Source organism: Pseudomonas sp. JDS28PS106, from assembly GCF_036706555.1.
GTDB lineage: Bacteria > Pseudomonadota > Gammaproteobacteria > Pseudomonadales > Pseudomonadaceae > Aquipseudomonas.
This window is the reverse complement of record NZ_JBAJGT010000005.1, coordinates 114251-227270: the sequence shown is the minus strand read 5'-3', so window position 1 is coordinate 227270 and position 113020 is coordinate 114251. Positions and strand designations below refer to the sequence as shown.

Genomic DNA, 113020 nt, shown 5'->3' with positions numbered 1-113020 from the left:
ACTGCTCATGCACTTGACCGAAAAAGCCGGCATCGAGGTCGAAGAGGCCGGTGCCGAGCTGGGTCCCTATCGTGCGGTCACTCTTATTCGGAGTCTCAGCTAATGGCCATTCTTTCACCGTATGCTCTGGGGGCGACGCTGTATATGCCAGCCACCCGTGACGACATTCTTGAAGTGGTCTTCGCCGAAAAACTCCCGGAATTGCGCTCGCTGGTGGTGTGCCTGGAAGATGCCGTCGCGGTCACCGATGTCGACACCGCGCTCGCCAACCTGCGGGAAGTGCTGGGCCGCATCCACAATCGTGGAGGCCGGCCCGCCAACGGGCCGTTGCTCTTCGTACGGCCACGGGACGCGGAAATGGCCGCCATTCTCAACGACTGGCCCTTGATGCAACACGTGGACGGCTTCGTGGTGCCCAAGCTGTCACTCAAGACGCTGGGAAGCTGGGAGCGGGCAGTTACTAATCCGGCGCTGGCGCTGATGCCGACCCTTGAAACGCCCGAGGTCTTCAATCCCGGCGCCATGGTCGAGTTGGGGCAGGCGTTGAAAGCAAATCTCGATGAGCGGATCGTCGCGCTGCGAATCGGCGGCAACGACCTGATGGGATGCCTGGGTCTGCGCCGCAATCCGACCATGACCCTGTATGGCACGCCGATGGGCTACGTCATCCCCATGCTGTCCGGCGTCATGGGTGCGCTGGGCTTCGCGCTCACCGCTCCGGTGTTCGAACAGTTGGCGACGCCGGAGATCCTCGAGCAGGAGCTGACGCTGGACATTGCCAACGGTCTGGTCGGTAAAACAGCGATCCACCCGTCGCAGATCGGTATCATCCAGAATGCATTGCGCGTCAGTCTTGAGGACATGAACGCCGCCCGGATGATTTTGAACTCCGTCGCACCGGCGGTGTTCAAGTACAACGACGCGATGTGTGAACCGGCCACGCATTACAAATGGGCAACCCACATCATGGAGCGCGCCAAGTGGCATGGGGTCCTGCCGACTCCCGCTTCCATCGTGGATGCCAGCATTCGACTCGCTGAGGCAGCCAGTAAATGATTGAGCCCGATCTTGAAGTCGAAGTAGAACAACGCCTGCTGGCGGTGTTCGATTTCGACGGGACCCTGACCCGACACGACAGTTTCGTGCCATTTCTCAAATTCGCTTTCGGCCAGCGCGGTTTCTCCATACGCATGGCCCGGCTGGTTTTGCCCAGCCTGAGCTACCTTGCCCGCCAGGTAAGCCGCGACGAACTCAAGGGCCGCTTGATCAAGGCGTTCCTCACAGGCGTCGAGGAACAATGGGTCAGGCAGAAAGCCGAGGAGTTCTGCGAACGCTACTGGTCAAGGCTAATGCGCCCGGCGGCGCTTGAATCGGTCGCAGCCGAAATCGAGAAGGGTGCGATTGTCACCTTATGTTCAGCATCGCCTGAGATGATCCTTCAACCTTTTGCCGACCGTTTGAAAGTCGAGTTGATCGGCACCAATCTGGAGGTCATCGACGGCAAGCTCACCGGCTTGATCGAGGGTAGCAACTGCCGTTGCGACTCCAAGGTTTCGCGGCTCGAAGGGGTATACGGACCGCTTTCGCAATTCCGCGTCAGAGCCTGGGGCGACACCCGCGGAGACCACGAATTGCTCGCCGCCGCCCAGGACGCCCACTGGCGGATGTTCCATCCCGCGTGGCGTCGGGGCGGCTACAAGGGGCCGGTCAAGAAGCCTCATTAACGCCAAGTTACATATTCGTGATGGCAAAGAATACCCGGCAAGGTAAGGCTGTAGCACTTTCCCTGAATCCGCAGTTCACATGGAGCGAAAAATGGCACTCTCACTGGCGAAAAACCAGACGATCTCTCTCGAGAAAACCGCTGGTACCGGCCTCAAGAAAGTCAGCATGGGCCTGGGATGGGACCCTGAAAAAGCCAGCGGATTTTTTGGCAAACTGCTGGGCGGCGGTGGCGGTGACATCGATCTGGACGCGTCCTGCATCATGCTCGATGCCGACAAGAAACCACTGGATCTGGTCTGGTTCCGCCAGTTGCAGTCCCGCGACGGCGCTATCCAGCACTCCGGTGACAACCGCACCGGCGAAGGCGCCGGCGACGACGAAACCATCAGTGTCGATCTGGAACGTCTGCCGGCCACGGTGAAATATCTGGTCTTCACCGTCAACTCGTTCACCGGCCAGAACTTCGAGAAAGTCGCCAACGCGTACTGCCGCATCGTCGATCTGGGCAGTCGCAACGAACTGGGTCGCTTCGACCTGTCCGAAAAAGGCCAGCACACCGGCGTGGTGATGTCCTATCTCTCGCGTACACCAGCAGGCTGGGATTTTACCGCAGTGGGTCAGGCCACCAACGGCCGTACCGCTGACGATCTGGTCGATCTGGCCATTGGAGCCGTGCGCGGATGACTCAACTCGTTCCGGGTGCCAACGCACCGGTAGCCGCCGGGCCGCTGACGGTCGAGGTCAGCTACTCCCCGATTGCAGGCGCGGACATCGATGTGTCCGCTTTTCTCCTGACCAACACCGGCAAGGTTCGCGGTGATCAGGACATGTGCTTCTTCGGCCAGAAAAGCGTAAGCGCAGGCGCGGTCCAGTTGACCGAATCGTCGGCAGGACGCGCCGTGTTCAGCCTTGATCCGGGCCGACTCGACGCCACGATCGAAAAAGTGGCCCTGACCGCGACCATTTATGAAAACAAGGCCAGCTTCGACAGCGTTTCACGGCTGGCGCTGACCATCAGCGGTGGCATCGAGGCGGTCATTCCCACCTCGGGGATGAAGGAAACCGCACTGATCCTCGGCGAGTTCTACTTGCGCCAGGGCGCCTGGAAATTCCGCTGCGTGGCCCAGGGTTTCGCAGGCGGACTCGAACCCCTGGCGAAGAACTTCGGTGTGGAAGTAGCGGCGCCGGAGGCTGAACCGACGCCAGCTCCAGCTCCAGCTCCAGCTCCGACTGCGGCACCCGCTCCTGTGCCGACTCCCGCCGCGCCACCACCGGCGCCCAAGCCGACGGTCAGCCTGAGCAAGATCACGCTGGACAAGACCCGCGCTTCGGTCAGCCTGGAAAAGACCAGTGCCGGCTTTGGCGAGATTCGAGTGAATCTGAACTGGAACCGTCGCAGCGAAAGCAAGGGCGGCTTCTTCTCGATGAAGAAGAGCAATGCCATCGATCTCGACGTCGGCTGCCTGTTCGAGTTGCAGGATGGGCACAAGGGCGCGGTCCAGGCTCTGGGCAACGCCTTCGGGTCTCTGAACACCGAACCCTATATCAAGCTGATGGGCGACGACCGTACCGGTTCTGTCAATGAGGGGGAGTGGCTGCATATCAATGGCACCCACTGGGGCAAGATCCGCCGCATTCTGGTTTACGCGTTTATTTACGAAGGCGCGCCGAACTGGAGGGAAACCGATGGCGTCGTGACCATCCACGCACCGGGACAGCCGCCTATCGAAGTACGTCTCAACGAAGAAGGCGGTCGCCAGGGCATGTGCGCCATCGCCTTGCTGGAGAACGATAACGGCGCGGTCAAGGTCAGCCGCCGGGTCGACTTCCACAACGGTCACAGCAACATGGACAAGGCCTATGGCTGGGGCATGCGCTGGGCTGCTGGTTCAAAGTAAACAACAGATATTGTCGAGGCCGGCGACGCCGCCTCATAGGGGAATCACATGCTGGACTGGTTGAAAACAAACGCTACGGCGGCTCGTGAAAAGCTCGCTTCGGAAGTTTCGAAGTTCAAGAACCGTGAGTTCATGGACGCCGTGGTATCGGGTTGCGCTCTGGTGTCCGCTGCGGACGGCGATATCAGCTCCAGCGAAAAGCAGAAGATGGCGGGGTTCATTCAGAACTCTCAGGAGCTGAAAGTCTTCGACATGAAGGATGTCATCCAGGCATTCCAGGATGCCTGTGCCAAGTTCGAGTTCGATGTAGAGATCGGTCGCGCTGAAGCCTTGAAAACCATCGGCAAGATCCGCAAGAAGGAAGACGCATCACGTCTGCTGGTGCGAGTCTGCTGCGCCATCGGTGGCGCCGACGGCAGTTTCGACGAGAAAGAAAAGGAAGTATGTCGTACGATCTGCCGCGAGCTTGGGCTGAACCCTTCCGATTTCGATTTGTAATTATCCCCTGAGGAACGCAGTTAAATGGAAAGCACCGCTATTGGCTTCCCGCCGCTCACGATGGCCGTCTTCATCGGCCTGGCTGTCGTGGCGATGGCAATCGACATGTTCTCGCATCGCGGCAACAAGCCGATCACTCTCGCCCAGGCATCGGCCTGGTCGATTTTCTGGGTAGCCATCTCGCTGGCTTTCGCCGGCTTCCTGTACGTACAGCACGGTTCCGAAGTCGCTACCCTGTTCGTGACCGGTTACGCCCTTGAGAAAGTCCTGAGCGTCGATAACCTGTTCGTGTTCATGGCCCTGTTTACCTGGTTCAAGATCCCGGATGGCTTGCGTCACCGCGTGCTGTACTGGGGCATCATCGGCGCCATCGTGTTCCGCGGCATCTTCGTCGCCATCGGTACCGGCCTGCTGGCCCTGGGACCTTGGGTCGAAGTGGTCTTCGCGATCATCGTGGCCTGGACCGCGATCATGATGTTGCGTGCCGGCGATGACGACGACGAGGAAATCGACTACTCCCAGCACATGGCCTATCGCTTCGCCAAGAAGCTGTTCCCGGTATGGCCCAAGCTGCACGGCAGCCACTTCTTCGTTCGCCGCTCGGTGCTGGAAGAAGAGGTCAAGAAGCCAGAGAACGCCGGTATCACGCTGGCCGCCAAGGGCGCGCTGTTCGCGACTCCATTGTTCCTCTGCCTGGTCGTGGCCGAGATCTCCGACGTACTGTTCGCCTTCGACTCCGTTCCGGCCATCATCGCCGTGAGCCGCGAGCCGCTGATCGTATTCTCGGCCATGCTGTTCGCCATTCTGGGTCTGCGTACCCTGTACTTCGTGCTCGAAGCCCTCAAGCGCTATCTGGTTCACCTGGAAAAGGCCGTCATCGCACTGCTGTTTTTCATTGCGATCAAGCTTGGCCTCAACGCGACCGACCACCTGTTCCATCACGGTTACAGCATCAGCGCCAACACCAGCCTGCTGGTCGTGGTCGTGGTTCTGGTCATCGGTATCGTCGCCAGCCTGCTTTTCCCCGCAAAGGAAGAGTCGGCTGAGGAAAAAGCATAAACACTGGATAAAGGAGATCTATCCATCATGGCTCTGACTCTGCAAAAAGGTGGCAACCTTTCACTGTCGAAAACCGACCCGACCTTGACCAATGTGCTCATCGGTCTGGGCTGGGACCCACGCGCCACCGATGGCCAGGAATTCGACCTGGACGCCAGCGCCTTTCTGCTCGGCGCCAACGGCAAGGTCCGTAGCGAAGCCGATTTCATTTTCTACAACCAGCTCAAGAGCGCCGACGGCTCCGTCGAGCACGCCGGCGATAACCGTACCGGCGCTGGCGACGGCGACGACGAAGTCGTGAAAGTCGATCTGACCCGCGTTCCCGCGGACGTCGAAAAAGTCGTGTTCGTGGTGACCATCCACGAAGCCGATTCGCGCAAGCAAAACTTCGGTCAGGTCGGCGGCTCCTTCATTCGCGTCGTGAACGAGAAGTCGGGTTCCGAGATCGTGCGTTACGACCTGGCTGAAGATGCATCGACCGAAACCGCGATGATCTTTGCCGAGCTGTATCGCAATGCCGGCGAGTGGAAGTTTCGCGCGGTCGGCCAGGGCTATGCCGGTGGCCTGAAGGCAGTCGCAAACGCCCACGGTATGAATTTCTGATTCATACCCCATCCACATTCAGAAAAGGATCACGAACATGGCTGTAAGTCTGAGCAAAGGCGGTAACGTTTCGCTGTCCAAAGAAGCCCCTGGCCTGACGGAAATCACCGTTGGCCTGGGTTGGGACCCTCGCGTCACCGACGGCACCGAGTTCGACCTGGACGCTTCCATCTTCATCGTTGGCGAGAACGGCAAGGTGCTGGATGACAGCGGCTTCATTTTCTACAACAACAAGAAATCGGCCGATGGTTCGGTCGAGCACCTTGGCGACAACCGTTCCGGCGCCGGCGAAGGCGACGACGAGGCGGTACTGGTCAAACTGACCGGCCTGGCTCCGGCGGTCAAGAAACTGGTTTTCGCGGTCACCATCCACGAAGCCGAGGGGCGCAAGCAGAGCTTCGGTCAGGTGTCGAACGCTTACATCCGCGTCCTGAACAAGACCGACGGAAAGGAAATCGCACGTTACGACCTGTCTGAAGACGCGTCGACCGAAACCGCGATGATCTTCGGCGAGCTGTATCGTCATAACGACGAATTCAAGTTCAAGGCCATCGGCCAGGGCTTCGCGGGCGGCCTCAAGCCGCTGGCCGAAGCACATGGCGTATCGATCGGCTAAGCCCCGACGATGCAAATGAAAACCCCGCCGGCTATGGCGGGGTTTTTATTACCTTGCAGGTCGTAGAAGACTATGTGCGCTTATCTAGACGACACTTCTGTAGGAGCGGCTTTAGCCGCGAAGCAATCGGCCAGATGATAAATCTGTTGCGTCTGGACAATTGATCGCGGTTAAAACCGCTCCTACAAGATTGGGCGTGGTCGAGCCCGATACACTGTGGAGCATTGATCGGTCAGCGCTCGCTACGAGCGACGCCACCGGGCGTTGCCGCCAACATGCGTCCGGCCAAGCGCGAGAAAGGCAAGCTCTGCAGCCATACCGTGCCTGGACCAGTCAGTCTGGCGAAGAATACGCCTTCGCCACCGAACAGCATCGATTTGATGCCGCCGACCGTGCGGATGTCGTAGTCGACGTTCTGGGTCATCGCCGCCAGACAACCGGTGTCCACGTCTAGCGCTTCGCCCGGCGCAAGCTCGATCTTGCGAACCGTGCCGCCCATGTGAATGAACACCCAGCCATCGCCTTCGAGCTTCTGCAGTACGAAACCCTCTCCACCGAACAGGCCGGTGAGAATCTTCTTCTGGAACTGGATACCGATGGATACGCCCTTGGCGCCTGCCAGGAAGCTGTCTTTCTGGCAGACCAGCTTGCCGCCGAAGTCCCGCAGGTTCAGCGGCAGGATGGTGCCGGGGTAGGGGGCCGCGAACGCAACCCGGCCCTTGCCGGAACCTTGTTGCGAAAACACCGTGGTGAACAGACTTTCACCGGTCAGCAGGCGCTTGCCTGCGCCAAGCAGCGATCCCAGCAATCCTGAAGACTGCTGGCTGCCGTCGCCAAACAGCGTCTCCATCTGCACGTCGCAGGTCTTGTACATCATCGCGCCAGCTTCGGCGACGGCGCTTTCGCCGCGGTCCAGCTCCAGCTCCACGAACTGGGTCTCGCTGCCGAACAGTTTGAAATCCACCCCGTCGGTGGCTGCGGCCGAGCCATAGCCGCTGGAGGCGTCCGGCGTGGGATTAAACGACGGGCGCCTGAAGCCGGCGGAGGCGGGGGGTGTTGAAGCGGGCGCCGAAGATGCAGTCGAGGTGGCCTGCGCCGGCAGGCCAACGGGCCGGGGCTGAATCATGTCGGGCGTCGGATCGGGGAATGGGGTTACGCCGTCCTTCTTGACCGCCCGTACTTCGGGGACCTGGTAGATGGGTTGCCAGTCGGCCATGCCCTGCTTCCAGCACCAGGAGCCTGGCGCTTCCCGGGCGATCAGTCGGGCTGCCGCAGCATCCATCGGGCCGAGCTGCTTGCCGGCGTTTGTTATGAACCACTCTTGCACGACGTTTCCTCCTGAATCGGGCCCGCTCACGCGTGCCCGGTCTGGCGTTTGAGTCAGATGCTCAAGCGCATCGACAGATCCACTGCCTTCACGTCTTTGGTCATGGCACCGATCGAGATGTAATCCACCCCGGTCTCGGCGATGACCCGCAAGGTGTCGTCGTTGATCCCGCCGCTGGCTTCGAGTTTGGCCTTGCCACCGGTGAGTCGGACGGCTTCACGCATGTCATCCAGACTCAGCTCGTCGAGCATGATGATGTCGGCTCCAGCATCGAGCGCCAGGCGAAGCTCGGCGAGGTTTTCCACCTCGATTTCGACAGGCTTGCCGGGCGCGATCCTGTGCGCGGCTTCGACGGCCTCGGCGACGCCACCACAGGCTGCGATATGGTTTTCCTTGATCAGAAACGCATCGTACAGCCCGATGCGATGGTTATGACATCCGCCGCAGGTGACCGCGTATTTTTGCGCAAGGCGCAGGCCGGGCAAGGTTTTGCGGGTGTCCAGGAGTTTGACCTGGGTTCCGCTCACCATGTCGGCGAAGTAGCGGGCACGCGTCGCGACCCCGGACAGCATCTGCAAAAAGTTGAGCGCGCTGCGTTCGCCGGTCAGCAGCGAGCGCGCCGGGCCTTCCAGATGAAACAGCGCCTGATCAGGGCTGACACGGTCCCCGTCCATCACCTGCCAGTGCACCGCTACCCGCGGATCGAGCTGGCGGAATACTGCGTCAACCCAGCCGGTGCCGGCGATGACAGCGTTATCCCTAGAAATGATCGTAGCCTTGGCAAGTCGTTCTGCCGGTATCAGTTGGGCGGTGATGTCGCCGCCACCCACGTCCTCAAGCAACGCGCGACGCACGTTGGCCTCGATTTCGGCGGTCAGGGCAGCGATTTGTAGATTCGGCATATACGGCTCCACTCACAAAGTAGGCCGAGTATAAGTCAGGTCAATAGCCTTACACATACGCGGGCGCAAAGGTGTATGACTCGTGAAACGTGCTGTTGGTCGGTTTTGTTCGGAGCGATGCGACGGAATGCCTTTTTCGCTGTCTATCTCGACACATCTGGCGTATTCGCCGATTCGGCTGTCAGCAAAGTCCTGCTGGCGCTCAGCACGCGTTCTGAAGATAATTCGCCTTGGATTTGACGTCATAGGTTTGACGTAGCAAATGACCAGGGTCGCTGACTGGCGAAGGTTGCAAGCCGCGCGTGTGATGGAATCAATGAAGTTTCTGTCGGGGGTTTGATGCAGAACGACGAAAAAGTGGTGCCGTTGAGCAAGGCGCTTCCGGGCCAGGGAACCAATCCGCCATTGGCCCGGCTGCCCGTCGTATTGTTGCAGGTGCGTGACAAGGCCGCACAACAGCTCAAGGACGCCCTGCAGGCACTGTTCGACAATGCCGACGACACGCTGTTCGAGATGGCCGATCGCGCCGCGAGCAATACCGACCAGAACACCTTTTTCGAGGCGATGCGGGATCTGCGTCTCAAGCGGAAGAGCATCGAACGCGGCTTTCTCGACAAGTTTTACGAAGCATTTCTCGCGCTCGGCCAGTACCAGATCACCGAACCTGTGTTGCCGTCGGCCGTGTCGTTTGACAAGCTCGAACTGGTCCACAACGACGAGCTGGAGAAGACCGTCGCCGTGGATGCCATGGTTGCCAAGGTCATGACCCGTGACAGCGTTGCGCTCAGCCAGCTGACTACCCGTCTCAACGAACTGGTTCCCCAGCCCATCACCAATGACAGCAACCCGCTGGCGCCGGCAATGTTGTGCAATTTCTTCCTGCAGGCCGGGCGCAGCCTGGGCGTGGGTATCAAGGTCAAGCTGATCATTCTCAAGCTGTTCGAGAAGTATGTTCTGGCCAACACCGACCATCTGTATGGCGAGGCCAACCAGCTGCTGGTGGCCACCGGCATCCTGCCTGAATTGAAGGCGTTGCCGGCGCGTCGCTCATCTGACCGTCCGACTCCGCGTCCGCGCGCTTCGGAGCTGTCGGAGCCTGCGCTGGCCGAGGCCGCGGACAAGCTCGACAAAGGCGTGATGGAAGTGTTCTCCGCGTTGCAGGAACTGTTGCTGCAAGTGCGCGGCAACCTGACCCCGCGGCATGAACCGGATGCCGAAGTCCGGCCGATTTCCAGCAAGGACCTGATGCGTTTGCTGTCGCATTTGCAGCAGTATGTGCCGTCCCAGGAGGCGGGGGACGACTTCGATCTGCGTCATCAGCTTGAGCAACTGCTGACGCGGGTCAGCGTGAAGAGTGGCAAATCCCGTAGCTTCGGTGCCGGGGACGAAGACGTCATCAACCTGGTCGCCATGCTGTTCGAGTTCATCCTGGACGACCGCAATCTGCCGCCTTCACTGCGCGCCCTGATTGGCCGCCTGCAGATTCCGATGCTCAAGGTCGCTGTTCTCGACAAGAGCTTCTTCAGCCGTGGCAGTCATCCAGCGCGAAGGCTGCTCAACGAAATCGCCACCGCCGCGCTGGGCTGGGGCGGGCGCGACGATTACCAGCGCGATTCGCTATACCTGCGTGTCGAACAGATCGTGCAGCGTCTGCTGAATGATTTCGTCGACGATCCAGCGATCTTCTCCGATCTGCTCGCCGATTTTCTGGCCTTCACCAGTGATGAGCGGCGCCGCAGCGAATTGCTTGAACAGCGTACCCGTGACGCCGAGGAAGGGCGGGCACGCGCGGAGCTGGCGCGGCAGCGAGTGCAGCAGGAACTCAACCAGCGTTTATTGGGCAAGACCCTGCCCGAGGCGGTGGTCCGCTTGCTGCAGGAAGCCTGGAGCAAGGTCCTGCTGCTGACTTGCCTCAAATATGGTGAAACGTCGGCCGAATGGCAGGCCGGGCTGGACACCATGGACGACCTGATCTGGAGTGTTGAACTGCATCATGAGCCGCAAGCGCGGCAACGCCTTCTGGAACTGGTGCCGGGCCTGCTCAAGGCCTTGCGCGAGGGGCTGGCGAGCGCTGCGTTCGATCCGTTCGCCACCAGCGAGTTTTTCAGTCAGCTGGAGTCTCTGCACGTCCAGGCCTTCCAGCATTTCTCTCGCATGCAGGACGAAGCGGACTCAGGCGCATCCCTGTCGGATGGCGCGGGCGAAGGGCCGGCCATGATGGCAGTGGTGGAAGAAATCGTACTCATCGGGCCGCAAGAACAGTTGAGCGAGCCGGCGCAACAGCTTCCCGAAGACGATCCCGGTCTGCAGATGGTCGACAAGCTGCGTGTCGGCTGCTGGGTCGAAATCCTCGAAGACGAAGACCACAAGCTGCGCTGCAAACTGACCGCTATCGTCGAGCCGAGCGGTCGCTACGTGTTCGTCAATCGTACGGGCATGAAGGTGCTGGAAAAGACCCGCACGGGTCTGGCTATCGAGTTTCGGCGCGGCGCTATCCGGATTCTGGACGACGCGTTGCTGTTTGATCGCGCGCTGGCGTCCGTCATCCACAATCTGCGCAAGCTCAAGGGAGCCTGATTCCGGCCCTGTCGCTCAATGGGGTCGGAACACAAGGATGTGGCCCGTATCAGGCTTCCCGATTCGCCGTTTCTTACAGCGGCTGTCCATCGACACCTCGCCCGACGCGCCCCATCGTTGGCATACTTGCTTTCATCACTTTCTGGTTTTCAAGGACCCCTATGCAGCTGGACTCTGCAAGCGGCTGGTGCGATGGCGTGCGGCATTGCCATTCTCCGAATTTCAACTCCCGGCCCGCGGGCGAGATATCGCTGCTGGTCATCCACAACATCAGCCTGCCGCCCGCGCAGTTCAAGACCGGCAAGGTACAGGCGTTCTTTCAGAACCAGCTCGATGCGGACGAGCATCCGTATTTCGCGGGCATCGCCGAACTCAGGGTTTCAGCGCATTTTCTGATCGAGCGTGATGGCGAGGTCACTCAGTTCGTCTCTTGTCTGGACCGCGCATGGCATGCGGGGGTTTCGTGCTTCCAGGGCCGCGAGGCGTGCAACGATTTTTCGGTGGGCATCGAACTCGAGGGCACTGACGAAGAGCCGTTTACCGAAGCGCAGTACGTGACCTTGATAGAGTTGACCCGTCAACTGCGCGGTGCCTTCGCAGCCATTACTCCGGACCGAATCTGCGGCCATAGCGACATTGCGCCAGGGCGCAAGACCGATCCGGGGCCGTATTTCGATTGGGCACGCTTTCGGGCGGCCGTGCAGGATTGAGAGTGAGGATCTGGCAATGAGTTTTCTGGTGTTGCTGCTTGTGGTCTGGGTGGAGAAGTTCTCCGCGCTTCGCCACCGGATTCAGAGGGATGGCCCGTGGTTGGCCGAATTGCACAAGATGGAGGCACGCACCGGCACCGCCGGTCACCCTTGGCTGGTGCTCGCCGTTCTGGTTCTGCTACCCATCGTGCTGCTGCAATTGGCCCTTACCGTCATAGGCTCGGTCGCCTATGGCTGGTTGAACCTGCCGATTCATCTGCTGGTGCTGATCTTCAGTCTCGGAAGAGGCGATCTGCTGGCTTCGCTCGGCCCGTTCCGGGATGCCTGTCGACGCGACGACACCCAGGCGGCGGTGCATGTCGCCGAACGCGATATGGGCGTCATAGCCGATAACGCGCGGCAGCTGGTGCAGGGCGTGCGCCGCTTCATGCTTTGGGAGGCTTACCAGAGTTTCTTCGCGGTGATCTTCTGGTATTTCCTGCTCGGGCCGGTCGCGGCCCTGGCGTACCGTCTGCTGGCACTGGCCGCGGAGCACGGCCGCACGCCTTGCCTGATCGAGCGCGCTACACAGTTGCGTCATGCCTTCGACTGGGTGCCGGTGCGGCTGCTGGCCGCCAGCTTTGCACTTGTAGGCAATTTCGTGGCGGTGAGTCGGGTCATGCTGCACGAACTGCTGAACTGGAACATCAGCGCCGCCGAGCTGATCACCCGCATTGGCTGCAGCGCCAGCGAAGTCCCGGCTCCGGAAATGGGCGCGCAGGGCGTCGCGGGCCTGGACATGCTATGGGAGCTGCTCGTCCGCGCCGCAATCGTCTGGTATGCAGGGTTTGCACTCTGGACGCTGCTGGTCTGAACTTGCCTGCCCTGAATCCTGGCAACGTGGGGTGTCCGTTCAATCCATCGCGGATAAATCCGCTCCTACGGGGCTGAGTGCCGTTCGTAGGAGCGGCTTCAGCCGCGACTCAGGTCCAGCCGAACAATTCGCAGGCGTTGCGGGTGCTGGCCTCGGCCAAGTTCTGTGGCTCGACACCGATCAAGGCTGCCAGCGCCTCGCAGATGGCCGGCAAATGCTCCGGGCTGTTGCGTCTGTCGGGGAACATCACCGGCGCCATGTCCGGGGAGTCGGTTTCGAGCACGATACTGTCGAGCGGCAGTTCCGGCAAGACCCGATGCATGCGCAGCGCTTGCGGCCACGTCGCGGCACCGCCCAGGCCCAGTTTGAAGCCTAGCCGGATGTACTCCCGCGCCTCTTCGCGGCTGCCGGCGAACGCGTGCACGATTCCGCGGCGCGGCAATTTGTAGCGTTTGAGGGTCGCGATCATATCGGCATGGCTGCGTCGCACATGCAGCAGCACAGGCAGTTCGAAATCCGCCGCCAGTTGCAGCTGCGCATCGAGAAACGCCTGCTGGCGCGGGCGGTCAGGGTTGGCGACGTAATAATCCAGGCCGATCTCACCGACAGCGCACAATTGCCGGTGGCCTTTGAGCCGTTCCAGCCAGTCGCGCAGCTCGTTCAGATGCTCAGGCTGGTGTTCTTCGATATAAACCGGGTGCAGGCCCAGCGCAGCATGCAGCATCGGGTTTGCTTCGACCAGGTCCCATACCCGTTGCCAGTTGCGCTGGTAGACCCCGAGCACCACTGCATCCGCCACGCCCAGTCGGCGGCAGTTATCGAGCACCTGCGGGCGGTCGGCGTCGAAATCGTCGAAGTCCAGGTGCGTGTGGGTATCGACCAGCCTCATCGCTACGCCTCGTGAATACGCTGCTTGAACGTGCGCACAATGGCATGCACGCCCGGCTGATATTCATCCTTTTCAACGGCCGCGAGCGCCAGTTCCAGGGCTTTGTCGGCGATCAGCTGATGCTGCTGCGCCATTGCATTGACCGGCAAGGGCAGGAAGTCCAGCAACTGGGTGTCGCCGAACGTACCCAGGTGCAACTGCGCTCGCTGGCTTTGCAGGACATCGAATACGCCCTGCAACAGCACGTAGGACGTGGTGATCAGCGCATCCGGAAGGTGGCCCAGCCGTTGCAGCTGATCGTTCATCAGACGTTGACCCCACTGGCGACTGAAGGCTTCGCCGTGCTCCACGATGACAGTACCGCTGAAACCTTCCAGCGCATGCTGAAAGCCTTCGGCCCGGGCACGGCTGATGCTCAATTCGGGGCGTGCCCCGAGCAGCACGATATGCTCGGGACGGGGTTGCAGCAGACTACGGGTCAATTGCAGGCTGGCGTCATGATCGTCGCTGACGACCGAGCAGAAATGCTCAGCGTCCATCTCCCGGTCCAGAGCGATGATCGGCATGCCTTTGTCCTGCAACTCCCGATAGCTCATGTCGGAGGTCGGCAGACAGCTGGCAACCAGCAGCGCATCGCAGCGACGCGCACGGAACAGTTGCAGCAATTGCAGTTCGCTGGCCGGCTCGTCATCGGAACTGGCGATCAGCAGCTGATAGCCGTGGGCCCGCGCGCCCTGTTCCAGCAGCTTGGCGATCCGTGCATAGCTGGGGTTTTCCAGGTCGGGGAGGATAAAACCCAGGGTCCTGGTATAGCGGCTGCGCAGTCCGGCCGCTTGCGGGTTGGGCCGGAAGTCATGCTGTTCCACCACGGCGCGAACGCGTTCCACGGTCGCCGGGCTGATGCGCTGCTGTTCAGCCTTGCCGTTGATGACATAACTGGCAGTGGTGACGGAAACACCCGCCAGACGAGCAATGTCGCTGAGTTTCAACCCGTTAATTCCTTATTGCTGTTTTTCCAAGTCTCTACGAGCGCCGGACAGTGTCGCCGATCGAGCACCTGTTTACACCAGACCACTGAATATCCCCAAGTGCTCGGCCTATATTTGCGAAGTCTCCTACAACCGTCGGACCGCTCGGGCTTCAACCCGCGAGCAGAATCGAGTAACGTGCCCGACATTGTAGATTAAACGATTCAGCAGCCTGATTTTCCTTGCTGTAATCGACATGAATGCACAGTCGCATGTTTATGGCATTCATCACCTAAGCTGTCGATCACCGGTGATCGATATCAAAACAAGAATCGGGCGGCGCTTCGGTGCCGCAGGAGTCAAAGGCAACATGCTCGAACTCAAACTGGAGCAAATATCCATGGCCCGGTCGGCGGTGGATAAGACTGCCGCACTGCAACTGCTCGCGGACCATCTGGTGGCCGACGGGCTGGTCGCGCCGGGATACCTCACGGGCCTGACCCAGCGCGAGCAGCAAGGCTCGACATTCCTCGGCCAGGGTATCGCGATCCCTCACGGCACGCCTGAGACTCGCGATCTGGTTTTTACCACCGGCGTGCGCCTGATGCAGTTTCCCGAAGGTGTGGACTGGGGCGACGGGCAGATCGTCTATCTGGCGATTGCCATCGCGGCCAAGTCCGACGAACACCTGCGCCTCCTGCAATTGCTGACCCGCGCCCTGGGCGAGGGTGATCTGAGCCAGGCATTGCGAGACGCGCAGAGCGCCGAGGACCTGCTGCAACTGTTGCAGGGCGCGCCTCAGGAATTGGCGCTCGACGCGCAAATGATCAGTCTCGGTGTGTCGGTCGACGATTTTGAAGAGCTGGTCTGGCGTGGCGCGCGCCTGCTGCGCAAGGCCGACTGCGTGAACAATGGTTTCGCTGCCGTGTTGCAACAAGTCGAGGCGCTGTCGCTGGGCGACGGTCTCTGGTGGCTGCACAGCGAACAGATGGTCAATCGCCCAGGACTGGCGTTCGTGACGCCCGACAAACCCATGCGCTATCTGGGCCAGCCGCTGACTGGCCTGTTCTGTCTCGCCAGCCTGGGCGAGGCCCATCAGACACTGCTCGAACGCCTCTGTCTGCTGCTGATCGAGGGGCGTGGCCACGAACTCGGCCATGCGACCAACAGCCGGGCGGTGCTTCAGGCGCTGGGCGGCGAGCTGCCAGCCGAATGGCCTACGCAGCAGATCGTGCTGGCAAATGCCCATGGCCTGCATGCGCGCCCGGCGAAGATCCTGGCGCAACTGGCGAAAGAGTTCGAAGGCGAAATTCGCGTCCGGGTTCTGGAGACCGGTGAGAACGCGGTCTCCGCCAAAAGCTTGAGCAAGCTGCTGAGTATGGGAGCGCGTCGCGGCCAGACCCTGGAGTTCATCGCTGAACCGACCATCGCACAGGATGCGCTTCCCGCGTTGCTGGCCGCCGTCGAGCAAGGCCTCGGCGAGGAAGTGGAACCCTTGCCGGTCGGTCAGCCGGAGCCTGCCCAGTCCGTTCAGCCAGCCGTGAAAGCCGTCGCGGCGCCGCTACCGGGCAGCGTTTTGCAAGCGGTCGCTGCATCGCCGGGCATCGCGATGGGACCTGCGCATGTGCAGGTTTTGCAGACGTTCGATTATCCCGCCGAAGGCGAATCGGTTGCCGCCGAGCGTGAGCGGCTTGACCGCGCCCTGACCGAAGTGCGCCAGGACATCGAAACCCTGATCCAGCGCAGCACTGCCAAAGCCATCCGTGAAATCTTCATCACTCACCAGGAAATGCTTGACGATCCTGAGCTGGGTAGCGAAGTGGAATTGCGCCTGAACAAGGGCGAGAGCGCCGCGGCGGCCTGGGCACGAGTGATTGATGCGGCTGCTTCGCAGCAGGAGCAATTGCAGGACGCGCTGCTGGCGGAACGGGCGGCCGATCTGCGCGACGTCGGCCGGCGCGTGCTGGCGCAGATCTGCGGCGTGCAGACCGTTGCCGCGCCAAATGAGCCTTACATTCTGGTCATGGATGAAGTCGGTCCGTCCGACGTGGCGCGTCTCGATCCGGCGCATGTCGCCGGCATCCTGACCGCACGCGGCGGCGCCACCGCGCACAGCGCGATCGTTGCCCGGGCGCTGGGCATTCCCGCGCTGGTCGGGGCAGGCGATCAAGTGTTGCTGGTCGAGCCAGGCACTTCGCTGCTGCTCGACTGCCAGCGCGGCCGCCTGACCGTAGCGCCGGACGACATGACCCTGCGACGCGCAATACAGGACCGCGACGCGCGCGAACAGCGCCTCAAGGCGGCCGCCGAGACTCGCCTTGAGCCGGCGGTCACCCGCGACGGGCATGCGGTGGAAGTCTTCGCCAATATCGGCGACAGCACCGGAACCGCGCTGGCGGTGGAACAGGGCGCCGAAGGCGTCGGCCTGCTGCGCACCGAACTGCTGTTCATGGCGCATTCGCAGGCACCGGACGAAACGACCCAGGAAGCCGAATATCGTCGCGTGTTGCGCGATCTTGGCGGCCGTCCGCTGGTGGTTCGTACTCTGGACGTCGGTGGCGACAAACCGCTGCCGTACTGGCCGATCGACAAGGAGGAGAACCCCTTCCTCGGCGTTCGGGGCATTCGCCTGACCTTGCAGCGTCCGGACGTCATGGAGAGCCAGCTGCGAGCGCTGCTCCGCGCGGCCGACAGCGGACCGCTGCGCATCATGTTTCCCATGGTCGGCACCCTGGAAGAATGGCGCCAGGCGCGGGAGATGACCGAACGCCTGCGGCTCGAAATTCCGGTCAGCGATCTGCAACTGGGCATCATGATCGAAGTGCCGTCCGCAGCGCTGCTGGCGCCGGTTCTGGCCCGCGAGGTGGACTTCTTCAGCATCGGCACCAATGACCTGACCCAGTACGCCCTGGCCATCGACCGCGGCCATCCGACCCTGTCGGCGCAGGCCGATGGGTTGCATCCGGCGGTGTTGCAACTGATCGACATGACCGTGCGCGCGGCCCACGCCAATGGCAAGTGGGTCGGTGTCTGTGGCGAACTGGCCGCCGACCCGCTGGCCGTGCCGGTGCTGGTCGGCCTGGGAGTCGATGAGCTCAGCGTTTCGGCGCGCAGCATCGGCGAGGTCAAGGCGGGCGTACGCGAGCTGACCCTGAGCGGCGCTCGGCAACTGGCGCAGAACGCCTTGATGGCGGGCAGCGCCGGCGAAGTTCGCGCACTGGTGGAGGCTCTCTGATGGCCAGGATACTCACGCTGACCCTCAACCCCGCGCTGGACCTGACCGTGCAACTGGACCGGCTCGAAACCGGCGAGGTCAACCGCAGTCAGGCTATGCTCACCCACGCGGCAGGCAAGGGGATCAATGTCGCCCAGGTGCTGGCCGACCTCGGACATGACCTCACCGTCTCGGGTTTTCTGGGCGCGGATAATCAGCAGTCGTTCACCCGGCTGTTCGAGCGCCGTGGCTTTGTTGACGCGTTCATCCGCGTGCCGGGCGAAACCCGCAGCAATATCAAACTGGCGGAAGCCGATGGCCGGATCACCGACGTGAACGGACCGGGGCCGGTGGTCAGCGAAGAAGCCCAGCAGGCATTGTTCGAGCGGATCGAATCAATCGCGGCCGCTTTCGACCTGGTGGTGGTCGCTGGCAGCTTGCCGCGCGGCGTGGCGCCGGAATGGCTGCACAAGCTGTTGGTCAAGCTCAAAGCGCTGGGGCTGAAAGTTGCGCTGGACACCAGCGGTCTGGCCCTGCGCGCCGGTCTGGCCGCCGGTCCCTGGCTGATAAAGCCCAATACCGACGAACTGGCCGAGGCGCTGGGTGCTTCCGTCAGCTCGTTGACGGCGCAGGCCGAGGCCGCGACGCGTTTGCGCGCTGAAGGTATCGAACACGTCGTGATATCCCAGGGTGCCGACGGCGTGCACTGGTTCAGCTCAGGGATCGCCTTGCACGGGCTGCCGCCCAGGGTCAGCGTCGCCAGCACCGTGGGCGCCGGGGATTCGCTGCTGGCGGGCATGATCCACGGCCTGCTGAGCGGCCATGAACTGCATCAGACCCTGCGCACTGCCACGGCCATTGCCGCCATGGCCGTCACCCAGATCGGCTTCGGCATTACCGATGCCGAGCAACTCCAACGGCTCGAGAGCGGTGTCACCGTGCGCAGCCTGGCGGAAGAATAAGAGAGACACATCATGAAGTTAGCCATAGTAACGGCCTGCCCGAACGGCAAGGTCAGCAGCGTACTCAGTGCGCGATTGCTCGACGCCGCCGCCCAGCGCCGGGGCTGGGAAACCTGTGTCGAGGTGATTGACCCGCACAAGCCGGATCGTCATCTGTCGGCCATGGATATCGAAGCGGCCGATGTGATCCTGGTGGTCAACACCGGGCCGCTGGACTTGAACCGCTTTGTCGGCAAGCGGCTGTTCCAGAGCGCGCCTGCCCAAGCGTTGCAGGATGTCGACGCGTTCTTGCAACGGGTCGAGCGTGAAGCCCAGGTTCACGTCGCGGGGGCCGAGGATGTGGCGAGCGCGGCAAGCAGTAGCGAGCGCGCGCCGCGTATCGTCGCGGTCACCGCCTGCCCGACGGGCGTCGCGCACACCTTCATGGCGGCCGAAGCCTTGCAGCAAACGGCCAAGCGCCTGGGCTATGACTTGCAGGTCGAGACTCAAGGTTCGGTTGGCGCCCGCAATCCGCTCAGTGCCCAGGCGATTGCCGAGGCCGATGTGGTGCTGCTGGCGGCCGATATCGAAGTGGCGACCGAGCGTTTTGCCGGCAAGAAGATCTACCGGTGCGGCACCGGTATCGCCTTGAAGCAGTCCGAGGCGACGCTGAACAAGGCGCTGGCCGAAGGCAAGGTCGAGTTGGCGGGCAGTGCCGAGAAGGCGCCGGCCAAGCAGGAGAAGACCGGCGTCTACAAGCATTTGTTGACTGGCGTGTCCTTCATGCTGCCGATGGTAGTGGCCGGTGGCTTGCTGATCGCCTTGTCGTTCGTGTTCGGCATCAATGCCTACAAGGAAGAGGGCACCCTGGCCGCGGCCTTGATGCAGATTGGCGGCGAAGCGGCCTTCAAATTGATGGTGCCGCTGCTCGCAGGCTATATCGCCTACTCCATCGCTGACCGGCCAGGCCTTGCGCCGGGGATGATCGGCGGGCTGCTCGCCAGCACCCTGGGCGCTGGCTTTATCGGCGGTATCGCGGCCGGCTTCATCGCGGGCTACAGCGCCGCGGCAATCAATCGTTATGCCCGCTTGCCGGCCAGTGTCGAGGCGTTGAAGCCGATTCTGATCATTCCACTGTTCGCCAGCCTGTTCACCGGTCTGGTGATGATCTATCTGGTCGGCAAACCGGTGGCAGGCGTGCTGGAAAGCCTGACCCACTTCCTGGACAGCATGGGCACCACCAATGCGCTGCTGTTGGGCGTGTTGCTCGGGGCCATGATGTGCGTCGACCTCGGCGGCCCGATCAACAAGGCCTCCTACGCCTTTTCGGTCGGCTTGCTGGCGTCGCAGAGCTACGCGCCGATGGCGACGGCCATGGCGGCCGGGATGGTGCCACCGATCGGCATGGGCATCGCGACCTTGCTGGCGCGCCGCAAATTTGCCCAGAGCGAGCGTGAGGCGGGCAAAGCCGCTTTCGTGCTGGGGCTGTGCTTCATCTCCGAGGGCGCGATCCCGTTCGCCGCCAAAGACCCGTTGCGCGTCATCCCGGCCAGCGTGGTCGGCGGCGCTCTGACCGGCGCGCTTAGCATGTATTTCGGCTGCAAGTTGATGGCCCCGCACGGCGGTCTGTTCGTGATGCTGATTCCTAATGCCATCAATCATGCGCTGCTGTACCTGCTGGCGATCGTGGCAGGCAGTCTGTTGACCGGGGTCGTATATGCCGTGATCAAGCGGCCTGAAGTCGCCGAGCTGGATGTGGCACCTGCGGGAGCCTGATTCTGGCGTGTAGGAGCGGCTTTAGCCGCGATCTGCCGCAAAGCGGCAGCAAAACGGATGAGCGCGACGAATCGCGTCAGGGTTCATCGCCAGCAAGCTGGCTCCTACAGGACGTCCCGCCCGGTCACGGTTAATTGCTTGCAACTCTGCCGCCAAGGTCGCTTATGATGAGGGACCTAACGAATAGGCAGGGTTGCAAGGCATGCTGGGCATATTTCTCGAAACCCTGAATATCACCGCGCCGGTCTTCGCCATGCTGTTCCTTGGCGTTCTGCTCAAGCGAATCGGCGCGATCAACGACGGTTTCATCGTTTCCGCCTCCGGCCTGGTGTTCAACGTCACCATGCCGGCATTGCTGTTTCTGGGCATCATCCACGCCGACCTGCGCGATGCGCTGCAACCCAAACTGCTGATCTTCTTCAGTGTCGTCACGTTGTTGAGCTTCGCCTGCACCTGGGCATGGGCCGTGCGGCGCTGCCCGCATGCCGATCGCGGGATCTACGTGCAGGGCTCGTTTCGCGGCAACAACGGCGTCGTGGGGCTGGCGCTGGCGGCCAGCATGTACGGCGACTATGGCATTTCCGTGGGCGCGATTCTCGCGGCGCTGGTCATCGTGTTCTACAACACGCTGTCCACCATTGTGCTGGCGGTGTACAGCCCGGTCATCAAGTCCGACCCCTGGAGCATCTTCAAAAGCGTGCTGGCCAACCCCTTGATCATCAGCGTGATAGTGGCCTCGCCCTTTGCTTACTTCGAGATCGCCTTGCCCAACTGGCTGGAGAAGTCAGGCAGCTATCTGGCGCAGATGACCTTGCCGCTGGCACTGATCTGCATCGGTGGCACGCTGTCGCTGGCGTCCCTGCGCAAGAGCGGCAAGCTGGCGGTCAGCGCCAGTCTGGTGAAAATGGTCTGGCTGCCGCTGTTCTGCACGTTGCTGGCCTGGATCGTTGGTTTCCGTGGTGCGGAGCTGGGCATTCTGTTCCTGTACTTCGGCAGTCCGACGGCCGCGGCCAGTTACATCATGGCGCGGACCGCCAACGGCAATTACGAGCTGGCGGCGGCGATCATCGTACTCACGACGCTCGCGGCGGCGGTCACGACCAACATCGGGATCTTCGTCCTGCAATGGGGCGGCTGGATTTAGAGGGTCTTAGTGCTGCCGCCTCCACGCCCGCACGATACCCCAGGCCACCAGCGCTGACAGCACGGGAAGGATGAACCGCAGCATGGCGCTTTCCAGTTGCTCGGCCAGGAGCATGCCGGTGCTGATCGATACGAGGTGCAAGCCGTAGGTCAGATACAGCGACAACAGCAGCAAGCCTTCGATACGGTCGATCCGGTAGCCGGAATAGAACAGCGGTAGGCACAGCGCAGCCACGCCGAGCAGTACAGGCAGGTCAAACACCAGCGCGTTGGGCGAAACTGACAGCGTATCCGGCGCCACCATCGCCGTCAGTCCCAGCACGCCCAGCATGTTGAACAGCGTGCTGCCGATCACGTTGCCTACCGCAATGTCGCGTTCGCAGCGCAGCGCGGCGATCAGCGAAGCGGCCAGGCCGGGAAGCGATGTCGCCACGGCGATCACGGTCAGGCCGATGACCCGCTCGGACAATCCCAGGTTGAGGGCGATCACCACCGAAGCGTCCACCAGCAGGTGGCCACCCAGAGCAAGCGTCAGCAACCCTGCCAGCAGCATCGCGAGTCTGGAGCCCGTGCGAGGCGAGGCGGAGCCTGCGGTATGTCCGTGACGCGCGCTCTGTCCGGCCTGGCGCAGGACGATGAACAGACAGATCGCCAGACCCGCCAGCAGAATGGCGCCGTCGAGCGTGTCCAGTTCCCGGTCCCACGCCAGTCCGGTCACCAGCAGGCAGGCCGCGATCATCAGCGGGATATCGATGCGCAGCACCTGACGCGCTACGCGCAGTGGAATGATCAGCGAGCAGAGCCCGAGGGTGACCAGCACGCTGAAAATGCCACCGCCGATCACGCTGCCCACGGCGATGTCCGTATTGCTGGAAAACGCCGCCTGGAGACTGACCGCAGCCTGCGGCGCGCTGCTGCCAAGCGCGACCACGGTCAGGCCGATGATCAACGGCCTGATTCGCAGGATCGCCGCCAGATCCACGGCGGCGCGTACTGCCAGCTCCGCGCCGAACAGCAGGAGCAGCAGACCGCTCAGCAACTGGATGAGAGCCGGGGCGGGCAGGGTGGCTAGCTGAAGGATGTGCGGCTCCTCAGTCCAGGCTCTGGACGCGGACTTTGGCGACGCCGCTGCGCAGCATGCCGAGCTGTTCGGCCGCTTTGCGCGAAACGTCGATCACCCGGCCGCGGCCGTGAGGGCCCCGATCGTTGATGCGCACGATGACGGATCGGTCGTTTTTCAGGTTAGTGACTTTGACGCGCGTGCCGAACGGCAACTGCCGGTGGGCGGCGGTCAAGGAATTCTGATTGAAGGTTTCGCCGCTGGCAGTGCGTTTGCCGTGGTGACGAGCGCCATAGTAGGAAGCACCGCCGGTTGCATTGTAACCGTGCGGGTCGATTTCGTGACTGGCGCAGCCGGCCAGCAGGGAGATGAGGCAGAAGGGGAGGAGCAATTGGCGCATAAGGTGTGGTTCCTGGGTTAGCCGGGATACCGCTTATCGCCAGCAAGCTGGCTCCTACAGGCGGGGGACCGTAGGAGCCGGCTTGCTGGCGATGGGGCGTCAGCCTTCCAGCTTGGCCTTGAGCAGCTGGTTGACCTGCTGCGGGTTGGCCTTGCCTTTGGAAACCTTCATCGCCTGGCCCACGAAGAAACCGAACATCTTGCCGCGCTTGGCTTCGTCGGCCGCACGGTACTGTTCGACCTGCTCGGCGTTGGCCGCCAGCATTTCGTCGAGCATCGACTCGATGGCGCCGGTGTCGGTTACCTGCTTCAGGCCGCGTTTTTCAATGATCTCGTCGGCGCTGCCTTCACCATTGGCCATCGCCTCGAACACCATCTTGGCGATCTTGCCGGAGATGGTGTTGTCGAGGATGCGCTTGAGCATGCCGCCCAGTTGCTCGGCGCTGACCGGCGATTGTTCGATCTCCACGCCCTGCTTGTTGAGCAGGCTGCCCAGCTCGACCATGACCCAGTTGGCCGCCAGCTTGGCGTCGCCGCCGATGCTCACGACCTGCTCGAAGTAATCGGCCTGTTCGCGACTCGAAGCCAGCACGCTGGCGTCGTAGGCGGACAGTTCGTATTGGCTCTGGAAGCGTTCGCGTTTCTGCTGCGGCAGTTCCGGTAGCGTGGCGCGAGTCTCTTCCAGGAACGAGTCCTCGATGACCACCGGCAGCAGGTCCGGGTCGGGGAAGTAACGGTAGTCGTTGGCTTCCTCCTTGCTGCGCATGGCGCGGGTTTCGTCCTTGTTCGGGTCGTACAGGCGAGTCTGCTGAACCACCTTGCCGCCGTCTTCGATCAGGTCGATCTGGCGCTGGATTTCACTGTTGATCGCCTTCTCGATGAAGCGGAACGAGTTGACGTTCTTGATCTCGCAGCGGGTGCCGAACTCGGCCTGGCCCTTCGGACGTACCGACACGTTGCAGTCGCAACGCAGCGAGCCTTCGGCCATGTTGCCGTCGCAGATGCCCAGGTAGCGCACCAGCGCGTGGATCGCCTTGACGTAGGCCACGGCTTCCTTGGCGCTGCGCATGTCCGGTTCGGAAACGATCTCCAGCAGCGGCGTGCCGGCGCGGTTCAGGTCGATGCCGGTCATGCCGCTGAAGTCTTCGTGCAGGCTCTTGCCCGCGTCTTCTTCAAGGTGGGCGCGGGTGATGCCGACGCGCTTGACCGTACCGTCTTCCAGGGTGATGTCCAGATGGCCCTTGCCGACGATCGGCAATTCCATCTGGCTGATCTGGTAGCCCTTGGGCAGATCCGGGTAGAAGTAGTTCTTGCGGGCGAACACGTTCTGCCGGCCGATCTCGGCGTTCACCGCCAGGCCGAACTTGCACGCCATGCGCACGGCTTCTTTATTGAGCACCGGCAATACGCCAGGCATGCCCAGATCGACGAGGCTCGCCTGGGTGTTGGGTTCGGAGCCGAACGTGGTCGCGCTGCCGGAAAAGATCTTCGACTGGGTCGAGAGCTGGGTATGGATCTCCAGCCCGATGACGACTTCCCATTGCATATAAGTGGTTCCTCAGAAGCCTTCAGGGGTACGTGTGTGCCAGTCAGTCACTTGCTGATACTGATGCGCGACGTTCAACAGACGGCCTTCCTGGAAATACGGAGCCAGCAACTGCACGCCGACCGGCAGGCCTTCGACGAAGCCGGCGGGCATCGACAGACCCGGCAGACCCGCGAGGTTGGCGGTGATGGTGTAGAAGTCTTCCAGATACTCCGCGATCGGGTCGTTGGTCTTGGCGCCGATCTTCCAGGCCGGGTTGGGCGTGGTAGGACCGAGGATGACGTCGACTTCGGCGAATGCGGCCATGAAGTCGTTCTTGATCAGGCGACGGATCTTCTGCGCTTGCAGGTAGTAGGCGTCGTAGTAACCAGCCGACAGGGCATAGGCGCCGACCATGATGCGACGCTGCACTTCCGGACCGAAGCCTTCGGCGCGCGAGCGCTTGTACAGGTCGGTCAGGTCCTTGGGGTCTTCGCAGCGATAGCCAAACCGCACGCCGTCGAAGCGCGACAGGTTCGAGGATGCTTCCGCCGGTGCGATGACGTAATAGGCCGGGATACCGTGCTGCAGGTTCGGCAGGCTGATTTCCTTGACCACGGCGCCGAGCTTTTCCAGCTCCTTGACGCTTTCCTGCACCAGTTGCGCGATACGCGGGTCCAGGCCGGCGCTGAAGTATTCCTTCGGCAGACCGATGCGCAGGCCCTTGATCGACTCGTTCAGGCTCGCGGAGTAGTCAGGTACAGGCTCATCGATGCTGGTCGAGTCGTTGGGGTCGAAGCCGGCCATGCCTTGCAGCAGCAGGGCGCAGTCTTCGGCAGTGCGCGCCATCGGGCCTGCCTGATCGAGGCTCGATGCGTAAGCGATCATGCCCCAGCGCGACACGCGACCGTAGGTCGGTTTGAGGCCGGTCAGGTTGGTCAGCGCGGCAGGCTGGCGAATCGAGCCGCCGGTGTCGGTGCCGGTGGCGGCAGGCAGCAGGCGCGCGGCAACGGCGGCGGCCGAGCCACCCGACGAACCGCCGGGCACGTGTTCCAGGTTCCACGGGTTCTTCACCGCGCCGTAATGGCTGGACTCGTTGGCCGAACCCATGGCGAATTCGTCCATGTTGGTCTTGCCGAGGGTCACGGTGCCGGCGGAGGCGAGCCGGGATACCACGGTGGCATCGTACGGCGCCTTGAAATTGTCGAGCATCAGGGAGGCGCAGCTGGTGCGGATGCCCTGCGTGCAGAACAGGTCCTTGTGCGCCAGCGGCGCGCCGAGCAGAGCGCCGGTCTCGCCGGCGGCGCGCCGTGCGTCGGCTGCCTGCGCCTGGGTGATGGCCAGATCTTCGGTCAGGGTGATGAAACTGTTGATCTGCGGGTCGAGCGTCGCGATGCGCGACAGCAGGGCACGGGTCAGTTCTTCAGAAGAAAACTTCTTTTCGGCGAGTCCGCGAGCGATCTCGGCCAGAGTCATTTGATGCATGCAGGCTCTTTCCCTTACTCGATGACTTTGGGTACCAGATACAGGCCGTCTTCGACCGCTGGGGCGATGGCCTGGTAGGTGTCACGACGATTGTGTTCGGTCACGGCGTCATCGCGCAGGCGCTGAGAGGCTTCCAGCGGGTGGGCCAGCGGCTCGATGCCGGTGGTGTCCACTGCCTGCATCTGATCGACCAGGCCAAGGATGCTGTTAAGTGCTTCGGTGGTGCGTGGGATATCGGCGTCATTGAGGCCCAGTCGGGCCAGATGAGCGATCTTTTCCACGTCGGAGCGTTCAAGCGCCATCGGGTATCTCCAGTGGAAGACCGGCGACACAGGGTCGTCGGCCGATTGCGGAACACGCTCGCGTTCTGGCGGTCTTACGCCGCCAACGCCTTGGGTCGTGTTCAGAAAACGGCCAATTTAACATATTGGCTCCTTGCCCAAAATCCCTGTCGTTGTTAGAGTTTGCCGCACTTTTTTACCCACGCGTTCCCTAGGGTCCCTTTCCCATGTTCAAGAAACTGCGTGGCATGTTTTCCAGTGATCTATCCATCGACCTGGGCACTGCCAACACCCTTATTTACGTGCGTGAGCGCGGTATCGTTCTGAATGAACCCTCTGTCGTTGCCATCCGTACCCACGGCAACCAGAAGAGCGTCGTGGCTGTAGGTACCGAAGCCAAGCGCATGCTGGGTCGTACACCAGGCAACATCGCAGCCATCCGCCCGATGAAGGACGGCGTGATCGCCGACTTCAGCGTGTGCGAGAAGATGCTGCAGTACTTCATCAACAAGGTGCACGAAAACAGCTTCCTGCAGCCCAGCCCTCGCGTGCTGATCTGCGTACCGTGCAAGTCCACCCAGGTTGAGCGCCGCGCCATTCGCGAGTCGGCCCTGGGCGCGGGCGCGCGCGAAGTATTCCTGATCGAAGAGCCGATGGCCGCTGCCATCGGTGCCGGCCTGCCGGTCGAAGAAGCCCGTGGTTCCATGGTCGTCGATATCGGCGGCGGCACCACCGAAATCGCGCTGATCTCGCTCAACGGCGTCGTGTACGCCGAATCCGTGCGTGTGGGCGGCGACCGTTTCGACGAGGCCATCATCACCTACGTGCGCCGCAACTACGGCAGCCTGATCGGCGAATCCACCGCCGAGCGCATCAAGCAGGAAATCGGTACCGCCTATCCGGGCGGCGAAGTCCGTGAAGTCGACGTTCGTGGCCGTAACCTGGCCGAAGGTGTACCACGCGCCTTCACCCTGAACTCCAACGAAGTGCTCGAAGCCCTGCAGGAATCGCTGGCGACCATCGTGCAGGCGGTCAAGAGCGCGCTGGAGCAATCGCCTCCGGAGCTGGCTTCCGACATCGCCGAGCGCGGTCTGGTGCTGACCGGCGGCGGCGCGCTGCTGCGCGACCTGGACAAGCTGCTGGCCCAGGAAACCGGCCTGCCGGTCATCGTTGCCGAAGACCCGCTGACCTGCGTGGCTCGTGGCGGCGGTCGTGCGCTGGAGATGATGGACAAGCACACCATGGACCTGCTCTCCAGCGAGTGATTCGCCTGGAATGACGTTCATGGGGTCTTTGTATGCAGGTAGCCTCTGTGCTACCTGTATGCGTTAGGCTGACGCCGAAGCAAGGTGCCTAATCTTTCCATCTGTCCAGGCCGGTTCCATACCGCATGAATTACAGCCATTCGACGCTCGGTCTCACGAGCGCTTGCCCCGGAGGAGCGGCCTATTAAACCGCTCTTCACCAAAGGCCCGTCGTTGGGCGTGCGCCTGCTCGTGCTGGTCGTACTCTCGGTCGCCCTCATGGTGGTCGATGCCCGCTTCTCGTTGCTCAAGCCTGTGCGCAGCCAGATGTCGCTGGTGCTCATGCAGTCCTACTGGATCGTCGATCTGCCACAGCGCATGTTCCAGGGCGTTGCCGGCCAGTTCGGCAGTCGCACCGAGCTGATCGCCGAAAACGAAAAACTCCGCACCGAAGCGTTGCTGCTTCAGGGCCGTTTGCAGAAACTGGCAGCCCTGACCGAGCAGAACGTCCGCCTGCGCGAATTGCTCAACTCTTCGGCGCTGGTCAACGAGAAGGTCGAGGTCGCCGAACTGATCGGCATGGACCCGAACCCGTTCACCCATCGCATCATCATCAACAAGGGCGAGCGCGACGGCGTGGTGCTCGGTCAGCCGGTGCTCGACGCCCGTGGCCTGATGGGGCAGGTGGTCGAACTGATGCCCTACACCTCGCGTGTGCTGCTGCTGACCGATACCACCCACAGCATTCCGGTGCAGGTCAATCGCAACGGCTTGCGCGCCATTGCCAGCGGCACCGGCAACCCGGAACGCCTGGAGCTGCGTCACGTGGCCGACACGGCCGACATCAAGGAGGGCGACCTGCTGGTGAGTTCCGGCCTGGGCCAGCGTTTCCCGGCGGGTTATCCGGTGGCGACGGTCAAGGAAGTCATTCATGACTCCGGCCAGCCTTTCGCGATTGTCCGGGCCGTGCCGACCGCAGCCTTGAATCGCAGCCGTTACCTGCTGCTGGTGTTCTCCGACGGACGCTCGCCGGAAGAGCGCGCCGCCGAAGCCGCGCAGGCGCAGGAGTCCATCGACCGTGGGGTCGAGCCTGCCGTCGCGCCGACGTTGCCGCCGCTCGCGCCGGCATTCCCGATGTGGCCGCAGCCGGTGGTTCCACAATTCCCGTCAGGTACCGGGCATTCCAGGCCGACCGGTCAGGCGCCCGCCAGCGCGCCGGCGACTCCCGCTCCAGCCACGCGTCCTGCGGGCACGCAGACGCCGGCTTCGGCACCATCCACTTCTCGGGGGCCAATCGATGGCTAGGCATGTTTCCGGGCGCAATGGCTGGGTCGTCTGGCTGAGCTTCGTCATCGGCCTGCTGCTGAGCGTTTCGCCGTTGCCGCAGTTCATGGAAATCTTCCGCCCGCTCTGGCTGGCGTTGCTGCTGACCTTCTGGGCGCTGACCCTGCCGCACAAGGTCGGCATGGCTACCGCTTTCCTGCTGGGACTGATGGAGGACGTGCTCTACGGCACGTTGCTGGGCCAGAATGCCCTGATCCTGTGTCTGATCACGTTCCTGGTCATGACGCTTCAGCAACGCCTGCGCATGTTCCCCATGTGGCAGCAGTGTCTGGTGCTGCTGGTTGTATTCGGCCTGGCGCAACTGGCCCAGCTGTGGCTCAGCGCGCTGACCGGCAATCGTCAGCCCACGCTCGCGCTGGTTCTGCCGGCGCTGGTCAGCGCACTGCTATGGCCGTGGGTCAGCTATGGTCTGCGAGGCCTGAGCAAACGTCTGAAAATCAGCTAAGCGCAACGTGAGCGCGGGCGCCTGGATGGCGCAATGCCGCGCTCGCTTCACCGACACGGAGATGTCCGTATGCCCACGCTTTATCTGGCCTCTGGGTCACCGCGCCGTCGTGAACTCTTGACTCAGATCGGTGTGTCGTTCACCACCTTGAGCGCTCAGATCGACGAAACCCCGCTCATCGATGAAAGCCCCGCGGCTTACGTGCAGCGATTGGCGCACGGCAAGGCCGCGGCCGGGCTGGCCGCGCTGGCCGCGCTGGGCGATGCCGCGCACGCCTGCGTGCTGGGCGCGGACACTGCCGTGGTGCTCGACGGACAGATACTTGGCAAACCTGCTGACCAGGCCGATGCGCTGCGCATGCTGGCAGGTCTGTCCGGACGTGAACACGATGTGCTGACCGCCGTTGCCATCGTCGATAGCCAGCGCGGGGAAAGTTGCGTCGTCACCAGTCGCGTGCGTTTTCGTCAGATAGCCGAACCGGAGGCGCAGGCCTACTGGGCCAGCGGCGAACCGCTGGACAAGGCCGGCAGCTATGCGATTCAGGGGCTGGCGGCGGTCTTCGTCGAGGCCCTGCAAGGCAGCTACTCTGGGGTTGTCGGGCTGCCTCTGTGTGAAACCGCAGACCTGTTGAGTCGTTTCGGCATACCCTGTTGGCAGAGCCTGGAAGGTGACAAGCCATGAGTGAAGAGATCCTGATCAACATCACCCCGATGGAGTCGCGGGTGGCGGTGGTGGAAAACGGTGTTCTGCAAGAGGTTCACGTCGAGCGCACCCAGCGTCGGGGTATCGTCGGCAACATCTACAAAGGCAAGGTCGTTCGCGTGCTCCCGGGCATGCAGGCGGCCTTCATCGACATCGGTCTGGAACGCGCGGCTTTCATTCACGCGTCGGAAATATCCATGCGCGAAGGTCCTGCCGTGGAGACCATCAGTTCGCTGGTCCATGAAGGCCAGAGCCTGGTGGTGCAGGTCACCAAGGACCCGATCGGCAGCAAGGGTGCGAGGCTGACAACCCAGCTTTCGATCCCTTCGCGCTATCTGGTCTACATGCCGCGCACCGCCCATGTCGGGATCTCGTTGAAGATCGAGGACGAAGGCGAACGCGAGCGCCTCAAGAAAGTGGTCAGTGACTGCGTTGCGCTCGAAGGCATCAAGGAGGCGGGAGGCTTCATCCTGCGTACCGCCGCCGAGGGCGCGGGCGCCGATGAGATTCTCATGGACATCCGTTACCTGCGGCGTCTGTGGGATCAGATCGGCGAACAGATCAAGTTCATCAGCCCGCCCAACGTGATCTACGAAGACCTGGGGCTTGCCCTGCGCACCCTGCGCGATCTGGTCAGCCCGCGCATCGAGAAGATCCGGATCGACTCGCGGGAAACCTTCCAGAAGACCACCCAGTTCGTGGCCGAGTTGATGCCGGAAATCGCCGATCGTCTCGAACACTATCCCGGCGAGCGGCCGATTTTCGACCTGTATGGCGTCGAGGACGAAATCCAGAAAGCGCTGGAGCGCAAAGTGCCGCTCAAGTCCGGTGGCTATCTGGTGGTCGATCCGGCCGAAGCGATGAGCACCATCGACGTGAACACCGGAGCGTTCGTCGGCCATCGCAATCTGGAAGAGACCATCTTCAAGACCAACCTGGAAGCGGCTACCGCCATTGCGCGCCAGTTGCGCCTGCGCAATCTGGGCGGGATCATCATCATCGATTTCATCGACATGGAGGACGGCGAGCACCAGCGGCAGGTCCTGCGCACGCTGGAAAAACAGCTCGAACGGGATCACGCCAAGACCAATATCATCGGGATTACCGAGCTTGGGCTGGTGCAGATGACCCGCAAGCGCACGCGCGAAAGCCTCGAACAAGTGCTGTGCGAGCCCTGTCATTGCTGTCAGGGGCGCGGCAAGCTCAAGACGCCTGAAACCGTCTGCTACGAAATCTTCCGCGAAATTCTCCGGGAAGCGAGGGCCTATCAGGCGGTCGGCTATCGAGTACTCGCTAACCAGCGGGTGGTGGACCGGCTGCTGGACGAGGAATCGGGTAACGTAGCCGAACTTGAAGCGTTCATTGGCCGGACCATTCGGTTTCAGGTCGAAACCATGTACTCACAGGAACAATACGACGTAGTGCTGCTCTGAAGTGGCTGACTTCGCGAGAATGCAGAGCCATGCCCGTGGGGCACGGCGCAAAGCCCTTTGGACGAGAACGATGCGTGGCAATTGAGCAATACCCTAACCTGGTTGCACCCGCGCGAGTGAGCCAGGTCCGTTTCAGGCAAGCCCGATGGCGCACTGCATTGTGGAGGGCCTTCTGACATGGAGCGTCTCCCCCGAATCTTCGCAGCCCTGACACGGTGGGGCCTGATGCTGTGTGCGCTGCTGGTGGTGCTTGCCGCGTTGTACGTGAGCCTGGGCCGGCAACTGGCACCCATGGTGGCCGAATACCGGGTCGACCTCGAGAGCCGGGCTTCGACGGCGCTCGCCATGCCGATCCGGATCGGCGGGCTGCAGGGCGGCTGGGCGGGCTTTGACCCGATCTTCACGGCCCGTGACGTGACCGTGGGCGAGGGCGCCAATGCTCTGCATCTGGACCGCGTCAGGGTCGTACCGGACGTCTGGAAAAGTCTGATCGCCCGTGACGTCCGGCTGGCGCACCTTGAGGTCAGCGGCTTGCAGCTCAGTCTCAAGCAGGGCGCGGACGGCAAGTGGGCGGTCCAGGGCCTTCCGGTGCACGACGAGGCGCCACTAGATCCCGAACAACTGCTCAACCGCATGCAGAGTGTGGCGCGGCTGTCGATGTTCGACAGCCAGGTGACGTTGCGGCCTCTCAACGAGCCGCCGCTGACGTTTTCCTACGTCAGCTTCAGCCTGGCGACCGGTGGCTATCATCAGCATCTGGCCGCTCGCTTGAACCTGCCCGACGGCCAGCCCGTGGCACTTGACCTGCGTGGGCGGGTGGACGCCCACAAGTGGAAAGAAGCCGAGGCGGACGCCTACCTCAGCCTGCCGCAAAGCGATTGGGCGAAATGGGTGCCGAAAAGTCTGCTGCGGCAGTGGAACATGCCTGTTCTGCAAGCCGGGGGCGAGATCTGGCTCGGCTGGGGTCAAGGTACGCTGCAAAGCGCCGTGGCGCGGCTCAATGCTCCTGAAGTGCGCGGCGCTTATGGGAGCCGCAAAGCCATCACGCTCGATAACATCGCGCTCAACGCCTGGTTCAAGCGCAGCGAACAGGGCTTCGAGCTGACCACCGACTCGCTGGCCCTGAGCCTGGGCAAGGACCGTTGGGAAAGCCGCCTGCATCTGATCAAGACTGACGCCGCCGAGGGCCGCGAAGAATCCTGGCATGTGCAGGCCGATCGCCTCGGCCTGACCGCGCTGACCCCGATCATCGAAGCCCTGGCGCCGTTGCCCGAACAGGCCATGACGGCGGTCAACCGGTTGAAGGTGACGGGCGCTCTGCGCAACGTGCTGGTCGATTACCGGCCACGGGCGACCGGAGATCGGCGTCTGGGTTTCGCGGCCAACCTGGACCGCGTCGGTTTCAACGCCTGGCATGGCGCACCGGCGGCCGGCAACGTCAGCGGCGCGATCAGTGGCGACCTCGGGCAGGGCGAGCTGCGGCTGGCCAGCGACAATTTCATGCTGCATCTGGACCCGATCTTCGCCAAGCCCTGGACTTATCCCAAGGCCAACGCGCGCTTGACCTGGAAGCTGGACGACCAGGGTTTCACGCTGATTGCGCCCTACATCAAGGTGCTCGGGGACGAAGGCAAGATCGCGGCGGACTTTCTGATTCGCCTGCACTTCGAAGATCACCGCGACGATTACATGGACCTTCGCGTTGGCATGGTCGATGGCCACGGACGTTACACCAGCAAATACCTGCCTGCCGTGCTCAGCCCGGAGCTGGACCACTGGTTGCGCACGGCTGTGGTCAAGGGCGCGGTCAACCAGGGTTTTTTCCAGTACCAGGGTTCCTTGAGCAAGAGCGCTCCCGCTACCGCGCGGGTCATCAGCCTGTATTTCGACGTCAGCGATGCGACCCTGGCGTTCCAGCCGGGATGGCCTTCGCTCACCGGGGTCGATGGCAAAGTGTATGTGGAAAACAGCGGGGTACGGATCCGCGCCAGCAAGGGACAGTTGCTCGGCACCCGGGTCAGCGACGTCAAGGTCGACATTCCGCACGTACCCTCGGGGCAGGTCAGCCATCTGCTGGTGGACGGCGGGTTCAAGGGGCCTCTGGTGGACGGTCTGAAAATCCTCCAGGAAGCGCCTATCGGCACGGCGGACACTTTTGCCGGCTGGCAGGGCGAAGGACCGCTGGACGGCCGCCTGAAGCTGGATATTCCGCTCGCGAAAGGCACCGAGCCGCGTATCGTCGTCGATTTCAAGACGGACAACGCGCGCTTGCGGCTGGCCGAGCCGCCTCTCGAATTGACCAGCCTCAAGGGCGATTTCCGTTTCGATAACGCCAAGGGGCTGAGCGCCAAGGGCGTACGGGCTCGGGCGTTCGATCAGCAGATCACTGCGGAAATCGCCGCCGAGGGCACGCCCGGGGCGAATCTGACGCGCATCGTTGCCAACAGTCAGATCACAGTCAAGAAGCTGACCGAATGGCTGAAGGTCACACAACCATTGCCGGTTGCCGGCACCTTGCCCTATCAATTGCAGCTCACTCTGGACGGCAAGACCACACCGCTGGTGATCACATCGCCGCTCACAGGCGTGACGGTCGACCTGCCGGCGCCCTTTGGCAAGCCGGCCGAGCAATCGCGCCCCAGCGAATTCCGCATGACGTTGCAGGGTGCCGAACAGCGTTTCGGCGCTACCTACGGAGAACTCGCCAGCCTGGCATTCGCGGCGCCCAAGGGGCAGCCGGAAGGCGGTCGCGGTGAACTCTATCTCGGGCGCGGCGGAGCCATAGTGCCGGACGCCAAGGGGCTGAGGGTGCGCGGGGAACTGGCGGAGCTGGATGTGACCCCCTGGCAAAACGTGGCCCAGCGCTACACCGGCAACGATCCGGGCGGCAGTGCAAAACAGTTGCTCAATAGTGTCGATCTGCAGATCGACAAACTGACGGCCATGGGCACCGCGCTGGATAATGCCCGCGTGCAGTTGCAGCGCAGCGCCGCTGCCTGGGCCTTGTCAGTGGACAGCCGGCAGATCAAGGGCACCGCGACATTGCCGGATGCCAAGGGCGCGCCCATCGGGGTCGATATGCTCTACGTTCGCTTGCCCGCTCCCGATCCCAAGGCCACGGTCCTGGAAAATGCACCGGACCCGCTGGGCGACGTCGCCCCGCGCACTATTCCGGCGCTCAACGTCAAGGTTGCCCAGTTGTATCAGGGCGACCAGTTGCTGGGTGCCTGGGCATTGAAAGTCCGGCCGTCCGCCACGGGTATCCGACTGTCCGACATGAGTCTCGGTCTCAAGGGCCTGCTGCTTGAAGGCCAGGGCAGCTGGGAAGGTGCGCCCGGATCGAGCGCCAGCTGGTTCAAGGGCAGCATGAGCGGCAAGAACCTGGCGGACGTGCTCAAGGCCTGGGGCTTTGCCCCGACGGTGACCAGCGAAAGTTTCGAGTTGAACGTCGACGGCCGCTGGCCCGGCTCGCCCGCCTGGGTAGGGCTCAAGCGTTACTCGGGAAGCCTGGACGCCACCTTGCGTCGTGGCGCGTTCGTCGAGGTGGAGGGGGGCGCGCAGGCGTTGCGCGTGTTCGGCCTGCTGAACTTCAACTCCATCGGTCGTCGCCTGCGACTGGATTTCTCCGACCTGCTGGGCAAGGGCCTGAGCTACGATCGGGTCAAAGGCTTGCTGGTCGGCAGCGATGGTGTCTACGTGACCCGCAATCCCATTACCGTGACCGGGCCGTCGAGCAATCTTGAGCTCAACGGCACGCTGGACATGGTCAAGGATCGGGTCGACGCCAAGCTGCTGGTGACGCTCCCGGTCACCAATAACCTGCCGATCGCTGCATTGTTGGTCGGCGCGCCGGCCATTGGCGGCGCGCTGTTTCTGGTCGACAAGCTGCTGGGCGATCGTGTCGCTCGCTTCGCCAGCGTGCAATACAAGGTCGAAGGCCCTTGGAAAGAGCCGAAAATCACCTTCGACAAGCCATTCGAAAAACCTCAGTAGGTTTTCATGGGGTACAGTGGCGACTCACCCTGTAAGGAAAATGTCATGAGCTTCGCCGTGATTCAGATGGTCAGCCAGAACGATGTTGCGGGCAACCTGGCCCAGGCGCGACGTCTGCTGGAACAGGCTGCCGAAGGCGGCGCCCGGCTCGCGGTGCTGCCCGAAAATTTCGCGGCCATGGGCAGGCGTGACGTCGCCGATATCGGCCGCGCCGAAGCCGCCGGTCAGGGGCCGATTCTGCCCTGGTTGAAACAGGCCGCCCGTGACCTCAGGTTATGGATTGTCGCCGGCACGCTGCCGTTGCCTCCTTTCGGAACACCTGACGGTAAAGTGACGGCCTGCTCGTTGCTGATCGACGAGCACGGCGAGCGGGTGGCGCGTTATGACAAACTGCACTTGTTCGATGTGGACGTCGCCGATGTCCGCGGTCGTTACCGGGAGTCGGACGACTATGCTCATGGGAACGACGTGGTCGTCGTCGACACGCCAGTAGGCCGGCTCGGGCTGAGCGTCTGTTACGACCTGCGTTTTCCTGAACTCTACACAGCGCTGCGCGAGGCCGGCGCGGAATTGATTACCGCGCCCTCGGCATTCACGGCAGTCACCGGAGCCGCGCACTGGGAGGTCCTGATCCGGGCGCGCGCCATCGAGACACAATGCTACGTGCTGGCGGCAGCGCAAGGGGGCATCCATCCCGGCCCCCGGGAAACCTTCGGGCATGCGGCGATCGTCGATCCCTGGGGACGAGTGCTGGCCAGCCAGGCTCAGGGCGAAGCTGTGCTGTTGGCGCAGCGCGATATTGAAGAACAGGCGTCCATACGGGCGCGGATGCCGGTGTCCAGTCACCGGCGCTTTTTTTCGCAGGGCGCGGTGCGGCCTGCTTCGGAGTGAATATGAGTGACTTGTCCTCTGTCAGCGAACACCTTCTGGCGCCCGGCGGCCTCAGTCTCGATAGCCTGCAGTCGGTGCTGGGCGAGCTGGCGGGGCCGGGGATCGACGCGGCGGATCTGTATTTCCAGGGCGTGATTTCCGAGTCATGGGCGCTGGAAGACGGCATCGTCAAGGAAGGCAGTTTCAACCTCGATCAGGGCGTGGGCGTGCGTGCCCAGTCCGGAGAGAAGACCGGCTTCGCCTACAGCAACGCAATCAATCTGGAAGCGCTGAGCACTGCCGCGCGCGCGGCGCGCTCGATCTCGCGGGCCGGGCAGAATGGCAAGGTCCAGGCGTTCACTGCGCAGGACGTGGCCCAGTTGTATGCACCGGACAACCCGCTGGAAGTGCTGACCCGGGCGGAAAAAGTCGAGCTGCTCAAGCGGGTGGACGCCGCGACCCGCGCGCTGGACCCGCGTATCCAGCAGGTGTCGGTCAGCATGGCCGGGGTCTGGGAGCGTATTCTGGTAGCGGCCGCCGACGGCAGTCTGGCGGCCGACGTACGTCCGCTGGTGCGTTTCAACGTCAGTGTCATCGTCGAACAGAACGGCCGTCGCGAACGCGGCGGACATGGTGGCGGCGGTCGCACCGATTACCGCTATTTCATCAATGACGACCGCGCCATGGGCTACGCCCGCGAAGCGCTGCGTCAGGCGCTGGTCAACCTGGAAGCCATTCCGGCCCCGGCCGGCACGCTGCCGGTGGTACTGGGTTCCGGCTGGTCAGGCGTGCTGCTGCACGAAGCGGTCGGTCATGGTCTTGAGGGCGACTTCAACCGCAAGGGCAGTTCGGCATACAGCGGGCGGATGGGCGAGAAAGTGGCATCGAGCCTGTGCACCATCGTCGATGACGGCACCCTGGCCGGTCGCCGCGGATCGCTGAGCGTCGACGACGAGGGCACTCCGACCGAATGCACTACGTTGATCGAGAACGGCATTCTCAAAGGCTACATGCAGGACAAGCTCAATGCTCGTCTGATGGGGGTGGCGCGCACCGGCAACGGCCGTCGTGAATCCTATGCGCACCTGCCCATGCCGCGCATGACCAACACCTACATGCTGGGTGGCGAAAGCGATCCGCAGGAAATCATCGCCTCGGTCAAGAAAGGCATTTATTGCGCCAACCTTGGCGGCGGCCAGGTGGACATCACCAGCGGCAAGTTCGTGTTTTCGACCAGCGAAGCGTATCTGATCGAAGACGGCAAGATCACCGCGCCGGTCAAGGGCGCGACCCTGATCGGCAACGGGCCCGAGGCCATGAGCCGGGTTTCGATGGTCGGCAACGACATGTCGCTGGACAGCGGCGTGGGGACTTGCGGCAAGGACGGGCAATCGGTACCGGTCGGCGTGGGTCAGCCGACGCTGAAGATCGATGCGATCACTGTCGGTGGTACGGGCAACTGAAACGGAGCGGGGGGCGACACATGTGGCCGGCCCCCAGGACGAATTCAGCGCAGACCGCGTTGAATCTCGTCCAGCTCGCGAATGTATTTGAAGATCTTGCGGCTGGTAGCCGGCGGCTTGTTACGTGCGATCTCGTGTTGAGCCTGACGGATCAACGACCGCAATTGTTGGCGATCGGCGTCCGGGTAGTCGACGACGAACTTCTCCAGATCGCTGTCGTCGCCGCCGATCAAGCGGTCGCGCCAGCGCTCCAGGGCATGAAAACGTTCGTTGTACTGGCGAGTGGAGGCGTCGAGCTGGTCGAGGACTTCCAGAATGGCGTCCTGATCCTGGTCGCGCATCAGCTTGCCGATGAACTGGATATGCCGTTTGCGCGCAGCGTTGGCCGTGTGCTTCGGCGCTTCGGCCAGAGCCTTGCGCAAACCGTCGGTCAACGGCAGTTTGGCAAGCACGTCGGGCTTGAATGTCGTGAGTCGCTCGCCGAGATCGACCAGAGCATGCAGCTCTCGCTTGATCTGGGTTTTGCTTTTCTCCCCGTCGAGGGAGTCGTCGTAAGAATCAACCATGGGGGCAGTCCGCAAATAAACGCCGCCATGATAACCAGTCGAGGGCCGCTTGTCCGGCCCGCTCGGTATTCGGCTCGTGCCGAAAGCAGAATTTGATGGAGAAAGCCATGAGTGCAACCCAAAGCGTCGGCCCACAGGCCTTGCCCGAACTGCAGGATCAGGTCGAGCAGATCATCGCCGAAGCCAGGCGTCAGGGCGCCAGCGCCTGCGAAGTCGCGGTTTCGCTGGAGCAAGGACTGTCGACATCGGTTCGCCAGCGTGAAGTGGAAACCGTCGAGTTCAATCGCGACCAGGGGTTCGGCATCACCCTGTACGTGGGCCAGCGCAAAGGTTCGGCGAGCACCTCGGCCAGCGGCGCCGATGCCATCCGCGAAACTGTCGCGGCGGCGCTGGCGATTGCCCGGCATACCTCCGAAGACGAAAGCGCCGGCCTTGCCGACGCCGCATTGATGGCGAAGGGAAACCAGGATTTCGACTTGTTTCACGCTTGGGAGATCACTCCTGAGCAGGCCATCGAGAAGGCGCTGATCTGCGAGGCCGCAGCCTTCGACGCTGACAGCCGCATCAAGAACGCCGACGGCACCACGCTCAATACCCATCAAGGCTGCCGGGTGTATGGCAACAGCAATGGTTTCGTCGGCGGATACGCTTCGACCCGACACAGCCTGAGCTGCGTGATGATCGCCGAGGGCGAGGGCCAGATGCAGCGCGATTACTGGTACGACGTCAGCCGCCAGGGCGAACTGCTGTCCGATGCACAGGGCATCGGCCGCAAGGCGGCACAGCGCGCGGCGAGCCGTCTTGGCGCGCGCCCGGTGCCGACCTGCGAAGTGCCGGTGCTGTTTTCCGCAGAGCTGGCGGGCGGGCTGTTCGGCAGTTTCCTGGGCGCGATATCTGGTGGCAACCTGTATCGCAAATCATCTTTCCTCGAAGGCGCGATGGGTCAGCGGCTGTTCCCCGAGTGGATGACCATTGACGAGCGTCCGCACCTGATGCGTGCAATGGGCAGCGCCGCGTTCGACAATGACGGGCTGGCGACCTATGCCAAGCCGTTCGTCGAAAATGGCGATCTGGTTTCCTATGTGCTGAGCACCTACTCGGGCCGTAAGCTGGGCCTGCCGAGCACTGCCAACGCCGGGGGCGTTCACAACCTGTTCGTCACCCATGGCAGCGAAGATCAGCAGGCGCTGATCCGGCGCATGGGGCGGGGATTGCTGGTGACCGAGCTGATGGGCAGCGGCCTCAATATGGTAACCGGTGATTATTCGCGCGGCGCGGCCGGCTTCTGGGTCGAGAACGGGGAGATCCAGTTCCCGGTTCAGGAAGTCACCATCGCCGGCAACATGCGCGAGATGTTCAAACAGATCGTCGCGGTCGGCAGCGACCTTGAACTGCGCAGCAACATCCGCACCGGTTCCGTGCTGATCGAACGGATGACCGTCGCGGGCAGCTGATTCGTACATTGCAATCCGCTCCACACACGGGTTCGTAGAGCGGATTCATCCGCGATCTGCCGCACAACAGCAGCCTTGCCTATCAGCGCGGTGTACTCGGATACACTGCGTTTGCGCTCCTCGCGGATAAATCCGCTCCTACAATCCGTTTTCACGACGCAATCTGCGATCTGCTGCGCATCGGCAGCCCCGCCAATCGACGCGGTGAAGCAGGTACACCGCGTTGGCGTGCCTTGCCGATCAATCCGCTTTCCCAGCTAGCACTCGTTTCACGCCCATCCCCTTGTTTTGATTCTCGATCTCATTCAATAATGAATATCATTTATGGATGAGGAAAGGTCATGGGATCGAGGGTGCAGGAGCTGCCTTACCTTGAGAACTGGCGCGGGCTGGGTCTGCGGATTCGCTGCGCGCTGGAGCCGGACGAGCCGCGGCTGATCCAGCATTACCTCGCCGAAGGTCGCTACCTCGCACGCTTCACGGCAACGCCGCCTGTCCTCATTGCTGAAACCACTTTCCGCCTGCTGCTGTCCACCGCCAGGGATACGGCTCTGCCGTGGCACTGGCGATGTCTGTGCCTGGACGAAGCCTGGCGACCGCTGCGCGACGTCAAGTCGCTGGCCGTAAGCCCGGCGCGCCGGCAGCGCTGGCAGGCTTGCGAGCGAGAACTGGCCACCTGCGTTTTGCAGCCTTCGATTTCCCTCTCTGAACTGGTGCAAGGACAATCCAATGAGTAATACCCGTATCGAACGTGACAGCATGGGCGAGCTGCAAGTACCGGCCGACGCCCTGTACGGCGCGCAGACCCAGCGGGCGGTGGATAACTTTCCGATCAGTGGGCAACGCATGCCGCGTCAGTTCATCCGCGCGCTGTTGTTGGCAAAAGCGGCCGCCGCTCAAGCCAACCTGGAGCTGGGGCAGATCTCGGAAGGGCAGAGTCATGCGATTGTCGCCGTCGTGAAGGAGTTGCTGGCCGGCGACTTCATGACCCATTTTCCGGTGGACGTGTTCCAGACCGGCTCCGGCACCAGCACCAACATGAACGCCAACGAGGTCATTGCGACCCTCGCCAGCCGCCATCTGGGCGAGAAAGTCGATCCGAACGACCACGTCAATTGCGGACAGAGCAGCAACGACATCATCCCGACAACCATCCATGTGAGTGCAGCCCTGGCCTTGCATGAGCAGCTGTTGCCGGCGCTCGAACACCTCATTCAGGCCACCGAGTTCAAGGCCGAGCAGGTGCACGGTTTCGTCAAGACCGGGCGTACTCACTTGATGGACGCCATGCCGGTACGCATGAGTCAGGTGCTCAATGGCTGGACCCAGCAGATCCGCGCCAATGTCGAGCATTTGCAGGCGCTGCAACCCAGTCTTCAGGCGCTGGCGCAAGGCGGCACGGCGGTCGGTACCGGGATTAACGCCCATCCCGACTTTGCCAGCCGTTTCTGCAGCCACTTGAGTGCGCTGGGCAATCTGCAATTCAGCCAGGGCAAAGATCTGTTTGCTCTGATCGGCTCTCAGGACACTGCCGTTGCGCTGTCCGGTCAGCTCAAGGCCACCGCGGTTACGCTGATGAAGATCGCCAACGATCTGCGCTGGATGAACTCAGGCCCCTTGGCGGGGCTGGGTGAGATTGAGCTGGAGGCCCTTCAGCCCGGTTCCTCGATCATGCCCGGCAAGGTGAACCCGGTAATCCCGGAAGCCACCGCCATGGTCGCAGCGCAGGTGATCGGCAATGACGCGGCGATCACCGTGGCCGGTCAGTCAGGCAATTTCGAACTGAACGTGATGCTGCCCATCATCGCTCAGAATCTGCTGAGCAGCCTGGAACTGCTCGCCAATGCAAGCAAGCTGCTGGCCGACAAGGCCATCGCCAGCTTCAAGGTCAACGAAGCCAAGCTCAAGGAGGCGCTGGCGCGCAATCCGATTCTGGTCACGGCGCTGAACCCGATCATCGGCTATCAGAAAGCCGCCGAAATCGCCAAGCAGGCCTATCGCGAAGGCCGCCCGATCATCGATGTAGCACTGGAAAACACCGACCTGCAACGCAGTCAGCTGGAGGCGTTGCTCAACCCCGAGAAACTGACCGCGGGCGGCATCTGAACGAGCCGGCCCGCGCCTGTGGAGGTATGTCATGCAGCAGTGGAAACGCACGATCGAACAAGCCAATCGCTGTTTCAATCGCGGCGAATGGGTCGAGGCCCGCGAGCTGTATCTCCAGGCGCTGGCGCTGGCGCAGGTTCTGTTCGAACGCTGGCCCGACCCCGATGAGGCGGTCGCGGCCTGCATCATTTCCTATCACAACCTGGCGGATCTGCACTTGAGCCTGGGTCAGCCGGAGGAGAGCGCCGAATACCTGTGCGCCGTCCACCAGCGACTGCTGCAGGCCATACAGGACGAGCGTCTGCAACCGGCGTTACGTCAGGCCGCGCTGCGTCACAGCAACAAGACCTACTCTGAACTACTCGGCTTCATCAGCGAACACGGCGAATACCCACGCACCCACCGGCTATTGAGCAGCAACGGCGATCATTCCCGCTCGACCCTGCGAGACAGTCCGGCAGCCACTTCCGGCTTTTCCTACGGAGTACATTGACATGCCATATACCCTGCCTGCATTGCCCTACGCCTACGATGCGCTGGAACCGCACATCGATGCGCAGACCATGGAAATCCATTACACCAAGCACCACCAGACTTACATCAACAACCTCAACGCAGCGGTGGAAAACACCGAGTACGCCGAGTGGCCGATCGAGAAGCTGGTGTCCAGCGCTCACAGCCTGCCTGAAAACATTCGTGGCCCGGTCATCAACCAGGGCGGCGGTCATGCCAACCACTCTCTGTTCTGGACAGTGATGTCCACCACCGGCGGTGGTCAGCCTGAGGGTGCGCTGGCCCAGGCCATTGACGAGCAGCTGGGCGGCTTCGAGAAATTCAAGGAAGCGTTCACCAAGGCTGCGCTCTCGCGCTTCGGCAGTGGCTGGGCGTGGCTGAGCGTGACGCCTGAAAAACAATTGGTCATCGAGAGCACCGGCAACCAGGACAGCCCACTGATGAACGGCAACACGCCGGTCCTTGGGCTGGACGTCTGGGAGCACGCTTACTACCTGCGTTACCAGAACCGTCGTCCCGAGTACATCAACGCGTTCTATAACGTGGTGAACTGGGAAGAAGTATCCCGGCGTTATCAGGCCGCGCTGGCCTGATTTTTTCGACCGAGGACAGGCTTGCCCATGCGTTCGGAGACTTATGCGCTCAGGAGTGTAAGGCTATTCCGGCTGGCTATCGGAGTGACTCTGTTGCTGGCCGGACTGGTGCTGCTGCTGGCGCGAGGAATGGAGTGGCTCGGTCTGCAGCCCCATCTGCTCTGAGCGCTGTCGGGCGGCGCGGTTTTTGTCTGATGATCGATACCGCGCTGGTCTGGCCTTCAGGTGGCGGCGCCGGGCTCACACATATCCGCCACGGACTGCCTACTCGCCCTCGTCGAACTTGTTGTCGATCAGCTCGACCAGCCCGTCCAGTGCGGCCTGTTCATCATCGCCTTCGGTGGAAAGGTGCAGCTCGGTGCCTTTGCCCGCAGCCAGCATCATCACGGCCATGATGCTTTTGCCATCGACCATGCTTTCAGGGGTGCGACCCACGCGAATCTGGCAGGGAAACTTGCCTGCGACGCCTACGAACTTCGCCGCCGCGCGCGCGTGCAGTCCCAGTTTGTTGATGATGGTGATTTGTCGAGCGGGCATCGCGGTGGAGATCCTTCAGCTGAGGTCGCGGTGGCGGACCTGGACGTTCTTGAGCGACTGCTGCAGAACCTGGCCCAGGCGTTCGGTCAGGTATACGGAGCGGTGGTGTCCGCCGGTACAGCCGATTGCAATAGTCACATAGGAGCGGTTACTGGCCGCGAAACGGGGAAGCCATTTGTTCAGGTAGGCGGAAATGTCCTGGAACATTTCCTCGACGTCCGGCTGTGCTGCCAGGTAATCGATCACAGGCTGTTCCAGCCCTGAATGGTCCCGCAGTTCCGGTTTCCAGTAGGGGTTGGGCAGACAGCGGACGTCAAAGACGACGTCGGCATCCACCGGCATGCCGCGCTTGAAGCCGAACGACTCGACGAGGAATGCCGTGCCCGGCTCCGGCTTGTTCAACAGGCGGAGCTTGAGGGTGTCGCGCAACTGGTAGAGGTTCAGATGCGTGGTGTTGATCTTCAGATCGGCCAGATCGGTGATCGGCCCCAGCAAGGTGCTCTCGTCGCGGATCGCCTCGGCCAGCGAGCGATCCGAAGTGCTCAGCGGATGACGCCGCCGGGTTTCGGAAAACCGCTTGAGCAGCGTGGCTTCGTCGGCGTCCAGGTAGAGAACGTCACAGCGGATGTTGCGTGCGCGAACTTCCGCCAGCATCAGTGGAAAGCGGGTGAGATGGCTGGGCAGGTTGCGGGCGTCTATGGAAACCGCCAAGAGGGGCTCGGCCAGCTCGGTCGTGATCAGTGCGCGTTCGGCCAGTTCCGGCAGAAGGCCGGCTGGAAGATTGTCCACACAGTAGAAACCGTTGTCTTCCAGCACGTCCAGCGCGGTGCTTTTACCGGAACCCGAGCGACCGCTCACGATGATCATGCGCATGATCAGCGGCCGTTCTGCACGTCCAGCACCACTTGATAAAGCGTTTCACCGCTTTGGGCACTGCGTAGGCGGTCGCGCACGTCGGCGCGGTCGAGCATACTGGCTATCTGGCGCAGCAGCTCCAGGTGCTCATCGGTGGCAGCCTGGGGGACCAGCAGCACGAACAGAAGGTCGACCGGCGCTCCATCGATGGCGTCGAATTCAACAGGAGCATCGAGATGTATCACCGCACTGACCGGTGCGGCGCAGTCAGGCAGGCGGCAATGGGGAATGGCGATACCGTTGCCAAACCCGGTGGAACCGAGCTTTTCACGGGCTACGAGGCTTTCGAATACCGTTTGCGAATCCATGTCCGGCACTTCGCGCCCGATCAGGTTGGCAATGGTTTCGAGGACACGCTTTTTGCTGCCTCCCGGCACGTTCACCAGGGAACGGCCGGGGGTCAGTATGTTTTCAAGTCGGATCATGTGAATAGTAGTGTCAGCGAGCGGTCGCACCTTTGAGGATGTTCTGCTGCTTTTCCTTATGCTTGAGCAATTGTCTGTCCAGCTTGTCTGTCAGCAGGTCGATGGCTGCATACATGTCGTCGTGCTCGGCATTGGCAACGACTTCTCCACCTGGGATGTGCAGGGTGGCTTCCACCTTCTGCTTCAGCTTCTCGACCGTCATGATGACCTGAACGTTGGTAATCTTGTCGAAATGTCCTTCGAGCTTGCGGAGCTTGAGCTCCATGTACTCTCGCAGAGGCTGGGTCACTTCCAGTTGGTGTCCACTGATGTTGACTTGCATACAGCTTTCTCCTTTGCCAGTGCATATAGAGGCGGGAAGAACCCGCCGCTGGAACGCTGTGGCGCGGCCTGCATCACATCAGTCGCTTTCGCTCGCTGGACGGTGCGATCCCGAGGGATTCGCGGTATTTGGCGACTGTGCGGCGGGCTACTTGAATGCCTTGTGCCTCCAGTAAACCAGCGATCTTGCTATCACTCAACGGCTTTTTCTGATTTTCAGCGGCAACCAGTTTCTTGATGATCGCGCGGATCGCCGTGGATGAGCATTCGCCTCCCTCGGAAGTGCTTACGTGGCTGGAGAAGAAGTATTTCAGCTCGTAAATGCCCCGGGGCGTGTGCATGAATTTCTGGGTGGTGACGCGCGAAATCGTCGACTCGTGCATGCCTACCGCTTCGGCGATGTCATGCAGAACCAGCGGTTTCATGGCTTCATCGCCGTACTCCAGGAAGCCGCGCTGGTGCTCGACGATCTGGGTCGCGACTTTCATGAGAGTTTCGTTGCGGCTTTGCAGGCTCTTGATGAACCAGCGAGCCTCCTGCAACTGATTGCGCATGAAAGTGTTGTCGGCGCTGGTGTCGGCACGACGGACGAAGCCTGCGTACTGAGGATTGACTCGCAGCCGGGGCACCGACTCCTGATTGAGCTCCACCAGCCAGCGCTCGTTGTCCTTGCGCACGATCACGTCAGGAATGACGTACTCGGGTTCGGTCGACTCGATCTGCGAGCCGGGCCGCGGGTTGAGGCTCTGGACCAGCTCGATGACCTGGCGAAGCTCGTCTTCCTTGAGCTTCATGCGCCGCATCAGCTGTGAATAGTCGCGACTGCCCAGAAGATCGATGAAGTCGGTGACCAGGCGCTGGGCTTCGGCCAGCCAGCGAGTCTTGGCAGGGAGCTGACGCAGTTGCAGCAACAGGCACTCGCCCAGATTGCGCGCGCCAATGCCGGCCGGCTCGAACTGCTGAATGCGATGCAGGACGGCTTCGACTTCATCGAGCTCGACATCCAGTTCCGGATCGAACGACTCGACGATTTCATCCAGTGTTTCGTCCAGATAGCCCTGGTTATTGATGCAGTCGATGAGCGTGACGGCGATCAGCCGGTCCTTGTCGGACATGGGCGCGACGTTGAGCTGCCACAGCAGATGGCTCTGCAGGCTTTCGCCCGCCGAGGTGCGGGTCGTGAAATCCCACTCGTCATCATCGTTGCCGGGCAGGCTGCTGGCGCTGGTCTGGTAGACGTCTTCCCAGGCGGTATCGACCGGCAGCTCGTTGGGAATGCGCTCGCTCCATTCACCGTCTTCGAGGTTGTCCACGGTGGACGTCGTGGACTCCTGGAAGGTCGGCTCGGGAATTTCCGCGGCGGGCGCCTGCTCGATATTGTCGGCCAGTGGATCGGACGTATCGAAATCGTCGCCTTCTTCCTGGCGTTCCAGCATAGGGTTGGATTCCAGCGCCTCCTGGATTTCCTGCTGGAGATCCAGAGTCGACAGCTGGAGCAAGCGGATGGCCTGTTGCAGCTGAGGCGTCATCGTCAGCTGCTGGCCCATTCTCAAGACTAGCGATGGTTTCATGGCAGGGGCTTAACACCTTATTCGCCGGCGCACATGCGCCATCCACTACAGAGCGCCGAAGCGCCATCACAAGCAAATTATATGCCTGAAACCTAAAGCTTTGCCTAGAGCGTCGTGACAAATAAAAAGTTGTCAAGCCCCTCAAGCGAGAAGGGCACTCCAGAGCTGTTACAGACGGAATTCGTGGCCGAGGTAAACCTCTTTCACCAGCTGGTTGGCCAGAATGGTTTCGGCATTGCCTTCGGCGATCAGCTGTCCGTCGTTGACGATGTAGGCGGTTTCGCAGATATCCAGGGTTTCACGGACGTTGTGGTCGGTGATCAGCACGCCGATCCCCTTGGCCTTGAGGTGGTGGATGATCTGTTTGATGTCGCCGACCGAGATCGGATCGACGCCCGCGAACGGTTCGTCCAGCAGGATGAATTTTGGTGCGGTAGCCAGCGCCCGCGCGATCTCGACCCGGCGACGCTCGCCGCCGGACAGGCTCATGCCGAGGTTGTCGCGGATGTGCGTGATGTGGAATTCCTGCAACAGGCTTTCCAGCTCCTTGCGGCGCGCGGCGGTATCGAGCTCCTTGCGGGTCTCGAGAATCGCCATGATGTTGTCCGCCACCGACAGCTTGCGGAAGATGGAGGCTTCCTGAGGCAGATAGCCAATGCCGGCGCGAGCGCGGCCGTGCATGGGCTGATGACTGACGTCCAGGTCGTCGATCAGGACGCGGCCCTGATCCGCCTGCACCAGTCCGACGATCATGTAGAAGCAGGTGGTCTTGCCGGCGCCGTTGGGGCCGAGCAGGCCGACGATCTGACCGCTTTCGATGGACAGGCTCACATCGCGCACGACCTGGCGGCTCTTGTAGCTCTTGGCCAGATGCTGGGCTTTAAGCGTCGCCATTTACTGGGCCTTCTGCGGTTGTTCGGATTTTTTCTTAGGCTGGATGACCATGTCGATACGCGGACGCGGCGCAGTCACCTTGGTGCCACTGGCGCGGCCGGCGCTGACGATCTGACGAACCGTGTCGTAGACGATTTTCTCGCCTTCGGACGTATTGCCGTCGTTGATCACCTTGGCCTTGTCGATCAGGACGATACGATCCTGGGCCGCGTAGTACTGGATGGTCACGGCGTAGGCCTGCACGATCGGCTTGTCCACCGACGGTTTCTGCTCGTAATAGGCCAGATTACCCACGGAGGTGAACACATCGACTTCACCTTGGGCATTACGGGTGATGGTCACGGTGTTGCCGGTGATCTTCATCGAACCCTGGGTGATGATGACGTTGCCCTTGTAGGTCGCAACGCCGCGCTTGTCATCGAGCTGGGCATCATCGGACTGGATGTGGATCGGCTGATCGCGGTCCGTCGGCAGGGACCAGGCGCTCGCGCTTCCCAGTGCTGCGCTCAGGCCGAGCAAGAAAGGAAGGGTTTTAACGAGCCTCATACTGTCCTCTTACGTTGGACAGCAGGTCCATCCTGCCGTCGTTCAAATACGCTTTCATTCCCTTGGCCGTGGTCGCACCGCCGGCCGCGTCGATTTTAACGACTTGCTCGGTCTGCGCATATTGCTTCTGCGGGAATACGGTCATGCGACTACTGGTGATGATAGTCGTACGTTTCTTTTCGTCGGTTCGGGCGATGCGAACCGAGTCGATCAATTCGACTTCGGTGCCGCCTGGCGACACTTCGCCCCGCTTGCTTTGAACGTGCCAAGGGAACAGCGTTCCGCGGTACATTTGCAGGTCGGGAGTGGTTAGCAGGGTCACGTCGGTGGCCTTGACGTGCTCGACCTTGTCAGCGGTCATCTCGTATTGCAGCTTGCCGTCCGGCAGGTACTGCACGCTGCGCGCATTGAGCGCGTAATAGTCGATCGCAGCCTCGTCGCCGCTGACGGCCGGCTGGTCCATGAAGCTTTCCGGGCTGACGTTCCAGTATCCGGCGGCCGCCACCAGAAGGGCGATGCTGCCGAAAACCAGAAACTTGCGGATCTTTTTACTGAACAACATAGTGGGCTCTGTATGGTCGGCTTCTATAGATAAGCGGCGTTGGCCGCTTCCAGATTGCCCTGAGCGCTCAGAATCAGTTCGCAGAACTCGCGCGCGGCACCTTCACCGCCTCGCGCCTGGGTCACCCCGTCGGCATGCTGGCGCACGAAGCTGGCGGCGTTGGCGACCGCCATGCCCAGCCCCACGCGGCGAATGACCGGCAGGTCCGGCAGATCGTCGCCCAGGTAAGCGACCTGCTCGTAGGTCAGGCCGAGTGTAGCGAGTAATTGATCGAGTACCACCAGCTTGTCTTCGCGTCCTTGAAACAGATGCGCGATGCCGAGGTTTTTCGCCCGACGTTCGACGACCGGCGACTTGCGACCGCTGATGATGGCCGTGGTAACGCCCGACGCGATCAGCGTCTTGATGCCGTGTCCGTCCAGCGTGTTGAAGGTCTTGAACTCGCTGCCGTCTTCCAGGAAATACAGGCGGCCGTCGGTCAGCACGCCATCAACATCGAATACCGCCAGCTTGATCGGCCTGGCGCGTTGCATCAATTCTTCGGTCATCGGGATACCTTCCATTACATGACGCCTGCGCGCAAGAGATCCTGCAGATTGAACGCCCCGACAGGGCGGTCTTCGCGGTCGACGACGATCAGCGCGCTGATCTTCGAATCTTCCATGATCTTCAGGGCTTCGGCGGCCAGCATTTCGGGGCGCACGGTCTTGCCGTGCACGGTCATGACTTCATCGATGGCACTTTGACGGATGTCCAGCGGACGGTCGAGCGTGCGGCGCAGGTCGCCGTCCGTGAAGATGCCTGCCAGCTTACCATCCGTTTCGACGATCGCAGTCATTCCCAGGCCCTTGCGGGTCATTTCCAGCAGAGCGTCGCGCAATGGCGTGCCACGCTGGACCACCGGGAGGGCGTCTCCGCTGTGCATGACGTTCTCGACCTTGAGCAGCAGGCGGCGCCCCAGCGCGCCACCGGGGTGCGAGAACGCGAAGTCCTCGGCCGTGAAACCGCGAGCTTCCAGCAGTGCCACTGCCAGGGCGTCTCCCATCGCCAGCGCGGCGGTCGTGGAGGACGTCGGCGCGAGATTGAGCGGGCAGGCTTCATGCTCCACGCCGACGTTGAGATTCACGTCGGCCGCTTTTGCCAGCGTCGATTCCGGATTGCCGGTCAGGCTGATCATCTTGATGCCCAGGCGCTTGATCAGCGGCAGCAGCGTGACGATCTCGCTGGTGGTGCCCGAATTGGACAAGGCCAGGATGATGTCGTCGCGAGTGATCATGCCCATGTCGCCATGGCTGGCTTCGGCGGGATGCACGAAGAACGACGTGGTGCCGGTGCTCGCCAGCGTCGCGGCGATCTTGTTGCCGATATGCCCCGACTTGCCCATGCCTACGACCACGACCCGTCCGGTGCTGGCCAGAATCATTTCGCACGCTCGCACGAAATCCGTGTCGATATGAGCGAGCAAACCGTTGATCGCTTCGATTTCGAGACGGATGGTGCGCTGAGCAGATTGAATCAGGTCGCTGGATCGAGTCATGGGTTTGAACGGTCAGGCTGCTAAAAGGCGGGGATTATAGCGGTAATGAGCGATTCACTCACCTCTGATCGTCGCAGTTTTCGTCGACGACGGTCGAATTCCGGGTCGTATGCGCCACGGGTCGGGATATTGCTGATAGCCATCACACAACCGTATCGGATATTCATCGGCGTTCGGGTTCTCTTCTTGGGTGGCCTCTCATCGAATGATATAGTTCGCCGCTTGTTCGGCCCGCCCGGACGACGCGGGCCCGGAATGGTCGGTGTTCAGGCGGCGGAGCCGCATCGCAAGGAGTTTAGATGAGTGCCGATGACGCCTACGCGGTCGAGTTGAAAGGACTTTCCTTCAAACGAGGGACGCGCAGCATTTTCAATAATGTCGATATTCGTATTCCGCGCGGGAAGGTGACCGGCATCATGGGGCCTTCCGGCAGCGGCAAGACGACCCTGCTGCGTCTGATGGGCGCGCAGTTGCGTCCCAGTGCCGGCCAGGTGTGGGTCAATGGCCAGAACCTGCCCGAACTGTCGCGCGGTGATCTGTTCGATGCCCGCAAGCAGATGGGCGTGCTGTTCCAGAGCGGTGCGTTGTTCACCGACCTGGATGTCTTCGAAAACGTGGCCTTTCCGCTGCGGGTGCATACCGAGCTGCCGGAAGACATGATCCGCGACATCGTTCTGCTCAAGCTGCAGGCGGTAGGCCTGCGCGGGGCGGTGGAACTGATGCCGGACGAACTGTCGGGCGGCATGAAGCGCCGGGTGGCGCTGGCCCGCGCCATCGCCATGGATCCCCGGATTCTGATGTACGACGAGCCGTTCGTCGGTCAGGACCCTATCGCCATGGGCGTGCTGGTTCGCCTGATCCGTCTGTTGAACGACGCGCTGGGCATCACCAGTATCGTCGTATCCCATGACCTCGGCGAGACGGCGAGCATCGCCGACTACCTGTATGTCGTGGGTGACGGGCAAGTGCTGGGGCAGGGCACGCCTCAGGAACTGATGAGTTCGGACAACCCGCGCATCCGCCAATTCATGACCGGCGAGCCGGACGGCCCCGTGCCATTCCATTATCCGGCGCCGGATTTCCGCGAAGCTCTGTTGGGGAAGCGCTGATGCGCAGAAAGTCATTGATGGACCGCGTTCGCCTGCTGGGGCGTTCGGCTCTGGACATCGTCACCGTACTTGGACGTTCAGGGTTGTTTCTGGGCCATGCGTTGCTGGGTCGCGACGGGATCGGCGGCAGCTTCCAGCTGCTGGTCAGGCAGTTGTACTCCGTTGGCGTAATGTCGCTGGTCATCATCGTGGTGTCGGGGATGTTCATCGGCATGGTGCTGGCGCTTCAGGGTTATAGCATCCTGACCAAGTACGGTTCCGAGCAGGCAGTCGGGCAGATGGTTGCCTTGACACTGCTGCGCGAGCTGGGGCCAGTGGTAACCGCACTGCTGTTCGCCGGCCGTGCCGGGTCGGCGCTGACCGCCGAAATCGGCAACATGAAATCCACCGAGCAATTGTCGAGCCTGGAAATGATCGGTGTCGACCCGCTCAAATACATCGTCGCGCCGCGTCTGTGGGCCGGGTTCATCTCGTTGCCGGTTCTGGCGATGATCTTCAGCGTGGTCGGCATCTGGGGCGGCTCGTGGGTCGCCATCGACTGGCTGGGCGTCTACGAAGGTTCGTTCTGGTCGAACATGCAGAACAGCGTGTCTTTTCAGGGCGATGTGCTCAATGGGGTGATCAAGAGCGTCGTATTCGCTTTCGTGGTGACCTGGATCGCCGTGTTCCAGGGATATGACTGCGAACCCACTTCCGAAGGGATCAGCCGTGCCACGACCAGGACGGTCGTCTATGCATCGCTGGCCGTGCTGGGCCTGGACTTTATTCTGACCGCCTTGATGTTTGGAGATTTCTGATGCAAAACCGCGCCATCGAAACCGGGGTCGGCCTTTTCCTGCTGGCCGGCATACTGGCCCTGTTGCTGCTGGCGCTGAAGGTCAGCGGCCTGACCACCAGTGCAGCCAACGACAGCTATAAACTTTACGCCTATTTCGACAATATCGCCGGTTTGACTGTCAGAGCCAAGGTAAGCATGGCGGGCGTCACGATCGGCAAGGTGACCGCGATCGATCTGGATCGCGATACCTTCACCGGTCGTGTCACCCTGGAAATCGAAAAGAAGGTCGATAACCTGCCTTCCGATTCCACTGCGTCGATCCTGACGGCGGGCCTGCTGGGTGAAAAATATGTGGGTATCAGCGTCGGCGGCGACGATGCGCTGCTCAAGGATGGCGCGACCATCCATGACACTCAGTCGTCGCTGGTGCTGGAAGACCTGATCGGTAAATTCCTGCTCAATACAGTGAGTAAAGACGCCAAGTGAGGAGCTTCAAATGATCTCTATTCTGCGCCGTGGCCTGCTGGTATTGCTGGCTGCCCTGCCACTGATGGCCAATGCGGCGGCCGCCACCTCCGCCCATGACCTGGTGGATCGCACCACCAAGGAATTGCTGAGCGACCTGGAACAAAACAGAGCGCAGTACAAGGCTAATCCAAGCGCTTTCTATGATGCATTGAACCGTATCGTGGGTCCTGCCGTGGATGCCGACGGCATCTCGCGCAGCATCATGACGGTCAAGTACTCCCGCAAGGCGACCCCTGAGCAGATGCAGCGCTTTCAGGAAAACTTCAAGCGCAGCCTGATGCAGTTCTACGGCAATGCCTTGCTCGAATACAACAACCAGGGCATTACCGTATCGCCTGCCAAGGATGAAGGCGCCGACCGCACGAGCGTGGAAATGCAGGTCAAGGGCAACAACGGCGCGGTCTACCCTGTGTCCTACACCCTGGAGAAAATCTCGGGCGAGTGGAAAGTGCGCAACGTGATCATCAACGGCATCAACATCGGCAAGCTGTTCCGTGATCAGTTCGCCGACGCCATGCAGCGCAATGGCAACGATCTGGACAAGACCATCGATGGTTGGGCCGGTGAAGTCGCCAAGGCCAAGCAGACCACCGATGATGCTGCCCAGAAGGCGACGCAATGAGCGAGTCCGCGGTCCGTCTCGCGGGGCCGGGCGAGCTGAGGCTGGTCGGTGTGCTGGATTATCGTACCGGCCCCGAGCTTCGCAAGCAGGGCGCCGCGTTGATCAAGGCGGGTGAGCTGCGGGAACTGACGCTGGACTGCTCCGGAGTCGAGAAATCCAGCAGCGTCGGCCTGGCCCTGGTGCTGGCGTTCATGCGCGACGCCAGCGAAGCCGGCAAGTCGATTCGGGTGCAGTCGCTGCCCGACGACATGCGCAAGATTGCCCAAGTGTCCGGTCTGAGCGAGTTGCTGGACATCCATTAACAAGGTCGTGACAGAAAAGCCCTTTGTCTGGCGCCCCGAGGTCGGGGTTCGCATAGCAAGGGCTTTTTTGTATGATGGCCGACCCGCGCGCGTCCGGCGCCGATCGAGGTTAAGCATGCAGGCTGTAGAAGTTAAGAGCTTCCTTGAAGGAAAGCTGCCCGAAATCAAGGTGGAAGTCGAAGGCGAAGGCTGCAACTTCCAGCTGAACATTATCAGTGACGAGCTGGCCAGCCTGAGTCCTGTCAAGCGTCAGCAACAGATTTATGCCCATTTGAACCCTTGGATCGCCGATGGCAGCATCCACGCGGTCACTATGAAATTCTTCAGCCGCGCTGCCTGGGCCGAGCGCACCTGACCAAATTGGTGTCGAGATTCTAATGGATAAACTGATTATTACCGGCGGTGCTCGTCTCGATGGCGAAATCCGCATTTCCGGCGCGAAGAACTCGGCGCTGCCGATTCTTTCCGCGACCCTGCTGGCCGATGGCCCGGTCACCGTTCAGAACCTGCCGCACCTGCACGATATCACCACCATGATCGAGCTGTTCGGTCGCATGGGTATCGAGCCGATCATCGACGAGAAGCTGAGCGTCGAGATCGATCCACGCACCATCAAGACGCTGGTTGCGCCGTACGAACTGGTCAAGACCATGCGTGCGTCGATCCTGGTGCTGGGGCCGATGGTCGCCCGCTTCGGTGAGGCGGAAGTCGCGCTGCCGGGTGGCTGCGCTATCGGTTCGCGTCCGGTCGATCTGCACATCCGCGGTCTGGAAGCCATGGGCGCGATCATCGATGTCGAAGGCGGCTACATCAAGGCCAAGGCTCCGGAAGGCGGCCTGCGTGGCGCGACCTTCTTCTTCGATACCGTCAGCGTGACTGGTACCGAGAACATCATGATGGCCGCCGCGCTCGCCAAGGGCCGCAGCGTTCTGCAGAACGCCGCGCGCGAGCCGGAAGTCGTCGACCTGGCGAACTTCCTCATCGCCATGGGCGCGAAGATCCAGGGCGCCGGCACCGATACCATCACTATCGATGGCGTCGAGCGTCTGGGGTCGGCCACCTACAAGGTGATGCCCGACCGTATCGAAACCGGCACTTACCTGGTCGCTGCCGCCATCACCGGCGGGCGCGTCAAGGTCAAGGACACCGATCCGACCATTCTCGAAGCTGTACTGCTCAAGCTTCAGGAAGCCGGCGCGGAAGTCACGACCGGCAACGACTGGATCGAGCTGAACATGCACGGCAAGCGTCCCAAGGCGGTCAACGTGCGCACCGCGCCGTACCCGGCGTTCCCGACCGACATGCAGGCCCAGTTCATCTCGCTCAATGCCGTAGCCGAAGGCACTGGCGCCGTGATCGAGACCATCTTCGAAAACCGCTTCATGCACGTGTATGAAATGCACCGCATGGGCGCGCACATCCAGGTCGAGGGTAATACCGCGATCGTGACCGGTACCGAGAGCCTCAAGGGCGCGCCCGTCATGGCGACCGACCTGCGTGCGTCGGCCAGCCTGGTCATTTCGGCTCTGGTGGCCGAGGGCGACACCCTGATCGATCGCATTTACCACATCGATCGTGGCTACGAATGCATCGAGGAGAAGCTGCAGATGCTGGGCGCGAAGATTCGTCGCGTTCCGGGCTAGGACTGTAGCGAATAGGCCGCCGCGCTCGCTCGGGCGCGCGCGGCTTGCGTCACGACAAGAGTTTCCTGATAAGGACTTACGTTTTCCATGTTGACCATCGCATTGTCCAAGGGCCGTATCCTTGACGACACGCTGCCGCTTCTCGCCGAAGCGGGCATCGTGCCGACCGAGAATCCGGACAAGAGCCGCAAGCTCATCATTCCCACGACCCAGCCGGACGTCCGTCTGCTGATCGTGCGTGCCACCGACGTACCGACTTACGTCGAGCACGGCGCCGCCGACCTGGGCGTAGCGGGCAAGGATGTGCTGATGGAGTACAGTGGTCAGGGCCTCTATGAGCCGCTGGACCTGCAGATTGCCAAGTGCAAGCTGATGACCGCTGGCGCCGTCGGTGCTGTCGAGCCGAAAGGACGCCTGCGCGTGGCGACCAAGTTCGTCAACGTTGCCAAGCGTTACTATGCCGAGCAGGGCCGTCAGGTCGATATCATCAAGCTGTACGGCTCGATGGAACTGGCGCCGCTGATCGGCCTGGCCGACAAGATCATTGATGTCGTGGACACCGGCAACACCCTGCGCGCCAACGGCCTTGAACCGCAGGAACTGATCGCGACCATCAGCTCGCGTCTGGTGGTCAACAAGGCATCCATGAAAATGCAGCACGCCCGCATCCAGGCGCTGATCGACACCCTGCGCAAAGCAGTGGAGTCGCGACACCGCGGCTGATCTGATCACGCGACCTTGAGTCGCGTCCAGCTATCCGTGTCATAGCCAGATTTCTCAGGTGCCTGCGCGGATAGCTTGGTAGCTTTAGGCTCCTGAGCATCCGCCAATTACCGAGGCCCCGCTATGACCGCTTCCACTGCAATACGCCGACTCGATGCCGCTGATCCGGATTTCGCCCGACATCTGGATCATCTGTTGAGCTGGGAAAGTGTGTCCGACGACTCGGTCAATCAGCGGGTCCTCGACATCATCAAGGCCGTACGCGAGCGCGGTGACGCGGCGCTGGTGGAGTTCACCCAGCGTTTTGACGGTCTGCAGGCCGCTTCAATGGCAGACCTGATCCTGCCGCGTGAACGACTCGAACTGGCGCTGACCCGCATCAGTTCCGCGCAACGCGAAGCGCTTGAAAAGGCCGCCCAGCGCGTGCGCAGCTATCACGAGAAGCAGAAGCAGGACTCCTGGAGCTACACCGAAGCCGATGGCACGGTGCTGGGCCAGAAAGTCACGCCGCTGGATCGCGCCGGCCTGTATGTGCCGGGCGGCAAGGCGTCGTATCCTTCATCGGTGCTGATGAACGCCATTCCCGCCAAGGTGGCGGGCGTGAACGAGGTCGTGATGGTCGTGCCGACTCCGCGCGGCGAGATCAACGAGCTGGTACTGGCCGCAGCCTGCATCGCGGGCGTCGACCGGGTGTTCACCATCGGCGGAGCCCAGGCGGTTGCCGCGCTTGCCTATGGCACCGAAAGCGTTCCGCAGGTCGACAAGGTGGTCGGTCCTGGCAACATCTATGTGGCAACAGCCAAGCGTCACGTGTTCGGTCAGGTCGGGATCGACATGATTGCCGGACCGTCCGAAATTCTCGTGGTGTGCGACGGACAGACCGATCCGGACTGGATCGCCATGGACCTGTTTTCCCAGGCCGAGCACGACGAGGATGCCCAGGCGATTCTGGTCAGCCCGGACGCTGCGTTTCTCGATCAGGTGGCGCAAAGCATCGCCAGGTTGCTGCCGACCATGGATCGCGCCGCTATCGTCGAAACATCGATCAACGGCCGCGGCGCCCTGATCAAGGTGGCCGACATGCAGCAGGCCATCGAAGTCGCCAACCGCATCGCGCCGGAACACCTTGAACTGTCGGTCGCCGATCCGGAGGCCTGGTTGCCGCAGATTCGCCACGCCGGGGCGATTTTCATGGGTCGTCACACCTCCGAAGCGCTGGGCGATTACTGCGCGGGCCCCAACCACGTGTTGCCGACCTCCGGCACCGCGCGCTTCTCGTCGCCGCTGGGTGTCTACGACTTCCAGAAGCGCTCTTCCATCATCTACTGCTCGCCTCAGGGCGCGTCCGAACTGGGCAAGACCGCTTCGGTACTGGCCCGCGGCGAATCCTTGAGCGGTCACGCGCGCAGCGCCGAGTACCGCATCACCGATCCGGACTGGACCCTCGTCGACACCAAGGAAAACAGCTGATATGAGCAAATTCTGGAGCCCTTTCGTCAGCCGCCTGGTGCCTTACGTGCCGGGCGAGCAGCCCAAGCTGACGCGGTTGATCAAGCTCAACACCAATGAAAATCCCTATGGCCCTTCGCCCCGTGCCATCGAGGCGATGCGTGCCGCGCTGAACGACGACCTGCGTTTGTATCCCGATCCGAACAGCGACCAGCTCAAGCAGGCGGTAGCTGGCTACTACGGTGTGGAAAGCAACCAGGTGTTCGTCGGCAACGGCTCCGACGAAGTCCTGGCGCACATCTTTCACGCGCTGTTCCAGCACGACAAACCGCTGCTGTTCCCGGATATCAGCTACAGCTTCTACCCGGTCTATTGCGGCCTGTACGGCATCGATCATGAGGCCGTTCCGCTGGACGAGCAGTTCCAGATTCGTGTCGAGGACTATTCGCGGCCGAACGGCGGGATCATCTTCCCCAACCCGAATGCACCGACCGGCTGCCTGCTGCCGCTCGAAGCAGTTGCGCGTATCGTCGAGTCGAACCCGGAATCGGTCGTGGTGGTGGACGAGGCTTATATCGATTTTGGTGGCGAGACTGCGATCAAGCTGGTCGACCGCTATCCGAACCTGCTGGTCACCCAGACACTGTCCAAGTCGCGTTCACTGGCGGGCCTGCGGGTCGGTCTGGCGGTCGGGCATCCGGACCTGATCGAAGCGCTGGAGCGGGTCAAGAACAGCTTCAACTCCTACCCGCTGGACCGTCTGGCGAACGTGGGTGGCGCGGCAGCCTTCGAAGATCGCGATTATTTCGAGTCGACCTGCAAGGCCGTGATCGAGAGCCGCGAAGTGCTGGTCGGGCAATTGCAGGCCAAGGGCTTCGAGGTGCTGCCGTCGGCGGCCAACTTCATCTTCGCCCGTCATCCGAAGCATGACGCGGCCGGACTGGCGGCCAAAGTGCGCGAGCACGGCGTGATCGTGCGCCACTTCAAGCAGGAAAGAATCGCCCAGTTCCTGCGCATCAGCATCGGTACGCCCGAGCAACACGAAGCGTTGCTCGAAGCGTTGGGCGAACTCTGAGGTCAATGCCCCCACGGGGGCATTTTCTTTAGCGAGCGGCGGGTGCCGACGCCGGAGCGGGCGCGGCGGGTGCCGGCGGTGGACGCATGCCGACTTCGGCGTTCAGGCGAAGCTCCTTGCCATTGCGCATCACGTCGATCGCGATCTTGTCCTTGGGTCGCGTGCGGGCCACCTGGTTCATCGAGCGGCGCCCGTCGCCGGCCGGCTCGCCGTTGATGCTCAGGATCACGTCACCCAGTTGCAGGCCGGCCTTCTGCGCCGGACCATCGCGGAAAATGCCCGCCACCACGATCCCCGGCCGGTCCTTGAGGCCGAACGACTCGGCCAGTTCCTGGGTCAAGGGTTGCACTTCGATCCCCAGCCAGCCACGAATCACCTGACCGTGCTCGATGATCGATTTCATGACATCCATCGCCAGCTTGGTCGGAATCGCAAAACCGATCCCTTGGGAACCGCCGGACTTGGAAAAGATGGCCGTGTTGATGCCCGTCAGGTTGCCGCTGGCATCCACCAGGGCGCCGCCGGAGTTGCCGGGGTTGATTGCCGCGTCGGTCTGGATGAAGTCTTCGTAGGTATTCAGGCCGAGCTGGTTACGCCCGGTCGCGCTGATAATGCCCATGGTTACCGTCTGACCGACGCCGAACGGGTTACCGATCGCCAGTGCAACGTCGCCGATGCGAATCGCGTCCGAGCGCGCAATGGTGATCGCCGGCAGGTCCTTGAGATCGATCTTGAGGACCGCCAGATCGGTTTCCGGGTCGTTGCCGATGACCCGGGCGATGGTTTCCCGACCGTCCTTGAGCGCGACCACGATCTGATCGGCCCCCGTGGTGACGTGGTTGTTGGTCAATAGATAGCCTTCGGGGCTCATGATCACGCCCGAACCCAGACTCGACTCCATGCGCTTCTGTTTAGGCGCGTTGTCGCCGAAAAAGCGTCGGAATTGAGGATCTTCGAAGAGCGGATTGTTGCCCTTGTTGATCATCTTGGTGGTGTAGAGATTGACCACGGCCGGCGCGGCGGCACTGACCGCATCGGCGTATGAGGAAGGGCCTTGCAGGATGTTGGTGGGTTGGGGGGCCTGTTGCAGATTGACGTCGAGTCTGGGCAACCCGACCCATTCTGGAAAACGCTGAATAACCAGCAGGGCGATTAGCACACCGACCAGCAACGGCCAGCCGAAAAAGCGCAGTGCCTTGAACATTGAGCAAGTCCTGAGAGTGGCAGGCGCGAAATTATTTGTGACAGGCGCGCCATAATGGCGGGCATTATACGAGTACAAAGCAGCTCTGAACTGCATATTTAGGAGTCTTTTATGGCTGTTGCCCTGAGCACCCTGGTCGAAGAAGCCGACCGCTATCTCAACAGTGCGCAGATCCAGGATTACTGCCCGAACGGCTTGCAGGTCGAGGGCCGTCCGCAGGTGATGAGAATCGTCAGCGGCGTCACTGCCAGTCAGGCGCTGCTGGACGCGGCGGTCGAGGCGCAGGCGGATCTGATCCTGGTTCACCATGGCTATTTCTGGAAGGGTGAGAACCCTTGCGTGACCGGTATGAAACAGCGCCGGCTCAAGACCTTGCTCAAGCACGATATCAGCCTGCTGGCTTACCATCTCCCGCTCGATGTGCATCCGGACGTCGGTAACAACGTGCAACTTGCGCGTCAGCTGGACATCACCGTCGAAGGGCCGCTGGACCCGGACAATCCGCGCGTCGTGGGCCTGGTCGGTTCGCTGGCCGAGCCGATGACGCCTCGTGACTTTGCCCGGCGAGTGCAGGAAGCATTGGGCCGCGAGCCACTGCTTGTAGAGGGCAGTCAGATGATTCGTCGGGTCGGCTGGTGCACCGGCGGTGGGCAAGGCTATATCGATCAGGCGATCCGCGAAGGGGTCGATCTGTTCATCAGCGGCGAAGCCTCGGAGCAGACTTTCCACAGCGCTCGCGAAAACGATGTCAGCTTCATCGCCGCGGGCCACCATGCCACCGAACGCTACGGCGTACAGGCACTGGGCGACTACCTGGCAAGGCGTTTCGCGGTGGAGCACATCTTCATCGACTGCTCGAATCCGATCTGAGCGTCCAAACATGTCGGCATATCGATAGATCGTTTCGATATAGCGGGCGCGCTGATCTGCGTGTCTCCGGCATGATAAAGTGCCCGGCTCGAACACGGCCCGCTGGCCGCCCCGGGCTTGCGCCCGGTCCATAACGAACTGCAATCCGTGAGTACCCATGGTCGACAAACTGACGCATCTGAAACAGCTGGAGGCGGAGAGCATCCACATCATCCGCGAGGTCGCCGCCGAGTTCGATAACCCGGTGATGCTGTACTCGATCGGCAAGGATTCGGCCGTGATGCTGCACCTGGCGCGCAAGGCCTTTTTCCCAGGCAAGCTGCCGTTTCCGGTCATGCACGTGGACACGCGCTGGAAATTCCAGGAAATGTATCGTTTCCGCGACAAGATGGTCGAGGAGATGGGCCTGGACCTGATCACCCACGTCAACCCCGATGGTGTGGCGCAGGGCATCAACCCGTTCACCCACGGCAGCGCCAAGCACACCGACATCATGAAGACCGAGGGCCTCAAGCAGGCACTGGACAAGCATGGTTTCGACGCAGCCTTCGGCGGCGCCCGCCGCGACGAGGAAAAGTCCCGGGCCAAGGAACGTGTCTATTCCTTCCGCGACAGCAAGCACCGCTGGGATCCGAAGAACCAGCGTCCCGAGCTGTGGAACGTCTACAACGGCAACGTCAACAAGGGCGAATCGATTCGCGTATTCCCGCTGTCGAACTGGACCGAGCTGGACATCTGGCAGTACATCTATCTCGAAGGCATCCCGATCGTACCGCTGTATTTCGCGGCCGAGCGCGACGTGATCGAGAAGAACGGCACGCTGATCATGATCGACGACGACCGGATCCTCGAGCATCTGACCGACGAGGAAAAGGCGCGCATCGTCAAGAAGAAGGTGCGTTTCCGTACCTTGGGCTGCTACCCGCTGACCGGTGCCGTCGAGTCGGAAGCCACCAGCCTGACCGACATCATTCAGGAAATGCTGCTGACGCGGACTTCCGAGCGCCAGGGCCGGGTCATCGACCACGACGGCGCCGGCTCCATGGAAGAGAAGAAACGCCAGGGCTATTTCTAAGCGGCAAGTGCATGGCTCCGGGCTGCGGCCCGAAGCTCACTTGAATTAACAGATTTTCTGACTGGTTGTACGCCGACAAGCTTGCCCCTTGAAGCTTACAGCTTGGAGCTTTAACGCTATGAGTCACCAATCCGATTTGATCAGCGAGGACATCCTCGCCTATCTGGGCCAGCACGAACGCAAGGAAATGCTGCGCTTCCTGACCTGCGGCAACGTCGATGATGGCAAGAGCACCCTGATCGGGCGCCTGCTGCACGACTCCAAGATGATCTATGAAGATCACCTGGAAGCCATAACCCGCGACTCGAAGAAATCCGGCACCACTGGCGAAGAGGTTGACCTCGCCTTGCTGGTGGACGGCCTGCAGGCCGAGCGTGAGCAGGGCATCACCATCGATGTCGCGTATCGTTATTTCTCCACCGCCAAGCGCAAGTTCATCATCGCCGACACCCCCGGCCATGAGCAGTACACGCGCAACATGGCGACCGGCGCGTCGACCTGCGATCTGGCGATCATTCTGGTCGACGCCCGTTATGGCGTGCAGACCCAGACCCGCCGCCATAGCTATATCGCCTCGCTGCTGGGCATCAAGCACATTGTGGTCGCCATCAACAAGATGGACCTCAACGGCTTCGACGAAAGCGTGTTCGAGTCGATCAAGGCCGACTATCTGAAGTTCGCCGAAGGTCTGGCGTTCAAGCCGACCACCATGGCATTCGTTCCGATGTCGGCGCTCAAGGGCGACAACGTCGTGAACAAGAGCGAGCGCTCGCCCTGGTACACCGGCCAGTCGCTGATGGAAATCCTCGAAACCGTCGAAATCGCCAGCGATCGCAACTATGCGGACCTGCGTTTCCCGGTGCAGTACGTCAATCGCCCGAACCTGAACTTCCGTGGCTTCGCCGGTACGCTGGCCAGCGGTATCGTGCGCAAGGGTGATGAAGTCGTTGCCCTGCCATCGGGCAAGGGCAGCCGTGTGAAGTCCATCGTCACCTTCGATGGCGAGCTGGAGCACGCAGGCCCCGGCCAGGCTGTCACCCTGACGCTCGAGGACGAGATCGACGTGTCCCGTGGCGACCTGCTGGTGCATGCCGACAATGTTCCACAGGTCAGCGACGCCTTCGACGCCATGCTGGTGTGGATGGCTGAAGAGCCCATGCTGCCGGGCAAGAAGTATGACATCAAGCGCGCTACCAGCTATGTGCCCGGCTCGATTGCCAGCATCACCCATCGTGTGGATGTGAACACGCTGATCGAAGGGCCGGCGAGCTCGCTGCAGCTCAACGAGATCGGACGCGTCAAGATCAGCCTCGACGCGCCCATTGCGCTGGATGGCTACGAGAGCAACCGCACGACCGGCGCCTTCATCGTCATCGACCGCCTGACCAATGGAACCGTTGCGGCTGGCATGATCATCGCCAGGGCGACCGGTGCCGGCGGCTCGAATCATCATGGCGAGTCGGCGCATGTTTCGACCGAGGAGCGCGCCCAGCGCTTCGGCCAGCAACCGGCGACCGTGCTGTTCAGCGGCTTGTCTGGCGCTGGCAAGAGCACTTTGGCTTATGCGGTCGAGCGCAAACTGTTCGACATGGGCCGGGCAGTCTACGTGCTGGATGGCCAGAATCTGCGTCAAGACCTGAACAAGGGTCTGCCACAGGACCGTGCCGGCCGCGCCGAGAACTGGAGCCGTGCGGCGCATGTCGCTCGCCAGTTCAACGAAGCCGGCTTGATGACCCTGGCGGCGTTCGTCGCGCCGGATGCCGAAGGCCGCGAACGCGCCAAGGCACTGATCGGCGCCGACCGCCTGCTGACCGTCTACGTCCAGGCATCGCCAAGCGCCTGCCGCGAACGTGACCCGCAAGGCCTGTATGCCGCCGAGGGCGACAACATCCCTGGCGAGTCCTTCCCGTATGACGTGCCGCTGAATGCCGATCTGGTGATCGACACCCAGACGTCGAGCGTGGAAGAGGGCGTCAAGCAAGTGCTGGAACTGCTGCGCAGCCGCGGCGCGATCTGATCGCAACGCTGCTGAAAGCCCCGCCCGGACAAGCGTCCGGGCGGGGCTTTTTTATGATCAGTTGGTTCAAGTGAGATATGACGTTGTACTGCGTCATCGTTCGTCGCGGGCAAGCGCGCTCCTACAGCTGTAGGAGCGCGCTTGCCCGCGACCATGTTCGATCATTTTCGGGGTGGTGAATATATAACGCACATGCGGAAGTGGACGGTGATTGTCTGAGTGCTCAAGCCACTTGCTTTCGAGGCAATCAAATGAGCATTAAATACTCGTCGTTTCTAAATAGCGGCTCCTCGATCTTGCCGCCTAATCAAATGCTGACCGCTGGGCAGTTTCTTCTTTCGCCTAATGGCAGATTTCGTCTGGATCTTCACAGCGACGGGAATCTGGTTATCAAAGACCATGGTGCGATCGTCTGGGTCGCTGACGGGAATCAGGCTCATAGCAGTACGCTCTCCACAAAAATCAAAGGCGCACCTTGGCTGGTCGTCAGCAACAGTGGATTCCTGTACGACCCGGCGAGAAAACGTTTATGGCTTGCCCGCAGCACGGATACCCTTGACAAGTCTTATCGGTATCACAGTCACATGTCTATCCAGGATGACGGGAATTTAGTCATTTATGACGGCCGCGCGGGAGAGCTGCGCTGGGCTCGTTTTGGTTTCGAACCTGGGCGATCACAGTCCAAAACAATAGACTCAAGGTTTTGTTTAAAACTCCAGAACAGACTATATACAGGTTTGACTTGTTCTAGTTCCAGTAGCGTTGAAGTGTCAGTGCCTTTCGCAATGCGGATGAAATTGTGTGCTTTCGCATTTAAAGCTTAGGCGCTCATCTGCTTTGCGAAGCTCGATGATGTAGCAGTCCTCAGAGCAATCGCCGGACACGCATCCCGACAAAGTCAGGCAGGCCACTATAAATATGCTTCGCATAATGTTGATTCTACGTTCTGGATGATTTCGGAAAAGGCGTCTCAACGATTGACAGGGCAATCCGGATGATAGGAATCCATGTCGCACTTGTATTTGAGAGGAAGGTTTGTGGTCCCATACCAATAGCAGTTCTTGATGCAGTCTCCCGCCACACAGCCTGCCAGCAACAGGCAGCTCAACATTATTTTCAGCACTTTCATGAGTGTCCTCCTTGGTTGCGCTGAGAATAGAGGCGAGCATCAAGGGTTGGCAGGTTGTGTGGTCCGCAAAAACTGTAGGAGATTTCTGGTTGACGCTCAGGTCGGGCGCGATGGAGTGCACGAATCCACGATCTTTGTCGTCTGGCTGACGGGAATCTGGTTATCAAAGACCATGGTGCGATTGTCTGGGTCGCTGATGGGAATCAGCCTCATAGCAGTACGCTTTCCCGGAAACCGAAAGGCGCACCGTGGCTGGTGGTGAGCAAGAGTGCATTTCTCTACGATCCCGCGAGGTCCAGGCTTTGGATTGCTGAGAGCACTCACACCAGAGACAAGTCCTACTGGTATCACAGCTATATGTCGATGCAGGATGACGGGAACCTGGTTATCTACGATGGTCGCAATGGCGATCTCCTGTGGGCTCGCTTTGGGTTTCAGCCGGGGCGGACTAAATTGAAAAGGTCGCCGATATGGGGGCCTTATCCCGTGTGGATACACAAGTTCTGAATTGCATCAAAGCTGTACTGGGCAGTCAGATCTCATTGGGTCCATGTTGCATTTGTGCAGAAGCTCAAGATCTTGTTTGCCCCAGATATAGCAGTTATTGACGCAGTCTCCCGACACGCATCCAGACAGCAACAGGCAGCTCAACACTATTTTCAGCACTTTCATGAGTGTCCTCCTTGGTTGCGCAGAGAATAGAGGCGAGCATCAAGGGTTGGCAGGTTGTGTGGTCCCTAAAGACTGTAGGAGATTTCTGGTTGACGCTCAGGTCGGGCGCGATGGATGCACGGATCCACGATCTTTATCGTCTGGCCACTGGTTTCGCGGCTGAAGCCGCTCCTACGGTTGCGTAGGGCTTGTAGGAGCGGATTTATCCGCGAAGCGGTGGAGATGACGACGGCAATGAAAAAGCCCGCCCTCCAGAGCGGAGGGCGGGCTTTTCGGGTGGCGGGTCCGGCGTTATTTCTTCAAGCCGTAATGCTCGTCAAGCATGCCTGGGGTATTAGGCGACTTCGGCGCGTAATCCTTTGGCGCTTCGGTGTCGCGAGGCGGTGTCAGGCGGTCGCGGGGCGCGGTGTTGGCGTCCGGGTGCAGCGCTGCCAGCAGGCGCTGGCGGGTCATTTCGTCGAGAGCCAGGTGATTGGCGCCATCGGCGAGGTGCTTTTGTACGTCGTGATAGCTTTGCGACAGTTTCTGGACCAGGTTAGCCGTGCTGTTGAAGTGAGTGACCACCTCGTTCTGATAGGCATCGAAACGCTCCTGAATGTCATCCAGCTGGCGCTGGGTGCTGTTCGGAACGGTGTTGGGCAGCAGACGTGCGACCAGGAAGCCAATGACGACACCGGCGACCAGGGCGAGGGTCGGCAACAACCAAACTAAGAGCGAGTGTTCCACGAGTCCTTCCTCTATAAACGGCTTTGCTTTACGTTAACGGCTCGAACCTGCGCTGTATACCCGCGACGCGTCGTTGATATGCCAGCCACAGACATTCAGCTAGACGAGTCGACCCATTTCGAGGTCACGGAGTTCTATTTTGCCCATGCGTGAGACCCCCGTTTTTATCGATGGCCCCGAGGGCCAGCTTGAAGCGCTGTACCAGGACGTGCCGGATGCCCGGGGTGTCGCCCTGATTTGCCATCCTAACCCGATTCAGGGTGGGACCATGCTCAATAAAGTGGTCTCGACGTTGCAGCGTACCGCGCGCGACCAAGGGCTGATCACCTTGCGTTTCAATTACCGGGGCGTGGGCGCCAGTGCCGGTGTTTCCGTGGCCGGCCCCGGCGAGATCGACGACGCTCAGGCTGCGGCGAAGTGGCTGCGGGATCAGCAACCCGACCTGCCTATGACCCTGTTCGGCTTTTCCTTCGGCGGTTACGTGGCGGCCAATCTGGGCGGTCGGCTGGAAGCGCAGGGCGAGCAACTCACCCACCTGTTCCTGGTGGCGGCCGCTGCCTCGCGCTTGCAGGATCACAGCGTATTGCCCGACAACTGCCCGCTGACCGTCATCCAGCCGGAAAGCGACGAGGTCATCGATCCGCAGACGGTCTACGACTGGTCCGCTGCGCTGCAACGCCCCCATGAGCTGCTGAAAGTGGCAGAATGCGGACACTTTTTTCACGGCAAGCTCACCGACCTGAAAGAACTGGTCGTGCCACGCCTCTCGAACTGATTGCAGCACCTGGATAAGCGACCCGCCATGACCACTCGTATTCTGACCGGTATCACCACCACCGGCACGCCTCACCTGGGCAACTATGCCGGCGCCATTCGCCCGGCCGTCGTCGCCAGCCGTCAGCCTGGAGTGGACTCGTTCTACTTTCTGGCCGACTACCACGCCCTGATCAAATGCGATGACCCGCTGCGCATCCAGCGCTCGCGTCTGGAAATCGCCGCCACCTGGCTGGCCGCCGGGCTGGATGCGGAGCGCGTAACCTTCTATCGCCAGTCCGACATTCCCGAGATTCCCGAACTTACCTGGCTGCTGACCTGTGTGGCGGGCAAGGGCCTGCTGAACCGGGCGCATGCCTACAAGGCATCCGTCGACAAGAACGTCGAGGCCGGCGAAGACCCCGACGCGGGCGTCACCATGGGCCTGTACAGCTACCCCGTGCTGATGGCCGCCGACATTCTGATGTTCAACGCTCACAAGGTTCCGGTCGGGCGCGATCAGATCCAGCACGTCGAGATGGCGCGCGATATCGGCCAGCGCTTCAACCATCTGTTCGGCAACGGCAAAGAGTTCTTCGTCATGCCCGAGGCGCTGATCGAGGAAAGCGTCGCCACCTTGCCGGGGCTCGACGGGCGCAAGATGTCCAAGAGCTACGACAACACCATTCCTCTGTTCAGTAACGCCAAGGACATGAAGGACGCCATCGCCCGTATCGTCACCGACTCACGGGCGCCCGGCGAGGCCAAGGATCCGGACAACTCCCACCTGTTCACGCTTTATCAGGCATTCGCCACGCCGGAGCAGAGCGCCGGCTTCCGCGACGAACTGTTGCAGGGTCTGGGCTGGGGCGAGGCCAAGAGCCGTCTGTTCAACCTGCTCGATGGCGAGCTGGGCGAGGCGCGCGAAACCTACAACGCCCTGATCCAGCGTCCCGCGGATCTGGAAGACATTCTGCTGACAGGTGCTCAGAAGGCACGTCGCGCCGCTACGCCGTTTCTGGAAGAGCTGCGTGAAGCGGTCGGTCTTCGCTCGTTCCGCAACGTGGTCCAGGCGGCCGAATCGGGCAAGAAAAAAGCAGTCAAGGGCGCGCGCTTCGTCAGCTTCCGCGAGGACGATGGCAGCTTCCGTTTCCGCCTGCTGGCGGCGGACGGCGAGCAACTGCTGCTGTCCCGCTCCTTTGCTGATGGCAAGGCAGCCGGCGCGGTCAGCAAGCAGTTGCAGCAGGGCGGTGAACTGGACGTGCGCACCGAGTCCGACCGTTTCACCCTTTGGGTCGATGACGCCTGCGTGGCCGACAGTCCGGTGTTCGCCGATGTGGTTGCGCGCGACGTCGCGATCCAGACGCTCAAGGCGGCGCTTGCTCCTCAACAGGACTGATTGCCATTACCTGAGGCCGTCGCTACAGTGACGGCCCGTTTTTGTTGCTTTGCTAACGAATATGACGCCCTTAGAACGATATCAAGCTGATCTGAAACGTCCGGACTTCTTTCACGATGCCGCGCAGGAAAACGCTGTGCGTCATCTGCAACGCCTGTATGACGATCTGGTAGCGGCGAGCGACAGCAAGCCGGGCCTGTTCGGCAAGCTGTTCGGCAAGAAAGAACCGACCCTGGTCAAGGGATTGTATTTCTGGGGCGGCGTCGGCCGTGGCAAGACCTACCTGGTCGATACATTCTTCGATGCGCTGCCGTTCGAGCAGAAAGTGCGTACGCACTTCCACCGCTTCATGAAGCGTGTGCACGAAGAGATGAAGACCCTCAAGGGCGAAAAGAACCCGCTGACCATCATCGCCAAACGGTTTTCCGATGAGGCGCGGGTGATCTGCTTCGACGAGTTCTTCGTCTCCGACATCACCGATGCGATGATCCTCGGCACCTTGATGGAGGAGCTGTTCAAGAACGGGGTGACCCTGGTCGCGACGTCCAACATCGTGCCGGACGGCCTGTACAAGGACGGCCTGCAGCGGGCGCGTTTCCTGCCGGCCATTGCACTGATCAAGCAGAACACCGACATTGTCAACGTCGACAGCGGCGTGGACTATCGCTTGCGTCATCTGGAACAGGCGGAACTGTTCCATTTCCCGCTCAACGAAGCGGCGCAGGAGAGCATGCGCAAGAGTTTCAAGGCGTTGACGCCCGAGTGCGCCAAGACCATCGAAAACGATGTGCTGATCATCGAGAACCGGGAAATCCGCGCGCTGCGAACCTGCGACGACGTGGCCTGGTTCGATTTCCGCGAGCTCTGCGACGGCCCGCGCAGCCAGAACGACTACATCGAACTGGGCAAGATCTTTCACGCCGTGCTGCTCAGTGGCGTGGAGCAGATGAACGTCGCTACCGACGACATCGCTCGCCGTTTCATCAACATGGTCGACGAGTTCTACGACCGCAACGTCAAGCTGATCATTTCCGCCGAAGTGGAGCTCAAGGACTTGTACACGGGCGGCCGCCTGATGTTCGAATTCCAGCGCACCCTGAGCCGTCTCCTGGAAATGCAGTCCCACGAGTTCCTGGCGCGGGCGCACAAGCCCTGACCATGATATCCACCGTAGGAGCGCGCTTGCCCGCGACTAAGATGTGTCGCGGGCAAGCGCGCTCCTGCGACGGGTGTCTCATGCCGCCTGCTGAAACTGCTGCCGGTACTGGTTCGGCGACAGGGTGGTGTGCTGGCGAAACAGCCGGGCGAAGAAGCTGGCATCGTCGTAACCCACCTCGTAACTGATGGTCTTGATGCTCTTGCGCGTGCCGGATAACAGGCCCTTGGCGGTTTCGATCCGCAGCCGTTGCAGGTAGTGCAGCGGCTTGTCGCCCGTCGCGGTCTGGAAGCGGCGCATGAAGTTGCGAATGCTCATGCCGTGCTCCCGGGCCACGTCCTCGAAGCGGAACTTGTCCGCGAAATGATCTTCGAGCCAGTGCTGAATCTGCAAGATGATCACGTCCTGATGCAGCTTCTGACCGCCAAAGCCGATTCTCCCTGGCGAGTAGTTGCGCCGTACCTCATAGAGAATGTCGCGGGCCACAGCCTGGGCGACGCTGGCTCCGCAAAAGCGCTCGATCAGGTAAATGTACAGATCGCAGGCCGATGTAGTGCCGCCGGCGCAGTACAGGTTTTCTGCGTCGGTCAGATGTTTCTCCTGGTTCAAAAGGACGTTCGGATAGCGTTCGGCGAATGCATTGAAGAAGCGCCAGTAGGTAGTGGCTTCCTTGCCGTCCAGCAGACCTGCCTCGGCCAGCCAGAACACCCCGGTTGCCTCGGCGCACAGCACCGCGCCGTTGGCATGCTGCTCGCGAAGCCAGGGAACGATCTGCGGATAGCGCTGGCATAGCCCGTCGAAATCATCCCAGAAGGCCGGAATCACGATGATGTCCGAGGCGCCCAGTTCGCCGTCGACGGGCAGGGTGACAGCGCTGAAACTGCCGACCGGGCCTCCGTCCGGGCTGACCAGTCGGGTCTCGAAGGCCGGCACCAGGCCGTGCCCCAGCTGTTTGCTGTAACGCAGGCTGGCGAGGTGGAAGAAGTCCTTGGCCTGCATGAGGGTCGAGGCGAACACATTGTCGGTCGCCAGAATGTTTACACGCCGCAGGGGCGCGGAGGGTTGATTGAGCATGTTCTTTATTCTTATAGGGTTTATTGGTCAGGCAACGGCTGGATCGTCTTATGTTTCGCCAGGGCTGTCCAGCCTCCTTCTGATGACAAAGCATGAAGTCGGCGATTCGGGGTTGAGGATATCTCCCGAGCCTGTATAATCCGCCAGCTCTTTGCAGTGGAAGTGATGCGCCGTCTGCCGAAGAATCTTGCCGTATAACGGACGCGCTGACCCGAGCCCCCGATAGCGTCTGTTTCCGGCTGCCTTTGACTTGTCAAAGTACGCACTATTCAGTAAGATCCGCCGTCTCATTTTCAGGCGGCCCCTGAGGCTATAAAGAATGAAAACTTTTACTGCTAAACCGGAAACAGTTAAGCGCGACTGGTTCGTCGTCGACGCTGCTGGTCAGACCCTGGGTCGTCTGGCCACCGAAATCGCGAGCCGTCTGCGTGGCAAGCACAAGCCGGAATACACTCCTCACGTCGATACTGGCGATTACATCGTCGTTATCAACGCCGAGCAGATCCGTGTGACTGGTGCCAAAGCTTCCGACAAGATTTACTACTCTCACTCCGGTTTTCCGGGCGGGATCAAATCGATCAACTTCGAAAAGCTGATCGACAAAGCTCCTGAGCGCGTGATCGAGACCGCGGTCAAAGGCATGCTGCCTAAGAACCCGCTGGGTCGCGACATGTATCGTAAGCTGAAAGTCTATGCGGGCGCTGTACACCCTCATACTGCTCAGCAGCCCCAAGAACTGAAGTTTTAACGGAATAGTTCACTATGTCGGCGACTCAAAATTACGGCACTGGCCGTCGCAAGACCGCAACCGCACGCGTTTTCCTGCGTCCGGGCACTGGTAACATCTCGATCAACAACCGTTCTCTGGACGTTTTCTTCGGCCGTGAAACTGCCCGCATGGTAGTTCGTCAGCCGCTGGAACTGACCGAAACCGTTGAGAAGTTCGACATCTACGTCACCGTTATCGGTGGCGGCGTAAGTGGTCAGGCTGGCGCAATCCGCCACGGCATCACTCGCGCTCTGATGCAGTACGACGAGACTCTGCGCAGCGCGCTGCGTAAAGCGGGCTACGTCACTCGTGACGCCCGTGAAGTTGAACGTAAGAAAGTCGGTCTGCGTAAAGCGCGTAAGCGTCCGCAGTACTCGAAGCGTTAATTCGCTCTTCGTTCCAGAAGAACGCCCATCTCCTCCGGAGCTGGGCGTTTTTTTATGCCTGTAAATTATGTGTGACAACGTGACTCACGGCTGGAAGCCCCGGTTTACAAGCTTTCCTACTTTTCGTGAGGTCTTATGACCTTGTTCGGAGAAGGGTTTTTCAATTACCATCCGGCGAAATTTATAACAGCTAGATTGTTAGTAGCAGACGCCTGTTCGAACAGGCCACTTAGCGGATGGGAGAGGGCGGAATGAGCAATGACGGCGTGAATGCAGGCCGGCGTCGCTTTCTGGTGGCAACCACTTCGATAGTGGGCGCTGCGGGAGCGGTGGGGGCGGCGGTCCCGTTCGTGGGGTCCTGGTTTCCCAGTGCCAAGGCCAAGGCGGCCGGGGCGCCGGTCAAGGTCAATATCAGCAAGATCGAAGCCGGGCAGCAGATGGTGGCTGAGTGGCGCGGCCAGCCGGTGTTCATCGTTCGTCGTACCCAGGAAATTCTGGACAACCTCGGCAAGGTCACGGTACAGCTTGCCGATCCCGAATCCAAAGCCTCCGTTCAGCCCGATTACGTAGATCCGGCGCTGCGCTCGATCAAGCCGGAGATCCTGCTGCTGGTGGGCATCTGCACCCACCTCGGCTGCTCGCCGACCTTCCGTCCTGAAGTTGCGCCCGCCGACCTTGGCAAGGACTGGGTCGGCGGCTATTTCTGTCCATGTCACGGCTCTCATTACGACCTGGCCGGCCGGGTCTACAAGGCACAGCCCGCGCCTCTGAATCTGCCAGTGCCGCCGCATTCCTACGAGTCGGACAGTGTCATCGTCATTGGTGTCGATCAGGAGGGTGCGTGATGAGCAAGTTCATGGATTGGGTAGACGCCCGCTTCCCCGCCAGCAAAATGTGGGAAGACCACCTCAGCAAATATTACGCGCCTCGCAACTTCAATTTCCTCTACTACTTCGGCTCCCTGGCCCTGCTGGTACTGGTCAATCAGATATTGACCGGGGTGTGGTTGACCATGAGTTATACGCCGACAGCGGAAGAGGCCTTCGCATCGGTGGAATACATCATGCGTGACGTGGAGTACGGTTCGATTCTGCGCCTGCTGCATTCGACAGGTGCCTCGGCGTTCTTCATTGTGGTTTACATGCACATGTTCCGGGGGTTGCTGTACGGCTCGTACCAGAAGCCGCGGGAACTCGTCTGGGTATTCGGCATGTTGATCTACCTGGCACTGATGGCCGAGGCGTTCATGGGGTATCTGCTGCCATGGGGGCAGATGTCCTATTGGGGCGCGCAGGTGATCATCTCGCTGTTCGGTGCGATTCCGGTGATAGGCGACGACCTTACCCAGTGGATTCGCGGCGACTATCTGATCTCCGGCATTACGCTCAACCGGTTCTTCGCCTTGCATGTCGTGGCATTGCCGATCGTGATTCTCGGACTGGTGGTCCTGCATATCCTGGCACTGCACGAGGTGGGGTCGAACAATCCCGACGGTATCGATATCAAGAAGCGCAAGGACGAGAACGGCAAGCCGCTGGACGGTATCCCGTTTCATCCCTATTACACCGTCAAGGACATTGTCGGCGTCGCGGTCTTCCTGTTCGTGTTCTGCACCATCGTGTTCTTCTTTCCGGAGATGGGCGGTTACTTCCTGGAAAAACCGAACTTCGAAGCGGCCAACGCGTTCAAGACGCCTGAACATATTGCTCCGGTCTGGTACTTCACTCCGTTCTACGCAATCCTGCGGGCCATCCCGGACAAGCTCATGGGGGTCATGGCGATGGGTGCCGCCATCGCGGTGCTGTTCGTGCTGCCGTGGCTGGATCGTAGCCCGGTCAGGTCCATGCGCTACAAAGGCTGGATCAGCAAGATCTGGTTGCTGGTGTTCTGCATCGCATTCGTCACGCTGGGCGTGCTGGGTGTCCTGGCACCCACGCCGGGGCGCACTCTGCTGTCCCAGGTCTGCACCTTCCTCTACTTCTCCTACTTCATTCTGATGCCGTTCTATACCCGGCTGGAGAAGACCAAACCGGTTCCAGACAGGGTGACTGGCTGATGAAAAAGTTACTGGTTGTATGGCTTCTCGCAGTCCTGCCGGTCTTCGCTTTCTCAGCCGAACACGGGACTGAGCTGGAAAGTGTGGACATCGACGTCGCGGACAAGGCCGCCATGCAGGATGGGGCGCGGACCTTCGTCAACTATTGCATGGGCTGTCACAGCGCAAAATACCAGCGCTACGAGCGGGTGGCGGATGATCTGGAAATCCCCCATGAGCTGATGCTGGAAAAGCTGGTGTTCTCCGGCGCCAAGATCGGTGACCACATGAACATCGGGATGCAGTCGAGCGATGCCAAGACCTGGTTTGGCGCCGCGCCGCCGGATCTGACCCTGGTGGCGAGGGTGCGTGGCACCGACTGGCTCTACGGCTATCTGCGCTCGTTCTATGAGGACCCCGCCCGTCCTTGGGGGGTCAATAACAAGGTCTTCCCGAACGTGGGCATGCCCAACGTCCTGGTCGGGTTGCAAGGGCGCCAGGTGGTCGGCTGCAAGCAGGTGCAGGTGGTCGAGGATGGAAAGAAACAGTACGACCCGCTGACCGGCGCGCCACTGACTCACGAGGCGTGCGATCAACTGACCATCGTGCCGGGCACTGGCAGCCTCAACGAGGAACAATTCGATGAGAAGATCAAGAATCTGGTGACCTTTCTCGCCTATTCCGCCAATCCGGTTAAACTGCAGCACCAGCGAATCGGTACTTACGTGCTGTTGTATCTGGCAGTCTTCTTCATATTCGCTTATCTGCTCAAGCGTGAATACTGGAAGGACGTGCACTGAACGACCAGCACAGCCGTTCGACAAGCGCTCCAGCGACGTTTCGATGAGCACCCATACGCAGTGCGGATAGAATAGCGGCGCAAGATTGCACATTTATATCGCGTAAATGAGCTATCTTGTCGCCCGCGACGAATGCCTGCCTGATTTATGGGTGATCGAAAGCGCCACTGGGGCGCTTTTTGTCTGTGTGTTCGATAAATTTCAACAAGCGAGGAGGATCGCCATGGGCGTGACCAACCGGTTGGCCTGTTACTCCGACCCCGCCGACCACTATTCCCACCGCGTGCGCCTTGTGCTCGCCGAGAAAGGTGTCAGCGCCGAGATCATCGACGTGGCCGCAGGGCGACAACCCGCTCCGCTCATGGAGGTGAACCCCTATGGCAGCGTGCCGACCCTGGTCGATCGCGACCTGGCGTTGTACGAGTCCACCGTGGTCATGGAATATCTGGATGAGCGTTATCCGCATCCGCCGCTGATGCCGGTCTATCCGGTGGCCCGGGGCAATACCCGGCTGCTGATGCACCGCATCCAGCGCGACTGGTGTGGTCAGGTGGATCTGATTCTGGATTCGCGCACCACTCAGGCTGCCCGTGAGCAGGCGCGCAAGGAATTGCGCGAAAGCCTCACCGGGGTTTCTCCGCTGTTCGCGGACAAACCTTTTTTCCTGAGTGACGAGCAAAGTCTCGTCGATTGCTGTCTACTGCCCATACTCTGGCGTTTGCCGGTTCTGGGTATTGAATTGCCGCGGTCCGCCAAGCCGCTGCTCGATTACATGGAGCGCCACTTTGCGCGTGAAGCCTTTCAGCTGAGTCTGTCTGCCGCTGAACGTGAAATGCGCTAAGGCTTGAGGAGCCGTTGATGAACTCCAGTCGCCCTTATCTGGTTCGTGCCCTTTATGAGTGGATCGTCGATAACGATTGCACTCCGCATGTACTGGTAAATGCCGAATACCCATCCGTGCAGGTCCCTCAAGGATTCGCCAATGATGGGCAGATTGTCCTGAACGTTTCGCCAAGCGCCGTGCGCCATCTGCACATGGACAACGAAGCGGTCAGTTTCGAAGGCCGCTTCGGCGGCGTCCCGCACTCGTTGTACGTGCCCGTGCCCGCCATCCTGGGCATCTACGCCCGTGAGAACGGCCAGGGAATGGTCTTCGATCTCGAAGCGCCCATGGGCGAGGACGAGGAGATCGAATTCGAAGATGAAGTTCCGCCACCGGACAGCGAGCCACCGCGCCCCAGCGGGCGGCCCAGCCTGAAAGTGGTGAAATGAAAAAAAAGGCGATCCGGTTGGATCGCCTTTTTTAATGCCTGCCTTTCCGGATCAGTCGATGTACTCGAACAGCTTCACGATCTTCTGTACGCCCGACACGCCTTGCACCAGGCTGGTCGCCCGATTGGCTTCATCCTGAGTGACCAGGCCCAGCAGGAAAACGATGCCGTTCTCGGTGACAACCTTGATGCGCGATCCTGGAATGGAATTGTCGGCCAGCATCTGCGTCTTGATCTTGGTGGTCAGCCAGGCGTCGTTGTTACGCGCCAGCAGGGATGACGGCGCCATCACCTGAAGCTCGTTGTTGACCTTCTTGACCCGTTGCACGGAGCTGGCGGCCTGCTCGGCCATGGCCTTGAGATCGGCGCGAGGCGTCTGGCCTGCCAGCAATACGATGCCGTTGTAGCTAGTGACAACGATGTGTGAGCCTTCGGCCAGATCAGCATGCGCCTTGGAAATATTCACCGCGGCCTTGGTCTCGATCAGCGAATCGTCGATCTTGCTGCCGAAGGTCCGTGTACCACGGTCGTCTTCGATCGGCTTGTCACGCGTTGCCGTCAGTACCGAGCTGCAGCCGCTGAAACCCAGGCACAGGGTCAGGACGACCAGACTGAGACGATTGAGGGTCATTCTTCACTCCCGAACAGTTGGCTGTCGATCAGATCGCAAAGGCAATGGATCGCCAGCAGATGAACTTCTTGTATGCGTGCGGTGACATTGGCCGGCACGCGGATTTCCACGTCCTCGGGCAGCAGCAGCGAGGCCATGCCTCCGCCGTCGCGTCCCGTCAAAGCTACGACAATCATTTCGCGATCATGTGCGGCCTGGATCGCCTGAATGATGTTCGCCGAATTACCGCTGGTAGAAATCGCCAGCAGTACATCGCCCGGCTGGCCCAGGGCGCGGATCTGTTTGGAAAACACCTCGTTGTAGCTGTAATCGTTGGCGATCGAAGTGATGGTCGAGGTGTCGGTGGTCAGGGCGATGGCCGGCAGGCTCGGGCGCTCACGCTCGAAGCGATTGAGCATTTCCGACGAGAAGTGCTGGGCGTCCCCGGCAGAACCGCCGTTGCCGCAAGCCAGCATCTTTCCTTCATTGAGCAAGGCATTGACCATGACCTGGCTGGCCTGCTCGATAAAGGGCGCAAGGACTTCCATCGCCTGCTGCTTGGTGTCGATGCTGGCCTGGAAGAGCCGGCGGATTCGGGATTGCATGTCCATCAATGTGACCTTAATGAGAGCGTACAGCGGCTGGTCGGGACGTCCGTTTTGCGGACACTGCCCGGCGCTCGGATGGCGCGGCCTGCCTTGAACAAATAGCTGAATCGGGTGTGGAGGGCGTCGCCTGGGTGCTGGCTGTGCCTGGGGCATCGCTGGCATGACTCAACTGTCGAAAGCGTTCTTGATCCAGTTCAGTGGAGCGGTGTCGCGCGGGTTTCCCTCGAGCGCGATCACGTCGAAACGACAGGGGTGCCCGGCCCATTGTGATTCCTGCTGTAAAAACGACTGAGCGGCCATGACCAGCCGCTCCTGCTTGCGAAAATCGACGCTTTCCATCGCGCTACCCCAGCCGGACTGCCGTCGGTAGCGAACTTCGACGAATACTACTGTATCGCCCTCAAGCATGACTAGATCGAGTTCACCGCGTCTGCACGACCAGTTCTGCGTAATCAGCTGCAGACCTTGCCGTTGCAGGTGCTGCAGGGCACAGGCTTCCGCCTCGCGCCCTGCCTGCTGGCGGGTGCCGGTCTGCCTCAAGGCGCGGTGTCGGGCAGGCGCTGGATCTGGCCGTTGACGAACTCGGCCCAGGGCAACTGGCGCTCCACGCGACGGCTCGGGCTCATGCTCAGGCTGCCGGACAGACCTTCGATGCGGCTTTCCGGCAGCGCCTTGAGCTGAGTCAGGCGAGGCGCCAGACGGAAGGCATCGATGCCCATCGCGTACAGGCGGCCCAGCGTGCCCGAGGCCTGCGGCCACTGCGCAGTGACCTGCTGACGCAGCGGGTCGTTGGCGTCCAGCAGCCATGGGGTTTCGCAGAAACGCACGCCGTTCAGGTCCATGTACTGAGCGCGGTCGTTGCTGTTGGTGAACAGGTGCGAGGTCGCGTAGACAGGCACGTCGCCCGCGTACTGGAAGACCATGGTCGGTTTGATCTGTTGCGCCTGCTGCGGGGTCGCGGCCAGGAACATGAAGTCGATGTCCTGACGGCGCGCCGGCTGCGCGGCAACCTGGCTGCCGACAGTGCTCTGCACCCGCTGGGCACGGCCTTCGCTCTTGCGCAGCTGGAACAGGTCGGCCACCTGCTGGGCGAGCTCGACCGGCTGGTCGACGTGTTCGGCGGCGATCAGGGTACCGCCCTTGGCCTGCCAGCTCTGGCGGAAGGCCTCCAGGACGCGGTCGCCCCATTCGCCTTTCGGCACCATGGCGACCGCGCTGCGCTTGCCATCGGCCCAGGCACGACGCGCCACTTCACGGGCTTCGTCTTCGGCGGCCAGGCCGAACTGGAACAGTTGCGCCGGGCCTTCGCTGCCGGCATCGCTGTAGTTGAGCGCAAGCGTGGTGATCGGCAGCTGTTCGCGGCTACTCAGCTGTTTGACCAGATTCTTTTCCAGCGGACCGACTACCAGCTGTACGCCGGCAGCCTTGGCCTGATTGTAGAACTCGTCCATCGAAGTCAGGCGCGAACTGTCGAACACTTGGATCGCGGGCGGATTCTGGCCGGCCTGTTGAGCCTGGAAGTGCGCGGCCATGAAGCCTTCGCGCAGAGCCTTGGCGACGGACGCCAACTGGCCTTCCTGCGGCAGGAGCAGGGCGATTTTGGTCAGCGGCTCGCTGGTCAGAGCGCGCAGCTGAGCCAGGGTAGTGGGCAGCTGCAGGGCTGCCGGATGCTGCGGATGCTGCGCTTTCCATGAGTCGATCGCGGCCTGCTGCTGTTCCAGCGTGCCGGCGCCTTTGATCGAGCGTGCCAGATTCAGCCATCCGCCCATGTCGTCATTGGCCGTGCTTTGCAGTTGATCAGCCGGCAATGCCGCGACCAGTGCCCAGATGGCATCGTTGTTCGCCAGCGCATCTGGGCCTTGCAGCAAGGGGCCGGCGTAAACGCGTTCGCTCACGGCGGCCAGCGTCTGGCCATCGGCCTCCAGCGCACGAGCTTTGACCGTATGGGTGCGTACTTGCTGTTCGACGGACAGTTCGCCCAGGCGTTGCATGCTCGGATGATTCAAGGCGGTCAGTGCGGCCTTGGGCTGATTGCGGCCCAGCGCCAGCTCGGCGGAGAGCGTGCTGGCGAACACTTGTAGCCCCGGCTTGAGCTGATCGATCTGAACCTGACCCAGAATCTGCGCGGCACGGCCTGCATCGTTCTGCCGGTTGGCCAGATCCGCCGCGCTCAGGCGCAATGTGGCGGCCTCCTCGGGAGTCTTGGCGGCCGCGGCCTGATCCAGCAGTTGCTCGATGCTGGCGTTGGGAGTGCGAGGCAGTTCGCCAAGACTGGAGGAGGGCGAGCTGGCGCAGGCTGCAAGCAAGGCAGCGAGGCAGAGGGCAGAGAACAGCCGCAGGCAAGCGATCATGTGTGTGTTCCTGATACTCAAGCAAATTAGCGGGGAATTGTACCCAAGCACTGGCCAGGGCGCGACTTCGAAGGTGTTCTTAAACTGTGATGCAAATGGTGCCGCCGGCTTATCGAGCGCCCGGCGACACCGGGTCTTGCGGGAACGACCACGACGGGAATTGAAGCATGCCTGTCGTTCCTTTTTATGACTTCGCTCTCGGTCCGGGCCGTTTGTCGTGCCCGCAGTCTGTACAATGCCGTCTTTTGAGACATCAGAATCCACGAACATGAGGTCTGCGCTTTGACTGCCCCGGTTGCTTCGAATTCCACTCCCGGCTCGCTTTATGTGGTGGCGACGCCTATCGGCAACCTGGACGACATGAGCGTGCGTGCCTTGAAAGTGTTGCGCGAGGTCGCGCTGATCGCTGCGGAAGACACCCGGCATTCGGCGCGCCTGATGCAGCATTTCGGGATCGGGACGCCATTGGCCGCCTGTCATGAGCATAACGAACGTGATGAAGGCAGCCGTTTCATCACGAGGCTGCTGGCGGGCGACGACATTGCACTGATTTCCGATGCCGGTACGCCGTTGATCTCCGATCCCGGCTACCACCTGGTGCGCCAGGCGCGCGCCGCGGGTATTCAGGTCATTCCCGTGCCGGGTGCCTGCGCGCTGATTGCGGCCCTTTCGGCGGCCGGGTTGCCCTCGGACCGTTTCATGTTCGAAGGCTTTCTGCCGGCGCGGTCCGCTGGTCGAAAAGCGAAGCTCGAAGCGGTCAAGGAAGAGCCGCGAACCCTGATCTTCTATGAAGCGCCCCATCGCATTCTCGAATGTCTGCAGGACATGGAGCAGGTTTTCGGCGCCGAGCGGCCGGCGCTGCTGGCTCGCGAGCTGACCAAGACTTTCGAAACACTCAAGGGCCTGCCCCTGGGAGAGCTGCGCGCCTTCGTCGAGGCTGACAGCAATCAGCAGCGGGGCGAGTGCGTGGTGCTGGTCGCAGGCTGGACTGCCCCTGAAAACGAGGACGTGGTCGGCGCCGAAGCTCGCCGGATTCTGGATCTGCTGCTCGAGGAGATGCCCGTCAAACGTGCCGCCGCGGTTGCCGCGCAGATTACCGGCGTGCGCAAGAACCTGCTGTATCAGGTCGCGCTCGACCGGCAGAACGGGGAATAAGCTGTAAATTCAATGACTCACGTCGTGTCATACGGCTATTAAAGCTTGTTCTCGAGGGCGTGTACCGCTAACCTTGGCGGCGGAGAGTCGATTGGGCAGTCGCTGCCTTGTGTTGCTTGCAACATGGGGGGGAGGAAAGTCCGGGCTCCATAGGGCGGAGTGCCAGGTAACGCCTGGGAGGCGCGAGCCTACGGAAAGTGCCACAGAAAATAACCGCCTAAGCACTTCGGTGCCGGTAAGGGTGAAAAGGTGCGGTAAGAGCGCACCGCACGTCTGGCAACAGTTCGTGGCTAGGTAAACCCCACTCGGAGCAAGACCAAATAGGGTTCCAAGGCGTGGCCCGCGCTGGAACCGGGTAGGTTGCTAAAGACGTCCAGCGATGGCCGTCGTAGAGGAATGACTGTCCTCGACAGAACCCGGCTTATAGATCGACTCTCCTCCTTATTCTCTCTCCTGCTATGTGCGGGAGACGACGACTGGTAATGCCAAAAAAATCTTACACTTAATAAATCACTTTAACTTCGTGGCGCATGCCACTGGGGTGTGTGGGGTTTATTCCCATGAATCGCGGTTAATTTCTCTTTCCTTCTCTAATACCGCTCCTAAATCTCCGAAATGTAAGGCTTTTCCGTGAGGCCGTACCTTGACTGCGGAGTGGGCGGATTCCTATAGTGTGCGCAAGTGGCAGAAAGTGGCACGAAGTGGGTTTTTCTAGCGCAAGAAGATAAAATTCGGAGAATGCGCCTGTGTTCCGTGGTGCCAACGCGATCAACCTCGATGCAAAGGGCCGTCTCGCTATGCCGAGCCGGTACCGCGACGAGCTGGATTCGCGAAGTGGCGGGCAACTCATTGTCACTATTGATGCCGTTGACCCCTGCTTGTGTCTTTATCCGCTGTCCGAGTGGGAACTGATCGAAGCAAAACTGCGTGAACTCGCTACTTTTCGGGAAGAAAACCGTCGCTTGCAGCGGCTTTTGATTGGTAATGCAGTCGATCTGGAGCTGGATGGCAGCGGACGTTTTCTCGTGCCGCCGCGCCTGCGTGAATACGCAAGGCTGGATAAGCGCGTAATGCTGGTTGGCCAGCTCAACAAGTTTCAACTGTGGGACGAGGACGCCTGGAACGCGCTTGCTGAAGCCGACCTGGCTGCCATTCAACAACCTGGCGCGATGCCTGACGAATTACGTGACCTGATCCTGTGACTACTAATAGCAGCTTTACCCACATCACCGTACTGCTCGAAGAAGCCGTCGAGGCTCTCGCGGTGCGCGCCGATGGCTGCTACCTCGATGGCACTTTCGGGCGCGGCGGACACAGTCGTCTGGTACTCGATCACCTGGGTCCGCAAGGCCGATTACTCGGGTTCGACAAAGACCCACAAGCGATTGCCACGGGGCAAGCGCTGGCGGCCGAAGACGGCCGCTTTGTCATTGTGCAGCGCAGCTTTGCCGAACTGGGCGATGAAGTGCGCGCGCGAGGGCTGGAAGGCAAGGTCAGCGGCATTCTGCTGGACCTGGGCGTATCGTCGCCGCAACTGGATGATCCCGAGCGCGGCTTCAGCTTTCTCAATGACGGACCGCTGGACATGCGCATGGACCCGTCCCGCGGGATCAGTGCCGCCCAATTCATCGCCAGCGCTCCCGCCGAGGAAATAGCGCGCGTATTCAAGGAATATGGCGAAGAGCGTTTCGCCAAGCGCATGGCCAACGCCGTCGTCCAGCGCCGCGAGACCCAGCCGTTCGAACGCACCGCCGATCTGGCGGAAGTCCTCAAGGTCGCTAACCCGGCCTGGGAAAAGGGCAAGAATCCCGCGACGCGCGCTTTCCAGGGGCTGCGCATTCACGTCAATAATGAACTGGGCGATCTGGAGGCGGGCCTCGAAGCCGCGCTCGATGCGCTGGAAGTCGGTGGCCGTCTGGTGGTCATCAGCTTTCATTCCCTCGAAGACCGCATCGTCAAACTGTTCATGCGCAAGCTGGCCAAGGGCGAGGCGGACAACATGCCGCGCAACCTGCCGATCCAGCACAAGGCGTTCGAACCCAAAATCCGCATCCACGGCAAGGCCCGCTTCGCATCCGACGAGGAAACCCGCGCCAATCCACGCTCGCGCAGCGCCGTGATGCGTGTGGCGGAGAAGCTCAGGTGAGCCGTCTGTTCCTCAAACCGCTTCCGGGCGGCAGCCTGTTCATGCTGCTGCTGTTCATCGCCGTTCTGGTTTCGGCGATCGGCGTGTCCTATAGCGCCCACTGGAACCGCCAACTGCTCAATTCGCTGTATGCGGAAATGAGCGTGCGCGACAAGGCGCAGGCCGAGTGGGGGCGTCTGATCCTGGAGCAGAGCACCTGGACCGCCCATAGCCGGATCGAGAGCCTGGCGACCGAGCAGCTGAAGATGCGCATTCCTAATGCCGCTGAAGTCCGGATGGTGGCGCCATGATGAAACTGGAAGGCGCGCTCTATCCGTGGCGCTTCCGGGTAGTCGTCGGGCTGCTGGTGCTGCTCGTCCTCGCCATTTGCTGGCGAATCGTCGATCTGCAGGTCATCGACCATACCTTCCTCAAGGAGCAGGGCGACGCGCGCAGCATGCGTCACATCCCGATTCCCGCGCACCGTGGACTGATCACCGACCGTAACGGCGAGCCGCTGGCCGTCAGTACGCCGGTCACCACGCTGTGGGGCAATCCCAAGGAAATGCAGCAGGACAAGAGCAAGTGGCCCGCGCTCGCCACCGCGCTGGGACAGGACCTCAAGGCCTTTACCGAGCGCCTGGATTCCCAGGCCAACAAGGAATTCATCTATCTGGTCCGTGGCCTGACCCCGGAGCACGGTCAGGCCGTGCTCGACCTGAAAGTGCCGGGCGTCTACGGCATCGAGGAATTCAGGCGTTTCTATCCGGCCGGTGATGTCACCGCGCACATGGTGGGCTTCACCGACCTGGACGATCACGGCCGCGAAGGCGTCGAGCTCGCCTACGACGACTGGCTCGCGGGCGTGCCGGGCAAACGGCAGGTCATCAAGGATCGTCGTGGACGCCTCATCAAGGATGTTCAGGTCACCAAAAACGCCAAGGCCGGCAAGACGCTGGCCTTGTCCATTGACCTGCGCCTGCAATACCTGGCGACCCGCGAACTGCGCAACGCCATCGTCGAGAACGAGGCCAAGGCCGGCAGTCTGGTGATCATGGACGTCAAAACCGGCGAAGTGCTGGCGATGGTCAACTCGCCGACGTACAACCCCAACAATCGTCGCACCATGGTGCCGGCGGCCATGCGCAACCGGGCGATCATCGACGTCTTCGAACCCGGTTCGACCATGAAACCGATCTCCATGACCACGGCGCTGGACAGCGGTCGCTGGAAACCCACCGACAAGGTCGAGGTGTACCCAGGCACGCTGCAGATCGGCAAGTACACCATTCGTGACGTGACCAAGACCGAAGGTCCGATCCTGGATCTGACCGGCATTCTGATCAACTCCAGTAACGTCGGCATGAGCAAGGTGGCGTTCGACGTCGGTGGCGAAGCCATCTTCCGCACCATGCAGCGCGTCGGCTTCGGCCAGTACACTGGCCTGGGCTTCCCGGGCGAGCGTGTCGGTAACCTGCCCAACTACCGTGAATGGCGCAAGGCGGAAACCGCGACCCTGTCCTACGGCTACGGTCTTTCGGTGACGGCGCTGCAACTGGTTCATGCCTACGGCGCGCTTGCCAACAATGGCCGCATCGTGCCGCTGACGATCCTCAAGAGCGATGCGCCGCCTGACGCTGTGCAGGCCATTCCGGAAAACACCGCCAAGACCTTGCAGGGCATGCTGCAACAGGTCATCGAAGACCCGCGCGGCGTCTATCGCGCCCGCGTGCCGTCGTACCACGTCGCCGGCAAGAGCGGTACCGCGCGCAAGACGTCCATCGGCACCAAGGGTTATGCCGAGAATTCCTACCGCTCGCTGTTCGCAGGCTTCGGCCCGATGAGCAATCCGCGCTATGCCATCGTCGTGGTGATCGACGAGCCGAGCAAGGGCGGTTACTACGGCGGTCTGGTGTCGGCGCCGGTGTTCAGCAAGGTCATGTCTGGCACCTTGCGGTTGATGAACGTCACACCCGACAACCTCGCGCCCCAGGAACAAGTGAACGCAACACCGGTCGCCAAAGGAGGGCGTGGGTGATGACTTTGAACCTGAGCAAGATTTTTCCGCACACCGACCGCGATCCGCTGATCCGCGAGCTGACCCTCGACAGCCGCAGAGTTCGCCCCGGCGATCTGTTTCTCGCCGTGCCTGGTATTCAGCTGGATGGCCGCGCGCACATCGCCGATGCATTGCAACGTGGTGCCGCCGCGGTGGCCTACGAAGCGGAGGGCGCCACGGTACTGCCGCTTACCGATGTGCCGCTGATCCCGGTCAAGGGACTCGCGGCTCAGCTGTCGCATATCGCCGGTCGCTTTTATAGTGATCCGAGCCGCCGCCTCAATCTGGTCGGGGTGACCGGCACCAACGGTAAAACCAGTGTCACTCAGCTGGTTGCCCAGGCGCTGGACCTGCTGGGCCAGTCCTGCGGTATCGTCGGAACGCTGGGCACGGGCTTCTACGGCGCCCTGCAAAGTGGTCGCCACACCACGCCCGACCCGATTTCCGTGCAGGCGACGCTGGCCGACCTGAAAAAAGCCGACGCACGTGCCGTGGCAATGGAAGTGTCGTCCCACGGCCTGGACCAGGGGCGCGCCACGGCGCTGGCGTTCGACGTCGCGGTCCTGACCAACCTGTCCCGGGATCATCTCGACTACCACGGCACGATGGAAGCCTATGCGGCCGCCAAGGCGAAACTGTTCGCCTGGCCGGACCTGCGCTGCCGGGTCATCAACCTGGATGACGCCTTCGGACGCGAGCTTGCGGCCGTCAAGCAAGAATCCCGGCTCATCACCTACAGCCTGCATGACAGCAGCGCCAAGTTGTATTGCCGTGATGCGAAGTTCGATGACGATGGCGTGCGCGCCACGCTGGTGACGTCCCAGGGCGAGCACCTACTGCGCAGCCGTCTGCTCGGTCGCTTCAACCTGAGCAACGTGCTGGCCGCGGTGGGCGCGTTGCTGGGTCTGGATTACGCCCTGGACGAAATTCTCAAGGTGCTGCCGAAGCTGGAGGGCCCGATCGGGCGCATGCAGCGTCTCGGTGGTGCCGACAAACCTCTGGTGGTCGTCGATTACGCCCACACGCCCGATGCGCTGGAGCAAGTGCTCACTGCATTGCGTCCGCATGCGCGGGGGCGTCTGCTGTGTCTGTTCGGCTGCGGCGGCGATCGTGACCGCGGCAAGCGCCCGCTGATGGCCGAAGTGGTCGAGCGTCTGGCCGATGGCGTCTGGGTAACCGACGACAATCCGCGTACTGAATCGCCACTGCGCATTTTCGACGACATCCGTCCCGGTTTCAGCGACCACGCGACAGTGCGCTTCGTCGAAGGCCGTGGTCGTGCCATCGCCGAGCTGATCGCCAGCGCTGCCGCCGACGATGTCGTGGTTCTGGCTGGAAAGGGTCACGAGGACTACCAGGAAATTCACGGTGAACGGCAGGCATTTTCCGATCTGGAAGAAGCCGCCAAAGCGCTTTCGGCCTGGGAGCCCGCCCATGTTTGAACCCATGACTTTCTCCGGACTGCTCGCACCGCTCGACGCTACCCAGGTCGGTGACGATTGCCGTTTTGCCGGAGTCAGTACCGACAGCCGAGCCATCCAGCCTGGACAACTGTTCGTGGCCCTGACCGGACCACGCTTCGACGGCCACGAATACCTGGAGCAGGTCGCCGCCAAGGGCGCGGCGGGAGCGCTGGTCGAACGCGAAGTGCCGGGCGTCAGTCTGCCGCAATTGGTCGTGCTGGATACTCGCAAGGCCCTGGCGCAGCTGGGCGCATTGAACCGCAACGCCTTCGTCGACCGCCCGGTGGCGGCGGTGACCGGTTCCAGCGGCAAGACCACGGTCAAGGAAATGCTCGCCAGCATCCTGCGCACGCGCGGGCCGGTGCTTGCGACCCGTGGCAACCTGAACAACGAGCTGGGTGTGCCCCTGACCCTGCTGGAGCTGGCCCCCCAACACGCCGCGGCCGTCATCGAGCTAGGCGCATCGCGCGTAGGCGAAATCGCGTTCACGGTCAGTCTCGCCAAGCCTCACGTGGCGATCCTGACCAACGCCGGCACCGCGCACGTCGGAGAGTTTGGCGGCCCGGACAAGATCGTCGAAGCCAAGGGTGAAATCATCGAGGGGCTGAGCTCCACCGGCGTAGCGGTGCTCAATCGCGACGACAAGGCATTCGAGATATGGCGCGCCCGAGCGGGCGAGCGCAAAGTGCTGAGTTTTGCCCTGAGCGACACGAGCGCCGATCTGTACGCTACCGACCTGACGCGTGACGCGCGCGGCTGCGCTGGTTTCACGCTGCACAGCCCGGCCGGCAGTGCGCCGGTCCAGCTCAACCTGCTGGGCACGCACAACGTCGCCAATGCGCTGGCGGCAGCCGCCGCCGCTCATGCATTGGGCGTGAGCCTCGACGGTATCGTCACTGGTTTGAACAACGTGCAGCCGGTCAAGGGCCGTGCGGTTGCGCAGATTGCCACTCATGGCATGCGCGTGATCGATGACACCTACAATGCCAATCCGACTTCGGTCAACGCCGCGGTCGACATCCTCGCCAGCTTTCCCGGCCGGACCGTGCTGGTGCTGGGCGATATCGGCGAGTTGGGCGACTGGGCCGAGCAGGGCCATCGCGACGTCGGCGCCTACGCCGCCGGCAAGGTTTCGGCACTGTATGCCGTCGGTCCGCTGATGGCCCATGCGGTCGCGGCATTCGGCGAGCATGCGCGCCACTTCGCCAGCCAGGCCGATCTGATCGAAGCCCTGGTCGGCGAACAAGACACAAACACCACTTTATTGATCAAGGGTTCGCGCAGCGCCGCGATGGAAAACATCGTCGCGGCGCTGTGCGGTTCTAGCCTGGAGAAACATTGATGCTGCTGCTGTTGGCCGAGTTCTTACAACAGTTCTACAAAGGCTTCGCGGTCTTTCAGTACCTGACCCTGCGCGGGATTCTCGGCGTGCTGACGGCCCTGACGCTGTCGTTGTGGCTGGGCCCGTGGATGATTCGCACCCTGCAAATGCGCCAGATCGGCCAGGCCGTGCGCAACGACGGACCGCAGTCGCACTTGTCGAAGTCGGGCACCCCGACCATGGGCGGCGCACTGATCCTGTCGTCCATTGGCATCAGCACCTTGCTGTGGGCTGACCTGAGCAACCGCTACGTATGGGTCGTGCTGCTGGTGACCCTGCTGTTCGGCGCCATCGGCTGGGTCGACGATTATCGCAAGGTGATCGAGAAGAACTCCCGAGGTCTGCCGAGTCGCTGGAAATACTTCTGGCAATCGGTCTTCGGCCTGTGCGCGGCGATCTTTCTTTATGTGACCGCGCCATCGGCGACCGAAACCACCCTGATCGTGCCGATGCTCAAGGACGTCAGCATTCCATTGGGTATCGGTTTCGTGGTGCTGACCTACTTCGTGATCGTCGGCTCCAGCAACGCGGTAAACCTCACTGACGGCCTGGACGGCCTGGCAATCATGCCAACGGTCATGGTCGGCGGCGCGCTGGGTATTTTCTGCTACCTGTCGGGCAACGTGAAATTCGCCGAATACCTGTTGATTCCCTACGTTCCCGGCGCGGGCGAGCTGATTGTGTTCTCGGGTGCGCTGATCGGCGCCGGCCTGGGTTTCCTGTGGTTCAACACCTATCCGGCCCAGGTGTTCATGGGCGACGTCGGCGCGCTGGCGCTGGGTGCCGCGCTGGGCACCATGGCGGTCATCGTTCGCCAGGAAATCGTCCTGTTCATCATGGGCGGCGTGTTCGTGATGGAGACCCTTTCAGTGGTCATTCAGGTGGCCTCGTTCAAGCTCACCGGTCGCCGGGTGTTTCGCATGGCACCGATTCACCACCATTTCGAACTCAAGGGCTGGCCTGAGCCGCGCGTGATCGTCCGCTTCTGGATCATCACTGTGATTCTCGTCCTGGTCGGCCTTGCAACGCTGAAACTGAGGTAACGCGAGTGTCCCTGATCGTTTCCGATCGCTTCCGCATCATTGTGGGGCTCGGCAAAAGCGGTATGTCCCTGGTTCGCTTCCTGGCGAACCGGGGCATTGCGTTTGCCGTGGCCGACACGCGGGAGAATCCGCCGGAACTGGCTACCCTGCGTCGAGATTATCCGCAGGTGGAAGTGCGTTGTGGCGAACTCGACGTGGAGTTTCTCTGCCGCGCCGATGAACTCTACGTGAGCCCCGGCCTTGCGCTGGCAACGCCTGCCTTGCAGCAGGCGCAGGCCCGTGGCGTAAAGTTGTCCGGCGACATCGAGCTGTTCGCGCGTAACGCGAAGGCGCCGATCATTGCAATCACCGGCTCCAACGCGAAAAGCACCGTGACCACGCTGGTGGGCGACATGGCTCTTGCCGCCGGCAAGCGCGTCGCGGTGGGCGGCAACCTCGGCACGCCGGCGCTGGATCTGCTCAGCGACGACGTCGAGCTGTACGTGATGGAGTTGTCGAGCTTCCAGCTGGAAACCACCCATCAGCTCGACGCGGAAGTCGCGACCGTGCTCAACGTCAGCGAAGACCACATGGACCGCTACAGCGGTCTGCCGGCGTATCACCTGGCCAAGCACCGGATCTTCCGGGGCGCGCGGCAGGTCGTGGTCAACCGTCAGGACGCCTTGTCCCGTCCGCTGATTGGCGAAGACACCCCACGCTGGACCTTCGGTCTGAACACGCCTGACTTCCGTGGTTTCGGCCTGCGCGAAGAGAACGGCGAAAAATACCTCGCGTTCCAGTTCGACCTGCTGATGCCGGTCCGCGAACTCAAGATCCGTGGCGCCCATAACCAGGCCAATGCCCTGGCGGCCCTGGCCCTGGGGCATGCGGCCGGTCTGCCACTGGCGCCCATGCTCGCCGCGCTGCGTGAATTCGCAGGCCTGGAGCATCGCTGCCAGTGGGTGCGCGAGCACGCCGGCGTGCAGTACTACAACGACTCCAAGGCCACCAACGTCGGCGCGGCACTGGCTGCCATCGAAGGGCTGGGCGCCGACATCGACGGCAAGCTGGTGCTGATCGCCGGCGGCGACGGGAAGGGCGCGGACTTCAGCGGTCTGCGCGCCCCGGTTGCCGCGCATTGCCGCGCCGTGGTGCTGTTGGGCCGTGACGCCGCAGCCATCGCCGAGGTGCTGGGCGAGTCGGTTCCGCTGGTGCGGGTCGCGACGCTGGACGAAGCCGTGGAACGCAGCGCCGAACTCGCGCAGCCAGGCGACGCAGTGCTGCTGTCGCCGGCTTGCGCGAGCCTGGACATGTTCAAGAATTATGAAGAGCGCGGACATCTGTTCGCGCAGGCTGTGGAGCGCTTGTCATGATCTTCGGTGTGATCAAGCCGTACCCATCGCCATTGATCAGCGGTCGTGGGGTCGACGTCGACTTCCCGATGCTGGCCGGCTGCCTTGCATTGCTCGGGCTCGGGCTGGTGATGATCACCTCGGCATCCTCCGAAGTGGCCGCCGTGCAGTCGGGCAATACGCTGTACATGATGACCCGCCACCTGGTCTATCTGCTGATCGGCCTGGGTGCCTGCGGCGTGACCATGATGATTCCGGTCGCGACCTGGCAGCGCCTCGGCTGGCTGATGCTGATCGGCGCATTCGGCCTGTTGCTGATGGTGCTGGTGCCTGGCATCGGGCGAGAGGTCAACGGTTCGATGCGCTGGATCGGATTCGGCGCGTTCAACGTACAGCCGTCGGAAATCGCCAAGGTGTTCGTGGTGATCTTCCTGGCCGGCTATCTGATTCGTCGCCAGCAGGAAGTGCGTGAAAGCTGGATGGGCTTCTTCAAGCCGTTCATCGTGCTGTTGCCGATGGCCGGTCTGCTGCTGATGGAGCCGGACTTCGGCGCCACCGTGGTGATGATGGGCTCAGCGGCGGCGATGCTGTTTCTGGGCGGCGTCGGCCTGTTCCGCTTCTCGCTGATGGTGGTGCTGGCTGTCGCATCGGTTGTGGTGCTGGTTCAGGCGCAACCTTACCGGATGGCGCGTCTGACCAACTTTACCGATCCCTGGGCGGATCAGTTCGGCTCCGGTTATCAGTTGACTCAGGCGCTGATCGCATTCGGTCGCGGCGAGTGGTTCGGCGTCGGCCTGGGCAACAGCGTGCAGAAGCAGTTCTACCTGCCGGAAGCCCATACCGACTTCGTATTCTCGGTCCTCGCCGAAGAGCTGGGTGTCGTCGGCTCGCTGCTGACCGTTGGCCTGTTCCTGTTCGTCAGTATTCGCGGCATGTACATCGGGCTGTGGGCTGAGAGAGCCAAGCAGTTCTTCGGTGCCTACGTGGCCTATGGACTTTCCTTCCTGTGGATCGGCCAGTTCCTGATCAACATCGGCGTGAACGTCGGCCTGTTGCCGACCAAGGGTCTGACTCTGCCGTTCCTCAGTTACGGTGGCAGCTCGCTGGTGATCTGTTGCGCGAGCCTGGGGTTGCTGCTGCGCATCGAGTGGGAATCACGCAACAACATGGGCAGTGAAGAGGCCGAGTTCAAAGAGAGCGACTTCGCCGAGGAGGCGCCTCATGGACGCTAACGTACTGATCATGGCCGGCGGCACCGGCGGTCACGTATTCCCGGCGCTGGCGTGCGCTCGCGAGTTCCAGGCCCGTGGCTACAAGGTGCACTGGCTCGGCACAGCGCGCGGCATTGAAAACGAACTGGTGCCCCAGGCCGGCCTGACCCTGCATCGCATCGATGCCACCGGTCTGCGCGGCAAGGGCAAACTCTCGCTGCTCAAGGCGCCGCTGATGCTGATCAAGGCTCTGCGTCAGGCCCGGCGCGTGGTTCGCGAACTCAAACCGGCCTGCGTGGTGGGTTTCGGCGGTTACGTGACAGGCCCTGGCGGTCTGGCCGCGAAACTGGCCGGCATACCTTTGATCATCCACGAACAGAACGCCGTGGCCGGGACTGCCAATCGCAGTCTGGCTTCGTTCGCCAGTCGCGTGTGCGAAGCTTTCCCGGAAACCTTCACCGCGTCCGCCAAGCGACGCACCACCGGTAATCCGGTGCGGGTCGAGCTATTCCTCGAAACGCCACGTCAGGCGCTGGCTGGACGCAAGGCACGGCTGTTGGTGCTGGGCGGAAGTCTGGGCGCCGAGCCGCTCAACAAGCTGATGCCCGAAGCGCTGGCGAAGCTGCCAGACGACCTGCGTCCCGAAGTCTTTCATCAAACCGGCAAGCAGCACGACCAGATTACCGCCGAGCGCTATCGCACCGCGGGCGTCGAGGCTCAGGTCGCACCGTTCATCAAGGACATGGCGCAGGCCTACGCGTGGGCTGACCTGGTGGTGTGCCGCGCCGGCGCGCTGACCATCAGCGAACTGGCCGCGGCCGGTCTGCCGTCGCTGCTTATACCGCTTCCGCATGCAATCGATGACCATCAGTCTCGAAATGCTGACTATCTGGCTCGAGAAGGCGCAGCCTTCGTGATGCCGCAAGCAACGACCGGCGCCGCCGAAATGGCAGAGCGCCTGAAAGAGGTTTTGATGCAACCCGAACAACTGAATCGCATGGCCAGCACCGCACGGCGTCTGGCCAAGCCCGACGCGACCAACACCGTGGTCGACGTGTGTGTGGAGGTGGCCAATGGTTGAGAGCCAGCGCGCCATGCCGCAGCCGGAAATGCGCCGCATCCGTCGTATCCACTTCGTTGGCATCGGCGGCGTGGGCATGTGCGGGATCGCCGAAGTGTTGCTGAACCTCGGTTATCAGGTGTCGGGTTCGGACCTGAAGAATTCGCCGGTGACCGAACGTCTGGAATCCTTCGGTGCCCAGATTTTCATCGGCCATCAGGCCGAGAACACCGTGGGCGCTGACGTGCTGGTGGTGTCCAGCGCGGTGAATACCTCCAACCCGGAAGTCGCGACCGCTCTGGAACGCCGTATCCCAGTAGTGCCGCGCGCCGAAATGCTGGCCGAGCTGATGCGTTATCGCCACGGCATTGCGGTGGCCGGTACGCACGGCAAGACCACCACCACCAGCCTGATCGCTTCGGTATTCGCCGCCGGTGGTCTGGACCCGACCTTCGTGATCGGCGGTCGCCTGAACGCTGCCGGCACCAATGCCCAACTCGGCACCAGCCGTTATCTGATCGCCGAAGCCGATGAAAGCGACGCCAGCTTCCTGCATCTGCAGCCGCTGGTGGCCGTGGTGACCAACATCGACGCCGACCACATGGCGACCTACGAAGGCGACTTCAACCGCTTGAAGAAAACCTTCGTCGAGTTCCTGCACAACCTGCCGTTCTACGGGCTGGCCGTGGTATGTGTGGACGATCCGGTAGTGCGCGAGATCCTGCCTCAGGTCAAGCGTCCGACGGTTACCTACGGTTTCAACGAAGGTGCCGATGTGCGCGCGATCAATGTGCGTCAGGACGGCATGCAGACCTTCTTCACCGTGCTGCGCCGCGATCGCGAGCCGCTGGATGTCTCGGTGAACATGCCGGGCAATCACAACGTGCTCAACTCGCTGGCGACCATCGCCATCGCCACCGACGAGGGTGTCAGCGACGAAGCCATCGTCCAGGGCTTGTCGGGCTTCCAGGGCGTGGGCCGGCGCTTCCAGGTATACGGCGAGCTGCCGGTGGAAGGCGGCAACGTCATGCTGGTCGACGACTACGGGCACCATCCGCGCGAAGTCGCGGCGGTCATCAACGCCGTGCGTGGCGGCTGGCCCGATCGTCGTCTGGTGATGGTCTACCAGCCGCACCGTTTCAGTCGCACCCGCGACCTGTATGACGATTTCGTCCAGGTCCTTGCCGACGCCAATGTACTGCTGCTGATGGAAGTCTATCCAGCGGGCGAAGAACCGATTCCCGGCGCGGACAGCCGCAACCTGTGCCACAGCATCCGGCAACGCGGTCAGCTCGACCCGATCTACATCGAACGCGGTGTCGAGCTGGCGCCGCTGGTCAAGCCGCTGCTGCGCGCCGGTGACATCCTGCTGTGCCAGGGTGCGGGCGACATCGGCGGTCTGGCGCCACAGCTGCTCAGGAGCGCGCTGTTCGCCGGCGCCAAGGTCGCTTCCACCGAGGGCAAGCTCAAATGACAGCCTTCACCGAGTCCTCCCTGCAATCGACGCTCGCGCCGCACAGCTTCGGCCGCGTTGCCGTGCTGTACGGCGGCAAGAGCGCCGAGCGGGAAGTCTCCTTGAAATCCGGTCAGGCGGTGCTCGAAGCACTGCGGGCGGCGGACGTCGATGCGTTCGGCATCGACGTGGGCGACGACCTGTTGCAGCGTCTGGCGGGCGAGCGGATCGATCGTGCCTTTATCGTGCTGCACGGCCGGGGCGGTGAAGACGGTGCCATGCAAGGGCTGCTCGAATGCCTGGGCATCCCCTATACCGGCAGCGGTGTGCTGGCGTCGGCGCTGGCGATGGACAAGCTGCGTACCAAACAGATCTGGCAGAACCTCGGATTGCCGACGCCTCGCCACGCAGTACTTGGCAATGAATCGGACTGTATTTGCGCCGCGACGGAACTGGGCTTTCCTTTGATCGTCAAACCGGCCCATGAAGGTTCAAGTATCGGTATGGCCAAGGTGAACAGCGTCGAAGAGCTCGTCGACGCGTGGAAAGCCGCCAGTACCTACGATTCGCAAGTCTTGGTCGAACAATGGATTCAAGGTCCGGAGTTTACGGTTGCCTTCCTGCGCGACCAGGTTTTGCCACCCATCGGTTTGGGCACCCCGCACAGTTTCTACGATTACGACGCCAAGTACCTGGCTTCCGATACTCAGTATCGGGTGCCTTGCGGGCTCGATCAGGACAAGGAAACGGAACTCAGGCAACTGGCGGCTCGTGCTTGTGAGGCCGTGGGCGTCAGCGGCTGGGGACGTACGGATGTCATGCAGGACGCCGACGGCCAGTTCTGGTTGTTGGAAGTGAACACCGTACCGGGCATGACCGATCACAGTCTGGTTCCCATGGCGGCACGTGCCGCGGGCCTGGACTTCCAGCAACTGGTGTTGGCGATTCTGGCCGACAGCGTTCAGGCGCGAGGTTGAGCATGAACGGCGCTTCGGCACGTCATCAGTCACCCGCTCCCGGCCGCAAGCCGGCGCCGCGGGGTGCCAGCCGAATGGTGGTCCAGGAGCCCCGTTCGCAGCGCATCCGCAAGGCCAACTTCAGTTTCCTGAAGCGTCTGCTGTGGCCGGTCATGCTGGTCGTGCTCGGGTTCGCCACCTACGAAGCCGCGCAACGCCTGATGCCGTACGCGGACCGACCTATTACCAAGATCAATGTGCAGGGCGATCTGAGCTACATCAGCCAGCAGGCCGTGCAGCAGCGGATCGCGCCGTTCGTGGCATCGAGTTTCTTCAAGATCGATCTGGCCGGCATGCGCGCCGAACTGGAGCAGATGCCCTGGATCGCCCATGCCGAAGTACGTCGCGTCTGGCCGGATCAGGTGGTGATTCGCCTCGAGGAACAGTTGCCGGTAGCCCGTTGGGGTGACGAAGCGCTACTGAACAACCAAGGGCAGGCATTCACACCACGCGAGCTGTCCAACTATCAGCATTTGCCACAGCTTTATGGCCCGCAGCGGGCACAGCAGCAAGTCATGCAGCAGTATCAGGTGCTGAGCCAGATGCTGCGTCCGATGGGGTTTTCCATCGTGCGCCTGGAATTGCGCGAGCGAGGCAGCTGGTTCCTGACCACCGGCGCCGGCAGCGCCGGACCAGGTATCGATCTGTTGCTGGGTCGCGATCATCTTGTGGAAAAAATGCGCCGCTTCATCGCCATCTATGACAAGACCCTTAAAGACCAAATTACGAATATTGCGCGCGTCGATCTGCGCTACGCCAACGGCCTCGCGGTCGGGTGGCGAGAGCAGGTAACGCCAACGACGGACAAACCCGCCGTCGCGAAGAATTGATAAGAGGCAGGACCATGGCAAACGTGCAAAGCGGCAAAATGATCGTCGGGCTGGATATCGGCACCTCCAAGGTGGTGGCGCTGGTAGGCGAAGTCGCGGCCGATGGATCGCTGGAGATCGTGGGTATCGGTACCCATCCATCGCGTGGCCTGAAGAAGGGCGTGGTGGTGAACATCGAATCGACGGTTCAGTCGATCCAGCGGGCTGTGGAAGAAGCCCAGCTGATGGCCGGTTGCCGCATTCACTCGGCATTCGTCGGCGTGGCCGGCAATCATATTCGCAGCCTCAACTCCCATGGCATCGTCGCAATCCGCGACCGTGAAGTGAGCAGCGCGGACCTGGAGCGTGTGCTGGACGCCGCGCAAGCAGTCGCCATTCCCGCCGATCAGCGCGTGCTGCACACCCTGCCTCAGGATTACGTGATCGATAACCAGGAAGGCGTGCGTGAACCGCTGGGCATGTCCGGCGTGCGTCTGGAGGCCAAGGTCCACGTCGTGACCTGCGCCGTCAACGCGGCCCAGAACATCGAGAAATGCGTGCGTCGCTGCGGCCTGGAAGTCGATGACATCATCCTGGAGCAGCTGGCCTCGGCCTATTCGGTCCTCACCGACGACGAAAAGGAGCTGGGTGTCTGCCTGGTGGACATCGGCGGCGGCACCACCGACATCGCCATCTTCACCGAAGGCGCGATTCGTCACACCGCCGTGATCCCGATTGCCGGCGATCAGGTGACCAACGACATCGCCATGGCCTTGCGTACGCCGACCCAGTACGCCGAAGAAATCAAGATTCGTTACGCCTGCGCGCTCGCCAAGCTGGCCGGCGCGGGCGAGACCATCAAAGTACCGAGCGTGGGCGACCGTCCGCCTCGCGAGCTGTCCCGCCAAGCGCTGGCCGAGGTGGTCGAACCTCGCTACGACGAGCTGTTCACCCTGATCCAGGCCGAGCTGCGTCGCAGCGGTTACGAAGATCTGATCCCGGCCGGCATCGTGCTGACCGGTGGTACCTCGAAAATGGAAGGTGCGGTCGAACTGGCCGAGGAAATCTTCCACATGCCGGTGCGCCTCGGCGTGCCGCATAGCGTCAAAGGGCTGGCCGATGTCACCCGCAACCCGATCTATTCGACAGGCGTCGGCCTGTTGCTGTACGGGATGCAAAAGCAATCAGACGGCATCTCGCTGTCCGGTCCGGGTATCGGCAGTTACAGCGACGAACCCAAGGCCCCGGTGCTGGAACGTATCAAGCGCTGGGTCCAGGGCAATTTCTAAGCTTCAGGTTTTACAGCGGTAGCGGCAGTAGGCACAAACAAACTAGAAAGCGGAAGGAGAGAGAAAATGTTCGAACTCGTAGACAACGTCCCGCAAAGCCCGGTAATCAAAGTTATCGGCGTGGGCGGTGGTGGCGGTAACGCTGTCAACCATATGGTCAAGAGCAACATCGAAGGCGTCGAGTTCATCTGCGCCAACACCGATGCCCAGGCTCTGAAAAACATTGGTGCGCGCACCATCCTGCAACTGGGCACCGGCGTGACCAAGGGCCTGGGCGCGGGCGCCAACCCTGAAGTCGGCCGTCAGGCCGCGCTGGAGGACCGCGAGCGCATCGCCGAGGTGCTGCAGGGCACCAACATGGTATTCATCACTACGGGCATGGGCGGCGGTACCGGTACCGGTGCGGCGCCGATCATCGCCGAAGTCGCCAAGGAACTGGGCATTCTGACCGTTGCGGTCGTGACCCGTCCGTTCCCGTTCGAAGGTCGCAAGCGCATGCAGATCGCCGATGAAGGCATCCGCATGCTGTCCGAGAGCGTCGACTCGCTGATCACCATTCCCAACGAGAAGCTGCTGACCATCCTGGGCAAGGATGCAAGCCTGCTGTCTGCGTTCGCGAAGGCCGACGATGTACTGGCCGGCGCCGTTCGCGGTATCTCCGACATCATCAAGCGTCCAGGCATGATCAACGTCGACTTCGCCGACGTGCGCACCGTAATGAGCGAAATGGGCATGGCAATGATGGGTACCGGCTTTGCCAGCGGTCCGAATCGTGCGCGTGAAGCGACCGAAGCGGCCATTCGCAACCCGCTGCTCGAAGACGTCAATCTGCAAGGCGCGCGTGGCATTCTGGTCAACATCACCGCCGGTCCTGATCTGTCCCTGGGTGAATACTCCGACGTCGGCAGCATCATCGAAGCTTTCGCTTCCGAGCACGCCATGGTCAAGGTCGGCACCGTCATCGATCCGGACATGCGCGACGAGCTGCACGTCACTGTCGTGGCCACTGGTCTGGGCGCGAAAATCGAGAAGCCGGTCAAGGTCATCGACAACACTCTGCAGACTGCCCAACAGGCTCCGGCCCAGCAGCAGGCAGCGCGTCAGGAAGCGCCTTCGGTCAACTATCGCGACCTGGATCGTCCGACCGTAATGCGTAACCAGGCTCACGCGGGCGCCACTGCGGCAGCCAAGATGAACCCCAACGATGACCTGGACTATCTGGATATCCCAGCCTTCCTGCGTCGTCAGGCTGATTGATGGAATTTATCAGGGGTATTAGGGTGATTGGTGTTCAGCAAAGGCATGGTCTGCTATTATCGCCAGCCTTTGTTGATACCAATTCGCAACTTGCGCTGAAGCGGCCATGCCATGATTAAACAACGCACCCTGAAAAATATTATCCGTGCCACAGGTATAGGCCTGCATTCCGGGGAGAAGGTTTATCTGACTCTCAAGCCAGCGCCTGTGAACACCGGCATCGTATTTTGCCGAGCCGACCTCGATCCTGTTGTGCAGATTCCTGCGCGCGCGGAGAATGTTGGCGAGACGACACTGTCGACCACGCTGTTCAACGGTGACGTCAAGGTCGATACGGTGGAGCACCTGCTGTCGGCCATGGCTGGCCTTGGCATCGATAACGCCTACGTCGAGCTCTCTGCTTCCGAAGTCCCGATCATGGACGGTAGCGCAGGCCCATTCGTATTCCTGATTCAATCGGCAGGCCTGGAAGAACAGGACGCGCCGAAGAAATTCATCCGTATCCTGCGTGAAGTCACAGTGGAAGAGGGCGGTAAACGCGCTACTTTCGTGCCTTTCGAAGGCTTCAAGGTGAGTTTCGAGATCGATTTCGATCATCCGGTCTTCCGCGACCGCACCCAGAGTGCAAGCGTGGACTTTTCCAGCACTTCCTTCGTGAAGGAAGTCAGCCGTGCCCGTACCTTCGGGTTCATGAGTGACATCGAGTACCTGCGCAAGCACAACCTCGCACTCGGCGGCAGCGTGGAAAACGCCATCGTGGTCGACAAGGAAGGCGTACTGAACGAAGACGGTCTGCGTTACGAAGACGAATTCGTCAAACATAAAATCCTGGACGCCATCGGTGACCTCTACCTGCTGGGCAACAGCCTGATCGGTGAGTTCCGTGGTTTCAAGTCCGGCCACGCACTGAACAACCGTCTGCTGCGCACGTTGATCGAGCAGAAAGACGCTTGGGAAGTCGTGACCTTCGAGGATGCCAGTACCGCTCCTATCTCTTACATGCGTCCAGTCGCGGCCGTGTAAGAAAGCTTTACTCTCTTTCCTTTTCTACTTTTAAAGGCTGCCTTCGGGCGGCCTTTTTTTATGCCCATGAGTATCAGTAGGAGCCAGCGGGCGGCGATCCGTCTTGCTGGCGATCAAGCGCAAACGTTCATCGCCAGCAAGCTGGCTCCTACAAGGCGTGTATGCAAACCGTCGTAGAAGCCAGCTCGCTGGCGATCTGTCGCGACATGCGGTGGTTATGCAGACGCCGCCGAGCCCGCCGTGGCGCTACGGCGCTTGACCACCATCCGGCTCGCCAGCAGTCCCAGCTCGAACAGCATCCACATCGGCACGGCCAGCATCGTCTGCGAGAAGACGTCTGGCGGGGTCAGCAGCATGCCGACCACGAAGCAGCCGACGATGACGTAAGGACGGCTCCTGGCGAGGGTATCGACATCGGTCATTCCGGCCCAGATCACTAGAAAGGTGGCGACCGGTATCTCGAACGCCAGCCCGAACGCCAGGAACAGTGCCAGGATGAAATCCAGATACAACGCGATGTCGGTCATCATTTCCACGCCGTCCGGCGTCACACTGGCGAAGAAGCCGAACATCATCGGGAACACCAGGAAGAACGCGAACGCCATCCCGGCGTAGAACAGCAGCACGCTGGCGATGAGCAGCAGCACGGCCACGCGTCGTTCGGTGCGGTACACCGCCGGCGCAATCATGCCCCAGGCCTGATGCAACAGAACCGGCATCGCAACGAACAGCGCCGTCATCAATGTCAGTTTGAACGGTGCCATGAGCGGCGAGGTGACGCTGGTGGCGATCATGCTCGCGCCAGCAGGCAGGAAGGCCCGCAACGGCGCGGAAATGAAGGTGTAGAGCGGTTGGGCGAATGGAAAGATTGCCGCGAACAGCACGGCGATCGCCAATATGCAGCGCAGCAGGCGTGTGCGGATCTGGCGCAGGTGTCCGACCACGATCTGCGGCGTCTGGTGTTCGATCAGATTCATGGATTGGACTGTCCGCTGGCGGGTTGTACGGCTGCAGCCTGTGGTGCATCCAGACGCACGCCGTCACGCAGTTCCTGCTCCAGCTGGCGCAGAGGCTGACGGTCCAGCTCCAGACGCAACTGTTCGGCATCGAGCTCGCGCTCCATTTGCGTCTTGATGTCGCGCACGGTGCGTTTGGCCTGACCCATCCAGCGTCCGGCCGTGGCGGCGGCCTTGGGCAGACGTTCAGGGCCGAGCACCAGCAGGGCGATCACGCCGACCAGCATCAGTTCGGTGAAGCCGATCTCGAACATCAGTGCTTTTCCGCTTGCCCGGATGCCTGGGCATTTTCGTTCAGACAAGGCTTGGGTATGTCCTGCGGCTTTGGCTGGTCGCCCACCGAGTTGCGGAAGCCCTTGATCGCCTCGCCCACGTCGGAGCCCAGACCCTTGAGGCGCTTGGTGCCGAACAGCATGAAAACGATGAGTAGAACGATCAGCAATTGCCAGATTCCGATGGTGCCCATAAGGCTCTCCAGGTATCAGTCGTGAAAGGGAACCGGCATTCTGCCCAGCAGTTGTGACGGCTCCGTGACGTTTTTATGTTGTTTCATGGGCTTGCCACTTGCCTGAAACATTGGCCGTGTTGACTGACCCGTCCTGGGAGCGGAAGACATGAGCATGAACCACAAAAGCCAGCGCGGAGCCGCGCTGTTGATGGTCCTGGTAGCCCTGGCGATGCTTGCCGGCGGGCTGGCGTGGATGGTGGAGCAGGGACGTCACGAAGTCAGCGGCGTGCAAGTGGTGCAGCAACGGGTTCAGGCCCGGGCCATCGAACGGGCCGCGCTGGCGTTCACCGAACAGGCGCTCAAGGACCCTGTCTGGCGTGCTTCGCCACAATTCTGGCAGGCGCTGCGCGGGCAGCCGTTGAGCTACTCGTTCGCCGGCGGCGAAGCGAGTATTCGTATCCGGGACCTGCACCGCTGTTTCAACGTCAACAGCCTGATCGGCCCGGACAACGAGCGGGCTCAGCGTCAACTGCTCTACTTGCTGGGCGACGACATGGCCGCACAGCGTCTGGTCGATACCCTGCTGGACTGGCTGGACACTGACCAGCAGGCGCATCAGCAGGGCGCGGAAAACAACGAGTATCTGCGACTGACACCCCCTCGTCTGGCGGCCAACCAGCTCATGATCGATACCAGCGAGCTGAACCTGCTGCTGCCGGCCGACCCCGCTCGGGAGCAGCGCTTGCGGCACCTTTGCGCGCTTCCGGAAATCAGCGGCTGGCGGCTCAACGCCAATGCCCTGAATCTCGATGAGTTGCCTTTGCTGGAAGCGCTGTACGAAGGCGAGGTCAGTCGTGCCCTGCTGACCCGGATGATCAGCGCCCGGCCGCCAGGAGGCTACAAGGACGCCAGTGAGCTACGCCAGGCCATGGGCGCCATGGACGACGAGGCCTTCGCACAACTGGTCGAAGGCTTGCAGCTCAATGGCGATCATTTTCTTCTCCAGGTGGAAACCGAACTGGATGGGCAAACCTTTCGCAGTCAGTACCGGGTCGAGGCCTTGGGTGTTGTGAAGTGGCACAGCCGCGTGCCGGCGCAGGGGATGGTGGTTCGCGAAAGACAGGTGGGGATGTAGCGCAAAGCATTGTGGGAAGGAGCTTGCTCGCGACCGGGTAACCTCAGACACAGAGAGGCATCTGGATGACCCGGTCGCGAGCAAGCTCCCTCCCACAGAATCACAAAACTATGACATCGGGCCGCCTTGCGCCGCCCGCTGTCATGTTACCGCTGCATCAAACCCCCAGTTCACCGCCGTCGGCGCGCTGGATGACGACGGTCGACGCCCGAGGACGAACAGTGCCCGCAGTCACGTCGGTCGCCACGTCGGTGGACGGCCAGTTTTCCGGGTGCTGGATGTTGACGAACATTGTCTTGTTGTCCGGCGTGAAGGTAATGCCGGTCACTTCGGAGCCGTTCGGACCAACGAAGAAACGGCGCAGTTCACCCTGGTTTTCGGCATTCACCGGGATTTCCTTGCCATTGGCATCCACCAGATTGGCCGGAATCACTGCCAGCAACTGATCATTGGTGTAGCTGGTAATCGTCGACTCACCGTTGTCGGTCTCTACCCACAGAATGCCGCGGCTGTCGAAAGTCATGCCGTCAGGGCTGGCAAACTGATTGAGTTCAGTCAGGCCGGAACGGTTGATGTCCGGCGAACCGGCAGCGTTGGCGCCAAACACGAAGATGTCCCAGGTGAAGGCCACCTGATCGTCGCTGTCATGCCAGCGGATGATATGACCATGCTTGTTCGGCACGCGCGGGTTGGCGGCGTTGGCCGTGGTGCGGCTGGTGTTGTTGGTCAGCGTCAGGTACACGTCGCCGTTGAGCGGGTTCACCGCCGTCCACTCAGGGCGGTCCATCGGCGTCGCGCCAACGGCATCGGCCGCGCCGCGAGTATTGAGGATGATGCCCGGCAGATCAGTGAACTTGGCACCCAGGGTGCTGCCATCGGTAGTTGCCGTCGCGACGTCGAGCAACAACCAGACGCCGGTGCCGTCGGCGTTGAATTGGGCCACGTACAGCTTGCCGCTGTCCATGTACTTGGCGCCGGTCGCCAGGCGATCGCTCGGCGTGGCATCGGCGGCTTCCCACAACGCGGTGGACACGAATTTGTAGAGGTATTCGTTCTGCGAGTCGTCGCCCATGTAGAACACCACCGGCTTGCCGACGGTGGTCAGGCCCGGCCAGCAGCCTTCGTGGCGGAAGCGGCCCAGCGCGGTACGTTTGACGGCGCGGGTGCTCGAATCGTACGGATCGATTTCGACGATGTAGCCATAGGTGCTGGCTTCGTTGCGATAGTCGTCGGTCGCGGTGGCGCCGGTCGGGGTGACATCGAAACGAGCAAACTCATCGTTGACTTCGCTCGCATCGCCCGCGGCGGTTTCCCAGTCGTAGTTGGTGGCGCTGCCGCTGACTCCGATCCGCACTTGCTCGGCGGTACGGGTCTGGCGGTTGACGAAAATGCCTGGCCAGTTCTCTTCGCAGGTCAGGTAAGTGCCCCAAGGGGTGTAACCGTTGCCGCAGTTGTTGTTGGTGCCGCGGGTCTGGGTGCCGGTCGGGGAGAACTTGGTCTTGAGGTGATCAGTGCCGCTCAGCGGGCCGGCCAGATCCATGACCGAAGCCGTGGTGAAGCGGCGGTTCAGCGGGTCGTTTTCCACCACTTGCCAGCGGTCGCCGGACTTGCGCACACGCACGACACCGGCGCCATGAGCGTTGATTTCCTTGCGGACTTCTTCGACCGGACGAACGCCGCCCACCGACGTCGCGCCAGCAGGATGCAGGGCATCCTGATCGATGTATTCAAAGTTGATCGCGATCAGGCCGTCAGTGGAGCTGCCATTGATCGGGAAAAAATGCATGCCGTCATGGTGCATGCCCATGGCGTTGGCCTGGTCGGCGGCCGAGTTGCTGCCGTCGGACTTCCACTGCTCGGTGGCATCGCTCAGGCGAGTGCCCCATGGTGCCAATACATAAGCGGTATAACCGGCGGCGATGCTGACCGCATCGGTGCGTGAACCAGGGATCGACTGGAAGCCCAGTTGCAGCTTTGGCGTCGGTTCTGGTGTCGGCTCTGGTGTGGGGGTCGGCTCGGGGGTGGCTGGCGAATCATGGTCATTGTCGCTGTCCCCATCGAAGCAGCCAGTCAGACCGGTCCCGGCAATCATCGCAATGGCGGCGCCGAGGCCACCGCGCACAACGCTGCGGCGGCTCAGATAGGTGTCGAGCACCGACGTCATGGGTTCATTGTTGCTCAGGTTGCGGTTCTGGTTGTCGCCGGTATTACGACTCATGCATCAGGCCCTTTTTCTGACAGTGGGTTTGGAAAGGAACCGGGACTGTAGAAGTCGAGTGTGATGATTCATTGGCAGTTTTGTTAAGAAGATGTCTCAGGAGTGAGTCACTTGTTTCAAGTTGTTACAAGGCGTACATTCGGCATGTTCGTTATAAAAACGCCATCAAACTGTCATTTACAATCCGCAATATCCCGCCCCTGACAAGAATCGGCTTCGGGATGTGGAAGATGGCTTCGTGGGCACGGCGCGATGTGTTGGGATGGATGACGGCCGGAGCCATGGCGCCGCTGTTGCCCGGTTGTACCAGCCTGCAAGGCATGACTGCCGCCAGCCGCTCAGGTCAGGTCGAGCTGCTGTATGTTGCTGATACGCTCGATGCGCGCCAGCCTGGCAAGCCGGTCGTTCCCGCGACGCGGCTCGGTCCCGCGACACGGATCGGTCAGGCGCCCTGGATCAGCGGCGTCAACGCCCGCGTCAGCACCCCCGATCAGATCCAGCTCAACGGCCTGCTGGACAACAGTCTCAGCCAGCATGTGGAAACCGGCGGCTATCCCGTGCTGGGCGCATTGCTCGATGGTCTGCGTCGCGAAGCGGGGGAGGGCAACAGTCTGACCCTGGAAAACGGCCAATGCTGGAACGGCAGTGGCCTGGCTTATCTCACTCACGGGCAATCCGGCGTCCAGGGCAGTGCACTGCTGGGCACTGAGGTGCGGGTCAGCAGTGACGAGCGCGTGTTGTGGCCGCAACAATGCACCGGCTTGTATCGACAGTTCGGGCATCCGGTTCTCGGCGCCGGGCTTGCAGCGGAAGCGGCGCAGCGCCTGGGCACTGAACCGGTCGCGTTCTTTGAGCGCGGTGGCATCCGGATCGCCGTGGTTGGCGTAACCGACCCTTACGCCCGCGACCAGCAGGCGTCTCTCAAACAATGGAACGACAGCCTTCAGCCGGTGCTCGATAAAGCGCGGGCTGACTCGGATCTGGTCGTGGCGCTCGCCGATGTCGGTACCGGTCCCGGCTTCTGGATGGCCGAACGCCTCTCGCAACTGGATCTGGTGCTGTGCGCGCGCGGGCAGGACCTGTGGCCGCGGCCGGTCGAGGTCACCCAGGCTTCGGGCAAACGAGTGCCGGTCATCCTGGGCGGCGTCCGCGCCAGCGGCGCGTTTCGCATCCGCTGTGAAATGTCTGCCGGACAATGGCAGTTCAGCGCACGCTTTCATCCCGCGCTGGAAAGCGCCCTGAGCCCGCAAGACCAGGTCCAGGCCCAGCGCATCCGCCAGATCGCACAACAGCAACGCGCTGCGCATGCCAACTGGCTCGACCAGCCCCTTGCCCAGGCGCCGGACAATCTCTGGCGTCGGGACGTGCGAGGCGGCAACTGGGACCGTGTGCTGCACATGGCGCTGGCCGACGGACCTGACAGCGCGGTGCTGCTTCCCGGCCTGCGCTACGACATTCCGCTGAACAAGGGGCAAGCGATCACCCGCGATCACCTGATCAGCCTGACGGCCAGCTATCCCGCGCCCGTGGTCAGCGTGTCGGCGCGACAAGTGCCGCGGGTGCTGGAAAACGCAGCCGAGCAGATGTTCGGCGAACCTCTGTTGCTGGACAACAGCCAGGATCTGCCGCGCTGGTTCGGCCAGGCCTGGCAGGTGACCTATAGCGCGGGCGGCAAGCGTGTCGACGGGATCGGCGAACCGCAAGGTCAGTGCCGCACCTTCGGGCTGGGCTTCGATGCGCAGGCCGGTCAGCCGCTCTGGCAGCACCTCGAAGCCTGGCTGCGCGAACAGCCTGCCGACTGGCGGATCGCGGCCTTGCCGCTACCGAAGATGCGCTACGTGCAAGGGCATCCCGGCTGGCACCCGCGCGAGCAGATAAGTTGAACCGGGTTATCCACGCAGGACAGGCGCTGCTGGTGGTGCTTGCCGCCTGGCTGGCGGCGCAGTGCGTGTTGCAGGTCTGGCACGGGCCGGCGCGCTCCGTCCCAGCCAACGTGCCTGCCGCACCCGTGGCGCGGCTGCTCGCGGGGCACTGGCAGTCCGCGGCGGTGGTCAGCAACGAGCTGCCGCTGACCACGCTGCCCGTGCAATACCTGGGCGGTTTCAAGGCCCGCGAATTGAGCGAAACCGTGGTCGTGCTGCGCTTCGAAGAGCGTCAGCGCACCCTTGGCCGCGGGCAGCGCCTGGCCCCCGGCATCGTTTTGCAGGACATCGATGAGTTGGGGTTGGTGTTCGACAACAACGGCAAGCGCGAGCGTTTGCCCTGGCCCGCGCAACGTCCGTCGTTCGGCTTCAAGCAACAGGGATAAGCATGACCATCAATCGTTTCAAACAACCGCTGCGTCTCGCCGTTCTGTTGTGCGCACTGACCACGGGTTGGGTTGGCGCCGAGGAGGAGCCGGTCTACGAAGTGAATTTCGTCGATATCGAACTCAGCGAATTCATCGACAGCGTCTCGCGCATCACCCACACCAATTTCATCATCGACCCGCGAGTGAAAGGCAAAGTCACTGTGCGCAGCAGCGAGATGCTGGGCAGCGACGAGATCTATGCGCTGTTTCTCTCGCAGCTACGCGCCCAGGGCTTCGCCGCCGTGGACCTGCCCAACGGCAGCGTCAAGATCGTGCCCGATCAGGCCGCCCGGCTCGAACCGGTGCCGGTGGAACGCACCCGAACCATCGGCCCGGTCAACGACGGCATGGCGACCCGCGTATTCAATGTGCGCAACGCCGCCAGCGAGCAAATGCTCAACATCCTCAAGCCGCTGATCGACCCGCGTGTCGGAGTCATCACGCCTTATCCATCGGCGAATCTGCTGGTGATCACCGACTGGCGCAGCAATCTCGACCGCATCGACAGTTTGCTGGTGCAGCTCGATCAGGTCAGTCAGGAGCCGCTGGAAGTCGTGCCGCTGAAGAACGCCAGCGCCAATGACACCGCAGCGCTGGTGACACGCCTGTTGGCGCGCGAGCAGGGCGCCGACAGCGCTCAGGTCGTGGCGGACCCGCGTAGCAATGCCCTGCTGGTGCGCGGCAGTGCCGACAGTCGCGAACGGGTTCGCGCCTTGCTCAGGAAACTCGATACCCCTCGCGACCCGCAGCAGAACGCCAACACCGTCGTGATCTATCTGCGTCATGCCAACGCCGCCGAGGTGGTCAAGGTGCTGCGCGGCCTCAGCCAGGACAGCGCGGTGCCGCAATCCGCCGCCCAAGAGGGCGAGAAAGCGCCTGTGCCGGTCAGCACTTCCGGCATTCGCATGGAATATGAAGAAGGCACCAATGCCGTGGTGATGGTCGGCCCCGACAACGAACTGAGCGCGTACCGCAACATCGTCGAGCAGCTGGACATTCGGCGTGCCCAGGTGGTGGTCGAGGCGATCATCGCCGAGGTTTCGGATACCCGGGCCCAGGAGCTGGGCGTGCAGTGGCTGTTCCAGGGCGACAGTTTCGGTACTGCCGCGGTCAACTTCAGCGGCAGCAACGCCGCCAGTGTCACCAGCGTGGCCGCGCTGGCGCAGGCTGGCGACACCACTGGCCTGAGCGAACTGTTGTCCGGCGTTCAGGGTGTGACTGCCGGGGTCGGCAATCTCAGCGGCGGCGGCCTCAACTTCCTCGCGCTGCTCAACGCGCTTAAAAGTCAGACTGGCTTCAACCTGCTGTCGACGCCCACATTGCTCACCCTCGACAACGCCGAGGCGTCGATCCTGGTCGGCCAGGAAGTGCCTTTTGTGACAGGCTCGGTCACTCAAGACAATACCAACCCTTATCAAACCATCGAGCGCAAGGAAGTCGGGGTCAAATTGCGCATCAAGCCGCAGATCAACGTCGACAATACCGTGCGGATGGACATCGTTCAGGAAGTGTCCTCGATTGCCGACAGCGCCACCGCCAGCGACGTCATCACCAACAAGCGCGAGATCAAGACCAAGGTGATGGTCGAGGACAATGGCCTGGTGGTGCTGGGTGGCCTGATCGGTGACGAAACCACGACCAGCGATCAGCGCGTGCCGTTTCTCGGCGACATTCCGGGGTTGGGCCGGTTGTTCCGCTCCGACAGCAATCAGCGCGTCAAACAGAACCTGATGGTGTTCATCCGTCCGCGCATCGTGCGTGATGGTGAAACGCTGGCGCAATTGAGCGGCGAGAAGTATCGCAACCTCAAGGCCACCACCGCGCTGCCGCTGCCGGGCGGGTCGGACGGCAACACGCTGCTGCAACTGTTTCCAGCCAGCCGCGAACGGATGGACCAGAGCATATGGTAACGCTGCTGCCTTACCGGCTCGCTCGTCAGTCCGGGCTCGCCAGAGTGCCTTCGCAAGCCGGATGGGAGCTGTGGCTGCGGCCCGACGCCGATACCGATACCTTGCAGGAAGTGCTGCGCGTTCACGGTCTGCCCCACGCGGTGGAGCACATCTCGACGCAGGAATTCGACACCCGGCTGGGTTCGCTGTACCAGGCTGGCGAGTCCGCCACCGCCGCGCTCATCGAAGGCATCGGCGATCAGGTCGACCTCGACAGCCTGATGAGCGAGCTGCCCAAGGTCGAGGACCTGCTGGAGAACGACAACGACGCGCCGGTGATCCGCCTGATCAATGGCCTGTTCGCCGAAGCCCTGCGTCTGCGGGCCTCGGATATCCATGTGGAGACCTTCGAAGCCAGCCTGGTCATTCGCCTGCGGGTCGATGGCCATCTGCGCGAAGTGCTGCGACCGCCACGCGCGTTGTCGACCATGCTGGTGTCTCGCATCAAAGTCATGGCCCGGCTCGACATTGCCGAGAAGCGCCAGCCTCAGGACGGGCGCATAACCCTGCGCTCCGCCGGGCGCGAAGTGGACATTCGTGTGTCGACTCTGCCAGGCATTCATGGCGAGCGCGTAGTGATGCGAGTGCTGGACAAGCAGGCCAGCTTGCTCGACCTCGCCAACCTGGGCATGCCCGTTGAAGTGGAATCAGGTCTGCGCGCCTGCCTGTCCCGGCCCAACGGCATCGTTCTGAGCACCGGACCCACCGGCTCGGGCAAGACCACGACCCTGTATGCCAGCCTCAACAGCCTCAACGACGGCTCGAACAATATTCTCACCGTCGAGGACCCCGTGGAGTACGCCATCACCGGTATCGGCCAGACGGCGATCAACCCGCGCGCCGGGATGACCTTCGCCAGTGGCCTACGCGCCATTCTGCGTCAGGACCCGGACGTAATCATGCTGGGCGAAATCCGCGACCGGGAAACCGCGCAGATCGCGGTGCAGGCGAGCCTTACCGGGCACCTGGTACTGTCGACGCTGCACACCAACAGCGCCGTGGGCGCGGTGACTCGCTTGCGGGACATGGGCGTCGAGCCGTTTCTGATCGCTTCGAGCCTCAAGGGCGTGTTGGCCCAGCGGCTGGTGCGCCGGCTCTGCGCTTGTGCCCGGCCGCAGCCCTTGCAGGATGCCGAGCGTGCGCTCTGGCCGGAACTGCACAATTTGCGTGAGAGTTTTCATCCGGTGGGATGCGAAACGTGTCAGGGCAGCGGTTATGACGGGCGTATGGGCCTGTACGAATTCATCGAACTGGATGCCGGGTTGATTGCGCTGCTGTACGACGGCGCCAGCGAAGTCGCGATGCAGGACTATCTGGCCGACAAGCGCGAAAGCCTGGCCGCGATGGCGACCGAATGCCTGCGGCACGGCCAGACCAGCCTCGCCGAAGTACTGCGCGCGGTCCGGGGCTGATCAATGCCGACCTACCGTTATCAGGCGCTCGACCCGTCCGGCCGGACCCGCAAGGCCAGCCTGCAGGCGGAAAACGAGCGGCATGCCCGGCAATTACTGCGCGAGCAGGGGCTGTTCGCCCGCGACTTGCAGCTGCAGACCGCCGCTTCGTCCAGCCCGCGTGGTCAGCGTCTCAGTCACGCTCAACTGTGCGAACTGACCCGGCAACTGGCGACGCTGTTGAGCGCCGGCATCCCGCTGGTCGACGCCTTGTCGACGCTGGAGCGGCAACTGGCCGAGCCGGCGATCCGCAATCTGCTGGTCGCGGTACGCGGCGCGCTCGGCGAGGGCCACAGCCTGGCCCAGAGCCTGCGGCGTCAGGGCGGCCTGTTCAACGGTCTGTACTGCTCGCTGGTGGAGGCGGGCGAGCGCTCGGGCAAGCTGGCGCCGGTGCTCGAACGTCTTGCCGAGCACCTTGAACAGGTGCAGCGCCAACGACACAAGGCGCGTACCGCAATGATCTACCCCGCAGTGCTGATGCTGGTGTCGCTGCTGGTCGTCGTTGGCCTGATGACGTTCGTGGTGCCCAAGCTCACCGAGCAGTTCACCCACAGCGGGCAGATCCTGCCGTTGATCACGCGCCTGCTGATCGGGATCAGCGAGGGGCTGGTGCTGATCGGGCCCTGGCTGCTGGCGTTGGCCGTCGCGCTTGGCATTGCGGGCACGTTCCTGCTGCGCAAGCCCCACTGGCGCTTGCGTCGTGACCGGACATTGCTCCGCCTGCCAAAGGTCGGCCCGTTGCTCACCGTGCTGGAAAGCGCCCGGCTCTCGAGAAGCCTGGCGATTCTGGTCGGCAGCGGCGTGCCCTTGCTCGAAGCCTTGCAGGTCGCGACCGCCACGGTCGCCAACCGCGAGGTGCACCGTGCCCTGGAAAGCGTGCGCGATCAGGTCGAGGGCGGCGTCAGCCTGCACCGGGCCCTGAGCGGCTCCGGCCATTTTCCTCCACTGCTGCTCAACATGGTCGCCAGCGGCGAGGCCAGCGGCACCTTGCCGGACATGCTCGAACGCGTCGCCGACAACCAGGAGCGCGGTTTCGCCCGACAGGTCGACACGCTCATGGCGCTGTTCGAACCCTTGATGATTCTGGTGATGGGCGGCGTCGTGCTGTTCATCGTGCTGGCCGTCCTGCTGCCGATCATGCAGCTCAACCAGGGACTCAAATTCTGACCATGGAGATCTTGCTCATGCCATCGACTTTCCCGCCACGCCGCCAGAGAGGGTTCACCCTCATGGAAATCATGGTGGTGATCTTCATCATCGGTCTGTTGATCGCCGTGGTCGCGCCCAGCGTGCTAGGCAATCAGGACAAGGCCATGCGCCAGAAGGTCATGGCCGACCTGTCGACGCTGGAGCAGGCGCTGGACATGTACCGCCTCGACAACTTGCGCTATCCCACCACCGAGCAAGGGCTTGGCGCCTTGACCAGCGCGCCCAAGGTCGAACCCCTGGCGCGTTCGTGGCGGGCCGACGGGTACATTCGCCGCCTGCCGGACGATCCATGGGGCAACCCCTACCACTATCGCGCGCCGGGCGAACACGGGCGCATCGATATCTACTCGCTGGGTGCCGATGGCGCGCAAGGCGGCGAAGGGACCGACGGTGACATCGGTAACTGGAACCTTTGAATGAAAGGGTCGCGGGGCTTTTCGCTGCTGGAGCTTCTGGTCGTGCTGCTGATCGTCGGCCTGTTCAGCGCCATGAGCGTGGCCTGGCTGGACGCCGGGCCGGCACCGCTTGAACGGGCGCTGGAACAGCTTGCCGCAGAGGCTCGCGCCCATGGCGATCTGGCCCGGCACAGCGGACAGGTGTCGGGCCTGCGCTGGAACGGTCGAAAGCCGGAGTTCGTGCGTTTGCACTCCGGTGGCGCAGCGCCGCGCTGGGTGGCGGACACGCGCGTCACCCGCGACTGGCCCGAGAGATTGAAAGCCGACTGGCCGGCATCCAGCGAGCCGATAGTGGTATTCACCGCCAACGGCCTGGCATCGCCCGCGACTCTGGACTGGCGCTGGGCCGAAGGTCGCGAGCGCTGGCAGTGGCTGAGCGACGGTCGCCTGAGCCGGACGCAACTGCCGTGAAAAGCCAGCGGGGATTCACCTTGCTGGAGGTGGTGGTCGCGCTGGGGATCGCGGCGGTGATGACCGTCATGGTCAGCCAGTTGCTGCGTCAGCGCATCAGCGTCCATCAGGCCGTCCAGCAGCACCGGCTGGGCAGTCTGTGCGCCCGGGAGCTGGAGGCGCGATTCAGCGTTGAACGCTACTGGCCGGCGCTGGATCAGGTCTCGGGCGAACTGCGTCAGGGCGCGGCGACCTGTCACTGGCGACTGGAGCTGCGCATGACCGGAGTCCAGCACCTGCGGCGCGGCGAACTGGCGCTGTTCGCGGCAAAGGACGAGCGCGAGCCGCTGGGACATTTCACGCTGTTTCTGGTGCGTCCGTGAGCACGACTCAGCGCGGTCTGACCCTGATCGAATTGCTGGTGGCGCTGGCGCTGACCGCAGTGGTCGGCGTGGTCTTGGCGGCGCTGGTCAACGGCTGGTTGAAAGTCCGGGAGCGACTGACCGAGCCCGGTAACGAACCCTTGGTGCTGGAATTCTGCCTGGCGCTGGAACGCCGCTTCGATTCATTGGTGCTGCGTCAGCTGTATGAAAACCGCCTGCCATTGCCGCGGGTCTGGCTGGACTGGCAGCCCGCCAGCCATCGCCTGGAGTGGGTGGCGTTGACTGCCTGGCCCGATCCGTCGACAGGTGGCCAGTCGCGCCAGCAACGTCAGCGGCTGACATTCAGTCCGGGCGAGCGACGCCTGAGCCTGTCGACCTCGGACGATCTGTATGCGCCGGGCCGGCCACGCTGGGAACGCCGGGAAAATCTTGAGGCGGTGGACCGCCTTCAGGTGAGCTTTTATCAGGGGAACCGATGGCTAGCGTTCCCTTCAACTGTCGCGCCGGTTCCCAACCGGGGCGTGCGTCTCGAATTCGAGCGTCATGGAGTGCCTTATGTCTGTACCTTCGCTCTGCCCGATACCCGACCATGAACAAGCTTGAAGCGCTAATCGCCCGCTTGCGACCGACCGCCGGGGCCCCGCGTGGCTGGCTGCTGGTGCGGCCGGTAGCGGAGGCGTCGGGCTGGCAGTGGTGCTGCCATCCCGGCGGCCGATCCGGCGAC

At 61.8% G+C, this 113020-nt stretch carries 112 protein-coding genes, 1 other RNA gene and 1 pseudogene (2 of these 114 cut by a window edge); 83 read left to right on the top strand and 31 right to left on the bottom strand.

All coding sequences use genetic code 11. The features are described 5' to 3' along the window. From TRP66_RS10375 to TRP66_RS10335, 9 genes and pseudogenes are all read left to right on the top strand, one after another. A protein-coding gene (locus tag TRP66_RS10375; RefSeq protein ID WP_333401568.1) for a cysteine protease StiP domain-containing protein crosses the window boundary here: on the top strand, positions 1-103 show its 3' end. 992 nt of this gene lie to the left of the window's left edge; the window shows 103 of its 1095 coding nt (coding positions 993-1095); the start codon falls outside the window, past its left edge; the stop codon is at positions 101-103. Continuing rightward, the gene (locus TRP66_RS10370) at positions 103-1056 is read left to right on the top strand and encodes an HpcH/HpaI aldolase/citrate lyase family protein (RefSeq protein ID WP_333401567.1); all 954 of its coding nucleotides are present in this window, start codon (positions 103-105) and stop codon (positions 1054-1056) included. The genes TRP66_RS10375 and TRP66_RS10370 overlap by 1 nt, the downstream gene beginning before the upstream one ends. Further along, positions 1053-1770, top strand: a pseudogene (locus TRP66_RS10365) (HAD-IB family hydrolase). Before TRP66_RS10370 ends, TRP66_RS10365 begins: the two are co-directional and overlap by 4 nt. Before the next feature lie 45 nt (positions 1771-1815). Continuing rightward, the gene (locus TRP66_RS10360; RefSeq protein ID WP_333401566.1) at positions 1816-2409 is read left to right on the top strand and encodes a TerD family protein; all 594 of its coding nucleotides are present in this window, start codon (positions 1816-1818) and stop codon (positions 2407-2409) included. Continuing rightward, on the top strand, positions 2406-3623 hold the full coding sequence (locus tag TRP66_RS10355; RefSeq protein WP_333401565.1) for a TerD family protein: 1218 nt from the start codon (positions 2406-2408) through the stop codon (positions 3621-3623). Before TRP66_RS10360 ends, TRP66_RS10355 begins: the two co-directional genes overlap by 4 nt. Before the next feature lie 48 nt (positions 3624-3671). After that, positions 3672-4121: a tellurite resistance TerB family protein gene (locus tag TRP66_RS10350; protein WP_333401564.1), complete on the top strand. Its 450-nt coding sequence runs from the start codon at positions 3672-3674 to the stop codon at positions 4119-4121. Positions 4122-4145: 24 nt separating this feature from the next. Then, entirely contained in the window at positions 4146-5180 is a 1035-nt protein-coding gene (locus TRP66_RS10345) for a TerC/Alx family metal homeostasis membrane protein (protein ID WP_333401563.1), read from the top strand. Between the two features lie 27 nt (positions 5181-5207). Further along, on the top strand, positions 5208-5783 hold the full coding sequence (locus TRP66_RS10340; RefSeq protein ID WP_333401562.1) for a TerD family protein: 576 nt from the start codon (positions 5208-5210) through the stop codon (positions 5781-5783). Between the two features lie 37 nt (positions 5784-5820). After that, positions 5821-6399, top strand: a complete 579-nt coding sequence (locus TRP66_RS10335) for a TerD family protein (RefSeq protein WP_333401561.1) — start codon at positions 5821-5823, stop codon at positions 6397-6399. A gap of 232 nt (positions 6400-6631) precedes the next feature. Here the strand turns inward: TRP66_RS10335 and TRP66_RS10330 are convergent, their stop codons facing one another. Together TRP66_RS10330 and nadC are read right to left on the bottom strand one after the other, a co-directional pair. Continuing rightward, the gene (locus TRP66_RS10330; RefSeq protein WP_333401560.1) at positions 6632-7726 is read right to left on the bottom strand and encodes a TIGR00266 family protein; all 1095 of its coding nucleotides are present in this window, start codon (positions 7724-7726) and stop codon (positions 6632-6634) included. 53 nt (positions 7727-7779) lie between these two features. Beyond that, positions 7780-8628 carry a carboxylating nicotinate-nucleotide diphosphorylase gene (gene nadC, locus TRP66_RS10325; protein ID WP_333401559.1) on the bottom strand — a complete coding sequence of 283 codons (849 nt, stop codon included), beginning with the start codon at positions 8626-8628 and terminating at the stop codon, positions 7780-7782. Between the two features lie 339 nt (positions 8629-8967). Between nadC and TRP66_RS10320 the strand changes: the two genes are divergently transcribed. From TRP66_RS10320 to ampE, 3 genes are all read left to right on the top strand, one after another. Next, positions 8968-11205 carry a DUF1631 domain-containing protein gene (locus tag TRP66_RS10320; protein ID WP_333401558.1) on the top strand — a complete coding sequence of 746 codons (2238 nt, stop codon included), beginning with the start codon at positions 8968-8970 and terminating at the stop codon, positions 11203-11205. 161 nt (positions 11206-11366) lie between these two features. After that, entirely contained in the window at positions 11367-11915 is a 549-nt protein-coding gene (gene ampD, locus TRP66_RS10315; RefSeq protein WP_333401557.1) for a 1,6-anhydro-N-acetylmuramyl-L-alanine amidase AmpD, read from the top strand. 16 nt (positions 11916-11931) lie between these two features. Further along, positions 11932-12768 carry a regulatory signaling modulator protein AmpE gene (gene ampE / locus TRP66_RS10310; protein WP_333401556.1) on the top strand — a complete coding sequence of 279 codons (837 nt, stop codon included), beginning with the start codon at positions 11932-11934 and terminating at the stop codon, positions 12766-12768. 109 nt (positions 12769-12877) lie between these two features. Here the strand turns inward: ampE and TRP66_RS10305 are convergent, their stop codons facing one another. Then, positions 12878-13657 (bottom strand): TatD family hydrolase, encoded by a 780-nt coding sequence (locus tag TRP66_RS10305; protein WP_333401555.1) that lies wholly within the window; start codon positions 13655-13657, stop codon positions 12878-12880. Between the two features lie 2 nt (positions 13658-13659). Next, positions 13660-14646, bottom strand: a complete 987-nt coding sequence (gene cra, locus TRP66_RS10300) for a catabolite repressor/activator (RefSeq protein WP_333401554.1) — start codon at positions 14644-14646, stop codon at positions 13660-13662. A gap of 349 nt (positions 14647-14995) precedes the next feature. Between cra and ptsP the strand changes: the two genes are divergently transcribed. The 4 genes from ptsP to TRP66_RS10280 all read left to right on the top strand — a co-directional run bounded on the left by ptsP (position 14996) and on the right by TRP66_RS10280 (position 21700). Further along, positions 14996-17860: a phosphoenolpyruvate--protein phosphotransferase gene (gene ptsP, locus TRP66_RS10295; RefSeq protein WP_333401553.1), complete on the top strand. Its 2865-nt coding sequence runs from the start codon at positions 14996-14998 to the stop codon at positions 17858-17860. Then, positions 17860-18801, top strand: coding sequence for a 1-phosphofructokinase (gene pfkB, locus TRP66_RS10290; RefSeq protein WP_333401552.1), 942 nt, complete (start codon positions 17860-17862; stop codon positions 18799-18801). The genes ptsP and pfkB overlap by 1 nt, the downstream gene beginning before the upstream one ends. Positions 18802-18813: 12 nt before the next feature. Next, on the top strand, positions 18814-20556 hold the full coding sequence (locus TRP66_RS10285; RefSeq protein ID WP_333401551.1) for a PTS fructose-like transporter subunit IIB: 1743 nt from the start codon (positions 18814-18816) through the stop codon (positions 20554-20556). Between the two features lie 202 nt (positions 20557-20758). Next, the gene (locus TRP66_RS10280; RefSeq protein WP_333401550.1) at positions 20759-21700 is read left to right on the top strand and encodes an AEC family transporter; all 942 of its coding nucleotides are present in this window, start codon (positions 20759-20761) and stop codon (positions 21698-21700) included. Positions 21701-21706: 6 nt separating this feature from the next. Here the strand turns inward: TRP66_RS10280 and TRP66_RS10275 are convergent, their stop codons facing one another. The 5 genes from TRP66_RS10275 to gatC form a co-directional block, all read right to left on the bottom strand. Further along, positions 21707-22738 carry a calcium/sodium antiporter gene (locus tag TRP66_RS10275; RefSeq protein ID WP_333401549.1) on the bottom strand — a complete coding sequence of 344 codons (1032 nt, stop codon included), beginning with the start codon at positions 22736-22738 and terminating at the stop codon, positions 21707-21709. 52 nt (positions 22739-22790) lie between these two features. Further along, the gene (locus TRP66_RS10270; RefSeq protein ID WP_333401547.1) at positions 22791-23159 is read right to left on the bottom strand and encodes a septal ring lytic transglycosylase RlpA family protein; all 369 of its coding nucleotides are present in this window, start codon (positions 23157-23159) and stop codon (positions 22791-22793) included. A 99-nt stretch (positions 23160-23258) separates the two neighbouring features. Then, positions 23259-24704, bottom strand: coding sequence for an Asp-tRNA(Asn)/Glu-tRNA(Gln) amidotransferase subunit GatB (gatB, locus tag TRP66_RS10265; protein WP_333401545.1), 1446 nt, complete (start codon positions 24702-24704; stop codon positions 23259-23261). Positions 24705-24716: 12 nt separating this feature from the next. Next, positions 24717-26168: an Asp-tRNA(Asn)/Glu-tRNA(Gln) amidotransferase subunit GatA gene (gatA, locus tag TRP66_RS10260; protein ID WP_333401544.1), complete on the bottom strand. Its 1452-nt coding sequence runs from the start codon at positions 26166-26168 to the stop codon at positions 24717-24719. A gap of 14 nt (positions 26169-26182) precedes the next feature. Further along, entirely contained in the window at positions 26183-26470 is a 288-nt protein-coding gene (gene gatC / locus TRP66_RS10255) for an Asp-tRNA(Asn)/Glu-tRNA(Gln) amidotransferase subunit GatC (RefSeq protein ID WP_333401542.1), read from the bottom strand. 206 nt (positions 26471-26676) lie between these two features. Here gatC and mreB point away from each other — a divergent pair, with 206 nt between their 5' ends. The 8 genes from mreB to tldD all read left to right on the top strand — a co-directional run bounded on the left by mreB (position 26677) and on the right by tldD (position 37943). Then, positions 26677-27714: a rod shape-determining protein MreB gene (gene mreB, locus TRP66_RS10250; protein WP_002555108.1), complete on the top strand. Its 1038-nt coding sequence runs from the start codon at positions 26677-26679 to the stop codon at positions 27712-27714. 231 nt (positions 27715-27945) lie between these two features. Further along, entirely contained in the window at positions 27946-28998 is a 1053-nt protein-coding gene (mreC, locus tag TRP66_RS10245; RefSeq protein WP_442965190.1) for a rod shape-determining protein MreC, read from the top strand. Further along, positions 28991-29482: a rod shape-determining protein MreD gene (gene mreD, locus TRP66_RS10240; protein ID WP_333401514.1), complete on the top strand. Its 492-nt coding sequence runs from the start codon at positions 28991-28993 to the stop codon at positions 29480-29482. The genes mreC and mreD overlap by 8 nt, the downstream gene beginning before the upstream one ends. 69 nt (positions 29483-29551) lie before the next feature. After that, positions 29552-30163 carry a Maf family protein gene (locus TRP66_RS10235; protein ID WP_333401513.1) on the top strand — a complete coding sequence of 204 codons (612 nt, stop codon included), beginning with the start codon at positions 29552-29554 and terminating at the stop codon, positions 30161-30163. Continuing rightward, positions 30160-31617 (top strand): ribonuclease G, encoded by a 1458-nt coding sequence (gene rng, locus TRP66_RS10230; protein WP_333401512.1) that lies wholly within the window; start codon positions 30160-30162, stop codon positions 31615-31617. Before TRP66_RS10235 ends, rng begins: the two co-directional genes overlap by 4 nt. A 177-nt stretch (positions 31618-31794) precedes the next feature. After that, positions 31795-35610 (top strand): YhdP family protein, encoded by a 3816-nt coding sequence (locus tag TRP66_RS10225; protein WP_333401511.1) that lies wholly within the window; start codon positions 31795-31797, stop codon positions 35608-35610. 45 nt (positions 35611-35655) lie between these two features. Next, entirely contained in the window at positions 35656-36501 is an 846-nt protein-coding gene (locus tag TRP66_RS10220) for a carbon-nitrogen hydrolase family protein (RefSeq protein ID WP_333401510.1), read from the top strand. 2 nt (positions 36502-36503) lie between these two features. Beyond that, positions 36504-37943, top strand: coding sequence for a metalloprotease TldD (tldD, locus tag TRP66_RS10215; RefSeq protein ID WP_333401509.1), 1440 nt, complete (start codon positions 36504-36506; stop codon positions 37941-37943). A gap of 44 nt (positions 37944-37987) precedes the next feature. On the opposite strand, the gene yjgA is transcribed toward tldD, so the two are convergent. After that, positions 37988-38509 carry a ribosome biogenesis factor YjgA gene (gene yjgA, locus TRP66_RS10210; RefSeq protein ID WP_333401508.1) on the bottom strand — a complete coding sequence of 174 codons (522 nt, stop codon included), beginning with the start codon at positions 38507-38509 and terminating at the stop codon, positions 37988-37990. Between the two features lie 107 nt (positions 38510-38616). Here yjgA and pmbA point away from each other — a divergent pair, with 107 nt between their 5' ends. The 6 genes from pmbA to TRP66_RS10180 all read left to right on the top strand — a co-directional run bounded on the left by pmbA (position 38617) and on the right by TRP66_RS10180 (position 43340). Next, a complete protein-coding gene (gene pmbA, locus TRP66_RS10205; RefSeq protein ID WP_333401507.1) occupies positions 38617-39963 on the top strand; it encodes a metalloprotease PmbA in 1347 nt (448 codons plus the stop codon). Positions 39964-40304: 341 nt separating this feature from the next. Continuing rightward, entirely contained in the window at positions 40305-40700 is a 396-nt protein-coding gene (locus TRP66_RS10200; protein ID WP_333401506.1) for a FagA protein, read from the top strand. Next, positions 40693-42069 (top strand): class II fumarate hydratase, encoded by a 1377-nt coding sequence (locus TRP66_RS10195; RefSeq protein WP_333401505.1) that lies wholly within the window; start codon positions 40693-40695, stop codon positions 42067-42069. The genes TRP66_RS10200 and TRP66_RS10195 overlap by 8 nt, the downstream gene beginning before the upstream one ends. Positions 42070-42100: 31 nt before the next feature. Beyond that, positions 42101-42562, top strand: a complete 462-nt coding sequence (locus TRP66_RS10190) for a tetratricopeptide repeat protein (protein WP_333401504.1) — start codon at positions 42101-42103, stop codon at positions 42560-42562. A gap of 1 nt (position 42563) precedes the next feature. Continuing rightward, on the top strand, positions 42564-43175 hold the full coding sequence (locus TRP66_RS10185) for a superoxide dismutase (RefSeq protein ID WP_333401503.1): 612 nt from the start codon (positions 42564-42566) through the stop codon (positions 43173-43175). A 27-nt stretch (positions 43176-43202) separates the two neighbouring features. Beyond that, positions 43203-43340 (top strand): hypothetical protein, encoded by a 138-nt coding sequence (locus tag TRP66_RS10180; RefSeq protein ID WP_333401502.1) that lies wholly within the window; start codon positions 43203-43205, stop codon positions 43338-43340. A gap of 99 nt (positions 43341-43439) precedes the next feature. Here TRP66_RS10180 and TRP66_RS10175 read toward each other — a convergent pair whose 3' ends face one another. From TRP66_RS10175 to TRP66_RS10130, 10 genes are all read right to left on the bottom strand, one after another. After that, positions 43440-43712 carry an HPr family phosphocarrier protein gene (locus TRP66_RS10175; protein ID WP_333401501.1) on the bottom strand — a complete coding sequence of 91 codons (273 nt, stop codon included), beginning with the start codon at positions 43710-43712 and terminating at the stop codon, positions 43440-43442. Positions 43713-43727: 15 nt separating this feature from the next. Further along, positions 43728-44585 carry an RNase adapter RapZ gene (rapZ, locus tag TRP66_RS10170; RefSeq protein ID WP_333401500.1) on the bottom strand — a complete coding sequence of 286 codons (858 nt, stop codon included), beginning with the start codon at positions 44583-44585 and terminating at the stop codon, positions 43728-43730. Positions 44586-44587: 2 nt separating this feature from the next. Then, positions 44588-45052, bottom strand: a complete 465-nt coding sequence (gene ptsN / locus TRP66_RS10165) for a PTS IIA-like nitrogen regulatory protein PtsN (protein ID WP_333401499.1) — start codon at positions 45050-45052, stop codon at positions 44588-44590. Between the two features lie 13 nt (positions 45053-45065). After that, a complete protein-coding gene (gene hpf / locus TRP66_RS10160) occupies positions 45066-45374 on the bottom strand; it encodes a ribosome hibernation-promoting factor, HPF/YfiA family (protein WP_333401498.1) in 309 nt (102 codons plus the stop codon). A 73-nt stretch (positions 45375-45447) separates the two neighbouring features. Further along, positions 45448-46944 (bottom strand): RNA polymerase factor sigma-54, encoded by a 1497-nt coding sequence (locus TRP66_RS10155; RefSeq protein WP_333401497.1) that lies wholly within the window; start codon positions 46942-46944, stop codon positions 45448-45450. Between the two features lie 168 nt (positions 46945-47112). Beyond that, positions 47113-47838 carry an LPS export ABC transporter ATP-binding protein gene (gene lptB, locus TRP66_RS10150; protein ID WP_333401496.1) on the bottom strand — a complete coding sequence of 242 codons (726 nt, stop codon included), beginning with the start codon at positions 47836-47838 and terminating at the stop codon, positions 47113-47115. Next, a complete protein-coding gene (gene lptA, locus TRP66_RS10145) occupies positions 47839-48384 on the bottom strand; it encodes a lipopolysaccharide transport periplasmic protein LptA (protein WP_333401495.1) in 546 nt (181 codons plus the stop codon). Next, positions 48371-48943: an LPS export ABC transporter periplasmic protein LptC gene (lptC, locus tag TRP66_RS10140; protein ID WP_333401755.1), complete on the bottom strand. Its 573-nt coding sequence runs from the start codon at positions 48941-48943 to the stop codon at positions 48371-48373. The genes lptA and lptC overlap by 14 nt, the downstream gene beginning before the upstream one ends. 26 nt (positions 48944-48969) lie before the next feature. Further along, a complete protein-coding gene (gene kdsC / locus TRP66_RS10135; RefSeq protein WP_333401494.1) occupies positions 48970-49509 on the bottom strand; it encodes a 3-deoxy-manno-octulosonate-8-phosphatase KdsC in 540 nt (179 codons plus the stop codon). Then, positions 49509-50483, bottom strand: coding sequence for a KpsF/GutQ family sugar-phosphate isomerase (locus TRP66_RS10130; RefSeq protein WP_333401493.1), 975 nt, complete (start codon positions 50481-50483; stop codon positions 49509-49511). The genes kdsC and TRP66_RS10130 overlap by 1 nt, the downstream gene beginning before the upstream one ends. A 299-nt stretch (positions 50484-50782) precedes the next feature. Between TRP66_RS10130 and TRP66_RS10125 the strand changes: the two genes are divergently transcribed. The 10 genes from TRP66_RS10125 to hisC all read left to right on the top strand — a co-directional run bounded on the left by TRP66_RS10125 (position 50783) and on the right by hisC (position 58712). Next, the gene (locus TRP66_RS10125; protein ID WP_333401492.1) at positions 50783-51592 is read left to right on the top strand and encodes an ATP-binding cassette domain-containing protein; all 810 of its coding nucleotides are present in this window, start codon (positions 50783-50785) and stop codon (positions 51590-51592) included. Continuing rightward, on the top strand, positions 51592-52389 hold the full coding sequence (gene mlaE, locus TRP66_RS10120) for a lipid asymmetry maintenance ABC transporter permease subunit MlaE (protein WP_333401491.1): 798 nt from the start codon (positions 51592-51594) through the stop codon (positions 52387-52389). The genes TRP66_RS10125 and mlaE overlap by 1 nt, the downstream gene beginning before the upstream one ends. Then, positions 52389-52856, top strand: coding sequence for an outer membrane lipid asymmetry maintenance protein MlaD (gene mlaD / locus TRP66_RS10115; protein ID WP_333401490.1), 468 nt, complete (start codon positions 52389-52391; stop codon positions 52854-52856). The genes mlaE and mlaD overlap by 1 nt, the downstream gene beginning before the upstream one ends. A gap of 10 nt (positions 52857-52866) precedes the next feature. Next, positions 52867-53520, top strand: a complete 654-nt coding sequence (locus tag TRP66_RS10110) for an MlaC/ttg2D family ABC transporter substrate-binding protein (RefSeq protein ID WP_333401489.1) — start codon at positions 52867-52869, stop codon at positions 53518-53520. Next, positions 53517-53822, top strand: a complete 306-nt coding sequence (locus TRP66_RS10105) for an STAS domain-containing protein (protein WP_333401488.1) — start codon at positions 53517-53519, stop codon at positions 53820-53822. Before TRP66_RS10110 ends, TRP66_RS10105 begins: the two co-directional genes overlap by 4 nt. 115 nt (positions 53823-53937) lie before the next feature. Then, positions 53938-54177, top strand: coding sequence for a BolA family protein (locus tag TRP66_RS10100; protein WP_125831612.1), 240 nt, complete (start codon positions 53938-53940; stop codon positions 54175-54177). A 22-nt stretch (positions 54178-54199) separates the two neighbouring features. After that, a complete protein-coding gene (gene murA, locus TRP66_RS10095) occupies positions 54200-55465 on the top strand; it encodes a UDP-N-acetylglucosamine 1-carboxyvinyltransferase (protein ID WP_333401487.1) in 1266 nt (421 codons plus the stop codon). An 87-nt stretch (positions 55466-55552) separates the two neighbouring features. Then, the gene (hisG, locus tag TRP66_RS10090) at positions 55553-56188 is read left to right on the top strand and encodes an ATP phosphoribosyltransferase (protein ID WP_333401486.1); all 636 of its coding nucleotides are present in this window, start codon (positions 55553-55555) and stop codon (positions 56186-56188) included. Positions 56189-56311: 123 nt separating this feature from the next. Next, positions 56312-57658 carry a histidinol dehydrogenase gene (gene hisD / locus TRP66_RS10085; RefSeq protein ID WP_333401485.1) on the top strand — a complete coding sequence of 449 codons (1347 nt, stop codon included), beginning with the start codon at positions 56312-56314 and terminating at the stop codon, positions 57656-57658. A 1-nt stretch (position 57659) separates the two neighbouring features. After that, positions 57660-58712, top strand: coding sequence for a histidinol-phosphate transaminase (gene hisC / locus TRP66_RS10080; protein WP_333401484.1), 1053 nt, complete (start codon positions 57660-57662; stop codon positions 58710-58712). A gap of 28 nt (positions 58713-58740) precedes the next feature. Here the strand turns inward: hisC and algW are convergent, their stop codons facing one another. Further along, positions 58741-59916: a Do family serine endopeptidase AlgW gene (gene algW, locus TRP66_RS10075; RefSeq protein WP_333401483.1), complete on the bottom strand. Its 1176-nt coding sequence runs from the start codon at positions 59914-59916 to the stop codon at positions 58741-58743. A 111-nt stretch (positions 59917-60027) separates the two neighbouring features. Here algW and TRP66_RS10070 point away from each other — a divergent pair, with 111 nt between their 5' ends. The 4 genes from TRP66_RS10070 (at position 60028) to TRP66_RS10055 (ending at position 64702) form a co-directional block, all read left to right on the top strand. Then, positions 60028-60786, top strand: coding sequence for a Nif3-like dinuclear metal center hexameric protein (locus TRP66_RS10070; RefSeq protein WP_333401482.1), 759 nt, complete (start codon positions 60028-60030; stop codon positions 60784-60786). Positions 60787-60943: 157 nt separating this feature from the next. After that, positions 60944-61861, top strand: a complete 918-nt coding sequence (cysD, locus tag TRP66_RS10065; protein WP_025261761.1) for a sulfate adenylyltransferase subunit CysD — start codon at positions 60944-60946, stop codon at positions 61859-61861. A 118-nt stretch (positions 61862-61979) separates the two neighbouring features. After that, on the top strand, positions 61980-63878 hold the full coding sequence (cysN, locus tag TRP66_RS10060; RefSeq protein WP_333401481.1) for a sulfate adenylyltransferase subunit CysN: 1899 nt from the start codon (positions 61980-61982) through the stop codon (positions 63876-63878). Positions 63879-64129: 251 nt separating this feature from the next. Next, the gene (locus TRP66_RS10055; protein WP_333401480.1) at positions 64130-64702 is read left to right on the top strand and encodes a hypothetical protein; all 573 of its coding nucleotides are present in this window, start codon (positions 64130-64132) and stop codon (positions 64700-64702) included. A gap of 1268 nt (positions 64703-65970) precedes the next feature. On the opposite strand, the gene TRP66_RS10050 is transcribed toward TRP66_RS10055, so the two are convergent. Further along, positions 65971-66405, bottom strand: coding sequence for a YhcB family protein (locus TRP66_RS10050; protein ID WP_333401479.1), 435 nt, complete (start codon positions 66403-66405; stop codon positions 65971-65973). 145 nt (positions 66406-66550) lie between these two features. Here TRP66_RS10050 and TRP66_RS10045 point away from each other — a divergent pair, with 145 nt between their 5' ends. From TRP66_RS10045 to zapE, 3 genes are all read left to right on the top strand, one after another. Next, on the top strand, positions 66551-67180 hold the full coding sequence (locus TRP66_RS10045) for an alpha/beta hydrolase (RefSeq protein WP_333401478.1): 630 nt from the start codon (positions 66551-66553) through the stop codon (positions 67178-67180). A gap of 27 nt (positions 67181-67207) precedes the next feature. Continuing rightward, positions 67208-68557: a tryptophan--tRNA ligase gene (locus TRP66_RS10040; RefSeq protein WP_333401477.1), complete on the top strand. Its 1350-nt coding sequence runs from the start codon at positions 67208-67210 to the stop codon at positions 68555-68557. A 61-nt stretch (positions 68558-68618) separates the two neighbouring features. Next, complete coding sequence (gene zapE / locus TRP66_RS10035; RefSeq protein ID WP_333401476.1) at positions 68619-69713, top strand: cell division protein ZapE; 1095 nt, start codon at positions 68619-68621, stop codon at positions 69711-69713. A gap of 78 nt (positions 69714-69791) precedes the next feature. Here the strand turns inward: zapE and TRP66_RS10030 are convergent, their stop codons facing one another. After that, positions 69792-70712 carry a GlxA family transcriptional regulator gene (locus TRP66_RS10030; RefSeq protein WP_333401754.1) on the bottom strand — a complete coding sequence of 307 codons (921 nt, stop codon included), beginning with the start codon at positions 70710-70712 and terminating at the stop codon, positions 69792-69794. 394 nt (positions 70713-71106) lie between these two features. Between TRP66_RS10030 and rplM the strand changes: the two genes are divergently transcribed. The 7 genes from rplM (at position 71107) to TRP66_RS09995 (ending at position 76049) form a co-directional block, all read left to right on the top strand. After that, positions 71107-71535, top strand: a complete 429-nt coding sequence (gene rplM, locus TRP66_RS10025) for a 50S ribosomal protein L13 (protein WP_025261754.1) — start codon at positions 71107-71109, stop codon at positions 71533-71535. A 14-nt stretch (positions 71536-71549) separates the two neighbouring features. Next, positions 71550-71942 carry a 30S ribosomal protein S9 gene (gene rpsI, locus TRP66_RS10020; RefSeq protein WP_025261753.1) on the top strand — a complete coding sequence of 131 codons (393 nt, stop codon included), beginning with the start codon at positions 71550-71552 and terminating at the stop codon, positions 71940-71942. A gap of 251 nt (positions 71943-72193) precedes the next feature. Further along, positions 72194-72787: a ubiquinol-cytochrome c reductase iron-sulfur subunit gene (gene petA, locus TRP66_RS10015; protein WP_333401475.1), complete on the top strand. Its 594-nt coding sequence runs from the start codon at positions 72194-72196 to the stop codon at positions 72785-72787. Further along, positions 72787-73998 carry a cytochrome b gene (locus TRP66_RS10010; protein ID WP_333401474.1) on the top strand — a complete coding sequence of 404 codons (1212 nt, stop codon included), beginning with the start codon at positions 72787-72789 and terminating at the stop codon, positions 73996-73998. The genes petA and TRP66_RS10010 overlap by 1 nt, the downstream gene beginning before the upstream one ends. Next, the gene (locus TRP66_RS10005) at positions 73998-74777 is read left to right on the top strand and encodes a cytochrome c1 (protein ID WP_333401473.1); all 780 of its coding nucleotides are present in this window, start codon (positions 73998-74000) and stop codon (positions 74775-74777) included. Before TRP66_RS10010 ends, TRP66_RS10005 begins: the two co-directional genes overlap by 1 nt. 223 nt (positions 74778-75000) lie before the next feature. Beyond that, complete coding sequence (locus TRP66_RS10000; protein ID WP_333401472.1) at positions 75001-75618, top strand: glutathione S-transferase N-terminal domain-containing protein; 618 nt, start codon at positions 75001-75003, stop codon at positions 75616-75618. A gap of 17 nt (positions 75619-75635) precedes the next feature. Further along, the gene (locus tag TRP66_RS09995; protein ID WP_333401471.1) at positions 75636-76049 is read left to right on the top strand and encodes a ClpXP protease specificity-enhancing factor; all 414 of its coding nucleotides are present in this window, start codon (positions 75636-75638) and stop codon (positions 76047-76049) included. A gap of 51 nt (positions 76050-76100) precedes the next feature. Here TRP66_RS09995 and TRP66_RS09990 read toward each other — a convergent pair whose 3' ends face one another. The 4 genes from TRP66_RS09990 to TRP66_RS09975 form a co-directional block, all read right to left on the bottom strand. Next, positions 76101-76679, bottom strand: coding sequence for a BON domain-containing protein (locus tag TRP66_RS09990; RefSeq protein ID WP_333401470.1), 579 nt, complete (start codon positions 76677-76679; stop codon positions 76101-76103). Continuing rightward, positions 76676-77269: a phosphoheptose isomerase gene (locus tag TRP66_RS09985; RefSeq protein WP_333401469.1), complete on the bottom strand. Its 594-nt coding sequence runs from the start codon at positions 77267-77269 to the stop codon at positions 76676-76678. The genes TRP66_RS09990 and TRP66_RS09985 overlap by 4 nt, the downstream gene beginning before the upstream one ends. A 162-nt stretch (positions 77270-77431) precedes the next feature. Next, complete coding sequence (locus TRP66_RS09980; RefSeq protein ID WP_333401468.1) at positions 77432-77806, bottom strand: YraN family protein; 375 nt, start codon at positions 77804-77806, stop codon at positions 77432-77434. Continuing rightward, positions 77803-79617, bottom strand: coding sequence for a penicillin-binding protein activator (locus TRP66_RS09975; RefSeq protein WP_333401467.1), 1815 nt, complete (start codon positions 79615-79617; stop codon positions 77803-77805). The genes TRP66_RS09980 and TRP66_RS09975 overlap by 4 nt, the downstream gene beginning before the upstream one ends. 282 nt (positions 79618-79899) lie before the next feature. On the opposite strand from TRP66_RS09975, the gene rsmI reads away from it, so the two are divergent. From rsmI to lpxC, 18 genes are all read left to right on the top strand, one after another. Next, positions 79900-80772, top strand: a complete 873-nt coding sequence (gene rsmI / locus TRP66_RS09970) for a 16S rRNA (cytidine(1402)-2'-O)-methyltransferase (protein WP_333401466.1) — start codon at positions 79900-79902, stop codon at positions 80770-80772. An 83-nt stretch (positions 80773-80855) separates the two neighbouring features. Next, positions 80856-81212: RNase P RNA component class A (rnpB, locus tag TRP66_RS09965), an RNA gene on the top strand. 306 nt (positions 81213-81518) lie between these two features. After that, positions 81519-81974 carry a division/cell wall cluster transcriptional repressor MraZ gene (gene mraZ / locus TRP66_RS09960; RefSeq protein ID WP_333401465.1) on the top strand — a complete coding sequence of 152 codons (456 nt, stop codon included), beginning with the start codon at positions 81519-81521 and terminating at the stop codon, positions 81972-81974. Beyond that, a complete protein-coding gene (gene rsmH, locus TRP66_RS09955) occupies positions 81971-82918 on the top strand; it encodes a 16S rRNA (cytosine(1402)-N(4))-methyltransferase RsmH (RefSeq protein ID WP_333401464.1) in 948 nt (315 codons plus the stop codon). Before mraZ ends, rsmH begins: the two co-directional genes overlap by 4 nt. Continuing rightward, a complete protein-coding gene (ftsL, locus tag TRP66_RS09950) occupies positions 82915-83208 on the top strand; it encodes a cell division protein FtsL (protein WP_333401463.1) in 294 nt (97 codons plus the stop codon). The genes rsmH and ftsL overlap by 4 nt, the downstream gene beginning before the upstream one ends. Continuing rightward, positions 83208-84935: a peptidoglycan D,D-transpeptidase FtsI family protein gene (locus TRP66_RS09945; protein ID WP_333401753.1), complete on the top strand. Its 1728-nt coding sequence runs from the start codon at positions 83208-83210 to the stop codon at positions 84933-84935. Before ftsL ends, TRP66_RS09945 begins: the two co-directional genes overlap by 1 nt. Further along, positions 84935-86398: a UDP-N-acetylmuramoyl-L-alanyl-D-glutamate--2,6-diaminopimelate ligase gene (locus tag TRP66_RS09940; RefSeq protein WP_333401462.1), complete on the top strand. Its 1464-nt coding sequence runs from the start codon at positions 84935-84937 to the stop codon at positions 86396-86398. Before TRP66_RS09945 ends, TRP66_RS09940 begins: the two co-directional genes overlap by 1 nt. After that, complete coding sequence (locus TRP66_RS09935; protein ID WP_333401461.1) at positions 86391-87761, top strand: UDP-N-acetylmuramoyl-tripeptide--D-alanyl-D-alanine ligase; 1371 nt, start codon at positions 86391-86393, stop codon at positions 87759-87761. The genes TRP66_RS09940 and TRP66_RS09935 overlap by 8 nt, the downstream gene beginning before the upstream one ends. Then, complete coding sequence (mraY, locus tag TRP66_RS09930; RefSeq protein ID WP_333401460.1) at positions 87761-88843, top strand: phospho-N-acetylmuramoyl-pentapeptide-transferase; 1083 nt, start codon at positions 87761-87763, stop codon at positions 88841-88843. Before TRP66_RS09935 ends, mraY begins: the two co-directional genes overlap by 1 nt. A 5-nt stretch (positions 88844-88848) precedes the next feature. After that, positions 88849-90195: a UDP-N-acetylmuramoyl-L-alanine--D-glutamate ligase gene (murD, locus tag TRP66_RS09925; RefSeq protein ID WP_333401459.1), complete on the top strand. Its 1347-nt coding sequence runs from the start codon at positions 88849-88851 to the stop codon at positions 90193-90195. Next, a complete protein-coding gene (ftsW, locus tag TRP66_RS09920; protein WP_442965188.1) occupies positions 90192-91406 on the top strand; it encodes a putative lipid II flippase FtsW in 1215 nt (404 codons plus the stop codon). The genes murD and ftsW overlap by 4 nt, the downstream gene beginning before the upstream one ends. Further along, positions 91396-92466, top strand: coding sequence for an undecaprenyldiphospho-muramoylpentapeptide beta-N-acetylglucosaminyltransferase (gene murG / locus TRP66_RS09915; protein WP_333401458.1), 1071 nt, complete (start codon positions 91396-91398; stop codon positions 92464-92466). The genes ftsW and murG overlap by 11 nt, the downstream gene beginning before the upstream one ends. Further along, positions 92459-93919 (top strand): UDP-N-acetylmuramate--L-alanine ligase, encoded by a 1461-nt coding sequence (gene murC / locus TRP66_RS09910; RefSeq protein ID WP_333401457.1) that lies wholly within the window; start codon positions 92459-92461, stop codon positions 93917-93919. Before murG ends, murC begins: the two co-directional genes overlap by 8 nt. Then, on the top strand, positions 93916-94875 hold the full coding sequence (locus tag TRP66_RS09905) for a D-alanine--D-alanine ligase (RefSeq protein WP_333401456.1): 960 nt from the start codon (positions 93916-93918) through the stop codon (positions 94873-94875). The genes murC and TRP66_RS09905 overlap by 4 nt, the downstream gene beginning before the upstream one ends. A gap of 2 nt (positions 94876-94877) precedes the next feature. After that, positions 94878-95744: a cell division protein FtsQ/DivIB gene (locus TRP66_RS09900; RefSeq protein ID WP_333401455.1), complete on the top strand. Its 867-nt coding sequence runs from the start codon at positions 94878-94880 to the stop codon at positions 95742-95744. A 14-nt stretch (positions 95745-95758) separates the two neighbouring features. Further along, positions 95759-97012 carry a cell division protein FtsA gene (ftsA, locus tag TRP66_RS09895; protein ID WP_333401454.1) on the top strand — a complete coding sequence of 418 codons (1254 nt, stop codon included), beginning with the start codon at positions 95759-95761 and terminating at the stop codon, positions 97010-97012. Positions 97013-97078: 66 nt separating this feature from the next. Then, positions 97079-98269 (top strand): cell division protein FtsZ, encoded by a 1191-nt coding sequence (gene ftsZ / locus TRP66_RS09890; RefSeq protein WP_333401453.1) that lies wholly within the window; start codon positions 97079-97081, stop codon positions 98267-98269. Between the two features lie 111 nt (positions 98270-98380). After that, positions 98381-99292 carry a UDP-3-O-acyl-N-acetylglucosamine deacetylase gene (gene lpxC / locus TRP66_RS09885; RefSeq protein WP_333401452.1) on the top strand — a complete coding sequence of 304 codons (912 nt, stop codon included), beginning with the start codon at positions 98381-98383 and terminating at the stop codon, positions 99290-99292. 215 nt (positions 99293-99507) lie between these two features. Here lpxC and tatC read toward each other — a convergent pair whose 3' ends face one another. From tatC to tatA, 3 genes are read right to left on the bottom strand one after another with little or no spacing between them, the layout of a single operon-like run. Beyond that, entirely contained in the window at positions 99508-100269 is a 762-nt protein-coding gene (gene tatC / locus TRP66_RS09880; protein WP_333401451.1) for a twin-arginine translocase subunit TatC, read from the bottom strand. Next, a complete protein-coding gene (gene tatB / locus TRP66_RS09875; RefSeq protein ID WP_333401450.1) occupies positions 100266-100562 on the bottom strand; it encodes a Sec-independent protein translocase protein TatB in 297 nt (98 codons plus the stop codon). The genes tatC and tatB overlap by 4 nt, the downstream gene beginning before the upstream one ends. Next, complete coding sequence (tatA, locus tag TRP66_RS09870; RefSeq protein WP_333401449.1) at positions 100562-100774, bottom strand: twin-arginine translocase TatA/TatE family subunit; 213 nt, start codon at positions 100772-100774, stop codon at positions 100562-100564. Before tatA ends, tatB begins: the two co-directional genes overlap by 1 nt. A 154-nt stretch (positions 100775-100928) precedes the next feature. Here tatA and gspK point away from each other — a divergent pair, with 154 nt between their 5' ends. Beyond that, the gene (gene gspK, locus TRP66_RS09865; RefSeq protein ID WP_333401751.1) at positions 100929-101891 is read left to right on the top strand and encodes a type II secretion system minor pseudopilin GspK; all 963 of its coding nucleotides are present in this window, start codon (positions 100929-100931) and stop codon (positions 101889-101891) included. A 157-nt stretch (positions 101892-102048) separates the two neighbouring features. On the opposite strand, the gene TRP66_RS09860 is transcribed toward gspK, so the two are convergent. Beyond that, the gene (locus TRP66_RS09860) at positions 102049-104109 is read right to left on the bottom strand and encodes a PhoX family protein (RefSeq protein ID WP_333401448.1); all 2061 of its coding nucleotides are present in this window, start codon (positions 104107-104109) and stop codon (positions 102049-102051) included. Positions 104110-104339: 230 nt separating this feature from the next. On the opposite strand from TRP66_RS09860, the gene TRP66_RS09855 reads away from it, so the two are divergent. The 10 genes in view from TRP66_RS09855 to TRP66_RS09810 are tightly spaced (at most 17 nt apart) and all read left to right on the top strand, a layout consistent with a single transcriptional unit that may run on beyond the window. Then, entirely contained in the window at positions 104340-105992 is a 1653-nt protein-coding gene (locus TRP66_RS09855) for a lipoprotein UxpA (protein WP_333401447.1), read from the top strand. After that, a complete protein-coding gene (locus tag TRP66_RS09850) occupies positions 105989-106417 on the top strand; it encodes a pilus assembly protein PilZ (RefSeq protein WP_333401446.1) in 429 nt (142 codons plus the stop codon). The genes TRP66_RS09855 and TRP66_RS09850 overlap by 4 nt, the downstream gene beginning before the upstream one ends. Positions 106418-106419: 2 nt before the next feature. Next, positions 106420-108369: a type II secretion system secretin GspD gene (gspD, locus tag TRP66_RS09845; RefSeq protein ID WP_333401445.1), complete on the top strand. Its 1950-nt coding sequence runs from the start codon at positions 106420-106422 to the stop codon at positions 108367-108369. A 2-nt stretch (positions 108370-108371) separates the two neighbouring features. Next, on the top strand, positions 108372-109820 hold the full coding sequence (locus tag TRP66_RS09840; RefSeq protein ID WP_333401750.1) for a GspE/PulE family protein: 1449 nt from the start codon (positions 108372-108374) through the stop codon (positions 109818-109820). Between the two features lie 3 nt (positions 109821-109823). Further along, positions 109824-111026: a type II secretion system inner membrane protein GspF gene (gene gspF / locus TRP66_RS09835; protein WP_333401444.1), complete on the top strand. Its 1203-nt coding sequence runs from the start codon at positions 109824-109826 to the stop codon at positions 111024-111026. 17 nt (positions 111027-111043) lie between these two features. Beyond that, positions 111044-111484, top strand: a complete 441-nt coding sequence (gene gspG / locus TRP66_RS09830; protein WP_333401443.1) for a type II secretion system major pseudopilin GspG — start codon at positions 111044-111046, stop codon at positions 111482-111484. Further along, entirely contained in the window at positions 111485-111934 is a 450-nt protein-coding gene (gene gspH, locus TRP66_RS09825) for a type II secretion system minor pseudopilin GspH (protein ID WP_333401442.1), read from the top strand. After that, positions 111931-112296 (top strand): type II secretion system protein, encoded by a 366-nt coding sequence (locus TRP66_RS09820; protein ID WP_442965187.1) that lies wholly within the window; start codon positions 111931-111933, stop codon positions 112294-112296. Before gspH ends, TRP66_RS09820 begins: the two co-directional genes overlap by 4 nt. Then, positions 112293-112889 carry a prepilin-type N-terminal cleavage/methylation domain-containing protein gene (locus tag TRP66_RS09815; RefSeq protein ID WP_333401441.1) on the top strand — a complete coding sequence of 199 codons (597 nt, stop codon included), beginning with the start codon at positions 112293-112295 and terminating at the stop codon, positions 112887-112889. Before TRP66_RS09820 ends, TRP66_RS09815 begins: the two co-directional genes overlap by 4 nt. Then, on the top strand, positions 112886-113020 hold the beginning of the coding sequence (locus TRP66_RS09810) for a type II secretion system protein GspL (RefSeq protein ID WP_333401440.1). Its footprint extends 996 nt past the window's final position; the window shows 135 of its 1131 coding nt (coding positions 1-135); it begins with the start codon at positions 112886-112888; the stop codon falls past the right edge of the window. Before TRP66_RS09815 ends, TRP66_RS09810 begins: the two co-directional genes overlap by 4 nt.

Bases quoted from the DNA above. Each gene is read 5' to 3' on its own strand.
- gatA (WP_333401544.1), bottom strand. From the start codon at position 26,168: ATGCATCAAATGACTCTGGCCGAGATCGCTCGCGGACTCGCCGAAAAG.
- TRP66_RS10000 (WP_333401472.1), top strand. From the start codon at position 75,001: ATGGGCGTGACCAACCGGTTGGCCTGTTACTCCGACCCCGCCGACCAC.
- hisD (WP_333401485.1), top strand. From the start codon at position 56,312: ATGACCGCTTCCACTGCAATACGCCGACTCGATGCCGCTGATCCGGAT.
- tldD (WP_333401509.1), top strand. From the start codon at position 36,504: ATGAGTGACTTGTCCTCTGTCAGCGAACACCTTCTGGCGCCCGGCGGC.
- TRP66_RS10345 (WP_333401563.1), top strand. From the start codon at position 4,146: ATGGAAAGCACCGCTATTGGCTTCCCGCCGCTCACGATGGCCGTCTTC.
- TRP66_RS10005 (WP_333401473.1), top strand. From the start codon at position 73,998: ATGAAAAAGTTACTGGTTGTATGGCTTCTCGCAGTCCTGCCGGTCTTC.
- TRP66_RS09940 (WP_333401462.1), top strand. From the start codon at position 84,935: ATGACTTTGAACCTGAGCAAGATTTTTCCGCACACCGACCGCGATCCG.
- pfkB (WP_333401552.1), top strand. From the start codon at position 17,860: ATGGCCAGGATACTCACGCTGACCCTCAACCCCGCGCTGGACCTGACC.
- TRP66_RS10130 (WP_333401493.1), bottom strand. From the start codon at position 50,483: ATGACTCGATCCAGCGACCTGATTCAATCTGCTCAGCGCACCATCCGT.
- TRP66_RS10220 (WP_333401510.1), top strand. From the start codon at position 35,656: ATGAGCTTCGCCGTGATTCAGATGGTCAGCCAGAACGATGTTGCGGGC.
- TRP66_RS10200 (WP_333401506.1), top strand. From the start codon at position 40,305: ATGGGATCGAGGGTGCAGGAGCTGCCTTACCTTGAGAACTGGCGCGGG.
- TRP66_RS10360 (WP_333401566.1), top strand. From the start codon at position 1,816: ATGGCACTCTCACTGGCGAAAAACCAGACGATCTCTCTCGAGAAAACC.
- TRP66_RS09935 (WP_333401461.1), top strand. From the start codon at position 86,391: ATGTTTGAACCCATGACTTTCTCCGGACTGCTCGCACCGCTCGACGCT.
- gspF (WP_333401444.1), top strand. From the start codon at position 109,824: ATGCCGACCTACCGTTATCAGGCGCTCGACCCGTCCGGCCGGACCCGC.
- mreD (WP_333401514.1), top strand. From the start codon at position 28,991: ATGGCTAGGCATGTTTCCGGGCGCAATGGCTGGGTCGTCTGGCTGAGC.
- tatA (WP_333401449.1), bottom strand. From the start codon at position 100,774: ATGGGCACCATCGGAATCTGGCAATTGCTGATCGTTCTACTCATCGTT.
- TRP66_RS10100 (WP_125831612.1), top strand. From the start codon at position 53,938: ATGCAGGCTGTAGAAGTTAAGAGCTTCCTTGAAGGAAAGCTGCCCGAA.
- TRP66_RS10285 (WP_333401551.1), top strand. From the start codon at position 18,814: ATGAAGTTAGCCATAGTAACGGCCTGCCCGAACGGCAAGGTCAGCAGC.
- TRP66_RS10030 (WP_333401754.1), bottom strand. From the start codon at position 70,712: ATGCAGGCCAAGGACTTCTTCCACCTCGCCAGCCTGCGTTACAGCAAA.
- gspK (WP_333401751.1), top strand. From the start codon at position 100,929: ATGAACCACAAAAGCCAGCGCGGAGCCGCGCTGTTGATGGTCCTGGTA.
- TRP66_RS10270 (WP_333401547.1), bottom strand. From the start codon at position 23,159: ATGCGCCAATTGCTCCTCCCCTTCTGCCTCATCTCCCTGCTGGCCGGC.
- TRP66_RS10370 (WP_333401567.1), top strand. From the start codon at position 103: ATGGCCATTCTTTCACCGTATGCTCTGGGGGCGACGCTGTATATGCCA.
- TRP66_RS09900 (WP_333401455.1), top strand. From the start codon at position 94,878: ATGAACGGCGCTTCGGCACGTCATCAGTCACCCGCTCCCGGCCGCAAG.
- murC (WP_333401457.1), top strand. From the start codon at position 92,459: ATGGTTGAGAGCCAGCGCGCCATGCCGCAGCCGGAAATGCGCCGCATC.
- TRP66_RS09985 (WP_333401469.1), bottom strand. From the start codon at position 77,269: ATGGACATGCAATCCCGAATCCGCCGGCTCTTCCAGGCCAGCATCGAC.
- murA (WP_333401487.1), top strand. From the start codon at position 54,200: ATGGATAAACTGATTATTACCGGCGGTGCTCGTCTCGATGGCGAAATC.
- mreB (WP_002555108.1), top strand. From the start codon at position 26,677: ATGTTCAAGAAACTGCGTGGCATGTTTTCCAGTGATCTATCCATCGAC.
- TRP66_RS10055 (WP_333401480.1), top strand. From the start codon at position 64,130: ATGAGCATTAAATACTCGTCGTTTCTAAATAGCGGCTCCTCGATCTTG.
- gatC (WP_333401542.1), bottom strand. From the start codon at position 26,470: ATGGCGCTTGAACGCTCCGACGTGGAAAAGATCGCTCATCTGGCCCGA.
- mraY (WP_333401460.1), top strand. From the start codon at position 87,761: ATGCTGCTGCTGTTGGCCGAGTTCTTACAACAGTTCTACAAAGGCTTC.
- TRP66_RS10195 (WP_333401505.1), top strand. From the start codon at position 40,693: ATGAGTAATACCCGTATCGAACGTGACAGCATGGGCGAGCTGCAAGTA.
- zapE (WP_333401476.1), top strand. From the start codon at position 68,619: ATGACGCCCTTAGAACGATATCAAGCTGATCTGAAACGTCCGGACTTC.
- TRP66_RS10040 (WP_333401477.1), top strand. From the start codon at position 67,208: ATGACCACTCGTATTCTGACCGGTATCACCACCACCGGCACGCCTCAC.
- hpf (WP_333401498.1), bottom strand. From the start codon at position 45,374: ATGCAAGTCAACATCAGTGGACACCAACTGGAAGTGACCCAGCCTCTG.
- murG (WP_333401458.1), top strand. From the start codon at position 91,396: ATGGACGCTAACGTACTGATCATGGCCGGCGGCACCGGCGGTCACGTA.
- mlaE (WP_333401491.1), top strand. From the start codon at position 51,592: ATGCGCAGAAAGTCATTGATGGACCGCGTTCGCCTGCTGGGGCGTTCG.
- TRP66_RS09905 (WP_333401456.1), top strand. From the start codon at position 93,916: ATGACAGCCTTCACCGAGTCCTCCCTGCAATCGACGCTCGCGCCGCAC.
- nadC (WP_333401559.1), bottom strand. From the start codon at position 8,628: ATGCCGAATCTACAAATCGCTGCCCTGACCGCCGAAATCGAGGCCAAC.
- TRP66_RS10180 (WP_333401502.1), top strand. From the start codon at position 43,203: ATGCGTTCGGAGACTTATGCGCTCAGGAGTGTAAGGCTATTCCGGCTG.
- ampE (WP_333401556.1), top strand. From the start codon at position 11,932: ATGAGTTTTCTGGTGTTGCTGCTTGTGGTCTGGGTGGAGAAGTTCTCC.
- yjgA (WP_333401508.1), bottom strand. From the start codon at position 38,509: ATGGTTGATTCTTACGACGACTCCCTCGACGGGGAGAAAAGCAAAACC.
- ftsW (WP_442965188.1), top strand. From the start codon at position 90,192: ATGATCTTCGGTGTGATCAAGCCGTACCCATCGCCATTGATCAGCGGT.
- TRP66_RS10320 (WP_333401558.1), top strand. From the start codon at position 8,968: ATGCAGAACGACGAAAAAGTGGTGCCGTTGAGCAAGGCGCTTCCGGGC.
- rpsI (WP_025261753.1), top strand. From the start codon at position 71,550: ATGTCGGCGACTCAAAATTACGGCACTGGCCGTCGCAAGACCGCAACC.
- tatC (WP_333401451.1), bottom strand. From the start codon at position 100,269: ATGAATCTGATCGAACACCAGACGCCGCAGATCGTGGTCGGACACCTG.
- TRP66_RS10305 (WP_333401555.1), bottom strand. From the start codon at position 13,657: ATGAGGCTGGTCGATACCCACACGCACCTGGACTTCGACGATTTCGAC.
- TRP66_RS10225 (WP_333401511.1), top strand. From the start codon at position 31,795: ATGGAGCGTCTCCCCCGAATCTTCGCAGCCCTGACACGGTGGGGCCTG.
- ptsN (WP_333401499.1), bottom strand. From the start codon at position 45,052: ATGATCCGACTTGAAAACATACTGACCCCCGGCCGTTCCCTGGTGAAC.
- rapZ (WP_333401500.1), bottom strand. From the start codon at position 44,585: ATGCGCATGATCATCGTGAGCGGTCGCTCGGGTTCCGGTAAAAGCACC.
- ampD (WP_333401557.1), top strand. From the start codon at position 11,367: ATGCAGCTGGACTCTGCAAGCGGCTGGTGCGATGGCGTGCGGCATTGC.
- kdsC (WP_333401494.1), bottom strand. From the start codon at position 49,509: ATGGAAGGTATCCCGATGACCGAAGAATTGATGCAACGCGCCAGGCCG.
- gspD (WP_333401445.1), top strand. From the start codon at position 106,420: ATGACCATCAATCGTTTCAAACAACCGCTGCGTCTCGCCGTTCTGTTG.
- rplM (WP_025261754.1), top strand. From the start codon at position 71,107: ATGAAAACTTTTACTGCTAAACCGGAAACAGTTAAGCGCGACTGGTTC.
- TRP66_RS09860 (WP_333401448.1), bottom strand. From the start codon at position 104,109: ATGAGTCGTAATACCGGCGACAACCAGAACCGCAACCTGAGCAACAAT.
- TRP66_RS10335 (WP_333401561.1), top strand. From the start codon at position 5,821: ATGGCTGTAAGTCTGAGCAAAGGCGGTAACGTTTCGCTGTCCAAAGAA.
- ftsZ (WP_333401453.1), top strand. From the start codon at position 97,079: ATGTTCGAACTCGTAGACAACGTCCCGCAAAGCCCGGTAATCAAAGTT.
- TRP66_RS10235 (WP_333401513.1), top strand. From the start codon at position 29,552: ATGCCCACGCTTTATCTGGCCTCTGGGTCACCGCGCCGTCGTGAACTC.
- TRP66_RS10155 (WP_333401497.1), bottom strand. From the start codon at position 46,944: ATGAAACCATCGCTAGTCTTGAGAATGGGCCAGCAGCTGACGATGACG.
- tatB (WP_333401450.1), bottom strand. From the start codon at position 100,562: ATGTTCGAGATCGGCTTCACCGAACTGATGCTGGTCGGCGTGATCGCC.
- TRP66_RS09945 (WP_333401753.1), top strand. From the start codon at position 83,208: ATGAAACTGGAAGGCGCGCTCTATCCGTGGCGCTTCCGGGTAGTCGTC.
- pmbA (WP_333401507.1), top strand. From the start codon at position 38,617: ATGAGTGCAACCCAAAGCGTCGGCCCACAGGCCTTGCCCGAACTGCAG.
- TRP66_RS10175 (WP_333401501.1), bottom strand. From the start codon at position 43,712: ATGCCCGCTCGACAAATCACCATCATCAACAAACTGGGACTGCACGCG.
- gatB (WP_333401545.1), bottom strand. From the start codon at position 24,704: ATGCAATGGGAAGTCGTCATCGGGCTGGAGATCCATACCCAGCTCTCG.
- TRP66_RS10355 (WP_333401565.1), top strand. From the start codon at position 2,406: ATGACTCAACTCGTTCCGGGTGCCAACGCACCGGTAGCCGCCGGGCCG.
- TRP66_RS10110 (WP_333401489.1), top strand. From the start codon at position 52,867: ATGATCTCTATTCTGCGCCGTGGCCTGCTGGTATTGCTGGCTGCCCTG.
- cysD (WP_025261761.1), top strand. From the start codon at position 60,944: ATGGTCGACAAACTGACGCATCTGAAACAGCTGGAGGCGGAGAGCATC.
- gspH (WP_333401442.1), top strand. From the start codon at position 111,485: ATGAAAGGGTCGCGGGGCTTTTCGCTGCTGGAGCTTCTGGTCGTGCTG.
- TRP66_RS09975 (WP_333401467.1), bottom strand. From the start codon at position 79,617: ATGATCGCTTGCCTGCGGCTGTTCTCTGCCCTCTGCCTCGCTGCCTTG.
- algW (WP_333401483.1), bottom strand. From the start codon at position 59,916: ATGTTCAAGGCACTGCGCTTTTTCGGCTGGCCGTTGCTGGTCGGTGTG.
- lptA (WP_333401495.1), bottom strand. From the start codon at position 48,384: ATGAGGCTCGTTAAAACCCTTCCTTTCTTGCTCGGCCTGAGCGCAGCA.
- ftsA (WP_333401454.1), top strand. From the start codon at position 95,759: ATGGCAAACGTGCAAAGCGGCAAAATGATCGTCGGGCTGGATATCGGC.
- TRP66_RS10105 (WP_333401488.1), top strand. From the start codon at position 53,517: ATGAGCGAGTCCGCGGTCCGTCTCGCGGGGCCGGGCGAGCTGAGGCTG.
- TRP66_RS10340 (WP_333401562.1), top strand. From the start codon at position 5,208: ATGGCTCTGACTCTGCAAAAAGGTGGCAACCTTTCACTGTCGAAAACC.
- TRP66_RS10045 (WP_333401478.1), top strand. From the start codon at position 66,551: ATGCGTGAGACCCCCGTTTTTATCGATGGCCCCGAGGGCCAGCTTGAA.
- TRP66_RS09855 (WP_333401447.1), top strand. From the start codon at position 104,340: ATGGCTTCGTGGGCACGGCGCGATGTGTTGGGATGGATGACGGCCGGA.
- cysN (WP_333401481.1), top strand. From the start codon at position 61,980: ATGAGTCACCAATCCGATTTGATCAGCGAGGACATCCTCGCCTATCTG.
- TRP66_RS10280 (WP_333401550.1), top strand. From the start codon at position 20,759: ATGCTGGGCATATTTCTCGAAACCCTGAATATCACCGCGCCGGTCTTC.
- petA (WP_333401475.1), top strand. From the start codon at position 72,194: ATGAGCAATGACGGCGTGAATGCAGGCCGGCGTCGCTTTCTGGTGGCA.
- gspG (WP_333401443.1), top strand. From the start codon at position 111,044: ATGCCATCGACTTTCCCGCCACGCCGCCAGAGAGGGTTCACCCTCATG.
- hisG (WP_333401486.1), top strand. From the start codon at position 55,553: ATGTTGACCATCGCATTGTCCAAGGGCCGTATCCTTGACGACACGCTG.
- ptsP (WP_333401553.1), top strand. From the start codon at position 14,996: ATGCTCGAACTCAAACTGGAGCAAATATCCATGGCCCGGTCGGCGGTG.
- lpxC (WP_333401452.1), top strand. From the start codon at position 98,381: ATGATTAAACAACGCACCCTGAAAAATATTATCCGTGCCACAGGTATA.
- TRP66_RS10185 (WP_333401503.1), top strand. From the start codon at position 42,564: ATGCCATATACCCTGCCTGCATTGCCCTACGCCTACGATGCGCTGGAA.
- TRP66_RS10010 (WP_333401474.1), top strand. From the start codon at position 72,787: ATGAGCAAGTTCATGGATTGGGTAGACGCCCGCTTCCCCGCCAGCAAA.
- TRP66_RS10070 (WP_333401482.1), top strand. From the start codon at position 60,028: ATGGCTGTTGCCCTGAGCACCCTGGTCGAAGAAGCCGACCGCTATCTC.
- lptB (WP_333401496.1), bottom strand. From the start codon at position 47,838: ATGGCGACGCTTAAAGCCCAGCATCTGGCCAAGAGCTACAAGAGCCGC.
- hisC (WP_333401484.1), top strand. From the start codon at position 57,660: ATGAGCAAATTCTGGAGCCCTTTCGTCAGCCGCCTGGTGCCTTACGTG.
- TRP66_RS09995 (WP_333401471.1), top strand. From the start codon at position 75,636: ATGAACTCCAGTCGCCCTTATCTGGTTCGTGCCCTTTATGAGTGGATC.
- TRP66_RS10125 (WP_333401492.1), top strand. From the start codon at position 50,783: ATGAGTGCCGATGACGCCTACGCGGTCGAGTTGAAAGGACTTTCCTTC.
- mlaD (WP_333401490.1), top strand. From the start codon at position 52,389: ATGCAAAACCGCGCCATCGAAACCGGGGTCGGCCTTTTCCTGCTGGCC.
- TRP66_RS10350 (WP_333401564.1), top strand. From the start codon at position 3,672: ATGCTGGACTGGTTGAAAACAAACGCTACGGCGGCTCGTGAAAAGCTC.
- TRP66_RS09990 (WP_333401470.1), bottom strand. From the start codon at position 76,679: ATGACCCTCAATCGTCTCAGTCTGGTCGTCCTGACCCTGTGCCTGGGT.
- TRP66_RS10190 (WP_333401504.1), top strand. From the start codon at position 42,101: ATGCAGCAGTGGAAACGCACGATCGAACAAGCCAATCGCTGTTTCAAT.
- rng (WP_333401512.1), top strand. From the start codon at position 30,160: ATGAGTGAAGAGATCCTGATCAACATCACCCCGATGGAGTCGCGGGTG.